We start from the raw sequence: 115343 nt of genomic DNA, 5'->3' as shown, positions 1-115343 counted from the left end.
TTAATTCTCAGTACGGGAGAATTGAAATCTGGCGGTCATCATCGTGAGTCTATACTGGCAGATACCGTAGAAGCGATTATTGGCGCTATTTATGTCGATAGCGGTGATTTGAATTTGCTGCAAACGATTGTGCTAAAATGGTACAGCCCTTATTTAGATCATATTGAGCCAACTGATCAACTCAAAGACCCTAAATCACGCTTACAAGAGTATTTACAAGCACGTAAAAAACCTCTCCCGGTTTACGAGGTTGTAGATATTCAGGGCGATGCACCGAATCAGCATTTCATTGTGGAATGCCGAGTCGATAGCTTACCTGTAATGAAGGGTGAAGGTTCAAGCCGTCGCTTTGCCGAGCAGGCAGTTGCGGCAGATATTTTAAAATTCTTGGAGCAAAAGTCTGAATGACCATCCATTCCGATCACGTAGATGCTGATCACGAGTCGAATAACGACGCCAATGACCTAATTAACCAATTCTTTAGCGGTCAGGGAACTGAAATTCCATCTGATTTCCGCAGTGGTTTTGTTGCGATTGTTGGTCGCCCGAATGTGGGTAAATCGACCCTCATGAACCACTTATTGGGTCAAAAACTATCCATTACTTCACGTAAACCGCAAACCACACGTCACAAAATTGTGGGAATTGATTCACGTGAAAAATCTCAGGCTGTGTTTGTAGACACACCAGGGATGCATAAAAAAGAAGTCCGTGCCATCAACAAAATGATGAACCGTGCTGCATCATCTGCTTTGCGTGATGTGAACTTGGTTTTGTTTGTGGTGGATGCACAAAAATGGACGCAAAATGATGAGTTAGTCCTAGAAAAGCTGAAAAATGCAGAAATGCCAGTGATTCTGGTGATTAACAAACTCGACACTTTTGAGAATAAAAATCAGGCTTTGCCGATTATTCAAGAACGTGCCAAGTTAATGAACTTTGCCGAAATTGTACCTGTATCGGCATTGCGCGGCGCGAACCTAGATCATTTGCGTGACACGATTGAACGCTATTTGCCATTCCAGCCACCGTTGTATTCGCTAGATCAAATCACAGACCGTTCAGAACGTTTCTTAGCATCTGAAATTATCCGTGAAAAGATCATGCGCCAATTGGGCGAAGAACTGCCTTACGATTTAACCGTGCAAATCGAATCATTTAAAACTGAAGATGCGGTTTTAAATGAAAAAACGGGTCGTATGAAAGCACCATGTACCTATATTGATGCCACTATTTTTGTAGATCGCTCTGGTCAAAAAGCCATTGTGATTGGTGAAAAAGGCGCGAAGCTGAAAAAAATTGGTATGGATGCACGGGTCGACATGGAAAAAATGTTCGAGCAAAAAATCATGCTGACGCTTTGGGTGAAAGTCAAAGGTGGTTGGTCTGATGATGAACGTGCATTAAAAAGCTTAGGATATAGCGATATCTAAGTTTGACGAAAAGGGAACTGTGATGATGAAAGTGTTGGCCATTGTGGCATGTATGTTTGTCTTGCAAGGTTGTATTCACAAAGTTGTGACAGTTCCCGTAAAAGTTGCCTACAAAACTACAAAGGGTGTGGTGAAAGGCACTGCTGCTGTAGTTGGTGCTGTCATTCCAGATGGTGATGACGAAGAAAAATCCAAACAAGAATCCTCTAAAGAACAGGATTAATTGACGCTATCATGCGTAATGAAATCTTGCATGGTTATTTAATCCATCATCGAAAATACCGCGAACGTAGCCATATTGTGCACTTGTTTACCCGCGAACATGGGCGGGTTGATGGTATTTTAAGACAAATGCCACCGCCACAATATCAACCGATTCGCATACAAGCTTCGGGAAAATCAGACCTTAAAAATTTCACCAAGCTGGAAATTGTCAATCAACCGGTTTTCTTCTTTGGTGATGCATTTTTTTCAGGCTTTTATTTAAATGAAATCGTGCTGCGCTTATGTTCTGCCGAAGTGGAAATGCCAGAAACTTTTGTGCAATATCACCAGACTTTGGCGCATTTACAACACTTATCTAGTCAGGAAAATCCCAATCTATTCTTAAGACAAATTTTGCGTCAGTTTGAACATACTTTATTGGAAGAATTAGGCTATGGGATTGATTTTTCAGTCGATGCGAACCAAGAGCCGATTCAGCCCAATCTACATTATCATTTTCAACTGAATGATGGTTTTATCCCCACCGCGCAAGTATCACGAGCAAATTTGCTTGGCGCACAGATCCTGAGTATGTGCGACTATGAAAAAGGTAGGGATTTTAACCCAGAGCAGTTACAATTACTGTCTCGGCTGTATCGACAAATGATTAGTTCACTGTTGGGTGATCGACCTTTAAAAAGTCGCCAATTGTGGATTCAGAATTCTCAAACCCAAGCGTAATGTAGGAACCTATTATGGCTTTACTCGGTGTCAATATTGACCATGTGGCAACTTTAAGACAAGCGCGTGGCACGAACTATCCAGACCCTGTGAAGGCCGCATTAGTTTGTGAACAGGCGGGTGCAGAGGGGATTACTTTGCATTTGCGTGAAGACCGTCGTCATATTCAGGATGATGATGTGCGTCGTATGCGTCCGTTGCTAAAAACTCGTATGAATTTGGAAATGGCAGTTACTGAAGAAATGATCGAGTTTGCCAAAGAAATTCGTCCACAGCATGTATGTTTGGTACCTGAGCGCCGTGAAGAAGTAACCACTGAAGGTGGTTTGGATGTAGTAGGCAATTTTGCAGCAGTTAAGGCCGCTACTCAGGAATTAACAGCAATTGGCTGTGATGTGTCACTGTTTATTGATGCAGATCTTGCACAAATTGATGCGGCCGTTGCATGTGGTGCACCGACCATTGAAATTCATACAGGCGCGTATGCCAATGCAGAAAATGAAGCTGCACAGCAAGCCGAATTGACCCGTATTGTTCAGGGCGTAGAATATGCAGCTAGCCGTGGCTTAGTGATTAATGCAGGGCATGGCTTGAACTTGGACAATGTAGGTGCAATTGCCGCTATTCAACACATCCATGAGTTAAATATTGGTCATGCTTTAATTGGTGATGCTGTATTTGTCGGCTTGGAACAGGCTGTTAAACGCATGAAAGCTGCGATTGATGCAGCGCGTTAATCTGCATATTTAAAATTGAAAGATAAAATTTGAAACGTTATGTCCAGCATAAATTATGATGAATTGATGCAGCCTGTGATAGCATTTTTAGGCTGCGAAACACCCAAAGAATGGTTGAACGAAGCATTAAATAATTTAGATATTTTGATGCAAGATCATGCTAACTGTGAGAAAAAAGCAGCAGGCACAGCCATGAATCTGATGTTTCGTTACAGCTTTTTTACCGATTTGCAGGTCAAACTGGCACAGTTGGTACGCGAAGAAATGCTGCATTATGAGCAGGTGCTAGAGTTCATGGCAAAGCGTGGGCAAATGTGGCAGGGTTTAAGTGCAGGGCGTTATGCAGGCGGTTTACGTAAAGAAATCCGTACCTATGAACCTGAAGCACTAATTGATGTTTTGGTGATAGGTGCCTTTGTAGAAGCACGTTCATGCGAGCGGTTTTATGCGCTTGCGCCATTGGTAGATGAAGAATTAGGTAAGTATTACCGTTATTTACTGAAATCAGAATCACGGCATTATGAAGATTATTTGGCACTGGCTTTGGATGTAGCAAAAACAGCAAAACTGAAAAACCCTGAAGAAGATATTCAGGGGCGAATTCAGCATATACGTGAAGTGGAAAAGAATCTTATTTTAAGTCCAGATGATCTGTTCCGTTTTCATAGTGGTGTGCCTGTGCAAGCCGCTTAAAACTTGTAGATGATCTAAGATAGAAAACGGAACTTCGGTTCCGTTTTTTTATCAATCAAGTTATTGCTTAGGTATTTTGATTGTGGATTGTTGCCTAAGTCACTTAGAAATGATCAAGGCTAAGATTAGGAATTACATTAAGCTGAATTGCCCAAAACAGTTACATTCATCTTTTTGAACGATTAAGGCATGAATCGCTGCTTGGTTATTTACAGACCACATCATCCATAAATTTTAGGCAATAAAAAACCCAAGTCGTTATGCTTGGGCTTTTTAGAATTTGGCTCTCCCACCTGGGCTCGAACCAGGGACCTGCGGATTAACAGTCCGTCGCTCTACCGACTGAGCTATGGGAGAATCTGAATGCGATTATAAGCAGATTTAAGCAAGGGTCAAGCATAAATTGTCATGTTTCTTTCATTTTGACTTTATATGCTTTTTATTTGAACAAAAAACAAAATTTTATTAAAAAATCACCCACAAGACTTGCGTTACACAAAATCGGTTGTTAGTCTGAGTGACAGAACAAAGCGTTTAAGTAGCATCTTAAACAGTGTGGATTTAACCCAACTTGCCAGCACTAAAATGGCTAAATCGGAGTAAGCGAATGAATACGCTCAGCATTTCTGACATTTTTTCTCAATTTTCTTATTATCAAGAACATTATCTTTCTATCTTGTCTACGCCTGAACAATACTACACTGCTGTAGAAGGCGCGTTTATTCATGTCTGGCCTTTGGCACCTCAAGATTTGTATTTGGGCGATTTATTGCAGTTGTGGTTTAGTGAAAAATGGCTCATTCAATCGACCTGCCAATTGCTTTCAGACCATCCAGACAACGGCACAAAAAAACCATTGCAGCGTGATCATGATTTGTATTTGTACCAACTGGCGGGCAGCGCGCTTTCGGGGAGTAACCGTTCACGCGTGTGGTCTGTGTCTGAACAAAAACAATTGCGTGTAGAATTAGACTTTGCTTTTCGCTATTTATGTGAATATAAAGGAACATCTCAACCTACAGTGTCTAAATCAGAACTGATTACTGCGTTGAAAAACAGTGTTTAATCTATGATGATTGATCATTGCCAGCCAAATAGATTTGCATTGAATCGAGTTAAATGACTCGCACCAAAATAGTGTTATAAACTGTGATAAAAATTTGCGAACAGCTTGAAAAGGATATTCAGCCGTGTGGATTAAAATATGCATTGCCATGCTCGCATTTGCTGCAAATTCTTTGCTGTGTCGTTTGGCATTGGCTGAACAGCAAATTGACCCTATGAGTTTTAGTTTGCTCAGGGTTGGCAGTGGGGCAGTGTGCTTAGGCATATTCTATGCTGTTTTGCAGGTTCAACAACCAATTCAATTCCAATGGAAATCTGCATTAAGCCTTGCTGTATATCTACTCGGTTTTTCGTTGGCATATTTGCATATAGATGCAGGCATTGGTGCATTGATTCTATTTGGCGCAGTGCAAATCACCATGATCAGTTATGCAATTTTGCATGGTGAGCGCATGACTTTGCCGCGCTGGGTCGGGTTAGGCTGTGCTGTATTGGGGATGGGCTTGTTGCTATTGCCTGAAGCCAGTACGCCAACGTTCAAATATGCATTGATGATGTTACTGGCAGGTATTGCATGGGGTTTTTACAGTATTGCTGCAAAGACGATGCAGCATGCTTTAACCAATACTCTATCTAATTTCATTCTGGCGACACCACTTGTTGCTGTATTTTTTCTTTGGTATTTACCCGAAAGTTTTATCACTTGGCAGGGTGTGGTTTTGGCAGTGTTGTCGGGTGCATTGGCTTCGGCTGGCGCGTATGTGTTGTGGTACAGCATTGTGAAAAAAATTGATCACATTACCGCAAGTACTGTGCAACTTTCTGTACCGTGTTTGGCGATTTTAGGCGGTGTGATTTTTTTAGGTGAACAACTCACCCTGTTGATGGTCGTGGCAACCTTGATTGTGTTGTGTGGTATTTTGATGGTGATTTTAACTAAACCACGTGTATAAAACCGTTTAGATTGCAGCGGGTTTGGTCTTTTATTGAATTTCTTATATCTATCAAGAAATGATTGTGAGGCTTTTTTAAAGCGTTGTTTGTGATCTCTCTCCTCAGAAAGAAGGGGAAATAGTGAGTGAAAAAACGCAATTAAAAACAAAAACCCACGATTCAATCGTGGGTTTTGTTCATCTAAACAGGTTTAGATTATTTTGCAGCTTTTTCAGCTTCGATTGAAGCAATCGCTTCATCTACACCTTCAATTGATTCAGCAGCTTTTTTGATACGTGCAAGCGCATCTACAAGTACTTCGTCTGCAGTTGCATAAGAAATACGCATGAAACCACCTAAACCGAACGCATCACCAGGAACAACGGCAACACCAGTTTCTTCCAATAACCAAGCAGAGAATTCTGTGCAAGATTTTAAGCCTTTCGCACGAATCAATGGTTTGATGTTTGCATACGCATAGAATGCGCCATCTGCAGGTAAGCAAGAAATACCTTTGATGTCATTCAAACCATTTACAACTAAGTCGTGACGGCGTTTGAATGCTTCAACCATTGGCTCAAGTACGTCTTGTGGGCCGTTCAATGCAGCTTCTGCAGCAACTTGCGAAATAGAAGTTGGGTTAGAAGTCGATTGAGATTGAATTTTCTTCATCGCACCAATTAGTTTAGCAGGGCCCGCTGCATAGCCAATACGCCAGCCAGTCATTGCATAAGCTTTAGACACACCGTTTAATACGATTGTGCGGTCATAAAGGTCTGGTGCAACTGTCGCGATGTTATAGAACTCATCATCCCAACGGATTGGTTCGTACATATCGTCAGATGCAATGAATACTTCAGGGTATTTGCGTAGTACAGCAGCCAAAGCTTCTAATTCAGCTTTAGTGTAGATCATACCTGTAGGGTTAGATGGGCTGTTTAACACCACTAAACGTGTTTTGTCAGTGATCGCAGCTTCTAATTGTTCAGGCGTGATTTTGAAACGTTGTTCTTCACCACATTCCACAATAACTGGCACGCCTTCAGCAATAATCACCATATCTGGATAGCTTACCCAGAACGGTGCAGGGATAATCACTTCATCACCCTTGTTTAACAAAGCCAACGCCAAGTTAAAGAATGATTGCTTACCACCACAAGACACCAAAATTTGGTTCGCTTGGTAGTCAAGATTATTGTCACGTTTTAATTTTGCGATAATGGCTTTTTTAAGACCAGGCGTACCGTCAACAGCAGTATATTTTGTAAAACCGTTATTAATTGCTGCAATAGCTGCATCTTTGATGTGTTGTGGTGTATCGAAATCCGGTTCACCTGCACCCAAACCAATAACGTTATGACCCGCAGCTTTAAGTTCAGCGGCTTTATTGGTTACTGCAAGTGTTGGGGACGGTTTGATGGCATTGACACGATCAGAGAGACGTACGTCCACGGCATATTCCTTCTTATAGGGATAAAAAAATAAAAAGCATATTATCTTAGCCTAAATTCGATGTCTGCGTCGTTTAAAATTGCATCAAATTAATAAAAAATCACCAAATTAGACCAATTTCCTATGAAATCGTGATTAAAACTGCTGTGAGGTGGAAGTTTCTCGCATCGGGCGGCAAAAAACTTTAAAATAGTCCAAATTTTATAAGAGTGATGGTCATGAGTAAGCAGCAGCCTACTTCAAAAAAACCATTGGTGAATCTCCCATTCCCAATGCCAAACACAGCGCAGGATAATGATCAGGCGGTACATAATTCGGTGCGTCCTAAACCTGAGCAATATGCGGATAAGACTTGGCCACCGCCACGTGGTACTCGTCGTTCGATGGGTAAGCGCTAAAAAAAATGCCACAATTACGTGGCATTTTTTATTGATGGGGATTTAAAAGTATTGAAATTAACGAACATGCTTACGCGCTTTGTTGGCAGGTTTTGGCGGCGAGATTTCACGTACGCCATGCCATACATCGCTAAAATCTTGCTCGTTGATATTATACAATTCCAATAAAGCCAAAATCGCTGCACCAAATAGCATTGGGCCTTCTGAATTATTTTGGAACTCGAATACCTTACCATTTAAGTTGTGCAAAATATCCTGAATTTCAAAGACCCGATCACGCCCATTGCTGTCAGTTGGGTACATTTGTGTATTCAATATGATTTTAGCCAAGGCTTTTTCATTATCGCTCAATGCCAAGACTTCAATTAATTCATCGGTGGCAGGGGTAAAAATCACAGAATCACGGTAAATGGTGTGTAGTAATTTTTGCGTTAGTTTAGGCAATGCTTTTTCGACAAAAGGACGAAACGACGCAGGAAAAATCACATTATGGGCAATGCCTTTAAACATAGGGGCAATTTCTTCAACCGTATAACCTGCAATACCACAACCAATTGAAGTTAAAAAATACTTCATTTTAGGATGGTTTTTGGCATAGATTTTAAAGTCATCCACATAGTGCTGAATTTGCGATAGTGGCATTTGTTGTAAATGTTCATTCATGGTTGGAATGGCAAAACTTTGTCCTGCCCAACCGCGCCCGACGCCTTCAACGGCACCAAAAAATTCTTTGGCTGTTCGTGCTGCACCACCTGCATGTTGTCCTGCCATGTTACTGCCAAATACGAAAACAGTATCTTCAGGGAGGCTTTTGATAATTGATTCGTCGTGATATTGGTAAGTCATGAATGTGTGCTTTTATGGTTGTCGTCCTGAAATTTCATGTTGCCTTTGAATAGCCAGTGGGTCAAGTCTTAAAGCAGTTTCCCCGTGCTCAATTTAGTCGTAGCACATCTTCGTTCTAACAGCGTCCAATACAGAATTAAAACCGAGCAATGGCTTTGTGGCTACGCAACATCGCCACAACATATTCGGATGTCCTGAGTGTAGGCAAATCTGCTAAAATATTAGGTCGCATCAAACCTGAGAGCTGCATTTGTGAGTGATAAGCAACCTTTCGATTTAGTCACCAACTATCAACCTGCGGGTGACCAACCACAAGCCATTGAAAAATTGGTTCAAGGGATAGAACAGGGCTATCATGATCAGCTATTACTTGGGGTTACAGGCTCAGGTAAGACTTATACCATGGCCAATGTGATTGCCAGAACACAGCGTCCGACCATTGTCATGGCACATAACAAAACGCTGGCAGCGCAGTTGTATGGTGAGTTTAAAGCGTTCTTTCCGAACAACGCAGTCGAATATTTTGTCAGTTATTATGACTATTATCAGCCTGAAGCCTATGTACCATCTTCCGATACTTTTATTGAAAAAGATGCGGCTATTAATGATCATATTGACCAAATGCGACTCTCGGCCACACGTGCTTTGCTAGAGCGTCGTGATGCCATTATTGTCGCATCGGTATCTGCAATTTACGGTTTGGGTGACCCCAATGCTTATATGAGCATGTTGCTGCATGTGGTGCAAGGTGATCGGGTGAATCGTGATGATTTGATCCGTCGTTTGGTGGAAATGCAATATAGCCGTAATGAGCTAGAGTTTTTGCGCGGTACTTACCGTATTCGTGGTGAAATTTTAGATATTTTCCCTGCTGAATCTGATCAGCATGCTATTCGCATAGAATTATTTGATGATGAAGTCGATTCGATTCGTTGGTTTGATCCATTAACAGGCAAATTGGTGCGTAAAGTGCCGCGCGTGACTATTTATCCTAAAAGTCACTATGTTACGCCTAAGGATAATTTGGAACGTGCGATTGGTACCATTAAAGAAGAACTAAAAGAGCGTTTGGTGTTTTTTCGCGAACATGACAAATTGCTAGAAGCGCAGCGCATAGAACAACGTACCCGCTATGATTTAGAAATGATGCAGCAATTGGGCTATACCAACGGCATCGAAAACTATTCACGACATTTGTCTGGACGACCTGCAGGCGAAGCACCGCCCACTTTGTTTGATTATGTACCTGATGATGCCTTGCTGATTATTGATGAATCGCACGTGACCGTTCCGCAAATTGGCGCGATGTATAAAGGTGACCGATCACGTAAAGAAAACTTGGTGAATTATGGTTTCCGTTTACCTAGTGCGTTAGACAACCGTCCAATGAAATTTGAAGAATGGGAGCGCATCGTCCCATCCACAATTTATGTGAGCGCTACACCTGCACAATATGAGTTGGAAAAATCGCAACAAATTGTAGAGCAAGTGGTGCGTCCAACAGGATTGATTGACCCAGAAATTGAAATTCGTCCTGTGTTAACGCAGGTGGATGATGTGCTGTCTGAAATCAATTTGCGTAAAGAATTGAATGAGCGGGTGTTGGTCACCACTTTAACCAAACGCATGGCTGAAGATTTGACCTCGTATTTAAAAGAATACGGCATTCGAGTGGCTTATTTACACTCTGATATTGATACCGTAGAACGCGTCAAAATTATTCACGAATTACGTACAGGCGTGCATGATGTCTTGGTTGGCATTAACCTGTTACGAGAAGGTTTAGACATGCCTGAAGTGTCTTTAGTGGCAATTTTAGATGCCGACAAAGAAGGCTTTTTACGTTCAGAACGTTCGTTGATTCAAACCATTGGACGTGCAGCACGTAACTTGAAAGGTAAAGCAATTTTATATGCAGATCGCATTACCGATTCAATGCAAAAGGCGATAGATGAAACAGAGCGTCGTCGTGCCAAACAAATTGAATTTAATGAATTGCACGGCATTACTCCACGTAGTGCAGTGCGTCAGGTGATTAAAGAAATCGACACAGGTGAAGTGCTGAACGATGAGCAAATTGATGAAAAAATCAATGCACAAAGCCGTGCTTTAAGTGACGATGAACAGCACATTTTGGCTGATCCTAAACTGTATGCCAAACATATTGCCAAACTTGAAAAAGAGATGTTGAAAGCATCTAAAGAACTGCAATTTGAACAAGCGGCTCGTTTACGTGATGAAATTTTGCGTTTAAAAGCGCAAATGTTGCAATCTGGCTAAATTGGGGCGAATTGCACTGTCAGTGTAAGTGCGAGTTTGCATACTAAACTTGCTATGTAAAATTTGAGTTGCAAAAATTACATATCCATACAGTAAATTGAAATGCTTGCGGTTATTTTTGAAGAAGATAAACAAAATTGACTGAACATTAGAGTTTAGAGGTTGGGACAATGGCTAAAAAACTTCCGTTTGCAGGTGCGCGACTTGCCAAAATTGCCCTTGGTGGTGTGGTGCTGATTGGTTTGGGTGCTGCGACTATGGCATATTCCAAAACCAATGAACCGATGAAAACGGTAGAAAAAGTCGAATTAGATAAATATTTAGGCGTTTGGTATGAGGTTGCAAGAAAGCCTTTATATTTCCAAAACAAATGCGGTTCAAATGTAACAGCAGCATATACATTGAATGAAAATGGCAATGTGCAGGTGGATAACCGTTGTATTGCAAAAGATGGCAAACAAATGCGTGCTTTGGGCGAAGCTTTTGTACAAAATGCGCCTTTTAACAGCAAACTCAAAGTTAGCTTTTTACCTGAAGTCATTCGTTGGTTGCCTGTAGGGCGTGGTGATTATTGGGTGTTAAAGCTAGATGATGACTATCAAACTGCCTTGGTGGGTGAACCACGCCGTAAATATTTATGGGTACTTTCACGTACGCCGCATCCTGATCAGGCTGTCGTGACTGAATATCTGAACTATGCCAAATCACTCGGTTATGACTTAAGTGATGTGATTTATACCAGACATACGCAAACTAAAAAGTCAGACTAAGTTGCAGCAGCTCCAGAGCTACTTATAGATATAAGCAGACAAACGTATGCAGACCAATTGACCACGCAAAAGCTGCGTGGTTTTTTATATCCTGTCATTTTAAATTTTGAACATTCGATCAATCTCTAAAACAACGTATATATGAGTATAATGCCGACTGATATAGGGGAGAGTCGGATGTATAAAGGCATTGCACTATCGGTTTTAGCATCGGTCACTTTTGGGGTGCTGTATTTTTATACCCAATTACTCAAACCTTTAGACAGCGAAGAAACTTTTGCGTGGCGTATGTTGGCAACTTTGCCATTCCTAACTTTGTTTATGTGGTGGTCGGGAGATTTAAAACATATTTCCGCGATTTTTCAGCGGCTCAAACAACAACCACAATTCATACTTTGGCTGATTTTTAGTTCTTTTTTATGTACTACGCAATTGTGGTTATTTTTGTGGGGGCCGATTAACGGGCGTGGTTTGCAGGTTTCTTTGGGTTATTTCTTATTGCCTTTGATCATGGTTTTGCTTGGCTGTGTGCTATATAAAGAAAAGTTATCGACTTGGCAGATGGCAGCAGTTGCCTTAGCCGTGCTAGGTGTCAGTCATGAAATCTGGCGCATTGGCACGGTGGCGTGGGAAACCTTATATGTGGCATTTGCCTATCCTTTATATTTCTTTTTACGTCGGGTCTTTCAAACCGATCACTTGGGCGGGTTTTGGTGGGATTTACTGCTAGTTATTCCTGTCGCGGTATATTTAGGCTTTTATTATAGTGACAGTGTAAATGTCATCGCAGCTTTTCCATATTTAATTTGGTCGGTACTTGGATTGGGCTTTTTAAGTGCATTGGGACTTGGCAGTTATATTTTGGCCAGCCGCCATTTGCCTTTTGTGATTTTTGGTTTACTGAGTTATTTAGAACCTGTGCTGTTGGCTTTTGTGTCTATGTTGTTAGGTGAACGAGTTGAAGCAGGGGAATGGCTGACTTATATCCCAATTTGGTTGGCAGTTGCATTATTGGTGGTTGAAGGGTGCTTGCATTTAAGAAAGCAAAAAATGAATCAGCAAGATTTACAGCGGAAAATTCAACAGTCATCTGAATAATAAAAGCCGTCGTTATGGTGAGATATTCAAATTTCCAAGAGGATAATGAGGTTTGGCATCATCCTCCTTTTCGTCTAAAAAATTGAACTTTTGTTGAAAAAACTAAAATCACAAAAATAATTACAACTATTTTATGAATTTATAGTGAATATATAGGAAAATATTCGGGTCAGTACCAGCTTTTGATTCAATCTTGACGACAATTCCATTACAATTATCGGGTTTTGAAATTCATGCCTAGATATACAATTAATTAGAGGACGTATCTGTGAGCAAAGAGACTATCATCGCCCTACACGCAGAGCACCAAGGTCGCTGGAAAAACCGTGAAGAAATCGCGGAACGTATGATTGCTTTACTCGGTCAGTTGTACCGTGAAAAAAATATCATGGTTTCAGTTTTTGGTCGTTCTTTAGTTAACCGTTCTGTGATTCAAATTTTGAAAGCACACCGTCGTACTCGTATGATGGACGTAGAACTTTCAGTTGTTCACACTTTCCCATTGCTTGAAGCTTTGGCTAAAGTAGACAACATCGGTTCAGCAGAAATCGACTTAGGTAAACTTGCTGTTGAATATAAAGAAAAAGGCGGCGATGTAAATGCATTTGTTGCAGACGCTGTGAAATCTTTAGCGGGCAATCCAACAACTGTAGAAAGCAAAGATGTTGTACTTTACGGTTTTGGTCGTATTGGTCGTATCCTTGCGCGTTTAATCATTGGTCAATCTGGTCTTGGCCGTGGCTTAAACCTTAAAGCAATTGTGGTACGTAAATCGTCTGATGGTGATTTAGAAAAACGTGCGTCTTTATTGCGTCGTGACTCTATTCACGGTCCATTTGCAGGCACGATTTCTGTAGATGAAGAAAATGAAGCAATTATCGCAAATGGTAACTTCATTAAAGTGATCTATGCGTCTAACCCATCTGAAGTAGACTATACGGCTTATGGCATCAACAATGCATTGGTGATTGACAACACAGGTAAATGGCGTGATGCAGAAGGTCTTGCACAACACCTTCAATGCCCAGGTGCTGCACGCGTAATTTTAACTGCACCTGGTAAAGGTGACATGAAAAACGTGGTGTACGGTGTTAACCAAGCAGACATTCTTGATGAAGATACCATTATTTCTGCAGCAAGCTGTACAACAAACGCAATTACACCAACTTTAAAAGTGTTGCATGACAAGTACACTGTTGTGAATGGTCACGTTGAAACTGTTCACTCATTCACTAACGACCAAAACTTGATTGATAACTATCACAAGGCTGATCGTCGTGGTCGCGCAGCAACATTGAACATGGTTATTACCGAAACAGGTGCAGCGAAAGCTGTTGCGAAAGCATTGCCTGCATTACAAGGTAAATTAACAGGTAACTCTGTACGTGTTCCAACGCCAAACGTATCACTTGCAATCTTGAACTTAACGCTTGAGAAAGAAGTAGATCGTGAAGAAGTGAATGAATACATTCGTCAAATTTCAATTCACTCTAATCTTCAAGGTCAAATTGGTTATACCAACTCGACTGAAGTGGTTTCAAGTGACTTCATTGGTTCGCGTACTGCAGGTGTATTTGATGCGCAAGCAACCATTACTTCAGGCAACCGTTTAACTGCTTACGTTTGGTATGACAACGAAGTGGGTTATAGCTGCCAAGTATTGCGTATTGCTGAACAAATGGGCGGCGTAAGCTATCCTAAAGTTCCTGCTGAAACAAATGCATAATTTGTAGATACAGAATTTAAAATCAAAAAGAGCTTCAAATGAAGCTCTTTTTTTTGCATTCATTTCATTCTTAAATATAAGGATGAGTGTTGAAATTTCCACCTAATACGCTATCCTAAACTTACCAAAATAAAGTCTATGCTAAAAAGTAAGTAGATTTGATTTTGCTTTCAAGCTTTCAAAGCCTGAACAATAGAAATAACAGAAGGATACCGTTATGCAATATGCAACCAGTCACTTACTCGGGCAAGTCCTTGCTAAAGATTGTCCATCACGGATTCGTTTAGAACATTTAGCCAATAAATGGTCAATGTTGGTGTTGCATTGTTTAAGCGAAGGTTTGCACCGCTTTAGTGAGCTAAGACAGCGCATTGAAGGGGTGAGTGAAAAAATGCTGGCGCAAACCCTGAAAACTCTTGAGCAAGATGGGTTAATTTTACGTACAGTTTACCCAACGGTGCCGCCTAAAGTGGAATATCAACTCACTTTTGAAGGCTCACAAATTGCAGCAAGAGTGAATCAACTGATTGAGTATTTAGAACAGCATTTGCCTGAAACTTCACAGCAATCTTCTCACTAATGGATTACTCATCTTTTAGGGAAGTCGCTGTAGATGTTCCTACTCCAAAGCACATTCTGGATGATTAAATAGTGCGTCGATGTGAAAAATCATAACGATCAATCAGCAAAATCCCGATGGCAAATACCAAAATACTGACAACACAACCCATCCAGCCCCGGTGTTGCCATGCGTAGACCGCCGTCAGTGAACCAAGTGCTGCACCTGAAAAATAAATAGTCATATATACCGCATTAATGCGGGAACGTGCGGTGGCATCAATTCGGTACACCAAGTTTTGATTCAATACGTGAAAAGCAGTTAGACCAAAATAACTCATCAATACGCCAACGGCATAAGCCACAATATTCTGCTGTGCAAAAAAGAGTGGAATGCAAGAAAACAACATCAAGCCAATACATAATATTGCGACAAAATTCACACGACCTTTGCCCACCGTTTTACCCGACCAACTTGATGAGAAAATTCCAATCACACCCAATAAACCAAAAAGCCCAACTTGAAAATCACTAAAATGATAAGGCGGATTGGCTAAAACAAAAGTCATGGAAGTAAAAACCAAGGACAAAATGGCAAAGCCCAAAGCGCCTGCGCAGGCTCTACGAATTAAATGTGGCTGGGTTACAGCCAGCTGAATTAAAGAACGATAAATGCCCGCTACAGTTAAATTTTTATTGGCAGCTGTAGAGGGAAGTTTTGTCCACATTAGGCCTGCAAAAAGTAGGGTGATGATGCCGCTGCTGAAATAGACAGCTTCCCAAGACCAATAGGTTGATACAAATCCTGCAAAAGTGCGCGATAAAATAATCCCCATTACCAAGCCACTCATCAATTTTCCGACAATGGCAGCACTCGATTCAGGTGGACTGATGCTAGATGCAAATGGAATAAGCACTTGTGCAGAAATCGCACCAAAAGTGGCACATACGGTAAAGAAATACAGCATGGCTAAATTGCTGCTAAAAGACAGCAAAATTTGCGAACACGCAGCAAAAACCATCAGACTGACAATCAATTTACGCTTATTTAGCAAGTCACCTAAAGGCACGAGTAACATTAAACCTAGTCCATAGCCTATTTGTGCCAAAACCACAGCAAAGCCTGCCTGACTGGTGCTAATTCCTAAACTTTTTTCAATTGAATAAATTAAAGGCTGATTAAAATATGCCGATCCCGCACACAAGCCACAGGCGGTTGCCATGAGTAAAATAAATTTAGGCGATAAAGCAGGCGTGGTTGTGGTGGCAACAGCATTAGACATGGCGGCAGAAAGCAAACAAGGGTTAAAGCACTATAAGAACTTAGATGGCGAAGGAGAAATAAGAAAAAACGATCATATCATTGCTAAAAGAAATGAGTGTTTTGAACAATCAAGGATAAAAAGCATCTACGCATACGATTGCATAAATATAATTCGAGAAATTCTCTAAAATATGGCAGAATATACGGCTTTTAAAGTTTTTAGAGGATTGGCAAGATGCGCTTTGTTGATGAAGCAGTCATTACCGTAGAGGCTGGCGACGGTGGCAATGGCGTAGCCAGTTTTCGCCGAGAGAAATTTGTACCATTTGGTGGGCCAGATGGCGGTGATGGTGGTCGTGGCGGCAGTATTTTTATTCAAGCCGACGACAACGCAAGCACCCTTGTAGATTATCGTTATACCCGTAAATTTCGCGCTGAACGTGGTAAAAACGGGTCGGGCGCAAACTGTGCAGGTCGTGGCGGTGAATCTGTCGTTTTGACCGTTCCAGTGGGCACAACCATTGTAGATACAGACTCTGGTGATATTATTGCAGATTTAGTCGAAAGCGGTCAGAAAGTATTGGTCGCTCAAGGCGGTGATGGTGGTTTAGGGAATACTCACTTTAAATCATCTACCAACCGAACACCGCGTAAATTCACGCATGGTACCAAAGGTGAATTCCGTGAAATCCGTTTGGAGTTGAAAGTCCTTGCCGATGTAGGCTTGCTAGGCATGCCAAACGCGGGTAAATCGACCTTTATTCGTGCCGTGTCTGCGGCAAAACCAAAAGTTGCTGACTATCCATTTACCACCATGGTGCCAAATTTAGGCGTGGTGGATGCAGATCGTCATCGTTCTTTTGTCATGGCAGATATTCCAGGACTAATTGAAGGTGCAGCAGAAGGCGCAGGTTTGGGGATTCGCTTCCTGAAACACTTGGCGCGTACTCGTATTTTACTGCACATTGTGGATGTTCAACCTATTGATGGTTCTGATCCTGCGTACAATGCCAAAGCAATTCTGCAAGAGTTGGAAAAATTCTCTCCAACTTTGGCAAAGTTACCAATCGTGTTGGTGTTGAATAAACTTGATCAACTTCCTGAAGATTCACGTGAAGAATGGTGTAAACACATTCTTGAAGAATTGCAGTGGGATGGTCCTGTGTTCAAAACTTCAGGCTTAATGTCTGAAGGTACACAGCAAGTGGTGTATTACTTGATGGATCAAATTGAGCAACAACGTGAACGCGAAGTTGAAGATCCTGAGTACGCAGCAGAAATGAAAGCATTCCGTGATCAGCTGGAAGCTGAAACACGTGAACAAACCATTGCCGCGAAAGAAGCGTATCGTGAGATGCGCCGTCAGCAACGTCTTGCAGGTATGCTGGGCGATGATGACGAAGACGATGATGGTGAAGATGGCGAAGTAGAAGTGTACTACGTACGCTAAGCGCTACAAAAAGTGACTGAGGACAAGATGATAGAAGTGGTAGATGGGCAACGTCAGCTCAAGGGTTGTAAACGAATCGTTGTTAAAATCGGATCATCTTTACTCACAGCCAATGGGCAAGGTTTAGATTTGGATGCAATCTCGCATTGGGCGGGACAAATTGCAGATCTACACAATGCTGGACACGAAATTATTTTGGTGTCATCGGGAGCTGTGGCTGAAGGTATGGTGCGAATGAAACTTGAGCATCGACCCACTGATCTACCCAGTCTTCAGGCATGCGCTGCCATTGGTCAAATGGGCTTGATTCAGACTTGGTCAAGTGTGCTGGAAAAACACCAGATTCAAACTGCACAAGTCCTATTAACCCATGATGATTTGGCAGATCGTCGTCGTTATTTAAATTCCTGTGATGCATTGCAAAACCTGATTGAATGGCGCGTGATTCCTGTCATCAATGAAAATGACACAGTCTCTACTGATGAAATTCGCTTTGGTGATAATGACACTTTGGCTGCGATGGTAGCAGGGCAGGTACATGCAGATTTGTTGATTATTTTGACCGATCAACAAGGTATGTTTGACTCCGATCCACGTTCTAATCCAAATGCAAAACTGTTCCATACTGTACGTGCTTTAGATGAAAGTCTGTTTGATATGGCAGGTGGTGGCGGCAAGTTCGGGCGCGGCGGCATGCTGACCAAAGTCCGTGCAGCGCGTTTAGCGGCTAAATCGGGTTGTCCAACTTTAATTGCCAGTGGTGAAAGTGACAATGTGCTTGCGCGTTTAATGGCGGGCGAAATGTTGGGTACACTGTTCATTACTGACAATGACCGTATTGCAGCGCATCAACAGTGGTTGGCGGCACATTTACAAACGGCAGGACGTTTGGTGATTGATGATGGCGCAGTCAAAGCCATTAAAGAAAATCATCGCAGTTTATTGCCTGTGGGTGTAAAAGCGGTAGAAGGGCATTTTGAACGTGGCGATGTGGTGGAGTGTGTAGATACACAAGGTCATCGTGTCGCTGTGGGACGTGTTAATTTTAGTTCACGTTCTGCAGATTTGGTCAAAGGCTTGGCTTCTGACAAAGTGCATCAGGTGTTAGGCGAGGCACGTTCGTTGGAGATGATCCATCGCAATCACATAGCGATTTATTGATGATGCTGTAAGTTATCATTCAATTGAAGTTATTAAAAAACCCGCTTGGAATATCTAAGCGGGTTTTTTATTACTTAAACAACGCATGTCATGCTTCAAGTTTATTTAAACTGAATCGTTCCATTTGCATTGACTGTAATTTTAGATTCACCTGCTGCCATATCTTGATCAGCTACAGCCGTTTCTGCGACAGCAAATTTAGCCATACTCGCGCGCATAACAGGTTGCGGAAAATAAGAATTGGTGTTTAGGTTCAAATTAACCAAGTTATAGCCCGATTTATTCCAAGCCTGACTTAACATTTGCGCACGTTGTTGAAAGTTTTTAGACGCTTCGACCATCAACTCATTTTCAACTTTTTTACGTTGTGCATCAGACACGCTAAAATTAATAGATTGGGTCTGAAAGTTTTGTTGTAGCTCGCTCACCAATTGGCTTGCTGCTTTAAAATCGGTACTTTGTACCCGTACCTCTGCACGACCGCGCCATTCTTTTAACTTACGACTGTCATTGTCGTAAATTGGATAGGTGGTTTGCGAACCTGTTTCAACTTTCACTTGTGGATACTTACGTGCAGTTGCAATGGCTTGGCTCATTAACTGGTTAATTTGTGATGCAAGTTCAGCAGGCTGTTTGTGACTTTTTTCAATATATAACACAGCGTGCATTTGATCATTTGAAACTTCGCGTGTAGCTTCAGCTTGAACATTGATGATATTGTAATTTAAAGATTCATTTTGTTGGGCAAAAGCGGTGCTTGCAGCACCAACAGCCAACAGGGTAGCAGCGAGAGAAAGTAAGCGCATATTCTGACCTTTTGTTCAAATTATCGAGATTTTAAAATGTGTTTTAACTGCTTTAAATTTTAGCTTTGCTTTGTGAGGATTTTTAGTTGAATTTGTGGTGGCTTTGTAAAATATGCGTTAAAAATTGCGGTAAATACTGCTTTATAAAATTCAATAAAAATAATGATCTATACTATTTTGAAAATAAATGCTGCATGACTTGAGAGATTGTGTAAAAAAAAGTATAAAAGGAAGTGGAAAGAGTTAAATTTTCTTTCCTTTGTCACAATGTAAGATGATAATTCAATCGAATCATCTGCAAGATATGTTTTTTCGATGAAATTAGGCAATATTTGGGTTAAACCTGTTTATTTTCTAGAAAAATTAGGTATTATCCCGCTTCCTAGTCTTGAAGAACAAAACTCTATCTCGCTAGATCAAAAAAGCACCGAGTCAAAGGACCGCAAGTCACCAGACTTATTTCTTTCAACCCATATCAGAGATGGTAATTCGATATGAGCGTTACTTCTGTAAACCCTGCCAACCATTCCACAAACGAATACTACTTGACTCGCCAAAGTCAGATGGAATCGAATGTGCGTAGTTATCCTCGTAAATTACCGTTAGCGATAGCGAAAGCACTGGGTTGTTGGGTTACCGATGTTGAAGGTACTGAGTACCTAGATTGTTTGGCTGGGGCAGGAACCTTGGCATTGGGCCATAACCATCCTGCGGTGGTTCAAAGCATCCAAGACACTTTAGCGAGTGGTTTGCCATTACATACCCTAGATTTAACGACACCTTTGAAAGATGCTTTTACTGAAGCGTTACTTTCACACATGCCTGGTGGTCAAGAAGAATACTGCTTGCAGTTCTGTGGTCCTACAGGTGCAGATGGCACAGAAGCGGCAATCAAACTTGCAAAAACCTATACAGGTCGTAGCTCAGTCATCAGCTTCTCAGGTGGCTATCATGGTATGACTCATGGTTCATTGGCGATGACAGGTAACTTGTCTGCAAAAAACGCAGTCAATGGTTTAATGCCTGGTGTTCAATTTATGCCATATCCGCATGAATACCGCTGCCCACTTGGTATTGGCGGTGAAGCGGGTGTAGATGCTTTAACGTATTATTTTGAAAACTTCATTGAAGATGTAGAAAGCGGTGTAACTAAGCCTGCAGCTGTGATTCTTGAAGCAATTCAAGGTGAAGGCGGTGTAGTGACTGCACCAATTAAATGGTTGAAAAAAATCCGCGAAGTGACTGAAAAGCACAACATCGTTTTAATTTTAGACGAAGTTCAAGCGGGCTTTGCACGTTCAGGCAAAATGTTTGCATTTGAACATGCAGGTATTGAGCCAGACGTGATTGTAATGTCTAAAGCTGTTGGTGGTGGTTTGCCATTGGCTGTACTTGCAATTAAACGTAAGTTTGACGCATGGCAGCCTGCAGGTCACACGGGTACTTTCCGTGGTAACCAATTGGCAATGGGTACTGGTCTTGTGGTGCTTAAAACCATTAAAGAACAAAACCTTGCACAAAATGCGCAAGAGCGTGGTGAGTTCTTACAAGCTGAATTGAAAAAATTAGCTGTTGAATTCCCATGTATTGGTAACGTGCGTGGTCGCGGTTTAATGATTGGTATCGAAATTGTAGATGAACGCCAAGAAAAAGACCGTTTAGGTGCTTATCCAGCAGACTCTCAATTGGCTGCTGCTGTTCAAGCTGCATGTTTTGACAACAAATTGTTGCTTGAGAAAGGTGGTCGTGGTGGTACGGTAATCCGTTTACTTTGTCCACTCATCATTACTCAAGAAGAGTGTGTAGAAGTCATCGCTCGCTTCAAGAAAGCAGTTGCTGAAGCGTTAGTCGCAGTTCGAGGCGCATAAGTTTATGGTAGATTTTGCAGAACATCGTAAAGCGTTACTCTGCAATGATGCTCAATCCATTGCTGACTACAGTGCAGCAATGGAACAAGCGACTCAAGCAGTCGCGGCATGGTTGCAAAATGACAAAATGTACACAGGCGGCAGCATTAAAGAATTGCGTGAAGCGATTTCTTTCCAGCCTGCAAAACAAGGTTTGGGTGTACAAAAGTCATTGGAACGCATGGTTGAGCTTTTCTTAAACAAAAGTTTAAAAGTTCATCATCCACATTCTTTGGCACATTTGCATTGTCCAACTATGGTGGCAAGCCAAATTGCAGAAGTTCTCATTAACGCAACCAACCAATCTATGGACTCTTGGGATCAAAGCCCTGCAGGTTCATTGATGGAAGTACAACTAATTGACTGGTTACGTCAAAAAGTTGGCTATGGTGCAGGTCAAGCGGGCGTGTTCACTTCAGGTGGTACGCAGTCTAACTTGATGGGTGTGTTATTGGCGCGTGATGCGTGTATTGCAAAGAACTGGAAAGATGAAAACGGTAATCCGTGGTCTGTTCAGCGCGATGGTATTCCAAGCGATGCAATGCGTAATGTGAAAGTCATTTGTTCTGAAAATGCACACTTCTCTGTGCAAAAGAACATGGCGATGATGGGTATGGGCTTCCAATCGGTTGTTACTGTACCTGTTAATGAAAATGCACAAATGGACGTGGTTGCACTTGAGCAAACCATGGCGCATTTAAAATCTGAAGGTAAGATCGTTGCGTGTGTGGTTGCGACTGCAGGTACAACCGATGCAGGCGCGATTGATCCGCTTAAAAAGATTCGTGACATCACTAATCAATATGGCGCGTGGATGCACATTGACGCAGCTTGGGGTGGTGCATTAATTCTTTCTAACAGTCATCGTGACATGCTTGATGGTATTGAGCTGTCTGATTCTGTGACACTGGATTTCCATAAGCATTACTTCCAAACTATTTCGTGCGGTGCGTTCTTACTGAAAGATGAAGCGAACTATCGTTTCATGCACTATGAAGCAGAATATTTGAACTCTGCTTATGATGAAGAACATGGCGTACCAAACTTGGTGTCTAAGTCATTGCAAACAACGCGTCGTTTTGATGCGTTGAAACTTTGGATGACGATTGAAGCATTAGGTGAAGAGCTTTACGGTTCTATGATTGATCATGGTGTGAAGCTAACCCGTGACGTTGCTGATTATATTAAAGCGACTGCAGGTTTAGAATTGTTGGTTGAACCACAATTTGCTTCAGTGTTGTTCCGTGTTGTGCCTGAAGGTTATCCTGCAGAGTTCTTGGATAGCTTGAACCAAAACGTGGCAGATGAATTATTTGCACGTGGTGAGGCCAATATTGGTGTAACTAAAGTCGGTAATGTTCAATCATTGAAGATGACGACTTTAAGTCCAGTGGCAACACTTGAAAACGTGAAAAACTTGTTAGGCCTAGTATTGGCAGAAGCAGATCGCATTAAAGATGCGATTGTCGCGGGTACTTATACGCCACCAATCGACTAATGCTTTCATTATTCAGATTGTTATGAAATACAACAAAAGAAGTCACTACGGTGGCTTTTTTTGTGTCTGATTAAAAATATTGCAGTGAAGTGTTGTACCGTTCTTGCTTGAATTTTGTGATGGATTGGGTGTTTTGGGCTCAAATAATGCACTGCGGATGTCATAAAAATTACGCAATTGGCGAATAAACCATCAATTTTGGTAGAAAAAACCATAAATAATGATGACATTGGCATGAATTATTACAATTTGAAATTTAAATACTGAAAAAAAATAAGCACTCTAGTGTTTTATTAGTTATTGATTTTAAATCATTTAAAAATTATTTCAGATACGAAAAGCAAATATAACCAAAGCGTAACAAAGCTGTAACATGGTTGTCATATTATAAAACCACAATGCAGTTATCGAAATAAGTACAAAACTTAATAACAAGTGACGTACTCCGAACTTGCATACTATGAGAGAGAACAGAATGCGCTTTACTAACATCGCCATTGCTTTAGCCGTATCTGCAGCAGCTGTAACAACTGCTAACGCAGCTCGTGACACCATCCAAATCGCGGGTTCTTCAACCGTTCTACCATACGCAAGTATTGTAGCAGAAGAATTTGGTAATACTTTCCCACAATTCAAAACTCCAGTTGTTGGTTCAGGCGGTTCTTCAGGTGGTTTGAAGCAGTTCTGTACAGGTGTGGGTGATAACACAATCGACATCGCGAACTCATCTCGTAAAATTAAAGATTCAGAATTAGCTGCTTGTAAAAAAGCAGGCGTAAACCAAGTTTTAGAAATTAAAATTGGTTACGACGGTATCGTATTTGCTTCTAACGCAAACAAAGCGGCTTACAAATTAAAGCCTTACCATGTATATGCAGCAATTGCAGCTCAATTACCATCTAAAGGTAAAATGGTTGCTAACCCATATACACGTTGGAACCAAATTGACAAAACACTTCCAAACGAGCCTATTACACTTGTAATTCCAGCGTCTAACCACGGTACACGTGAAGTGTTCCAAGAGAAAATGGTTGATGCAGGCTGTGAAGCTTATGCTGCAATCAAAGCATTAGACAAAGATGCGCAAAAGAAAGCGTGTACTACTTTCCGTAAGGATGGTCGTGTAATCGAAATCGCGGGTGACTACACAGAAACACTGGCACGTTTGAAAACTTCTCCAAGCGCAGTAGGTGTATTCGGCTTAGGTTTCTATGACCAAAACCGTGACCGTTTACGTGTTGCAACTGTAAACAACGTAGTGCCATCTGAAAACACAATTTTAAATGGTTCTTACCCTGTATCACGTCCATTGTTCTTCTACGTGAAAGGTGAGCACCTTAAATCAATCAAAGGTTTACCGCAATTTACTGAATACTTCTTGAGCAAGAAAGTATCTGGTAAAGGTTCTAAATTAGACAAAGCAGGTTTGATCTCTATGTCTGACAAAGAGCGTGCACAAGTTCTTGCTAACTTCAAAGCTGGTAAAGCGGTTAAGTAATTTGAGTTAAAGCAGCTGATGGCAGGGAACAACCTGCCATCGGCTTTTTGCTAAGAAATGTTTTTTCAAAAACACAAATTGAAAAAACAGTGGAGAATACATGAATCTGCTACTCATAGGTGTGTTATTGGCGATTATCGCCGTAGCCTATCAAATCGGGTTAAGCAAGAGCCGTAACCTAGCAGGTAAGGGAAATAACTCTGCAATGTTACATTCACGCCCAGGATATTATGGCGCGTTGGTAGCATTATGGTGTGGTATTCCTGCTTTTTTAATTTTGATTGTTTGGAACTTGGTTGAACCAAGTATTCTAGAGCAAGTGGTAATTAATAATGTGCCAGCGCACATTGCTGCAAGCCTAGACCCTGCAAGTACAAGTGTTTTGGTTGATCGCGTACAAGCCATTGCATCTGGTTTTGGTGTAAGTGATACACCTGCTGCATACGAAGTTGCAGCGGCAGAGCAATTAGCGAAAATTGAAACCATTGGTTCTTATGCCAAACTTGCGGTGGTGATCTGTGCGGCCTTATTTGGTTTGCTGTGGGCAAAGAAACGTGTTTCACAACAATTCCGCGCACGTAACCAAGTTGAAAAAATCATCAACATTTCTTTGGCATTATGTTCTGGTGTCGCAATTCTGACTACAGTCGGTATTGTGATGTCTATGTTCAGTGAAGCAATGCGATTCTTTAGTTTCGTTAGCCCACTGGATTTCTTCTTTGGTACTGTCTGGAACCCAGGTTTTAGTACATCGGGTAGTGCAGACGGCAGTTATGGTTTATTGCCATTGCTGTGGGGTACCTTAATGGTCAGTGGTATTGCCTTACTTGTTGCAGTACCAATTGGCTTAATGATTGCAATTTATCTAGCAGAATATGCATCTCCTAAATTCCGTGCTTGGGCAAAACCAACCATTGAAGTTTTAGCGGGTATTCCAACGATTGTATACGGTGTATTTGCCATGATGATCATCGGCCCGTTCCTTAAAACTGCGGGTGCAATCATTGGACTAGATATTAATGCCACGAGTGCATTAACCGCTGGTTTAGTGATGGGCATCATGATTATTCCTTTTGTATCTTCATTGTCTGATGACATTATTACGCAAGTGCCGCGTGCGCTGCGTGATGGTTCTTTAGGCTTGGGTGCAACCAAATCTGAAACCATTCGTCGCGTGGTGATGCCAGCTGCATTACCAGGGGTGATTGGTGCATTCTTACTTGCTGCGTCACGTGCAATTGGCGAAACCATGATTGTGGTGTTGGCTGCAGGTAATAGTCCTTTACTACACGCAAACCCATTAGAAGCGGTATCTACGGTTACGATTACGATTGTGAACCAATTAACAGGTGATACAGATTTCGCAAGTCCGCAGGCATTGGTTGCTTTCGCACTTGGTTTGACCCTGTTCGTGATTACCTTAGGTTTGAACATTGTTGCACTATACATCGTGCGTAAATATCGTGAGCAATACGACTAATGAGTACTTCAAATACATCGTCTTTGGATCAGTTAGATCCACAAGCTGCTGCCGAATTACGTGAACAACGTAAAAAAACCATCGCCAGTTCATTGGGTAAGCGTCATCGTAAGGAAAAAACCTTCCGCTTGATGGGTTTCTCGGCAGTTATTGCAGGTTTATTCTTTGTCGTATTGTTATTCGGCAGTATCTTATCTAAAGGTTTGCCTGCGTTCTGGCAAAGCAGCATGAGCCTTCCAATTTACTTCGATCCAGCGATTGTCAATGCAGGTCCAAAACCTAAGGCGATTGCAGGCGAGTCACCAGCACAATACGAAGACCGTATGATTGCGTGGCAAACCGAAATGGGTATGGTCGATTGGGATGCTTTAATCGTGAATGGTATTGTGGCGAAAGACAAAGCGCTTGAAGCTAAGCGTGATGATCTTGGTTACTTATATACCAGTTCTGAAGCATACCGTATTCGTGACATGGTCTTGGCTGATCCTTCTTTAATTGGTCAAACCAAAGAAGTGAAAGTGCTTGCAGATGCCAACGTCGATGTATGGTTAGAAGGCAAGATTGACCGCAGCTTACCAGATGAGCAGCAACAATTAAGCCCTGAAGTACGTCAATTGGCAGATCAGCTCGAATCACAAGGTATTATTGAAAGTACTTTCAATACCAATATTTTTGTTAGCCCAGACTCACGTAGTTCTCCAGCGACTTCTGGTTTGGCAGGTGCATTCATGGGTTCATTATTCATGATGCTGATTGTGATCTTTATTTCGATTCCAATTGGTGTTGCATCGGCAATTTACTTAGAAGAATTTGCGCCAAAAAATGCGATTACTGATATTATTGAAGTGAACATCAATAACTTGGCCGCTGTACCTTCTATTGTATTTGGTTTGTTGGGTGCCGCGATCTTTATTGGTTGGATGCATTTACCATTGTCTGCACCATTGGTCGGTGGTTTGGTACTGAGTTTAATGACTTTACCAACAGTGATTATTACCACGCGTGCATCATTAAAAGCAGTGCCGCCGTCTATTCGTCAAGCTGCTTTAGGTTTGGGTGCTTCTCGTTTACAAACAGTGTTCCACCACGTACTCCCACTTGCATTGCCGGGTATTTTAACGGGTGCAATTATTGGTGTCGCACAAGCTTTAGGTGAAACCGCACCATTGTTATTAATTGGTATGAGTGCTTTCGTTGCCAGTGTACCAGCAACTCCACTTGATCAATCTACTGCGTTACCTGTGCAAATTTTCTTATGGCAGGGTAATGAATTGCGTAACTTCTTCGAGGGACGTACCGCTGCAGCCATTATCGTACTACTTGCGCTAATGATTGGCTTAAACAGCCTTGCAATTTGGTTACGTAAGAAGTTTGAAGTACGCTGGTAATTGAGGGCAGAGAATATGAATGCTGTAGCAAGCACAGAAAAACAGAATTCCTTAGAACAGGATAAGCAAGTGAATCCACAACAAAGCCAATTTACATCTACCGATGTAGAACAGAAGCAATCATCGACTTCGTTTGTTTCACAATTTGATACGCAAACTTCAAGCAAAAAAGAAGCGAAATCATCAAATGTAAAGTTAAGTACCAATGACGTGCATGTGTACTATGGTGAATCTGAAGCGATTAAAGGTATTGATTTAAATATCTATGAAAATGAAGTTATTGCTTTCATTGGTCCATCAGGTTGTGGTAAATCTACGTTCTTGCGTACTTTAAACCGTATGAACGACACGATTGATAGCTGTCGTGTAACGGGTAAAGTAATGTTGGATAACCAAGACATTTATGACCCGAACCTTGACGTGGTGTTATTGCGTGCGCAAGTGGGCATGGTGTTCCAGAAGCCAAACCCATTCCCGAAATCAATTTTTGAAAACGTGGCTTATGGTCCTAAATTGCATGGTTTAGCACGTGATAAGTACGATTTAGAAGAAATTGTAGAAAACAGCTTGCGTAAGGCAGGTTTGTGGGATGAAGTGAAAGATCGTTTGAATCAACCAGGTACAGGTCTTTCTGGTGGTCAGCAACAACGTCTTTGTATCGCGCGTACCATTGCGGTAAGTCCAGAAGTAATTTTGATGGATGAACCATGTTCGGCGCTTGACCCAATCGCAACGGCAAAAGTAGAAGAATTAATTTCTGAACTTTCTACCCAATATACGATTGCGATTGTAACGCACTCAATGCAACAGGCAGCGCGTGTATCTGACCGTACCGCATACTTCCATTTAGGTGATTTGATTGAAGTGAATGCAACTGAAAAAGTATTTACTCAGCCAGACCATCAATTAACAGAAGCATATATTACAGGTCGTTTTGGTTAATCTGCTTAAGTCCTGAAAGCTATTAAAACAGAATCTTAGGATTCTGTTTTTTTGTTATAGTATTGATTGTTTTGTACGCGCAGCGAAAATAAAAAATGCAGTTTCCTTCACAAGAAGAACGACAACAGGCAAAACCAGCACGCCAAGCCACGAAAAAAATAATCGATGCCTTGTTTGGATTTCAACATAGTGCAGAGACGATAGCAGCACTTTTGGTTTTGCTGAGTATTTTATTGGCAACGTTTTTTAACCATGATGGGTGGTTTCCAACTTCTCAAAGCCCCAATATGAGCAATTATCATCGTTGGTTGTATGATCAATTTGTGATAGTTTCAGGTGTGATAGTGCTTGTTGTTTATTTTAGGGTACAGCAGCAAGCAAGTGATCCCCATTTTCGGCAGGCTTGGCGAGACTATATTGATGCCAATGCTAAATTTAAGTTTTATCGCTATGTAAAAGCACAACAAAAAAATAAGTTACCGTTCTTGCACAGTGCAGTAGGTGAATTTCTTTGCGTAATGTGTTTCTGCGTAGGTTTAGTGTGTTTCTATTCAATGCTTACACCTTCAGATCATGAGCGTAGAGGTAGTTTTCTACTGTTTGGTTGGTGGCCGATCAACGCACTTATTATTGGGATTTGCTATCAGGGGCAAATTTGGTTTGCTGTACGTTTAATGGCTGTTCGGCAGATTTCTAAACGATATTTACGATTGATTCAAAAAGAAGCTGCTTTAAGATAGAAAAAGTATTGAAAAAGTCGAAATTGACCTAATGTAGTCCTAATAAACCGAATTAAATTGAGAACTCATTTTTATGTTATTTCATTTACCTAAACTACCTGCCGAAATTCGGATTAGTCATTTGAATGCGCGAATTAATGAACAACGAAAAAAAATTGCGCAAACCACGGCATCTAAACTCGAGCTATTACAACTTTCACAACAAATGGCACGTGAAGCGCGCGCCCGTAAAAAGAACAATCAAAAAATTTATGTGTTGGATTTTAAAGGTGATACTGCTGCGTCTGCTGTAGAGCAATTGCGTGAAGAAATCACCCTAATTTTGGCAACGGCCAAAGCTGGACGTGACCGTGTTGTGGTACGTTTGGAAAGTCCAGGCGGTATGGTGCATGGTTATGGGCTTGCAGCTGCACAATTGGTACGTTTGCGTGATGCAGGTTTCCATCTCACGATTTGCGTCGATAAAGTCGCAGCAAGTGGTGGCTATATGATGGCATGTATTGGTTCAGAAATTGTGTCAGCGCCATTTGCGATTTTGGGTTCTATTGGCGTAGTGGCACAAGTGCCTAACTTTAATCGCTTGCTCAAAGAAAAAAATATAGATTTTGAGATGTACACAGCAGGTCAATACAAACGCACTGTGACCATGTTTGGTGAAAATACCGAAGAAGGCAAGGCTAAGTTTGAAGAAGAATTGCAACAAACTCATGTACTATTTAAACACTTTGTCGAAAAATACCGTCCACAACTGAATGTTGAAAAAGTGGCAACAGGTGAGCATTGGTATGGTCAGGATGCACTGGATTTAAACTTGGTAGATAAGTTACAAACCTCAGATGAATACTTACTAAGTTTGTTGCCACAGCATGATATTTATGTGATTCAAACCCGTAAAAAGCCAACTTTGGGTGAAAAACTGGGTTTGCAAGCTGCACAAATGGCAGACAGTTTGATTCCTGCAGTGATGAATAAACTGGTTGATAGCCTAAGCAAAGCCAACAGCAGTTTGTTGCAAATCCGTGATCCTAAACTGTAATAGTGATGATCTAACTTCTAAAATTTATCTAAAAATTGCGCTCAATTGAGCGCAATTTTTTTATTCACTTTTATTCAAAAATATAGGGTCTTTGATTTAAGCATCTTAATTTTCAATTCAGCTTGATGTTATATCTTTGTGATAAGAACAAAACCACCTTGATAGATTGAATATGCAAACAAATAGTGTGCCCGCGAAGCAATCAACATCTACAGATTTAATGATTCGCTTTTTGCATGTGGTGATGCTGCTAAGTTTTACAGGGGCTTACTTAACAGGTGATGCGGAAGAATGGCATCAGTTACATATGGCTTTTGGCTATACGTTGGGGATTAGTTTAGCTTTACGAATCGTATGGCAGGTGTTGAGTATGTTGAACAGCACACAGCCGACAGGAATTTCTAAACGTTTAGGCATGATTCAACAATTTGTAAAACGCGATTGGAAACAGCCACAGCAGTTTTTTTCATTACCGTTTTTAAAGTCAGGCAGTTCCAGTGCGTTTCAATTCAGTATTTTGTTGATTTGGTTGGCATTGCCTTTAACTGTGTTGGTTGGATTTTTCACCGATTATACCCAAAGTCATACTTTAAAAGAGCTACATGAATTTGCAGCAAATTTATTCTTAGCTGCGGTATTGGTGCATTTAGCGAGCTTAACTTTAAGCAGCGTATTGTTTAAAAAATGGCTTGCCAAAACCATGTTTTGGGGGTCGGGTAAACCTGCAGTATTAACGGTGTTGATCTGGATGATTTCAGTCGCAAGTTTAGCTGGCTTCTGGTGGTGGTATTGGCAATAAATTTGGATTTAGTACGAAAGAGGCATCCTGTTAGGGTTTCTTGATCAAGTAGAAGCATCCCATCAGCATTGCTCCTATCGTTGCTAAAAGCATATCCATGTGTGCATCCCAAATATCACCTTGCTGACCATTATAATTTTCAGCATCTTCTGGCGATAAGCCAAGCGCAATGAGCCATTCCACCCATTCATAAATTAAACTGCTTGCCATGATAAATTGAATGACCAAAAGATATAAAACGATAGGTTTGTTTTTTGGAAACCAGACTTCAAACAAGCGCAATAAAACAGGATAGAGCAAAATACCATAAGCCAAATGCACAAAACGGTCATACATATTGCGTGACCAACCCATGCTCTGATCTAAATTGAAGCCAAAGCTGTGCAAAATCCAATCATTATAGGGCACATAAGAATACAGATAATGTGCTCCGACAATATGAATCAGTAAAAATATTAAATACAGCACAAAGCTAGAAAAACTCAGTCCTACTTTTTTAAACGCAATCAATAAAGCCGCGAGCATAAAAACTGTGCCTGCCTGATGCAGTAGATACGATTCAAATTCCAGTGGTTGAATACTGGCAGCAAGCATGGCGAGTATGACTAAGCCTAAAGCACAGTAATGTTGAATGCGGAATTGATTTTGCATGTGATGTTTAAGTTGGAAGATTTGTTTTATTCTAATAAAAATGCGAAGCCGAAGCTTCGCATTTTTGTATTGTGATGAATGCTTTTACAAATTAGATTTTAGCAATTAAATCTTGAATTTGTTTTGCTTGTTCAGCTGCATTACCTGTGTAAGTTGCAGGCGTCATTGTCGCTAAACGTGCGCGATCTGCTGCAGGAACGCCTTCCAACTCATTACCATTCACGAAATCTAGCATCATGTCACGTGTCATAGCTTGACCACGTGTAAGAGCTTTTAATTTTTCGTATGGTTTTTCGATGTTGTAACGACGCATCACAGTTTGAATTGGCTCAGCCAATACTTCTTGAGCATTGTCTAAATCTTCAAGAATACGTTGTGCGTTCAATTCAAGTTTGCCAATACCTTTAGAGCAAGCTTCAAATGCGATCAAGCTTTGTGCAAAACCAACACCCATATTACGCAATACAGTCGAGTCAGTTAAGTCACGTTGCCAGCGAGAGATTGGTAATTTTTCGCCTAAGTGAGCCAAGACTGCATTGGCGATACCCAAGTTACCTTCAGAGTTTTCAAAGTCAATTGGGTTTACTTTGTGCGGCATGGTTGAAGAACCAACTTCACCTTCTTTCAGTTTTTGCTTGAAGAAACCAAGTGAGATGTAGCCCCAAACGTCACGGTTGAAGTCGATTAGAATGGTGTTGAAACGACGTAGCGCATCAAACAATTCTGCCATATAGTCGTGTGGCTCAATTTGAGTCGTGTATGGGTTAAAGCTTAAACCTAAAGATTCTACAAATGCTTGAGAATGTGCAGGCCAGTTGATTTCTGGGTATGCAGAAAGGTGAGCGTTGTAGTTACCTACTGCACCATTGATTTTGCCCAAAAGCTCAACTTGCTTGAACTGTTTGATTTGACGTGCAAGACGATATGCCACGTTTGCCATTTCTTTACCCAAAGTTGTTGGGCTTGCAGTTTGACCGTGAGTACGTGACAACATTGGTTGATCTGCGTGTTTTTCTGCCAATGCAACAATCGAATCAATGATTTGCTGCATCGCTGCAACCAATACTTCACGACCATTTTTAAGCATTAAAGCATGTGACAAGTTGTTGATGTCTTCTGAAGTACAAGCAAAGTGAATGAACTCACCTGCATTTTTTAACTCATCAATGTTGGCAATTTTTTCTTTTAAGAAATATTCAACTGCTTTTACGTCATGGTTGGTGGTGCGTTCAATTTCTTTAATGCGGTTAGCATCATCTTCAGAGAAATCTGCAACAATTGCATCTAATGCAGCATTGGTTGCAGCACTGAAAGCTGGCACTTCGGTAATTTCAGGACGATTGGCAAGCGCTTGTAACCAACGCACTTCAACAGTCACACGAGCATGGATTAAACCAAACTCAGAGAGGAAAGGGCGGAGTGCATCACATTTGCTTGCATAGCGCCCGTCTAATGGAGAAAGTGCGGTTAAAGCGTTCATATCGATTCCTTAAACTTTGGAATTAAACCTAAAACAAAAGCGTGTTCAGCATGGTTTAAACCACCTGATACTGTAAACGCGCCAGATCTTGAATATCACGTAATAATTTACGTTTGCTAAATACCATGCCCCATGAACTGCCACCAAGTTGACGCCAAAGGTGTGCCATTTGTAAGCCTGTAAAAAGCGAAGCTCGAATTCGGTTGGTATGTGCAGAATCCTTAAATGCTTCTGCATTGCCACGTACCATAATGCGCGGGTTAATTTGTCCCGCAGTATCGACATAAGTTTGGGCTAAATTGGCAATAATACTGGGATGCAAATAGTTATGATCAAAAAATGAAAGTTGTTTTAAGATTTTTTGCTGCGATTGTTCAATAATTTCGACGTATTTAGGATTGCTATACACTTTCTTTTCTAATTGTAAGAGTGCCATCGCATACGACATGGGTAGTTTGGTATTGGATAATTTAGGTAAACGCGATTTAGGGGCAGTATTAAAAGGTTGGTTGATGCTGCTTTCTAGTGTTTTTAAACCTAAAGATATATCGGCCAAATGATTAAAAAAATCTAAAGTTTGCGAACTGTGGTTGCTACTTGGACGGATATTTAAACTGGCTTTAATCAATTGCTCAAAATAAAAGTTACCGCTTTCACCAATACTTTGTCGACCTGTGAGTGCAGTCATGTGCGTGAGCTGGGTGGCTTGAAACACACCCGCTAACGCCAAGGCACGATTTTGGCGAACATTCAGAGTTGGTGACTGTTGAAACGGTAACTCTGTCATCCGAAACAATCCTTAAATAAAATCGGGTTTAGGTGCATTGGTATGGTGAATCACACCACCACCTAAACACACTTCGCCTGAATAGAATACGACACTTTGACCAGGAGTGACTGCACGTTGTGGCTCATCAAATTCCACACGTACACCGCCAGGCATGCTGTCATCATTGAAAATTACACAGTCCTGATCATCTTGGCGATAGCGAGTGCGACAAGTACAACGGAAGCCTGACGCTGGAATTTCTTGTTCACCTGCCACCCAATCAATTGCTTCGCTCCATAAAATAGTGCTTTGCATGAGTGGATGTTCATGACCTTGACCAATCACTAAACGATTGTTTTCAATATCTTTATGCAGGACAAACCATGCACCTTCAGCAACACCTTTTAAGCCGCCAATACCAATCCCGCCACGCTGACCGAGCGTATAGTACATTAAGCCGTGATGTTCACCAACCTCTTTGCCATCGTCTAAAACAATTTTTCCAGCTTGAGCAGGCAAATATTGTTTTAAGAAATCATTAAAGCGACGTTCACCAATAAAGCAAATCCCTGTCGAGTCTTTTTTCTTGGCAGTGACTAAATCTAGTTCTTCGGCAATTTTTCGGACTTGCGGCTTTTCAATTTCGCCCACAGGGAACAAGGTTTTATTGATTTCACGACCATGCACTGCATGTAAGAAATAGGTTTGATCTTTATTTTTATCTAAACCACGTAACAGTGGAGCGTATGCTTCACCTTTGGAGTTGTACTGCGTTCCACCACGACGAGCGTAGTGACCTGTGGCGATAAAATCTGCACCTAAATTCATGGCGTGATCTAAAAAGGCACGGAACTTAATTTCTTTATTGCATAAAATATCTGGGTTTGGCGTGCGTCCTGCGGCATATTCGGCAAGAAAATGCTCAAAAACCCGATCCCAATATTCCATCGCAAAGTTGGCTGTATGCAACTTAATGCCTAGCTTGTCGCACACCGCTTGCGCATCGGCAAGATCTTCCATCGCGGTGCAATATTCAGTGCCGTCATCTTCTTCCCAGTTTTTCATGAAAAGCCCTTCAACTTGATAACCTTGTTGAAGTAGAAGTGCAGCAGAAACAGATGAATCTACACCACCTGACATACCGACGATGACACGTTGTTGCATAGGATTAGGCATCCAAACTAGAAATAAGGGGAGAATTTTGGTGCTCGTAAATGAGCGATAAAGGATAAGATTGACCACTGAGCGCATCTTGAACCGCTTTCAGTACCAACGGACTTCGGGCACGTGCCGATTCAGCCAGTTCATCTGCAGACATCCACACAGTACCGATAATATCGGAATCGAGCTGGGCTTGCGCATCATGTTGCAGCGATTCGGCTAGAAAGCAGAAGCGATAATAGGTGCGGTCAGGAAACATAGGCGGAGTATAGCTATAAATACCGAGTAAGGCATTAATTTTCACCCGATGCCCAGTTTCTTCCATGGTTTCACGTATTGCTGCTTCAATTAAGCTTTCGCCAGCTTCAACATGCCCTGCAGGCTGATTAAACACGCTATGCGTCACACCTTCTGTATGTTCTTCAACAAACAGGAATTTTCCGTTTTTTTCGATAACGGTGGCGACAGTAACGTGAGCAGTCCAAGCGGTCATTGAAAAGCACCATGGGGTAAAACGCATATTCTACAAAATTTAGGGGGATGTGGCTATGTTGAAAGGGGATTTCTTTAAGATGTTATCGCACCTGCATGCTCGGAGATAAATCAACAAAAATATAATCAACGTTTCGCCAAGAATAGCTTGAACGTTATAGATTTACTCTGATTTTCTACAGTCATTTTCAATCAATGTCTCACCATAAGTGCTATTTAGTTGTTGTTGCCAATGTTTAATATAGGTATTAATCCAGAGGTAGCTTTCATGTTTTTCAATTTGCGTTGGTAAATATGGCTTATATTTCTGCAGAAAAATCCCCATCCAGCAGATTTGATTGATTTGGGCAATATTTAGATCAGCATCAAAATGATAAGCATTGCCAATAGTTTGCTCATAGCCTCGTATTACAGCAACTTTTTCAAGTGTTGAAAGTAGTAATTGCTGCGTTAAGGGAGAGGGTTCGGATGTGGAGGCGATTTGGTACACTTTGGCATCAGATAACAATGTACCCACTATTCCACGATTAGCATTTTTCAGTGCTTCACTATTTTTGTCTGTTTGAGAGGCGAGTGAGCAGCTAGTTAAAAATAAGCAACATAATATACTAAGGGGTATTATGAATTTTTTTGTATAGAACATTGTCTGGATCACCTAAATATATACCTTGAGATTTTAATATTTGAATCATGTGTGGATTAAAATCCTGTTTAAAAACATCAATAAACATATTTCTATTAATTGTGATCGGCCCTCTGTTATTTTGGATTAAAAACATATCTCTAGTTGCATCAATCACATTAATTTTATCAATCTGATTTTGCAGGTTTTTAGCTTTCATTAAAGCTGACTGCAATTGATCGTGGGTTTTTAAATGAGGAATATCTTTTACTTCATCAATGGTAAAAGTCATAAGAAAACGTGCCTTAAATACAGCCTTTTGAAATTCAGCTACAATTTTAGGAGCCTCTCGCATCACATTTTTCATTAGATACTTGTGAAACTTTATATACATTTGAGTGTGAAATGCTGGATCCGATAAATATCCTTCGGGAAAATTATTGGTATCCCATTCCATTCCAAATCTGATAGCTGTGAGTAATTCTATTTTATTTGTGATGCTCGACCATTGATCTAAATTCATCATAAAGTTGTAAGGTCGAGTAACGTAATAATTGCGTACTTTAATAATGTTATTACATAATGGTTCTGAAAACTCACAGACGTTCTTTTCTTCTGGAAATGCTACCCAAGCATTAGATTTTCCAGAAATGGTACGACTATAAGCGGATGCTAACTTCGTGGTTTCCATATCATCATACCCATTCATTCATTGGTTGTGAAAAGTCAAAAATATGTAGACTGACCTGTTCGGATTTAATTCCTGTACGCAGAGTTTCAGTAAAACCATCATGATCAGTAAAGCCGCTATACTCTTGTCCATCATTTGTTGTTAATAGATAGAAGCATCCACTTATGGGTAGGTTGAATTTTTTATTGATAAGCTGGAACTGTAGTCCATGTTCTTCTAGGCGAATGCGGTTTCCTAGGAAACTTTGAGTAAGTGAGTATTGCTTGTTTTTTTGTTGCTGAGAGAAAGAAACAGTTTTTGGATGCGTTCCAACGACATGAGCTTGTTTGGGTATTAAAGTTGCTCCACAGGTAAAGTGATCCCCTACATAAGCTACTGCTTTACCATCAAGAATGACGTGATCCTGACTTTTGATTAGAGTTGACCACATTTTACATTTTGGACAGCTAAAGCCATCACCAGCTCTTAAGAAGGCAATCCCCATTTGGGTGATGCTATACTGCGTTGCAATAACTATTCCACCGTGTGAAGTCGTGGAGCCTTGAATGCCAAAAGGACGAGTCATAATTTAAATTCTTATTGGTATTGTGGTCTGGTGAATAAAAATATACTTACTAAAAAATAGATTGAAAATATGAGAGATAAATTTGTAGTGTTTTAAAAAAACTTGTTCATATTTTTCTATTTATAAGTATGTCTTTTATTAAAATTAATATAATACTGATTATTATACTTTTAAGTGTATCAGAAGCATGATGAATTTGGAATCATCATGCTTAAAATTGACTTCTGGGTATCCCATGTAAATTAAGGCATTTTATTGATAATTCCCCGCCACTTTTACATAGTGTCGTGCAGAATAAGGTAAAAACTCTTTTTCCTTGTCGGTTAAAGGACGAACTTTTTGCACAGGGCTACCCACGTACAAATAACCACTTTCCAAACGCTTACGCGGAGGTACTAAAGACCCTGCGCCAATCATCACATCATCTTCAATAATGACATCATCCAAAACAATTGTGTTGATGCCCAATAACACCCGATTGCCAATGGTGCAGCCGTGTAAGGTCACACCATGTCCAACTGTGACATCTTCGCCAATAATCAGCGGTGAACCTTCAGGTTTGTCGGCTTTTTTATGGCTAACATGCAGCATGGCATGATCTTGCACATTGGAATTTTGACCAATCCGAATATGGTTAACATCACCACGAATCACGGCAAATGGCCAAACCGATACATTTGCGGCCAAATGCACATCACCAATCACCACCGACAATTCATCTACATAACAGCTTGCGTCAATTTTTGGGGTTTGCTCTAAATAAGCACGCACATTTTTTTTCATGATGGACAAATCTTTAGCTTATAAATTTAGGATTGAGGACAGTATAAAATAAAAAAGCACACATGCGGGCATGTGTGCTTTGCGCTTTAGTCTAAGCTTATGAATCTTAGAATAAGTTGCTAAAGAATTGTTTGATATGGTCTAGCATACGTGCAAAGAAACCCGCTTCTTCCACTTCCTGCAACGCCACCAATGGTTTTTCAGCAATCACTTTACCATCTAAGGTTGCGACATATTTACCAATCACTTGACCTTTTTTCAAAGGAGCAGTCAATTTAGGTTGAACCACCAATTGAGTTTTAATTTGGTTGGCTTTGCCTTTTGGCATGGTCACGTTAAAGTTTTCTGGCAAACCAATTTGTGCTTCTTTGCTTTTACCGTACCATACTTTTGCTTTAGCTAAGACTTGGTTGGCAGGCTGTACACGTACAGTTTCGTAGTTTGCATAACCCCAAGCTAACAATTCACGAGTTTGAGTTGCACGAGCTTGCATGGTTGGCGCACCAAAAATCACCGAAATTAAACGCATTGGGCCACGTTTAGATGAAGTGGTTAAGCAGTAACCCGCTTCGTTGGTATGACCTGTTTTTAAACCATCCACGCTTGGGTCGGTATATAACAGGGCATTACGGTTGCCTTGTTTAATTCCATTAAAAGAAAACTCTTTTTCAGAATAAATTGGGTAGTATTTTGAGCTGTCATGGATGATGTGCTGCGCTAAAGTCGCCATATCTTTTGCGGTAGAAAAGTGACCTTCAGCAGGCATACCCGTAGAGTTCATAAACTGGGTATTGCTCATGCCAATACGTTTGGCTTCTTCATTCATCATGTGAACGAATGTGCCTTCATTACCTGCAATGTGCTCTGCCATGGCTTTAGATGCATCGTTGCCCGATTGCACGATAATTCCGCGTAGCATTTCAAGTACGGTTGCTGTGCCATTTAAAGGAACATACATACATGATTCTGTGCTGCTGCCACGACACCATGCAGACTCATTCATGCGGACTTGTTCATCTTCCGTGAGTTCGCCTTTTAATAACTTTTGTTCAATGATGAAACTAGTCATCATTTTGGTCATTGAGGCAGGGGCGAGTTTTTCGTTTTCATTTTTTGAAGCTAAAATTTGTCCCGTCTCATAATCCATCAAAACGTATGATTTGTTATTGAGTTCTGGTGGTGTAGCTAAGACAGTTGCTGCATAAGAAAAGCTTGGTAATAGTAATAATGCAGCAAGGGCGCTTTTTGGGGTCATTCTAAGAGGTTCCAATACTTGAGGTATGCACAAAAGAGCTAGCATTTTAGGGCAAAGCTCAGCCGACTTCTATGGGAGAAATCGGCTTATTGATAAAAGTATTGTAACCAAATTGTATTATCTGCTATATGCTGTCAATTCTTGGCAAATTGCTTGGTTTTTGGCTGTTCCAGCAGCTTTGGCATCGGCACGGGCTTCTTTTAAAATTGGCTGGAAGCTTTTTTGTTTGCTGAGTTTACTTAAGGCAGTAACAGCGTCTTTTTCTTTAGGCATATATTCTTGGGCAAGTTTTGTATAACCCTGATGAAATTGATCTTGTTCTTTGACTAGTGAAGGGCAAACTTCAGATAACACATAAATAGCGGCTAATTCTTGCTGAGTCACTTGTTGTAATGGCGTCACTTCAATATTTTCTTCTTGCGCAATTGCGGCTTGACTTAAACCCAAACTGAGCGCAACTGCGCCAAAAAAATGAACTGCACGTGAATTTTTTAAGCCAGAAAATTGCATATCAAGTACCTTAAATATTGTTTGAACTGAATCTACCGATTCATTTAAGTGCTTATAAGATGAATCATTTATTTGCGAATTGAAAGAGTGAAAATGTATTAAAGCTGTGTGATCTGAGCGCAAATCATGTATAAAAAGTGAAGATTAAAGTCTGAAATTTGAAAATCAGTGGCTTGATATAAAGCGTAAAATAATAGTGGAAAAATACCAGATATAAAAACTAAGCATAAAATTTAAGGCAAACTTTGAAAGTTTGCCTTAAAGGGTGAGTATGCAAAATTATTTACAGGCTCAAAATAGTATTTAAATCATGTGATTTAAAGTGCTAATTCTAAAGCTTCCTGACACACTACTTTTTGCTCTTCTTTGGCTGTATCTTTTGCTGCTTCACGCGCTTCAGCTAAAACGGATTGATATTCTGCGTCGGCTTGTAGTTTGGCAAGCGTCATGTTCGATTCTGAATAATCTTGTAGATAAGTTTGAATCAGTGCTTGAATATTGGCATCTAATTTTGCATTTTTTCCAATCAGTGCAGGGCACATTTCAGTCATGACTTGTGCCGCTGCAACATCTTCTTTCACAATCGTATTGGCTTCTGCTGCAGTCAAATCTTCTGCAATTACAGACTGCGTTAATACAGCAGCAAAACCTAGACCCAATAAACGACGAAATGACAAAGCTAAAATCATGAGAATCACATATATTTTTGGATGGATGTTAAGCGCTAAATATATATAATCTTTTGTATATTTCAATGAAATGTGCTGATCAGTCATTTTGTTGTCGTGTGCTTATTAAATGTGCTTAGGCATGAATCAGGCACAAACAAGTTTAAGATTGAACCGACGTTGCTATATTTTAGTATATAACCTTTATATTTGTTTTATCTGAGATTTTTCTGTGAATATTTTGATAGCCAATGATGATGGCGTGTTTGCACCTGGTATCCAAGCTTTGGCGAAAGCCTTAAAACCTTTGGGTCGCGTGGTGATTGTTGCACCCGAAAGTGAACGCAGTGGTTTTTCGAGTGCGCTGACTTTAGACCGACCATTACGTCCTGTGCAAATTGCTGAAGATGTCTGGGCAGTGAATGGTACACCTGCAGACTGTGTCTATTTGTCGATGAATGGATTGTTCGATTTCGAATTTGATTTGGTGGTCAGCGGCATTAACAGCGGTGCAAATCTAGGGGATGATGTACTGTACTCAGGCACAGTCGGTGCGGCATTTGAAGGACGTTTGATGAAACAGCCTGCGATTGCGGTATCACTTGCAGGGCATAATGTACGTGCTTATCAGCATCCGCAAGATTATATGCAGGCAGCGCAGTGGGTACATGACTTTATTGCTCAAGGTTTACCAAGTTTACCTGCACGACATATTTTTAATGTGAATATTCCAGATGTGCCAGTGTTGCAGGGCACAAAAATTACCTATCAAGGACAGCGTACCCAATCTAAGCCAATTACTAGTCAGGTCGATCCACGAGGGCGTCAAGTGTATTGGATTGGTTTATCGGGCGAGGCAGTGGCTGCACCGAAAAAAGGCTTAACAGAAATTGAGTCCGATTTTTTTGCGGTAGCGAATGGCTATGTCAGCGTGACGCCAATTCAGATGGACGCCACTAATTATGACGTTTTGCAATCATTGCACAGTCAATTTCCCCCAATTGGCTAACTAATGTTATAACTTTGTGAAAAAGTAGCTTGTAAGCCTCATTTCAAGGACTTTTTTGCTACTCTAAGCGCAATAGAAAGTATTTAGAATTTGTAGAGAGGAAAGAATGCCCGTGGTGTTTCAATATCGTTTATTTAGCACACCAACAGCATTGTTGAAAACCTTAGTGTTATCCAGTGCTATTGTTGCTACCGTTGTGTTGAGTGGTTGTGCCTCTAAACCTCAAGTGAATAATTCTGCACGTTATGCAACAGCGCCGAATTTTTATACTGTACGTTCAGGTGATACTTTAAGTGGTATCGCTGCACGTTATGGTTTGAGCTATCTCAGCATTGCAGAAATGAATGATATTGCACCGCCGTATCGTATTTATGTCGGGCAGTCGATTCGTTTGAAAGCGGGCAATGCACCACGTACAACAAGCACTCGCCCTGTAACGCAGGCTGCACCAATTCAACGTCAAACAGTCACTTTACCAACGACACCTGCACCGGTAACATCGACTACAACCACGACCACTAGCTCAACAACACCAAGTACACCGGTGCGTAGCAGCACATTGCGCTGGGTGAAACCATCTCAAGGTGCTGTGATTGCACAGTTTAATTTGGCAAGTAATATCAAAGGAATTCGTTACGGTGGCAATGTAGGTGACCCAATTTATGCCGCAGCAGATGGGCAGGTGGTTTATGCTGCAGATGGCTTAAAAGAATATGGAAACTTGATTTTAATCAAGCACATTGATGGTTATATCACCGCCTATGCACATAACAGTAAGATGAATGTGAGCAGTGGTCAAAACGTAACAGCGGGTCAAAAAATTGCAGAAATGGGCTCTTCGGGTGCTACACGTATCATGTTGGAGTTTCAGGTACGCCTAGATGGTAAGCCAATCAATCCGACTAATGTTTTACCAATAAATTAAATTTTGCAAATACAAAACATAAATTTCACCGTATAATACAATAGGTTGCTTTTATCGAAAGATAAGAGCACCTGTATAATTTCAGAGGGAATTTATGTTAGATCAACTTCGAGCAATGGGTGTATTTGCTTGTGTTGTTGAAAAAAGCTCGTTTAGCGGTGCAGCACGTGATTTAGGGATCACCACCAGCGCTGTCAGTCAGCAAATCCGTTCATTAGAACAAGATATGGAAGTCACGCTTCTGCATCGTTCTACTAGAAAACTGAGTTTGACTGAAGCAGGACAAGCTTTTTTCCACAGTTGTCAAGAAATGCTCGCCGCTGCTGAGCGTGGTAAAATACGCATTAATGAGTTAAGAGATGATTTGGTCGGTGATTTAAGAATTGCCACCACTCCAGAATTAGCCACGAACCATGTGATTCCCGCACTTTCTCATTGGCTGTCTGCCCATCGTTGCTTGTCTGTACATCTAGAAACCGACAATCAATACATTGACCTGATTGATGGTCGTATTGATATTGCGCTGCGTATGAGTCCAAAAATTGAAGATCAAAACCAGCATGTGATTCCTATTGCACATATTGACCAAGTTTTAGTTGCATCACCTAGTTATTTAAATCAAACTGCACCCATTTCACGTCCTGAAGATTTAAAACATCATGAGTTAATTCCATTGACCATTATGAAAAATTTTCAGCAACTCAATTTTAAGCATATCAGCACTGCAGAAAGTGTGGATGTAGAGTTGGGCTCGCGTCTATCGACCAATAATGTGTTGGTGTCTAAATCTTTGTGTATGCAAGGGCATGGGCTTGCGCGAATTTTGCATTTGGATATTCAAAAAGATTTGCTTAATGGCAGTTTGGTTGAAATTTTGCCTGAGTGGAAATTACCCGCATTTACCTTGTATGCAATCATTTCCAAACATGAGCAACAACCGATGAAAGTACATCGTTGTTTGGAAGCCTTAAAACAATATTTTTCTCAATTGCCGGGTGGGCGAGTGTTTCAAGAAGCATCTTAATTGAATGTTGATAATATACTGATCGACCATTTAGTTAGCAAAAAGCCGCAGTTCAAACTGCGGCTTTTTGTTAGGGATTTATTTAAGCCAAGAATTTTTTAATCATTGCTACAAGGCGTTCAATCAATTGATCTGCCTGGGCTTGAGTAATATTTAATGTTGGCAATAAACGCACCACAGAACCTGCAGTTACGTTAATAATCATTTTGTATTCATCGCGGGCAATATCGACCAACTCTGCACATGGTTTTGGTAATTCAATACCAATCATCAAGCCAAAACCACGCACGCTTACATTTTGGTCTGCGAGTTGTTGACGCAATTGTTCCACAATGTAGCCACCCATTTTTGCTGCATTTTCTACCAAGTTTTCTTTCTGGATGGTGTCAATAACAGTGTAAACCACGCGTGAACCTAACGCAGTACCACTGTAGGTTGAGCCATGATTACCAGCAGTAAGAACGCCCACACCACGACCTTGAGTCATGACTGCACCAATTGGGAAGCCATTGCCCAAACCTTTCGCTGTAGTCAATACATCAGGCACAATATTGGTGTGCTGATAAGCAAAGAATTTACCTGTACGACCATTTCCTGTTTGTACTTCATCCAGCATCATCAGCCAGTTGTGTTGACTACAAATACGGCGGATGTCTTCTAGGTAGCTAAAGCCTTGTGGTGCAGTATTCACACCGCCTTCACCCTGAATCGGCTCGACTAAAATAGCCACAATATCAGGATGCTGAATCGCAGCTTCTTCAATGGCTTCGACATCACCAAAAGGCACACGAATAAAGCCTTCAACCAAAGGTGCAAAACCTTCCTGAACTTTTTTATTGCCAGTTGCAGACAGGGTAGCCAAAGTACGACCGTGGAAAGAGTGATCTGCAACAATAATTTTAGGATTGGCTACGCCTTGCATATGACCGAATTTACGTGCAATTTTAATTGCACCTTCGTTAGACTCTGCGCCACTGTTTGAAAAAAACACTTCTTCCATGCCAGCAACTTGCGCCAATTTTTGTGCAGCAGCAGTCTGCCACGGCACTTCAAACAAGTTACTGGTGTGAATTAAGGTAGCCGCCTGATCTGCAATGGCTTCGGTAATTGCAGGGTGTGCGTGACCTAAACCACATACGGCAATGCCTGTAAGTGCATCTAAATATTCTGTGCCATCTTCAGTATAAAGATAAGAACCTCGACCGCGGACAAAGCTGATCGGCTGACGGCCAAATACAGGCATCAAATGTGATGGTTGATCAGTTTGCACAGGAGCAAGGGTAATGTTATTCATGACTAACTCTTATCTGTTAGGTTGGAGGGAAAAACTTATATAAGCAAAATCTACTGCAGATGAAAAGCCTAATTGTAAATAAAATTGGATTTATTGCTTTAGACGTACTGTTTTGCTCGGTTTTGGGTATAATGCCACACAGATGAGTTGAGGATTTACCAATGACTGAACAAGTACGCGATACCGAAGCGTTAATTCGTGAACAAATTGCTAAACATGCTGTTCTTCTTTACATGAAAGGCACACCACAATTTCCACAATGCGGTTTTTCTGCGCGCGCAGTAGAAGCACTCAGTCAAATTGGTCGTCCTTTTGCTTATGTGAATATTTTAGAAAATCAGGATATTCGTACCACTTTGCCAAAAATTGCGAACTGGCCAACTTTCCCACAATTGTGGATTAACGGTGAGTTGATTGGTGGTAGCGATATTATGTTGGATATGTTCCAGAAAGGTGAGTTAAAGCCTTTAGTTGAGCAATACAGCCCAGCACCTGTAGCTTAAAGTATTGGACTTGGGTCACACTAGACCAAAGTCATCCATACAAAAAAGTTGATATAAAAAAAGCGCCTTGGCGCTTTTTTTATATCTGGAATTCACTTGAATAGCTGATTTGAATCACTGCACTTAGTTTACCGTAGTACTTTCAGTTGCAAGTTCAGCAGTTTCAGCCGACTCAGCAGTGACTTCATCAGAAGTTGCCGCATCAGATGGTTCAGCCGATTTCTGTTTTTTCTTGGCTTTTTGCGCTTTGTCCTTTTTCTCTGGGTCTTTTTTGTCCTTTTCTTTCTTGGACTTTTTCTTTTTCTTTGGCTCTTCTTCAATTTCAGCACCATCTTCAATGGCTTGCCAATACTCAAGTTGTTCCATCACTGCAGCGTAAATTGAACCTTTACTGTAACGTCCTTTTTTAGTGAGTTTACCCACAGGACGCGCCATTAAAATTTCTAAGGCTTGGTCAATGGTATCAATGGCGTGAATGTGGAACTGACCTTGTTCTACCGCTTCAATCACATCTTTACGCAACATAAGGTGCTGCATATTTTGACGTGGAATAATCACGCCTTGCTTGCCAGTTAAACCTTGCAGTTTGCAGGCATCAAAGAAACCTTCAATTTTTGCATTCACGCCACCAATTGGCTGTACTTGACCAAGTTGGTTCATGGAGCCTGTAATGGCCCAAGATTGGTCAATAGGTAGTTGGCTGATTGCAGAAATCAAAGCAGAAAGCTCTGCCACTGTTGCACTGTCACCATCAACCTGACCATAACTTTGCTCAAAGGCAAGGGCAGCAGAAAAATGTAAAATTTGCTCACGGCCAAAATGTGCTTTGAGGAAACTGGCCATCAACAACACGCCTTTGGCATGTAAAGAACCGCCAAGTTCAACACTGCGTTCAATATCTAAAATATCGCCGCCGCCTTGATAGACTGAGGCGGTTAAGCGCGAAGGTAAGCCAAACTCGACATCGGCATAGTGAATGACCGACAGGGCATTAATTTGCCCCAAACGATGTCCGCGAGTTTCTATTAACTGCGTACCGCGTGATAAATCTTGCCAGTACAGTTCTCTTAAATAGCCTAAGCGATATTTGCGATGATCCAGTGCGGTATTGATATGCTGTTCGGAAACCGTTTTATCGCCCGCCTGTGCCGCATGGTGATGCGATTCACGAATTAAATCCCCCAAGGTGAGGGCATGTAAGGAGAGTGAGCTTTGATCTTCAGCTTGACGGCTTGAGTCAGTAAGTAAAGCTGCCAAAGCAGAACGGTCAAATGGTAATAATTTGTCAGATTGCACATAGTCGGCAATCAGCTGCATATATGCCTGCTCGTTTTCGTCATTACGTTGTAATGTATCGGTAAAGTCGGCACGGATTTTAAACACGCTGCCAAGTTCGGGTTCTAGCTCTAAAATTTCATAATAAATTTCAGGCTCTGCCAGTAAAATCACTTTAATATTTAGTGGAATGGCTTGTGGTTCAATTGAAATGCTGCCTGTTAAAGTTAGCATGTGTTCCAAAGATGAAAGTTTCAATTGCCCCGATTTTAAAGCGCGTTTCAGTCCTTGCCATGCATAAGGCTGTTCCAGTAACTGCTCTGCTTCGAGCATCAAAAAGCCGCCATTGGCTTTATGTAAGCTACCTGCACGAATTAAGGTGAAGTCAGTGGTAATGGTGCCGTTTTGCGTGAGTTGTTCTACATGCCCCAATAAATTGTAATGGGTTGGAAAATCTTCAAAAATAACAGGTACACCGCTGTTGGGTTTGTGCGTCACAATAATATTGGCTTGGTAGCGCGCAGGAATACGGCTAAAGGTGCCAGGACGGAAATCATCTTCTTCCTGTTCTAAAACAAACTCGACATTATTAATAATATCTTCGGCATAGTATTGTAAATATTCAGTCAAACCTTCGACACTAGGATATTTATTTTGAATAATATCAATGCGTGGCATTACCACTTGTTTGGCAATATCACGGTTCAGGTCTTGTACTTTGTCACGTGCGTCATCTTCTAAATCGCCTAAATGCAAACCCAAACGCTCCAGTTTTTTATTCATATAACGAATATTGGACGCAATTTCTGCACGGGTTTTGCTGTCCAAGGCGTTAATATCTTCCTTAGACATTTCCTGCATTTTGTCATTTTTCAGATGCACGGGTACAAAGCAATGTTCATCTTCCTGCGCAATCAGTTTTAAATCGAGTTCTTCACCTTCACTGGTCAGCTCAATTAAGGCTTGTTGCTGTTCATCACCCGCTTGCTGACGAATCATTTCAATGCGGTTGTGATAGGTTTCTGCGGTAAAGCGACGTTCGAGTTGCTTTAAAATAGTTTGCCAAGTTTGATGTAACAAACTTTGAAATTTAGGCGCTTGACCTGCAGGCAGTTGCAAGGCAATCGGTTGGCGCGGGTGTTTGAAATTATTGACATAAACCCAGTCATTCGGTGTGGGCATGCTCTTGGCATGTTGCTGCAGCAAACGCTTGACCATGGTACGTTTGCCCAATCCCGCCGTACCCACTGCAAAAATATTGTAGCCAGAATATGGCAGGGAAATACCTGCTTCCACCGAAGCGCGTGCCCGATCTTGTCCTAAAAAATTATTCAGCGGTTTAATGCGTCGGGTCGAAGCGGGAATGTTATCGTAATTTGGAATATGGGTTAGTTGTGTTGCTTTGAGTCGTGTATTTTCTAAAGTCGTTTGTATTTCGCTTTGTTCAAAGGCAGAGCTGAGAAGCGGTTGTTGTTCATCTTGCGCTGCTGTTGTTGTGTTGGTTGTCATTGATGGGGTGATTTGATCAAGTCTTTGGGTCACTGTAGAAATCCAAAACGAAATATTGCAGTTAGAAGTTTAAAGGTATACAGGTTTAAGCGGAAAATTCAAGCTAAGCCGTAATTTTTACTACAAAATGACAAGGCTGTTGTGGATAATTTCATAAATACTGTTGAAACAGAAGCTATTCCGCGATTGAATAACAACAATTTGACTTGATAGAAAATAATAATCGAATGACCACACAACAGACTGGGCAAACTTCAGCACAAAATACAGGGTGGAAAGCAGCATTTACGGCATTTTTAGACCGTCGTGCGCTGATCATGCTGTTTTTGGGCTTCTCTGCAGGTATTCCAATTTTACTGATTTTTTCCAGTCTATCTTTGTGGTTGGGCGAAGCAGGCATTGATAAAAGTGCGGTCACTTTTTTTAGTTGGGCTGCTCTAGGTTATTCCTTTAAATTTGTTTGGGCACCATTGATTGATGAATTACCCGTACCCTATTTAACCAAAAAACTAGGGCGACGTCGGGCATGGCTGCTCATTGCTCAATGTTTAATAGTCTGTGCAATTGCAGTCATGGCATTTTCTGACCCAGCTTTGGGGCAGGCACATTTATATCAAATGGCATTGGGTGCAGTATTACTAGGCTTTTCTGCAGCCACGCAAGACATTGTGATTGATGCTTACCGTATCGAATTGGCTGAAACTCAAATGCAAACCGTGTTGGCATCGACTTATAACGCGGGCTATCGCATTGGGATGATTGTTGCAGGGGCAGGTGCTTTATTTTTGGCTGCATCTTTAGGTACTGCTAAAGGCAACTATATTTATAGTGCATGGAAAATTACTTATTTGGCGATGGCTGCGGTGATGCTGATTGGCATTATCACGACTTTGGTGATTCGTGAACCGCAAGTGAATCGGGTCAGCAAACATTATCAACGACGCGACTATTTTCGTCTGGTTACGGTGTTTTTTGTTGCGGTATTCAGTTTTGTATTGTGCTACGTCTTTTCGGGTAATTTTACCGAAGCCTTAAAACAACAATTCCAACTCAAAGATGCATTTTTATTATTTTCTATAGAAGCTTTACGTTTTATTGCATCGGGTGCGGCTGCTGTAGGCATGGGCACAATTTTGGTCAAATTGGGCGCAGTCAATAAACAGATGGCATTTGAAACATGGGTGCATCCTGTTGCAGATTTCTTTAAACGCTACGGCATGAAACTGGCACTGGTGTTATTACTCTTGATTGGTTTTTATCGAGTTTCAGACATTATTGCAGGTGTAATTTCCAATGTGTTCTATCAGGATTTGAACTTTAGCAAAGAACAAATTGCCGAAGCGGTTAAGGTTTATGGGGTCATTTTCAGTTTAGTGGGTGGCTTCTTGGGCGGTTTACTGGCACAGCGTATGAACATTATGAAATTAATGTTTGTTGGCGCGGTGTTGGCATCATCCACCAATCTTATTTTTATTGGTCTGGTGAAGTCAGGACAGCAACTGAGCGATGTGCAAGTTTCTGTGGGGCAGCAACAATATCAAACCCAGGCCGATGAAGTTGGATATTGGAAAGTGGCTGTGCCTAGTCAGGTTTTAGCAACACAGGATGAAATTCAGGTACGTGCGCAATACCAAACGGGCGATACGCCGTCACGTTTAGTGTCGATGCCGTATTTGCACCAAACTGAGATTGAAACTGCACAACTCCAGTTTTTACCACTGACTTCGGATAATCGTATTAGCGAAAATGAAGCCAGCAACAGTATTGTCGTACGTGGGCAATATGCAGGGCCTGCCTTAACCGAACAGCAAAAAATTGTACTGCAGCTAGATGGTCAAAATTTTGATGCAAAACTAGATGCACAAGGAATTTTTACGGCAGCGATTGCAGGGCAGCTTTTGGCAGACTCACCAAGTAAACAACTGCAAGCCGTATTATTGAATAGACAGCAAACAGTACAACAACACAGCCAAACCTATCAGGTCGATTTAAACACACATGAAGGCAATGCTTTGGATGTAGATATACAACCTTTGCCGATCGTTCAATCATCTTCAAACAATATGGTTGAAATTCAGGGCAAGGTGATTAAGCCATATAGCACAGCATGGTTATATTTTGCGATTATTGTCGATAACTTGGCTTCAGGTTTAGCGGGCGCGGCTTTTATCGCATTTTTATCCAGTTTAACCAGTGTGTCATTTACTGCTGTGCAATATGCAATTTTTAGCTCACTCATGACCTTGACTCCTAAGATTTTAGGTGGTTATTCAGGTACTATAGTGACCAATATTGGTTATCCAAACTTTTTCCTCATGACCACATTAATTGGAATCCCTATTTTAATTTTAGTGGTGTGGGTGGCGAAATTGTTACGTGACCATCAACACATACAAGCAAAACCGATTGAACAAAAGGATGAATGACATGCGCATGCTGCATACCATGTTACGTGTAGGTAATTTAGAGCAATCATTAAAATTTTATACAGAAGTTTTAGGCATGACTTTGCTGCGTAAGCGTGATTATGAAGAAGGTCGTTTTACCCTTGCTTTTGTAGGCTATGGCGATGAAGAAAATCACACCGTTTTGGAGTTGACGCATAACTGGGATACAGACAGCTATGATTTGGGCAATGGTTATGGTCATATTGCAATTGCGGTAGACGATGCCTACAAAGCATGTGAAGAAATTAAAGCGCGCGGCGGCAATGTGGTACGTGAAGCAGGGCCAATGAAAGGTGGTGTAACTGTCATTGCTTTTGTTGAAGACCCAGATGGTTATAAAGTTGAATTGATTCAGCAAGATCAGAACGCACGTAATAACTAAGTCTTCATCAGTGAAGCAGTAAAAACCAAACCTTTATGGCGCAATAAACTGAATGTTGTTCAGTATTCATTTTGAAAATATTGAACATCGCCTGAAAATGCTCGCTTTTTGAATATTGCTCAGTAATATACCTTTATCGAAAGGTAAAAATTGCTGGGCTTTTTTGCAACAGTAAAAGAATATACAGGATGTGTTTATGTTGAAGTTATTGGCATTGGATCGCTTTACCATTCTTTTGTTTGTGATGGTCATCCTCGCCAGTGTCGTGCCTGTGTCAGGGCAAGCAGCCGAAGTTTTTAGTGTGATTACGACAGTTGCCATTGCAATCTTATTCTTTTTGCATGGGGCGAAATTATCACGTGAAGCTGTCATTCAGGGCATGATGCATTGGAAATTGCATGCGTTGGTATTTACTTTTACCTTTGCGTTATTCCCAATTTTAGGTTTGCTGGCAAAGCCAATTCTAGTGCCAATGCTCGGGCAGGAGCTGTATTGGGGCTTTTTGTTCATGTGCTTTTTGCCTTCAACCGTGCAATCTTCAATTGCCTTTACGTCAGTGGCAAAAGGCAATGTTGCCAGCGCAGTCTGCAGTGCGTCATTCTCTAATTTAATTGGGATGTTTATTACCCCAGTTTTAGTAGGCATCTTTATTTTAGGGCAGTCTGAACACGGTTTTGACCCGACAAATTCGATTATTCAAATTACTTTATTGTTATTGGTGCCATTTATTTTGGGGCAGTTATTACGTCCTTATGTTTTTCCTCAGATGTTGAAATTACCAAAGCTGGTCAAGGTATTTGATCAGGGTTCGATTTTGATGGTGGTTTATGGTGCATTTAGTGGGGCAGTGGTAGCAGGATTGTGGCATCAAGTTAGTGGTATGACTTTATTGCTGTTGATTATTGCTTGTTCCGTGTTATTGACCCTTGTGATGTGGTTGGCGTGGGTTGTGCCGCAATGGTTGGGTTTTGCACGTGAAGACCAAATTGCCGCATTTTTTTGTAGCTCCAAAAAAACCTTAGCCAGTGGTGTACCGATGGCGCAAATTTTATTTATTGGGCAGCCGTTGGGGATGATTGTTTTACCGATCATGATTTTCCATCAAATTCAGTTGATGGTGTGCGGTGTGATAGCCAATTATCTCGAAAAGCAGCCCGATTCGACCGAACCGCAAGAATTAAATTCCTAAGAATAATTAGCTTTAAAATATTTTATTCCGTATAATATTGCCCAACTTGTTGTGCTTAGCTCTGACGGTATCCGTCTCGGTGGGCCAAAAGAATGGTCTGTTGTGGTGTTGGTCTGCTTTTAAAGCATGTCCTCATTTTTTTAATGAGAGTGACCAATTGCGATGACAGCTTAAGCCTTCTTAAATCTTAGGAGTAATCGACGATGCGCGCCGATATTCACCCAAAATATGAAAAATTAGTTGCAACTTGTTCTTGCGGTAACGTAATCGAAACTCGTTCAGCAGTTGGTAAAGAAACTCTTTATCTTGACGTATGTTCTGCATGCCACCCGTTCTACACTGGTAAGCAAAAGAACGTTGACACTGGCGGTCGTATCGACAAGTTCAAACAACGTTTTGCTGGTATGTCACGTTCTATCAAACGTTAATATCCAGTACGAAAAAAACGGGCAATTGCCCGTTTTTTTGTGCCTTAAATTTTAGGGTCTACAAATAGACCCTAATGCACAAGACCTTATTGGTCTTGCACATCAATTAAATGATCGAGTTTTTTCTGGAAATAATCACCCTGAATAAAGCGCGCATCGACATTCCACGCATTCGCAAACAGGTTCATATCATTTAAGTCACGCAATAACACTTCTACAGGTTTAATTTCACTATAAATGCTCAATTGTTCCTGTAATTCTTGCGTCGAGTCATCAGCAGCCAGTTTTTCAGTCAGTGCACTGTGCAAGGTCAAGTAGTGAATATCGACTTGTTTCAAGATAGATTCACTATAAATCGAATGACCAAAATCACGCAGAGAAATTTCAGCGCCGTGCTGACGTAATAAACTGATTTGTTTCTGCGCATCACCTAAGTTTTGGCTGATGTCTTCTTCAGAGAATTGCAAAATTAATGGATGGCTGAGGCGGCTACCAATAATCGTTATCAGTTTAGACACAAACTCAGGGAAGCTGCGGTCTTGTAATAAAACAAATTTGTTTAAATTGATAATCAGCTTCGCTTCAGGATATTGGGTGATGAAGTTGTGCAATTGTTTACAAGCTTCGACCAAAATCCAACGATCCAGTTTAATGGATAATTCTGGGTCTTCAGCCAAATCTATTAAGCCTGTCAGTGATTTCCATTCACTATTGAAAATAAAGCCACTAGTTACTTCATAGGTATATAAATTGGTGTCTTGCTTATCATAAAGTTGTTGATACTTCAGATGAATTTCACCACGATCAAGACTTTGACGTATCGCTGCAATAATCGCAGATTCACTATACGATTGTGGTACAGCTGCAGCAGATTCAATTACATTTAAGTTAGATTCACCAAATGACAAGTCTAAGGTTAAACCTGAGTTATGTTGTTCTTGCTGTTGTGGTAATGCGTTGGCAAAACCTTGGCTAATCAGTTGCTCAAAACTGCTTTCATTTTGAATGTCTGGAGTGAATGGCACATAACCAATACGCAAATTAAGTGGGTAAGTATGTTGATCTACCGTAAGTAATTGCGGTTTCGTGAGTGAATTTAAGCCAATCAGTTTCGATTCTAAAATTGCAGGCGATTCTGCTTGGAACAAACCAACCACTAAACCATTACTCACATTAAATAATGGTACATTGGTCTGTTCTTTTAAAAAATTTTGAATGTTGGTAAAGTAATTTTTTGTGGTTTGCCAGTCGGCTTGGAAAATTGATTCAGGACAGTTCGCCAAAGAAAACACCACCAAAGCATTGGCACTAGAAGGCTGTTTGGCTAAAGTGCGATTTACCAATTGGTATGTGCTTGGTTTTGCCGCTGCTTTGTCTGCTGTCGTTTGAGCAGGGACAGTATTTTGCGCCGTATTTTCAATATCTATGGTGATTTGTATGGCGTCGTCAGCTGCTCCAACAAATTCAATTTTGAGCGGGTTTTGTTTTGCCAGAAGCGGGTTTTGGCTATGAATATCAAAACGGCCGTGTTCAAATTGTCCTTGACTGACTTTCTTAAAGCGGAATTTAAAATCTGTAATATCTTGCGGTTGCAATAAATCCAATAATGGCAAGCCAATAAGGTCATCTTCACTTTTTAAACCAAATAGCTGTAAATATTCAGCATTGGCTTGTGCATGAATTCCTTCCTGAATAATGGCTACTGCTTTGCTACTGTCTTCGACCAACGCCTGAGCTTGTGATTGTGCATTTTCCAGTTCAGTCATAAGTTGTTCTTGTGACTGCTGTAAGCGACTAAAAGACAGTGCGCGAATTAAGCCAAAATAGAAGCGTTCGGGGTAATCTAAATTGATAATGTCATAGATGCCTTTGCGCACATAACTGGTGTATTGCGTGGCATCGTAATCGTCTGGTTTGAGCAAAAGTAGCGGTAAATTTGGTTGCTGTGATGCACGAATTAAAGTGAGTGCCTGATCGACTTTTAGGTCATAAGCACGACCAAAGATCACCAAATCCCAAGTTAAATGTAATTGTTTTTCAAAGTTTTTAATGTCATCTAATAGATAAGCCTGAACACGGTGCTCATTTGCAGTGAGTTGTTCACAAATTTGATTAAAACGTATTTGGTTGTCATCGATTATGAGTAAACGTGTTTCGGTACGTTTGAGCTTTTTAGACAATAATGGATTTCTCACTTTAATGCTTCCCATAAATCGTGATTTTTAACTTCATTCACTTGTTTCTGAATAAAACCATCAAGTAAAGGCTGTTGTTGGTCATTCAACAACTCAAAATCAAAGCGCATAAAGCTTTGGGTAATCAATAACGGCTTAATTAAGAACACTTTTAGTTCTTCTTCACCTAAACGTAGCTGTACGGTTTGTTTGTCACGTAATAATTGCAGACTTGGCAAAATCAATGAGGTATTGACTTCATTGACCTGCGTACTTTGTACCAATAATGCTGGATGATAATGTCCTGTATGCCGATCTGTTTTAACAAAAACAGCACAAGGGTAAATATCTTGGGTTAAAATTTCCAAGCCAAGTTCTAAGCTTTTTTCAGCAGATTGTTTAATCCAGCGAATGACACCACCACGCCACGGACTTTGGCTATTTTCCTGAACCAGAATAAATTCACCTGTTTTAAGGTTTTTCGGTGTTTCACCCGTCCATTTAATACGATAGCCGTTGACACTAATATCTAAAACATCGGCATTGTAAATTTGTTTGGCTTCACGGTCTAAGGTTTTAACAGCGCTAATATCTACCGTAGAGTTGGTATGCATGGCATTGATAAACTGGCTTTCATTCTGGAATTGGTAGTTATCGCCCAAAGCCAGCGTTTCATTGAAGTTTTTACCATTAGACAGATAAAAATGTGCCACAGTCAAACCAAAGCAAATTTTAATCCGTGCCGAATATTCATAACGCTCATGCACACGTTCTGCTGTATTGGTCAAAATATTGTGCAAATGGAAATGCAAAGCAGGGGTTAAGAATAGCTTTTCATTGCGTGATAAATGTTCACCTTTACGACCTTGAACTTCATTTAAATGATCGAGTAGGGGTTGAGTTGCAATAAAAATATTGGCATGAAAACCTTGGCTTTGGTGCGTATTGTAAATAGGTGGATGATCTTTGCTTGCATCGACCACATAACGTGAAAGCGTCGTTTCTTTGGGTAAAACTTGAATCAGTTTTGCCCAATCAAAGCTACAGAGATATAAGCCTTGAATTTCTGCAGGTCGAATTTGATGGGTATTGAAAATTTCCAATAAAATCAGCTGTGCATAGGCTTGAGCAATATTAATCAGTTGATGTTGTGTGCCTTGTAACTGATTAATATTATTTAAATAATAATGTTGTTGAATGGCTGTATCTAAAAGTTGGTGTGCAATTAACCACTGATTTGGCAAGGCGTGGCTATAAAGCATGTGTTGTTGATAGCGCAGTAGAGCTAATTGTTGTAAAGCATAATAGCTAGATAGAACTCGTGCAGTTTGTAAGTTCTTTTTTAAATTAAAGGCAAATAAAGAAAATTTTTGTTGGGTGAGTTGTTGGTGGCTACGTCGGGAAATATTAATATAGACTTTGGCGAAATGACTGCGTAATAACAGCGCGAGTTCAATAATATGATCGTTGCGGTCATTACTAATCAAAGCCTGGTTGAAAAAATGCTTTTCCAGACTGGTAAGCACATTTTCAAGTGTCGGATGAATAGCTTGAATTAAGTCAAAACGTAATGTTTCCTGACATTTCAGTTCTGAAATTTCTAAAAGTGCATTAAATAGAGCTTGGGAAGAATCACCCAATTGTAAAATGGATAAATCCGCTGCCCATGCCTGAATGCTTTTAACCGTATTTTGACAAAAACTCAATTGCTCCAGCTTTAGTTCGCTGGGAACTAGAAAAAGATCTGAAGTATTCATATTCATGATTGTTATTTAACTCAATAAGTTGAAACCCCAAAAAGCGGTGTCTTGTTTTTTTCGCCCGCAATTTCCCTAACGAGTTTAGGAACTAAATAGCCGGGTAAGTTCGCTAAAAGCTCTTTATAGATGTGATCAATGTCTTGCGGCATTAAATCAAAATGATGCGCTCCTTTTACTTTATCTAACACGTGTAAATAGTAAGGCATCACCCCTGCATCAAAAAGACGATAGCTTAAATCGACCAAGACCTGAGCAGAATTATTGACCCCATTTAATAAGACTGCTTGATTCAGAACGGTGATGTTTTGTTCGACTAACTTGGCAAGTTGCGAACAGGTAAAGTCATCTAATTCTGATGCGTGGTTCGAGTGTACCACTAGAATAATACGCAGCCTACTATTTTTTAGTAAGGAAATCAGCGATTCATCGACACGGTTGGGAATAACAATCGGAACTCGTGAATGAATTCTCAAAAATTTTATTTGCGGAATAGACGCCAATCGCTCAATCCAGATATTTAATTTACGATTTGACAAAGTGAGCGGGTCGCCACCACTTAAAATCACTTCATTAATATCGGGCTGATTTTCAATGTAATTACGGATATTGTCCCAGTCTTCAGTTTTTGGCAGATTTTCCTGATAAGGAAAGTGCCTGCGGAAACAATAACGACAATGTACTGCGCAAGCACCAGTCAAGGTCAGCAAAAAGCGTGATTTATATTTGTGTAGGACTCCAGGTTGTTGATTGGCTTGTTCCTCACCCAAAGGGTCGGTCACAAATCCAGGATGATCTTCCAGTTCTAAATGATGTGGCAGAACCTGTAACAGTAAAGGATCGAGTGGATTGCCTTTTTGCATTTTGGCCACAAATGCACGCGGGATACGCAATTTAAACTGATTGGATGCCAGTAAAGCACCTGACAGCAACTGCTGTTCAGACAGCTCTAAAATATTTAACAATTCGCGTGGGTCGGTGATCAAGTCACTGAGTTGAGATTGCCAGTTTTGTTCTTGGTACAGGTAGTTGATCATGCCAGAAAAGATTTAAATATGAGGTGAAAGGAACCAAGTACACATCTATTTAGCGTAGATGAATTCTTTGTTCATTGAGCGTGAATGCCGCGAATGATTAATCGCTTTGAATCAGAATCATTACAAAACAGCTGATTTTACCGATATCTTGAGGTGATCGGTAGTGGATTTTCATTGCTTCGTTATGGCTTGCTCATTTACAATACGTCCGATGAAAAAAGATGTTGCAAGATGGCGAGCATCGCAAAGCTGCGTTGGTCATTTGCTTTGTAACATAAATAGTTAAGTTAGTCAGTTTGGAGTGTGCCAGTCATGGCCTATTATTCTACGAATGATTTCAAGTCAGGCCTTAAGGTTATGCTTGATGGTAACCCATGTTCAATCATGGAAAATGAATATGTAAAGCCAGGTAAAGGTCAAGCGTTTAACCGCGTAAAACTTCGTAACCTTCGTTCTGGTAAAGTTTTAGAAAAAACATTTAAGTCTGGTGATTCACTAGAAGCAGCTGACATTGTAGAAGTAGAAATGGAATACCTCTACAACGATGGCGAAATGTGGAACTTCATGGATCCTGTATCTTTTGAGCAAATTGCTGCTGACAAAACCGCAATGGGCGATGCTGCAAAATGGTTAAAAGATGATTCAAACGAAAAATGTACCATTATGTTGTTTAACGGTGTGCCTTTAACTGTAAACGCACCAAACTTCGTGGTATTAAAAATTGTCGAAACTGATCCGGGTGTACGTGGCGATACTTCTGGTGGTGGCGGTAAACCAGCGAAATTAGAAACAGGTGCAGTGGTACGTGTTCCTTTATTCGTACAGCAAGAAGAAAGCGTTCGTGTAGATACACGTACAGGTGAATACCTAGAACGCGCATAATGATTTATTGATAAATCATAAGTAAAAGAGGGGGATGATTCGCGTCATCCCCCTTTTTTGTTGATTTGATTATGTGGTAAAAGAATAGGTGAAAAGTATAGGAAACTGTTGGTGCTCCATTTAAGTGTACGGTAGCGCACACTATGGATGTAAGGGTAGCAGACATCAAAATAAAAGGAGCAGGATCAACCAAGGATTTAGGAATTAAAGCTACATCTCGACAATAAAAGTAACGCTTAAAAAATGTAACAAGAAGAGAGATTGACATGGAAACAGTTCAACCGAAGTCAGGTCTGACTTCAAAAATTATATGGCTTTTGGTCGCTATATTGGGTGCAGTATCTTTTGGGATATTGGCAGTCAGTAGAGGCGAACACGTCAATGCAGTCTGGTTAGTTTTAGCTGCGGTCTGTGTCTATAGCATTGCATACCGCTTCTACAGTTTATTTATTGCCACCAAAGTATTTGAGTTAAATGAGCGACGCTTAACGCCCGCACATCGTTTGGCTGACGGTTTAGATTATGTGCCCACCAATAAAAGTGTGTTATTTGGTCACCACTTTGCCGCGATTGCAGGTGCAGGCCCTTTAGTTGGGCCTATTCTTGCAGCACAAATGGGTTATTTACCCGGCACGATCTGGCTTTTAGTCGGGGTGGTGTTGGCAGGTGCAGTCCAAGACTTTTTGGTTTTGTTTATTTCTACACGTCGTGATGGGCGTTCTTTGGGAGAAATGGCAAAACAAGAGTTGGGTTCATTTGCTGGTGTGATTGTCATGCTGGGTGCGCTGGGCGTGATGGTGATTATTCTTGCCGTACTCGCTTTGGTTGTCGTGAAAGCTTTAACCAATAGTCCGTGGGGCGTATTTAGTATTGCAGCCACCATCCCAATTGCGATTTTCATGGGCATTTATATGCGTTTTATTCGCCCGGGGAAAATTGCTGAGGTTTCCATTATTGGTTTTGTCCTGATGATGATGGGTATTATTTATGGTGAAAATGTTGCACAGCATCCATTCTGGGGGCCTTTATTTACTTTAAGTGGCACAGAATTAACGTGGTGTTTAATTGCCTACGGTTTTATTGCTTCAGTTTTGCCAGTGTGGTTGTTATTGGCGCCACGTGATTATTTATCGACGTTCTTAAAAATTGGTGTTATTGCGGGTTTGGCTGTCGGGATTGTGTTTGCAATGCCTGAAATGAAGATGCCTGCGGTGACCCATTTTATTGATGGTACAGGGCCAGTATTTGCGGGTTCATTGTTCCCATTCTTATTTATTACCATTGCCTGCGGTGCGATTTCAGGTTTCCACGCCTTAGTGTCTTCAGGTACGACGCCAAAACTAGTCAATAACGAAAAAGACATTCGGATGATTGGTTATGGCGGCATGTTGATGGAGTCTTTCGTGGCAATCATGGCAATGATTTGTGCCACGGTGCTAGACCCAGGCGTGTACTTTGCCATTAATGCACCCACTGCAGTTTTAGGTACAACGGTGGAAAGTGCAGCAGAAGCGGTACGAAATTTAGGCTTTGTAGTGACTCCTGAGGCTTTAACCATTTTGGCAAAAGAAGTCGGTGAAAGCTCGATTCTGTCACGTACGGGTGGTGCGCCAACGTTTGCAATTGGTATGGCACATATCATCACCGAGATTTTTAATAACCGCTCAATGATGGCATTCTGGTATCACTTTGCCATTTTATTTGAAGCCTTATTTATTTTAACTGCAGTAGATGCAGGCACACGTGCTTGCCGTTTTATGGTGCAAGATACTGTAGGTATTGTTATTCCTGCAGTGAAAAATTCACATAACTTCTTTGGTAACTTGCTTGGCACAGCAGTTGCGGTGGCTGGTTGGGGCTTCTTCGTCTATCAAGGCGTGGTCGATCCTTTAGGCGGTATTAATAGCTTATGGCCTCTATTTGGTATTGGTAACCAAATTTTGGCAGCGATGGCGCTCATTTTAGGTACAGTGATTCTGTTTAAAATGAAAAAAGAAAAATATGTTTGGGTGACGATTATCCCTACAGTTTTCTTGTTCATTACTTCAATGACTGCAGGTTGGCAAAAGATTTTCCACGACAATCCCAAAATTGGTTTCTTGGCGCAAGCAGATCGTTTCAATGCTGCAATTCAACGCAATGAAATTTTAGCACCTGCAAAAACAGTGACTGAAATGCAAACCATTGTCATGTCCAATCAAATTAATGCCGTGTTATGTGGTTTCTTTATGATTGTGGCATTTGTGATGTTGTTCGCTGCCATTGGGGTGATTCGTCGTGCCTTGGCAAGTCCAACACCAACTGTACATGAAGCTGAAGCGATTTATCGTGATCCTGAAACGATTCAGCCGAATAGTGGTCATTAGGAGTGAGCACATGATTAAGCTTAAATTTGCCCAACAGAGTAAAACGGTGATTTACAACATCATTAAAATGACCATCATGTCGCAAAAGGATTTGATTCTGAATCCGAAAAACTGGTCGCGTATCGCTACTTTATGGCAGCGTTTGCAACAAAGTTTTCGTTTAATGGTCGGTGTACCCGATTATCAGAATTATTTGGAACACATGCGTAAGCATCATCCAGATTTAGAAGCCATGGATCCGAAGACTTTTTATCGCTACTGTGTCGATGCGCGTTATCCATCGGCAAAAGGTGGTTTGAAAAAGTGTCCGTGTTAATCCCGTATCACGATGGAAACGTATAGAGATACGAGCTGTTTAAAACTTACTTTTTTAGGCAGTTTAGAATATCTCGAGGATTTCTTTGGAAATTTAGCAAAACGGTGTATGTTTAAACATGCGCCGTTTTTTATTGGGGATAAGGGGATTTACTGTGATTTGGGGTACAGAAAAAGTTCAAAAACAACAACTGACGCAAGCGCAGCAACAGCTCAATGCACAGATTGAATCTTATGCGGGTAAAATTCAGGCTTTTTTGACTGAAATTAACACCATTATTTTAGATAAAGAACAGCAGACCAAATTGGCGTTAAGTTGTTTGTTGGCGGGCGGGCATGTGCTTTTTGAAGATTTACCCGGATTAGGCAAAACCACCTTATCGAGTGCTTTATCGCACTTGGCGGGTCTGCAATTTCAGCGCATTCAGTTTACCAATGACATGCTGGCCAGTGATGTGATTGGCGTGAATATGTTTAATCAAAAAGAACATCAATTTGAATTTAAGCAAGGCCCTATTTTTACCCAAATTTTATTGGCAGATGAAATTAACCGTTGTTCACCTAAAACCCAAAGTGCCTTGTTGGAAGCGATGGAGGAAGGTGCTGTTACGGTGGATGGTGTGCGTTATAGCTTGCCGCAACCTTTTTGGGTGATTGCCACACAAAATCCACTGTTTCAAAGTGGTACTTATGCGCTGCCAGAATCACAGCTTGATCGTTTTTTAATGCGTCTGTCTTTGGGTTATCCATCGCGTTTTGCTGAAAAAATGTTGCTGCAACAAAACTCCAGACATGCGCTGATTGCCAGTTTGGCCCATATTTTTACTGAAACAGAAATTTTAAATTTACAGCAATTGGTCACGGAAATTTATGTGTCAGATACCGCGCTAGATTACTTACTCGACTTAGCCACAGAAACCCGTAAAGCGCGTCACGGATTATCTACCCGTGGTGTTTTGGCATTGAAAAAAGCAGCACAAGCACATGCTCTAATTGAGCAACGTAGTTTTGTCACTGCCGATGATATTCAAGCGGTATTTGTGGCAGTTGCTGCACATCGTATTGGATTGAGTGAGGCAGAAACTTTGTATGTGATGCAACAGGTTAAAGTGAGTTAGTACACGCATGTTTAAGCAGGCATGGCAAAACTGGATCAAGACACGTTTTAAATTTGATCGACACAAGGCCTTAAAACAAAAAGATATTTTGGTTTTTATTTACCAACAGGGCTATCTGTATTTAGTGCTGATTTTGATCACGTTTATTGCAGGCGTGAATTATGGCAATAACCTGATTTTAGGCTTTTGCTTTTTGATCAGTGCCATTTTATGTATCAGTTTTTATTTGACCTTTAAGCAGCTGCATGAATTAGAGATTGAAATTGTGACCACCGAAGTTGGGCAAGTAGGTGAAGTATTGCAATTACAATTGCATTTCAAACAAGAGGTCGCGCAGGCACGCTATTTATGGATTAAAGCCGATCATCAATTAGAAAAGGTTCTTATTCAAGACACTCAGCAGCAGTATGTGTTGACATTTTTTGCAGCGCAACGTGGGCAGTTTCATTATCCTTATTTACACATTTATTCGGTTTATCCTTTTGGCTTGGTACGTGCGTGGACTTATTTGAATTTGTCACGTACCGCGTGGGTGGCACCCAAAGCCGCCATGTATAGCGCAGAGAATAAACAGCATCAACACAGCTTTCAACCCGATTTAGACGAGTTTCGTGAGCTGCGTGATTTTCAATTGGGCGATTCTTTGCAAGCTGTGTCGTGGAAGCAAGCGGCACGAGGGCAAGGCTTATATGTCAAAGTTTTTGAACAATATCAGGATCAACAGAGTATCGACATTCACTATGAACACATGCCTGCACCGACCCACGAAGAAAAATTAAGTTTGATGATGGGTTTGGCCGAGCAATGTGAACAACAACAGTTGAATTATGCGATGTTTTTGCCACATGCGACCCTTGAAAAAGGCGTAGGTGAGCGGCAGTTGAAACAGGCAAAAATTCTTTTGGCACAGGCTTGATGATCATGCACAATTCGATTCAGCAATCTATTCTGCTTAGCCTGATCTTAATTTTGGCTGCTCACATGCTGTTTAGCCCTGTGGCATTGAGTGTCATTTTCGGACTCATGTTGTTGCTGTTGTATCTTCACTATAAAAACAAGACAGCGCGTATTTCTAAAGTTTGGACTTATGGATTGACCTGCTGTGCCTTAGCCAGCATTTATCTGAGTTATAAAAGCCTGATTGGCGTAGAGGCTGGTGTTGCCTTATTAAGCACCTTTTTGTTTGCCAAAGCTTTAGAAAGTCATACCCAGCGCGACCTGATTATTTTATTTAATTTTGCGCTCTTTGTGAGTGCCAGTTCATTTTTATACAGCCAAAGCATGTGGATGACCGTGTTGGTCATTCTATGTTTAATCAGTTGTTTAATTGGGTTATATCGGATTCAAAAAAGTGCATTTTCAGATTATGCGTCGCGTCATTCGAGCAGCCAAGATGCAAAGCATGACCTTAAAAATGTCGCCAAGTTTATCGCATACGCTTTGCCATTCTTTTTATTATTGTTTTTATTCTTTCCACGTTTACCGCCATTGTGGCATGTACCTATTCCTGATGCCAAAGGCGTGACAGGTATTAGTGACACGATGTCACCAGGCGATATTGCCGAATTATCACAATCTTCTGCTTTGGCATTTCGTATTGTGGGGAATATGCAGCAACTGCCGCCACGTTCAAAACTATATTGGCGGGCGATGGTACTGGATCAATATGATGGTCGCACATGGACAAGCAATTTTAGCAATCAACAACCCGTTCAGGCAGCACAATTACAGCCAGAGCAAGTCGATTTTCAGTATCAATATATTGCAGCAGACCCACGTGCACAGTGGATTATGGCGCTGGAAAAATCTGTACCGAATCAACACGGTTATGTATTACGCCGTGATTGGAGTATGGTGCCACAGCGTCAAAATGGTCGGATTCAACCGATTGCTTTGCAGTGGGTTGGGGAATCCGCACGTATTCAAGGGGATGATGCACAGAACGAGCGTTATCGACGCTTTAGCCAGCGTTTAAATGTTCAGGTACAGACGCAATCTGACCCAAAAGCTCAGCAATTTGCCCTGCAGATGTTTGCTCAAAGTCAGCAACAACCTGAACGCTACGTGCAGAATGTATTGCAGTGGTATCGCAATAATGGCTTTAGTTATACCTTAAAACCTGGAATGCTCGGACAAAACCGAGTCGATGAATTCTTGTTTCAGAGTAAGCAAGGTTTTTGTGAACATTATGCCTCAAGTTTTGCCTTATTGATGCGTTATGTCGGGATTCCAGCGCGTGTAGTCGTGGGCTATCAGGGTGGGGAACTTGCACCCGATGGACAAAGCTGGGAAGTACGACAGCAAGATGCACATGCTTGGACAGAAGTGTTGCTCAATCAACAATGGGTACGCATAGACCCGACAGCCATCATTGCACCTCAACGTATAGATGATGGTATGCAAAACCTAATGGCAGATGATCGGGCCGTTTTGGGTGCTGACACACAAATGTGGCAATACCAACATTCTAATTTTATTCGTTCTTTACGGGTGTGGAGTGATTATGCAAGTTATCAATGGCAAAGCAAGGTCGTGGGTTATGATGCCGAGTCACAGCGTCACTGGTTTGGACGCTTAGGGCTGCACTCAAACTATGCTTTGGCAGCGGTGTTGGTTTCAAGTATTCTCATGATCTTAGCAGGGTATTTTGGCTGGATTTTTTGGAAAAAACGTCAGCAAGGTTCTCGCATAAATCGTGCCTTAGACAAATTTTCTAAAAGATTGCCCGCTCAGTTGCAAAAACAGGATGCAGAAACAGTGAGTGTGTGGATGCAGCGTTTAGCAGCGCAGGTAGATGCAAATGAACAAGAGGCATTTAAGCGTTTAGGCGTGTGCTATCAACAATATTCTTATGCGCCTGAACATGACCGTGTTTCAGAGCAGGTGTTTTTTGATTTGCTTAAAACTTGCTCGGATGTGTTGAAAAAACACAGAAAGGACTTGTCTTAAAAATCAAAACTGAATATGATGCGAAGCACTTTAGGCGTATAGCTCAGTTGGTTAGAGCGCTACGTTGACATCGTAGAGGTCTCCAGTTCGAGTCTGGATATGCCTACCAATACATTAAAATTATATGTTGTTACATAACTTCATATAAGTAATAAAGCTCTGAATTATAACGATTTAGGGCTTTTTTATTGCTTTTCTTAAAGATACATAAATTCGCTTATAGTTTAAAAATATGTACACAGTGGTGTACACATGTAAGTTTTCGGCTTATTTTGCACTAATTGGTTTTTATTTTGCACTAGAGCTTTGAAGCCTCTTTCCACATTTCATTTGTGCACTGATTCGTGAGCGAGAACATGGCACCATTAAGCATTTAACGGTTATGCTAGTCACGGTTTTTGAAATTATGCTGGCAAAGGTTTTATCGATGAGCCTTGTGGTGCTTTTAGCAGCTTTTTTAGGCTTAAAAGTAGTGGTGCAGGGGGCATTACAGGTACCCATAGAAGGAAGTTTGCTGTTATTTTTCTTTGGAGCCTTGCTGACCTTATTTGCAACAACCTCAATGGGTATATATATGGCAACCGTGTCTAAATCGATGCCGCAATTCGGTTTGCTGATGATGCTTATTCTGATTCCCTTGCAAATGTTGTCTGGGGCAAGTACACCACGAGAAAGCATGCCAGAAATTATTCAAAATATCATGTTGATTGCAACGACAATGCATTTTGTAACATTGGCGCAAGCAATTTTATACCGAAATGCAGGATTGGATGTGGTCTGGCCTTCCTTTCTATGGTTAATCGCAATTGCAACAACATTTTTCTATGTATCTTGGAAACGTTTTAAAAATACCATTCATACAATGGCTTAATGTAATAGATTGAGTTTGATCGCTGAAGCACAAATTTTGACTGGGGCGTATTAAGAGTTACACTGCGCATAATTTTTGCTAATATGTATGAAAATTGTTCAATAAAAGTAAATGACATGAAACACATTCTTGTGCCAGTTTTGGTGGTGTTGGTCGTTTTATTAGGTTATCTCGTTTACTTGGAAGAGGAAACGCGAAAGCAGGCAGAACTGAACCGAGTTTTGACTGAATCTGCAAATTTATCGCTAGAAAAAACAGAAGCGGCTACACCACAGATTTTGCAAGTCACAGAATAAGCGTAGAAATTTCTAACATAATGTGTGGTAATTGCTTTATTCATCACACTTTTGTGTGCTTCACTTTATCGTAAAATTTTATCTTTAATTCAAAAAACTAGAATTTTTAAAAAATCCCTATGGTATAATTTGCCAATTGAAACTGCTTCATCACAACTCAAAGGCATTACTTTTGAGAGTGACTGAAGTAAAAAAAAGATGAACAAAGCTGCATAAAATTTATGCGGCTTTTTTATTTAGCATTCCGAATTTTTGATTTTGATAAAATCAAATGCTTGATTGTGAATTAAGTTTATCTTTTTCATGTAATTTTACATGCTCATTGGGCAAATCTATTGTTGCAACTAACACAGGCTTTTAAGTGTTGACTTAAAATTCAGTCATACTGCAAATTCAGTTTATTTACAGGGGCTAGGTCATGACGACTCCTAATCCATCCTCAGCGGGAATGCTTGAGCGCTTATTCAAATTAAGCGAAAACAAGACCACATTCCGTACCGAGATTTTGGCGGGTGTAACCACCTTCTTAACCATGTGTTACATCATTATTGTCAATCCAATGATTTTATCTGAAACAGGAATGGATCATGGAGCTGTCTTTGTCGCCACCTGCTTAGCCGCAGCAATTGGCTGCCTAGTGATGGGGATTGTTGCTAACTACCCAATCGCACTGGCACCGGGCATGGGGCTAAATGCTTATTTCACTTACTCGGTGTGTTTAGGCATGGGAGTGTCTTGGCAAACGGCTTTGGCTGCAGTTTTTGTATCAGGGATTATTTTTATTGCCATTAGCATGTTTAAAATCCGTGAAGCAATTGTCAATGCCATTCCCATGTCATTAAAATTAGCCATAGGCGGTGGTATTGGTTTATTCCTTGCTTTAATCGCGCTTAAAAATGCTGGTGTTATTGTCGATAATCCTGCGACTTTGGTGGGCTTAGGTGACTTAAAACAACCCACTGTACTTTTAGCGCTATTGGGGTTTTTAATGGTGGTGGTGATGCATCACTTTAAAGTGCGTGGTGCAATTATCATCAGTATTTTGGTGCTAACTGCGATTTCAACAGCTTTAGGTTTAAGTGAATTTAAAGGAGTGGTTGGTGAAATTCCATCTCTTGCCCCTACTTTCATGCAAATGGACTTTGAAGGTCTATTTACAGCAAGTTTAATTGGTGTAATTTTCGTATTTTTCTTGGTCGATTTATTTGACTCCACAGGCACTTTAGTGGGTGTTTCACACCGCGCAGGCTTATTACAAGATGGCAAATTACCTCGTTTGAAAAAAGCGCTTTTTGCCGACTCTTCTGCCATTGTAGCAGGTGCGGCATTGGGTACATCTTCAACAACGCCGTATATTGAATCATCTGCAGGCGTTGCAGCGGGTGGTCGTACTGGTTTAACCGCAGTGATTGTTGGCTTGTTGTTTATTGCCTGTTTATTCCTGGCGCCGCTCGCGCAATCGGTACCTGGTTTTGCAACAGCACCTGCCTTGTTATTTGTGGGTGTATTGATGATTCAGGGCATTGTGCATATTGATTGGGATGACATTACCGAAGCAGTACCTGCCTTCTTAACCCTCGTGTTCATGCCATTTACTTATTCCATTGCCGATGGTATTGCCATGGGCTTTATTAGCTATGCGCTGATTAAACTACTCACAGGCAAAGCCAAGTCTGTACCTTATATGGTTTGGATTATTGCTGCACTTTGGGCATTAAAATTTGCCATGTTTGGCGGTTAATATTTTAAACGGAAAAGGGGTGTAAACTCAGTTTGCACCCTTTTTTATTTTGATCAATTTTTGAAACTCTCCCATTCAATAGCAAAAAGGACAGAACATGAATCAACTTGAGCTAATCCGAGCATTACCTAAAGCAGAACTGCATGTGCATATTGAAGGTACTTTTGAACCAGAATTGATGTTTGCTATTGCGCAGCGCAACCAAATTGACATCCCTTATCAGTCCGTAGAAGAAGTCAAACAAGCCTATAACTTTCATAACTTGCAGTCTTTTTTAGATATTTATTATGCAGGCGCACAAGTGTTGGTGCATGAGCAAGATTTTTACGATTTGGCTTGGGCATATTTTGAAAAATGTGTTGAAGACCGTGTGGTACATACCGAAATGTTTTTTGATCCGCAAACCCATACCGAGCGTGGTGTGGCATTTGCAACCGTGATTAATGGCTTACAACGTGCTTGTGATGATGCGCAAACAAAATTAGGCATCAGTTCAAATTTAATTATGTGTTTCTTGCGTCATTTAAGCGAAGATGCAGCATTTGCCACACTTGAACAGGCTTTGCCTTATAAAGATCAAATTATCGCAGTGGGTTTGGACTCAAGCGAAGTTGGACATCCACCTTCAAAGTTTGAACGTGTCTTTGCCAAAGCACGTGAAGCAGGCTTTTTAGTCGTGGCACATGCAGGCGAAGAAGGGCCAGCCGAATATGTTTGGGAAGCATTAGATTTACTGAAAGTAAACCGTATTGATCATGGTGTGCGTTCTGAAGAAGATCCTGTATTAATGCAACGTCTAATTGCAGAGAAAATTCCGCTCACGGTCTGTCCATTGAGTAATTTAAAGCTATGCGTAGTGGATGATATGGCACAGCACAACATCCGCCGTTTATTGCAGCAGGGTGTTAAAGTGACAGTTAATTCAGATGATCCATCTTATTTTGGTGGCTATATGAATGATAACTTTGTTGCTATTAGCCAAGCTTTAGATTTAAGCAATGCTGAATTAAAACAATTGGCGGTTAATTCTTTTGAAGCTTCATTTATTTCGGCTGAAGAAAAGCAAAAATGGATTGAGCAAATTCAAGCATTGGGATGAGTTAAACTGAATTTAGATTAGCTTAGACTACAAAAAAGCAGCTTAATTTAAGCTGCTTTTTTGTGGGAGAACGATTTGAATCGCTTTAAACTCAAGCTTTAAAAATTATTTACCTTGTTGCGTCATACTACGCAATACATCGTCTTTATCTATAAAGTGATGTTTAAGTGCTGCAAGCATATGCCCAACCACCATTGCCCCTGCAAACCATGACAAATAAGTATGCACAGGTTTAACAATTGCTAATAGTTCGGGGTTCTTATCCACCAAGGCTGGAATTTCAAATAAATACAACACAGGCACAGGTTTACCCACGCTCCAGCTAAACAAACAGCCCGTGATTGGAATCGCAATCAGCATAAAATACAGACCTAGATGTCCTAAATGCGCTAGTGTTTTCATCAACGGTGACATGCTGTCAGGCAGTTGTGGCGCAGGGTGGGTGTAACGCCAAAATAAGCGAATCACCAATAAAAATAATCGCCATGAGCCAATGTAAAACTTGTGCGGTACGGGTGTAATATGAATGAGAACTGTTCATGTTGTGTTTCAGGCGAATAGTGTGCTTGCATGCTAAACAACAGCATGTAGCGAAAAAAGTATCCACCTGCAACGGAGTGTTGAAAATCTGCAACGCTGCAAAAAAATAGCGTTCTTGAGGGGGCTGTTGATATTTCATAAATAGTTTGCGCTGTAGGCTAAAACTGAGCAGATCAGGCATGAAACGCAGGGAATAGCGAGACTATTGCCAAGTTTCATAACGCAATCTGAGAAAGTTTTAGCCACAGCCTTTCAGGACAAGCATATTTTTTGCTGCTATTGCGTTATGAGTCAGTCATTTAGAATGACTAAATTTCCTACCTCATGCCTTATATCAGCTAAAAAACGTTGCGAGATATATCTCTCATGTCGCAAACATAGAAAAATTGTCAACAGCCCCTAGCCTTAAGCCTAAGCACATGAATGTAGAAATTGCAAAAAGCTATTCCTTCGTCAAACAAGTTTAGGCACAATAGCGGCATTGTTTCACTCAAATGACTTGAATATTAAATACAGGAAATATCCATGAAAAAACTACTCGCTGTATTGGCACCTATCGCTTTGGTTTTATCTGCATGTACCACCACTACAGGTACTACTACAGGAACGACAACTGCACCGACAGCAACTCAACAATTGGGTATGGCGGCGATTAAAATTGCAATTAATGCCAAGTGTGTGACTGAATTAAACAACATTCCTGCATGGCACACTGCGACACGTGTTATGACACCAACGCAAAAGCAAAATGTTCAAGCGGAAATTTGTGGTTGTGTTAGTGAAAAAGCACCACAAAATGTGACTGCAGTAGATTTAGCCACTGCAGCAATTGACCCTGCTGCACGTGCAACCATTGTGAGCAATGCAGTATCTCGAACCATTAATGCATGTGTGGCAGAAGCAGTAAGATAAGTTTTACCGATTCTGTAAAATTAAAAATGGTGCGTTGTGACTCGCATCGTAAGATAGGCTGAAGATTTCAGCCTATTTTTTCTGGAAAAAGATGATGAAAATTGCAGGTGTAGATGAAGCAGGGCGTGGGCCTTTAGTGGGTTCTGTTGTCGCTGCGGCAGTTATTTTAGATCCGAATAACCCGATTGAAGGTTTAAATGATTCTAAAAAACTGACAGAAAAAAAGCGTGAAAAGTTATTTGTTGAAATTCAGGAAAAGGCTTTGGCTTGGGCAATTGCAGAAGCATCTGCAGCCGAAATTGATGAACTGAATATTTTGCAAGCGTCGTTATTGGCGATGCGTCGTGCGGTGGAAGCCTTATCTATTCAACCTGAGCATGTCTTGGTCGATGGCAATAAAATTCCGCAGGGTTTAGCGATGTCTTGTGATGCCGTTGTTGGGGGTGATGCATTGCATGCAGAAATTTCAGCAGCTAGTATTTTAGCTAAAGTGGCGCGTGACCGTGAAATGGTATTGCTTGATCAAGCATTTCCACAATTTGGTTTTGCTAAACACAAAGGTTATCCAACCAAAGCACATTTTGAAGCCATTGCACAGCATGGTGTAATTGCGGCACATCGACGTAGTTTTGCACCTGTGCGTAAGGCTTTAGAGTTAATGGAAAACTCACAGTAATTTTCATGCAAAACTTGTGCTGAGTTGCCTGTAAAATAGCTTTTACATGATTTGAATCAGGGCAAGTTTTTAAAAAGCATTCAGCAGAAAAATTTAAAGCGGCAAATGAGCCGCTTTATATTCAATTACCTTAATCGTTTAACGATTAAAGTCATTTTGCGAGTAGTTATCTTCTTCAAATGAAGGTTGATAATCTTGATCTAAGTGTTGCAAATGCTCGTGCATGGCACGTTCGTGTTGAATACGTTGATAGATTTCTTCACGATGAACCGATACTTCTTTCGGGGCATTTACACCAATACGAACTTGGTTACCTTTGACACCAAGCACAGTCACGCTGACTTGGTCCCCAATCATTAATGTTTCTCCGACACGTCGGGTCAGAATCAGCATGTTTATCTCCTTGCAAAATGCTAAACCTGCATTGATTTTTAAAGCAATTTAAAAGTCACAACCAAATAAAAACCAGTAAATTTTAACGGAACGTATCATTATTTATTTTATAAGATACAGCGCTGCCAAAATTTATGAAAGCATGTTGCTCAATATAACAGAGCCACTATAAAAAAAACTATAGTGGCTCTATTTTTTTGTACTTTTTCGCAAAATTTGTCAGACAATTACATTTTCTGACAGGGGCGTATTAAGCGCGTGCGCTAGACTCACCGCTTTCACGATCTAGACCAAATACAGTGTGTAAAGTACGTACTGCAAGCTCTAAATAGTTTTCTTCAATAATGACTGAAATTTTAATTTCAGAAGTAGAAATCATTAGAATGTTGATGCCTTCATCTGCAAGTGCAGTAAACATTTTGCTTGCAACACCTGCGTGTGAACGCATACCTACACCTACGATAGATACTTTCACGATGTCACCACGTGTAGCGACTTCACGTGCACCAATTTCTTTGGCAGTTGCTTCAAGAATTGATTTTGCTTTGGCAAGTTCGCCACGGTTTACAGTAAAAGTAAAGTCGGTAGTACCATCTTCTTCTACGTTTTGGATGATCATGTCAACTTCAACATTGGCAGCGCCAATAGGTGACAAGATTTTAGATGCAATACCTGGCTCATCAGGCACACCTAAAATAGTTAATTTTGCTTCGTCACGGTTAAACGCGATACCTGAGATGATAGGTTGTTCCATGTTGTCTTCCAATTCAGTAGTAATGAGTGTGCCGACATTTTGTTTAAAATCTTCGTCGAATGCGCCATCATTGTCATTATCAAAACTTGATAATACACGTAAAGGTACTTGGTATTTACCTGCAAATTCAACCGCACGAATTTGCAATACTTTAGAACCTAAAGAAGCCATTTCTAGCATTTCTTCAAAAGAAATACGATCTACTTTTTTGGCTTTTGGTGCAACGCGTGGGTCTGTGGTGTAAACGCCATCTACGTCAGTGTAAATTTGACATTCATCGGCTTTCAATGCAGCAGCAAGTGCAACGCCAGAAGTATCAGAACCGCCACGACCTAAAGTCGTGGTGTTACCTTCAGCATCAAACCCTTGGAAACCAGCAACCACAATCACACGGCCTGCGTCTAGGTTTTCAGTTAACACGTCAGTATTAATCGCTTCAATACGTGCTTTGGTAAATGCGCTGTCAGTTTGAATACCAACTTGGCGACCAGTTAGTGATTTTGCTGCAACGCCAATAGAATTCAGCGCCATCGCTAACATCGAAATCGTCACCTGTTCGCCTGTAGACACCATTTGGTCTAATTCACGCGGATCAGGGGTTTCGGTAATGGCTTTCGCGAGAGCGAGTAGGCGATTGGTTTCGCCACTCATGGCAGAAACGACAACCACTACTTTGTGGCCATGATCATGCCAGCGCTTCACACGACGAGCAACATTTAAAATGCGCTCGGGAGTACCCATTGAGGTACCGCCATATTTTTGAACGATTAGTGCCATAGTTGTTCCATATAAGCCATGACCCCGAATTTACCTGCTCAGGGTCAGTTACACAAAAAGTGAGATTATTTTGCCGCAAGCCAAGCAGTTAAACCTGCCATCACCGTTGCAAAGTTCTCGTTAAGTGGCGCGCCACCTTGTGCCAAATCAGGTTTACCACCACCTTTACCACCTAGTTCTGTAGCCAAGTGTTTGATGATGTCTCCTGCTTTAATCGTAGCAGTAAAGTCTGGTGCAACAGAAGCGATTAAGCTGACTTTATCGCCTTCTACACCTGCAAGTACAATCACTGCTTGGTCGAGTTTGGATTTTACACCGTCGTGCAAATTACGCAGTGATTTTGCATCCATATTTTGTACAGTGGTAATGAGCGTGGTACGTCCAGCAAGTTCTTGTACTTGACTTAAAAGTTCAGCTGCTTGGAAGTGCGCTAATTTTTGATTGAGCTGTTCAATCTGCTTTTGAAGGCTAGATGCTGTATCGACCAATGTATTCACTTTTTCTAAAGTTTGGTCTTTTTGTGCTTTCAACAAAGCATTGATGCTGTTGATATCGCGTTCAGTTTTTTGAACGGCTTCAACGGCTTTGCTGCCTGTAATTGCTTCAATACGACGTACACCAGCTGCAACACCACCTTCAGAGATGATTTTGAACAGACCAATATCACCTGTACGTTTCACGTGAATACCGCCACAAAGTTCAATGGAGAAGTTTTTATCTTCAATGATTGAACCCATAGAAAGTACGCGAACTTCATCGCCATACTTTTCACCAAATAGCATCATTGCGCCTTTGGCTTTGGCTGCTTCAATATCCAGTAATTCAGTAGAAACTGCGGTATTGGCAATGACTTCTGCATTTACCAAACGCTCAATTTCTTGCAATTGTTCAAATGACACAGGTTGGTCATTGGCAAAGTCAAAACGTAAAATATCAGAAGCAACCAACGAACCTTTTTGCTGTACGTGTGCACCTAAAACTTGACGTAGGGCAGCGTGCAATAAGTGTGTTGCAGAGTGGTTGCGTGCAGTAGCTTCGCGGATGTCTGCTTTTACAATCGCTTCCACCGCTTGCGCAGCTTTTAAACTGCCCATGGTAACAATACCTTGATGAACAAAAGCACCGCCAGATTTTTTGGTGTCTTGAACTTCAAAAATACCTGTTTCGTTTTTGAATAGACCTGTATCACCAATCTGACCACCGCTTTCTGCATAGAACGGGGTTTGATTGAGTACGATTAAAGCTTCATCGCCTTCAACTACTTCATCGACTTGTTCGCCATCTTTATAAATAGCCACAATTTGACCCTGACCAGTCGTTGCGTCATAGCCATCAAATTGAGTTTCACCTTCAACTTTTACAATTGAGTTGTAGTCAACTGCAAATTTACCTGCATCGCGTGCACGTTGACGTTGCGCTGCCATTTCAACTTCAAAGCCTGCTTCGTCAATGGTCAAGTCGCGTTCACGTGCAATATCTGCCGTTAAATCTGTTGGGAAGCCGTAAGTGTCATATAGTTTAAATACCACTTCACCAGGAATGACCGAGCCTTTAAGCTGTGCCAATTCACCCTCAAGCAATTTCAAACCTTGCTCAAGCGTTTTGGCAAATTGTTCTTCTTCTTTTAGAAGTTGCGCTTCAATACGCGCTTGATTTGCTGCAAGTTCAGGATAAGCTTGACCCATTACTTCAATTAAAGGCTGAAGCATTTTGTGGAAGAATGAACCTGTTGCGCCAAGCTTGTTGCCGTGACGTACTGCACGACGAATAATACGACGCAATACATAACCACGACCTTCATTCGATGGATTCACGCCATCGGCAATTAGGAAGCAGCAAGAACGAGCGTGGTCAGCAACTACTTTGAGTGAAGCAGGGTAGTCTACAGGCTTGCCAGTTTGCTGTGCAGTTACTTCAAGAGCAGTCGTGTCTAAACCAATAATCTGTGCTGCATTTTTGAGTAAGTGCTGGAACAGATCAATTTCGTAGTTAGAGTTGACGTGTTGCAATACTGCAGAAATACGCTCCAAGCCCATGCCTGTATCTACAGACGGTGCTGGAAGTGGGTGCAATACGCCATCTGCAGTACGGTTAAACTGCATGAATACGTTGTTCCAGATTTCAATGAAACGGTCGCCATCTTCTTCTAGTGTGCCTGGTAAACCGCCCCAAATATGATCGCCATGATCATAGAAAATTTCAGAACACGGACCGCAAGGACCTGTATCACCCATTGCCCAGAAGTTGTCTGAAGCATATTGGCCGCCTTTGTTATCGCCAATACGGATAATACGAGAAGCATCTAAACCAATTTCTTTGTTCCAGATGTCAAATGCTTCATCATCGGTGTGGTAAACCGTGGCATATAAACGGTCTTTTGGTAGCGCTAACCATTGTTCACTGGTTAAAAATTCCCAAGCAAATTTAATTGCATCACGTTTGAAATAATCACCAAACGAGAAGTTACCTAACATTTCAAAGAAAGTATGGTGACGTGCGGTATAACCCACATTGTCTAAATCGTTATGTTTACCGCCTGCACGCACACATTTTTGTGACGATACAGCACGTACATAATCACGTTTTTCTAACCCAAGGAAACAGTCTTTAAACTGGTTCATACCTGCATTGGTAAATAACAGGGTTGGGTCATTGGCGGGTACTAGAGAACTCGATGCGACACGTGTATGCCCTTGCGATTCAAAGTAACGCAAAAATGCTTCACGAATTTCAGCTGATGTCATAAAACGAGTACTCACAACCAAGTCACTCCATAATTTCCGATTGGGCTAAACGCAAGACAGTCTGACAAAAATAATTCTTTTGCTGTCATGCAGGCTTAAAATTTTAAAAACGCCAAATTATAACGGAAAAAGCCATTATCACCAATCATTTTAGTGTGAATAGATGACAATTCTGACGCAAACTTGGTTGCGATTACGCAGAATAAATCTTTGCAATAGAAGATGATGAACATTTACATTCAAAATAAGCGTTTACTGTAGGTCACGGAGTATGCCGAACTGCCATAAAGTAGAATACAAAATTTAAGAAAACGTAAATGTAAGCTAGAAAGTCAAAGCTGATATTTTTGATTTGCCGAATTAAACAACAAATTGCGTGAAAATTCGCAGAATTGATCTGATTTTTTTCAGTAAGGCCTCAAAATCTATTAACATAGTCTGTGCTTAAATTTTGATTTCATTATGAAAGGATCGGTCATGCAACGAGTGGCAATCAATGGCTTTGGTAGAATCGGGCGCAATGTGCTGCGGGCTTGGTTTGAAAATCCCAAAGACTTTCATTTTGAAATCGTCGCCATAAATGACATTGCCGATGTAGAAACCTTGGTTCATTTATTTAAATACGACAGTACCCATGGTCGTTTTAAAGGGCAGGTGGAAATTAGCCTTGAAAATGAACAGATTTTTTTGAATATTTCTGCAGGTTTGGCGCAATTAAAAGTTCAGGTGTTGAATCAGGCTCAACCTGCACAGTTGCCGTGGCAAGCTTTAAATGTAGATGTGGTATTGGAATGCACAGGGTTGTTTCGTTCCCGCGAGGCGGCAACGCAGCATATTACTGCGGGCGCCAAACGTGTGATTATTGGCGCTGCACCATTCGATACTGTAGATGCTGCGATTGTTTATGGTGTGAATCATCACGAAGTCAAAAATACTGACCAAATTATTTCCAGTGTGTCTTGCACCACGCAGGCTTTAGTACCACTGGTTAAAATTATTGATGACGCTTTTGGAATTGATACCGCATTAATGACTGAAATTCATGCAGTCACAGCCGATCAAACTGTATTGGATCAGGCGCATCGCGATTTACGTCGTGCGCGTGCATCAGGACAAAATATTATTCCTACAACTTCTTCTGCCCTAGGTGCTTTAAAACAAGTCATGCCAAAAATGGCAGATCGGATAGATGGTTATTCGATTCGTGTGCCGACCATCAATGTTGCAGCCATTGATTTAACTTTTATTTCTCAGTCGCCAATTACGGTGCATAAATTGAATCAGGTGTTGTGTGCTTCGGCAGCGCATGATTATGCCGAAATTATGCAAGTGACCGATGAGCCTTTGGTATCGAGCGACTTTAACCATTCACCTTATTCTTTAATTGTCGATTTAAGTCAAACCATGGTCGTGGGTCATCAAGCCAAAGTTTTTGCGTGGTATGACAACGAGTGGGGTTATGCCAACCGTTTACTAGATTTGTGTGAATCTTTTAGTCAACGGGCGGTGTAAGCGGCTACTTTTTAAGACATATACAAAGTGTAAAAAGCATGTAATAGTGATGAAAGATTTTATAATTCGTATTCACAGTTAATTCACTGATTGATATAACAAAGTTTGCATAGAAAATTTGAATAGAGTAGTGGCATGATGATTATTTTATTGTGGGGATTTATTTTTTTGCTGGCACTTGCCGTCATTTTTCTGATTTGGTTGCAGTTTAAAAATCAGGCAGACAGCAGCAGTGATGTGCAGCATCAACAGCAAGTCGAGCAAAAAGTATTACATTTAGAAGAGCATCTAAAAAAGACGTTGGAGATTATGCAAGATTTGGCCAAAAAGATGCAGGTTCAGCAAGATGCGCTCGATAAAACTGTGCAAAAAACTGCACAGCTTGAAATGCAAAATGCTGAGTTGGTTAGTTTATTGGCAAAGGCGGTCAAATCAAATCAGGACTTTTAAATGACGGCTTTGAAAGATGTGGTGTATTCATATTTTTTACCGCATATTTCAGAAAAAGTCGGGTGCATGAGCAAAAGTATCATGCTAAACTAGGAGAAATCGGGTGTGCTCCCGATTTTTTTATGCGGATTCGTTCCGCGCAAACAAGAATTTAGGTTTACAACATGCCCATTTCAGAGACATGGTTATTACCTGATGGTGTAGCTGATGTATTACCAGAACAAGCGCAAGTGATTGAAAGCTTGCGTCGTAAGTCACTGGATTTCCTCGCATCTCGAGGTTATCAGTTGGTGTACACGCCATTCATAGAATACATTGAATCTCTATCTTCTCTTTCAGAATCGAATCAAGATTTAGACCTTGCCACATTTAAAGTGATCGACCAACTTTCAGGTCGTTTGCTGGGTGTGCGTGCCGATATGACACCACAAGTGGCACGTATTGATGCGCATGTACATCCTGTAGATGGTATTGCACGTTACTGCTATGCAGGTACGGTTTTACATACCAAACCACAAGGTTTTAATACCACACGTGCACCATTGCAATTGGGTGCAGAGTTATTTGGTTCAGACAGCATTGATGCCGATGTAGAAATGGTTGATCTGATGCTTAGCTTGCTAAAAGAAGCAGGTCTGGCAGAAGGTGTGCATTTAGACTTGGGTCATGTCGGTTTGTTCCGTAGCTTGGTTAAACAAGCAGAATTAAGCAAAGCCACTGAACGTCAATTGTCAGATCTATATCAGCGTAAAGCATTACCAGAACTGGCAGAATTTACCCAAGATTTAAACTTCGGTTCAGATTTTTATGCTTTAGGTCGCTATGCCAGTGATTTAACTGCTTTGCAGGCTCATTTAAGTGCTGAAGTATTGGCAAATGCCGAATTTAAGCAAGCGTTTGAAGCTGTTAAAGCAACACAAGCTGAAATTCAGGCGCGTTGGCCAAATCTGCATATTGGTATTGATGTGGTTGAGCTGCGTTCTTATCACTATCACACTGGTTTAATGTACGCGGTATATGCACCAAATCGTGCTGCACCATTGGCACAAGGTGGTCGTTATGATGGCATTGGTCAGCATTTCGGACGTGCGCGCCCTGCAACAGGTTTCTCTTGTGACTTGTTTGTATTAAGTGCAGGCCGTTTTGAATCATCGTCTGTTGTTGTTGCACCTAAAGGCTCACAACCTGATTTAATTGCTGCTATTCAAAACACACGTGCGCAAGGCTTTAGTGTAATTCAATTGTTGGGTAATGATGATTTAAACTCGGTTCCATACGCAACGCACCAATTGGTTCTTGCAAATGGTGAGTGGACAGTCGAAAAAATTTAATCGCCAAGGCATGTTTCATGTTACAGGTCTTGGTTTTCAATTTTAACAGCATGATGTAATGAGGCTATTATGGGCAAGAATGTTGTGGTACTTGGTACCCAATGGGGCGACGAAGGTAAAGGTAAGATCGTCGACCTGCTCACAGATCAGGCGGCGGCAGTCGTTCGTTATCAAGGCGGACACAACGCAGGCCATACTCTCGTGGTTGGTGGTAAGAAAACTGTATTACACCTCATTCCATCAGGTATTTTACGTGAAAACGTACTGTGCTTAATTGGTAATGGTGTAGTACTTTCTCCTGAAGCACTCATTAAAGAAATGGGTATTTTGGAACAAGAAGGCGTGCCAGTGAAAGAGCGTTTACGTATTTCACCAAACTGTCCGCTTATTTTGCCGAACCACATTGCACTTGACCAAGCACGTGAGAAAAAACGTGGTAATGCCAAAATTGGTACAACAGGTCGTGGTATTGGCCCAGCTTATGAAGACAAGGTTGCACGTCGTGCGATTCGTGTTGCTGACTTGGTTCGTGGCGGTGAAGCACTACGCGCTCAATTGACTGAATTATTGGACTATCACAACTTCCAATTGACACAATACTACGGTGTTGAAGCAGTTCAGTTAGATGAAGTTTTAGCGCTATGTGACCAATGGCGTGAAGTGATTGCACCATTAGTGGTTGATGTAACGACTGAAATTCATAATTACCGTAAAAACGGTGACAACATTATGTTTGAAGGTGCGCAAGGTTCATTACTTGATGTTGACCACGGTACTTATCCGTATGTGACTTCATCGAATACAACTGCGGGCGGTGTAAGCTCTGGTTCAGGCTTAGGTCCATTACATTTAGACTACGTTTTAGGGATTACCAAAGCTTATACCACACGTGTAGGTGCAGGCCCATTCCCAACTGAGTTGGTGTATGACGCAGCAAATGACGTAGGTGATGCGATTGGTAAACACTTAGGTACTGTGGGTCACGAGTTCGGTGCTTCTACAGGTCGTCAACGTCGTTGTGGTTGGTTTGATGCCGAAATTTTACGTCGTTCAGTCGATGTAAACTCACTGTCTGGTATCTGCTTGACCAAGTTAGACGTATTGGACGGTTTAGAAGAAATCAAAATCTGCGTAGGTTATGAAAATACCGATTCAGGTTGTGTAGGTTCTTCTGATGCGCTTGCATACGAAAACTTAAAGCCAATTTATGAAACAATGCCAGGTTGGTCTGAATCAACTGTGGGCGCGACCAGTGTAGAACAATTGCCTGAAAATGCAGTGAACTACATCAAACGTCTTGAGCAGTTAATTGAATGTCCAATCGACATTATTTCTACAGGTCCAGACCGCGCAGAAACTATCGTATTACGTCATCCATTTGATGCTTAAGTCGTTGTGCTTTAGCATAGCATTTAAGCTCTGATGATGTATTCAGCCCTGTCTAAATGATGGGGCTTTTTATTGCTGTTGTTTCAGTTTCAATAGCGACTCATTTTTGGAAACATTATAGATGATGCTGAGTGAGTTGTTTTTTCAAGACTAAAGTTGCAGATGACTGGCGCTGTGCAGAGCAGGGTGGCTTGTTACAATGGCTTTAGAAAATTAAATTTAATTAAGGTTATGCAGGATGCATAAAAATATTACCAGTACGATTTTTTATTCTTTATTGTTTGCGATGGGCGGCGCACCGACCATTGCCATGATGCTGATTTTATCGCAAAAGCATGATCCGAATATTATGTATCAGGCATTTATTGGTTTAAGCGTTATTTTTGCCTGTATTTTGGTGCCACTGATTCTGATTCAAAATGCTTACCTACTCTACAAACGCAAAAATCCAGAAATGGAAGAAAAAGTAGAAGTAGTGTCTAAAATTTACTTGGGTTTAAATGTTTTCTGTTTAGTATTTTGGTTGTGTTATCAATTTCTTTACTAGGGTAGTGATTGATCGCTCAGACATACAATCTGTACACAGCTTAGGCGTTGTTTACATAAATGATATGTTTATGAAGTGATTATAGATTTAAAGCCTTGAATTGATTTCATATAATTGATTGGTATGAAGATAGCTCGCAAGGCGGAGATTATTATAATGAACAAAAAACTGATGTTAAGTTTATGTGCCGCAGGCGCAATCACAGTTTCAGGGTGTACGACTGTTGCAGACATGGCGGGTGCAGATACTGCGACCTTAAATGCAACTGCTACCAAAAGCTATAATGAAATGGTGCAAGACGCACGCAATAAAAATCAGTTAGACACAAGCTCCACCACGTATAAACGTATCAATACTGTGTTTCAGCGTTTGATTCCACATGCCAATCAAATGAACCAAACAGGTCAGCCTTTCCAGTGGCAATTGGCGGTACTTAAGTCTGATCAAGTCAATGCTTTTGTCGCACCTGGTGGTAAAGTGGTGTTCTACACTGGTATTGTGAATAAACTGAATTTAACTGATGCTGAAATTGCCGCAATTATGGGGCATGAAATGGTGCATGCTTTAGAAGAACACGCGAAAAGTAAAATTGGTGCACAGGCTTTAACCAATATTGCCTTGAACGTAGGTTTAAGTGCGGCAGGCAATAACGTTGGTCAATTGGGTGCAGCAGCAGCGCAATTGGGTACCCAAATTGGGATTGGCTTGCCATATTCACGTAATTTGGAAAGTCGTGCCGATCAGGGTGGTTTAATGCTGATGGCGCGTGCAGGTTATAACCCACAAGCTGCAATTACCCTTTGGGAAAAAATGAACAAGCTTGAAGGTGGCGGCGGTGCGTCCTTCTTATCGACTCACCCATCGAACAGTCAGCGTATTGAAGCAATGCGTAAAAACTTGCCAGCAGCACAAGCGCTATATAACCAAAGTCGTCGTTAAGATGACCTCAGCCAGTTCAACTGGTTAAGATAAAACACAAAAAAGATGCGCATGGTTTTATGCGCATCTTTTTTTATGAAGACTTTTTGACTTTAAACAGCATAAAAATGATGAGTTATTGCTGAGTTCATATTTTTAATTTCATTTTAAAGCAGTGCTTAAAATAAAATTAGGGCGCTGGATTGGGTTGTTGACGATGAATGGCTTCAATGCCTTGTAAAATTTCATCTGATAAGGTGATGTCAAAGGCATCAATATTTTCTTTGAGTTGCGCCATATTCGTCGCGCCAATAATGGTACTTGTCACAAAAAATTGCTGCTTGATAAATGCCAGCGCCAGTTGCGTCAAACTCAAGCCGTGTTGTTCTGCAAGTTGGGCGTATTGCTCGGTTGCCCATTCGCTTTGTGGATTACTGTAACGGCTAAAACGTGAATATAGCGTGACACGTGCATTGGCAGGGCGTGCGCCATGACGGAATTTACCAGTTAAATAACCAAAAGCCAAAGGTGAGTAGGCGAGTAGTCCAACACCTTCATAATGGGCAATTTCAGACATACCAATTTCATAAGTACGATTCAGCAGGTTATACGGATTTTGTACGCTAACAAATTTGCTTAATCCTAACTGTTCTGCCAAGTGTAAAAACTTCATGGTGCCCCACGGGGTTTCATTCGACAGCCCAATATAGCGAATCCGTCCTTTTTGAATTTCTTGTTGCAATGCGGTTAAGGTTTCAGCAAGGTCGGTTACTTCTTGCGTATTTTGTGCTTCTTGGTTGCCATAACCAAGTTTGCCAAAAAAGTTGGTTGGGCGTTGTGGCCAGTGCAGTTGGTATAAGTCGATATAGTCGGTTTGCAGGCGTTTTAAATTGCCATCCAGTGCAGAATGAATATCCTCTGCGTTAAAGCGGGTTTTGCCGTCTCGAATATGACTGCCGCCTTGCGAAGGGCCTGCAATTTTAGAGGCTAAAAATAATTTGTCACGTCCGCCACGTTGCTGTAACCAATTGCCAATCATGGTTTCGGTTGCACCTTGAGTTTCTACTTTTGGTGGTACGGGATACATTTCTGCGGTATCCCAAAAATATAAGCCTCGTTCTAGCGCATAATCGAGTTGTTGAAAGGCTTCTTGCTGGGTATTTTGTTCACCAAATGTCATGGTGCCTAAACAGATTTCTGGAACTAGAATGCCTGTTTTTGCCAATGGTTTAAATTGCATATTGTCTCTCGCTCAAGATTATATGTATATATTGATGTTACAAGAGCTGAAACCATTTTGCGCCACTTGTGGCTGCGAAAATTGCTACTTCATTGTAGTGACAGCAATAATGGTATTTTGATAATTGAAAATGGTAAAAAGTTAACAGCTGGTAATAAAAAAGCAAATCCGAAGATTTGCTTTTTTAATGAGCATATAGATGGTTTACTCGTCATCAAAGTTGCCATCAGTGGATTCATTTTGCTCCAAAGAAGCATCAAAAATCAGAATGGCTTTACCATCAGTTTCAATCATGCCTTGTTCTTCAAGTGTTTTTAGAACACGCCCGACCATTTCACGTGAACAGCCGACAATACGACCAATTTCTTGGCGTGTAATACGAATTTGACGACCGTTTGGCAAAATCATGGCTTCTGGTTGCGCAGAAAGATCAATCAAGCAACGTGCAATACGACCAGACACATCTATAAAGGCAAGGTCAGTTACCTTACGTGTAGTATTTTTTAAACGACGTACCAGCTGTGCAAAAACGGCATAGCTTAAGTCAGGATATTGTTTGCTGAGTTCGTGGAAGTTTTCATAAGTAATTTCTGCAATTTCACAGACATCACGAGTACGAACTTCTGCAGTACGTTGTGGATTCGATTCAAACAGACCCATTTCCCCAAAAAAGTCGCCTGGATTCAAATATGCCACAACAATTTCGCGATCATCATCTTCGCGAAGAATAATTGATACTGAACCTTTTAAAATCAAATATAACGATTTAGATTCAGTCCCTGCATCAACAATAGTTGTCCGTTTTGGATAACGGTTGATGTATGCACGTTTTAATAATGCTTTGACTGAGTCAGGCAGTTGTCCAGGGGACAATGCATCAGTGCTCAGCTGTGAAAAGTTTGAAGTCATGCTAACGGTTCCGAAAATGGATAAATAATAGATCGCACAAGACCTAGTCTGAACTTGTCACACAGTAGAGATGAAATTCCTTATCAACTCAAGTTATGTTAGTGTACAAATACCCGTGTCAATTTATAGTTTTTTTTAGGTAGTTGCAATGCAAACAAGTGTTCAGTGGTTAGAGAACGTTGCTTTTGAAGCCAAATCAGAAAGTGGTCATTCTGTAGTGATGGATGGATCCGCAGAATATGGTGGTGAAAACCGTGGTCCACGTCCTATGGAGTTAATCTTAATGGGACTTGGTGGTTGTGCTTCATTCGATATTGTGACTATTTTAAAGAAATCACGCCAAGAAGTGACGCATGTTGAATGTCAGTTAAAAGCAGAACGTGCCGATAGCATCCCTGCCGTGTTCACCAAAATTCATTTGCATTTTGTGGTCAAAGGCAAGGCTGTCAAGGAAAAGCAGGTTGCGAAGGCGGTTGAACTTTCAGCAGAAAAGTACTGTTCTGCCAGTAAAATGCTATCTGATGGTGGCGTCGAAATTAGCCATGATTTTGAAATTATTGAACAAGATTAAGCTTTGACTGATAGGTCATACAATGGTTGGTATATTTTGCCAATCATTGTAACTAAATATTTCAAATGGCATAAATAACAATCAAAAGCCTTTAATTGATTGATATGCAAGTGTATGTCAATGACTCAACTAAAATAAAAAATTACCAGACTAAACTTGAAATTTACTTTAATCAGTCCAATATTATTACTGAAATCTATCTGTTAATTTTAATTAAGATTTTGAAAAATATATAAAAAATTTAATTGAAATTTACGCCTGCGTTCCCATATATCCATCAAGTACACAATTTGTTGTGAGGAATAACAAGAATGCGTTTTGAAAAGTTTACCAACCGACTACAGCAAGCTTTATCCGATGCCCAATCTCTTGCGATAGGGAAAGATCATACTGCCATTGAAGGCATTCACTTATTGGCGACTTTGCTCGAAGAAGCTTCCAATGTCAGTTTATTACAACAAGCAGGCGCAAACCTACGTGATTTGCAAAGCAAATTACAGCAAGCGATTGCTGATGCACCGACTTTGGCCAATCCAACAGGCGATATCAACTTAAGTCCAGATGCGGTTAAAGCCTTGAATTTGGCTGACAGTTTTGCCCAAAAAGCAGGTGATGAGTTTTTATCGACCGATTGGTTGATGCTGGGTTTGACCGAAGTGGGCGCGACCAAAACACTACTGAACAGTGTAGGCGTGACCTCAGATAGTTTGCGTAGCGTGATTGACAAAATTAGAGGGGATGAAAAAGTCATGAGCAATAATCACGAAGATCAACGTGACTCACTCAATAAATATACCATCGACTTAACTGAACGTGCGTTGGCGGGCAAGCTAGACCCTGTAATTGGTCGTGATGATGAAATCCGCCGTACCGTTCAGGTGTTGTCACGCCGTACCAAAAACAACCCAGTACTCATTGGTGAACCTGGTGTGGGTAAAACTGCGATTGTTGAAGGTTTGGCGCAGCGTATTGTGAATGGTGAAGTGCCTGAAAGTTTAAAAGGTAAACGTGTTTTATCTTTAGATTTGGGCTCATTGTTGGCAGGTGCGAAATATCGCGGTGAGTTTGAAGAACGCCTAAAAGCGGTCTTAAAAGACTTGGCGAAACAAGAAGGGGAAGTCATCTTATTTATTGATGAATTACACACACTTGTGGGTGCAGGTAAAGGCGATGGTGCCATGGATGCAGGCAATATGTTGAAACCTGCATTGGCGCGTGGCGAATTGCGCTGTGTGGGTGCAACCACTTTAGATGAGTATCGTCAATATATTGAAAAAGATGCAGCTTTAGAGCGTCGTTTCCAAAAAGTATTGGTTGATGAGCCAAGTGTAGAAGACACCATTGCAATTTTACGAGGTCTGAAAGAACGCTACGAAGTGCACCACGGGGTTAAAATTTTAGATTCGGCGATTATTGCCGCCGCTAAAATGTCGCACCGTTATATCACTGACCGTCAACTTCCCGACAAGGCAATTGATTTGGTGGATGAGGCAGCGTCACGGATTAAAATGGAGCTAGATTCTAAGCCTGAAGCCTTAGATAAATTAGAGCGCCGTTTAATTCAATTAAAACTGCAACTTGAAGCCGTGAAGAAAGATGAAGATGCAGGCAGCCGTGCTGAAGTTGCACATCTGGAAAAACAAATTATTGAAGTTCAAAATGAATACAATGATTTGGAAGAAGTTTGGAAAGCGGAAAAAACCTTGGTTGAAGGCACTAAGCAAATTCAGACTCAGCTTGATCAGGCACGTATGGCATTGCAAAAAGCGCAGCGTGAAAATGACTTGGCGGAAATGTCACGTTTACAATACGGTGTGATTCCTGAGTTGGAAAAACAACTGGCACAAGATGAGTTGGTTGAAGAGAAAGAAGAACCAAAATTATTGCGTAACAAAGTTACGGACAATGAAATTGCTGAAGTCGTGAGTGCTGCAACGGGCATTCCTGTATCGAAAATGCTGCAGGGTGAACGTGAAAAATTGCTACACATGGAAGATTTCTTGCATAACCGTGTGGTGGGGCAAGATGAAGCTGTGGTGGCGGTGTCGAATGCGGTACGTCGTTCACGCGCAGGTTTGTCTGATCCTAACCGTCCAAGTGGTTCGTTCCTGTTCCTTGGCCCAACAGGGGTAGGTAAAACAGAATTGACCAAAGCGTTAGCGAACTTCTTGTTTGACAGCGATGACGCCATGATTCGGATTGATATGTCTGAATTTATGGAAAAACACTCGGTCAGCCGTTTGGTCGGTGCGCCTCCAGGCTATGTCGGTTATGAAGAAGGTGGTGTATTAACCGAAGCAGTACGTCGTAAACCGTACAGTGTGGTGCTGTTTGATGAGGTGGAAAAAGCCCATCCAGACGTATTTAACATCTTGTTGCAGGTGTTGGATGATGGACGCCTAACCGACTCGCAAGGTCGCGTGGTGGACTTTAAGAACACTGTAATTGTGATGACTTCTAACTTGGGTTCACACGAAGTACGTGAATTGGGTGACAATCCAACACGTGAAGAAGTGCGTACCGTGGTCATGGCCGCAGTTTCACAACATTTCCGCCCTGAGTTTATTAACCGTATTGATGAGTTGGTGGTGTTCCATTCACTGGAAAAAGCACAAATTCGTGGCATTGCCGATATTCAATTGGATCGTTTACGTGCGCGTTTAAGCGAACGCGACTTGAGCTTGTCGATAGACGATACTGCATTTGATCAATTGATTGAAGCAGGTTTTGACCCAGTCTACGGTGCGCGTCCATTGAAACGTGCAATTCAGCAACAAGTGGAAAACACATTGGCGCAAAAAATCCTCGCAGGTGACTTTGTTGCAGGTGATACGATTTTAATTAAAGCTGAAAATGGTCATTTGCTGTTTGAAAAAATGAAACTCAGCTAATTGGCTATGTGTAAGCAACTTTTAAGAAACCCAGCTTCGGCTGGGTTTTTTATGACTGACAATTTAGGTCACATAAGTAAAATTTTTGGTAAAAAATGACAGCTATTTTTAATATTTTGTGATGAATATTGTATTTAAGTGATTTATTTGCAAAACAATTATCTTTTTTAAAGAAGATTAATTATAATTTATTGTTCAATAAGAATAGATAAATTCTGAGCAGAATCTATGTCAAAAATAGTATGGGGTGGAATGGGGGTTGCAGTGTTGGCAGGAGCTGTCACTGCAGGAAATTTATATGCAGATAAGAGCCTGCGTGAGCATTATCAACAAAATTTAAATCCTGTACCCAATGTGAGCGTCCAATATACGGACTACGACATGGGGACTTTAACAGGTACTGCCAAATGGAAAATGACCATTATTGCAGACCCATGTAATGCTAAAGAAAAACTGGTGTTTCACGGACAAGATCAAATTCAGCGGACATGGAAAGGTTACCAAATTGATTCTAAAATGAATCTGGAACAAGGGCAGGGACAATTTTCCGAGTTCTTTCAGCAGCCTCTAAATGTGACAACGCAAGTGAATTGGTTGGGTGTATCGACCACGAAATTGAGCATACCTGCTATAGAGAAAAAAGAAGCAGGACTTGAAGCTAAATTTTCTCCTATGCAGATTGAGTTTCAGGCGAAACAAAGTCAGGGGCAGCAGAAAATTGTAAATATGAGTTTTGATGTGCCTCAATTGACGGTGCTGGATCAATTTGGACATCTTCAAGTAAAAGGCATGCAGTTTAAAACCAATCAGGCTTTGAATGTGCAGTCTTTAGAGCCGGGCTATTTCCAATTCAGTATTGCAGAAATGCAGCGTCAAGACCCAAAAGCAGTGGGTTCAGGCAAAATGAAAGACTTCAGTTGGCGTATGGATACTCAACTGCATGAGCGCACGGTAGATATTCAATCGAAATTTAAAATTGCCGAGTTAGGTTTAAATAATGTGCCTGCCATGCAAGACCTGCAAGTGAATTGGGATGTTAAAAACTTGCAGCGCAGTAAAATGCAGACGTTTCTTGATATTGTGCAAAAACAAAACAACTCATGCCTAGAAGCGGAAAACTTTGAGAAAGATGTACAACAAGCCTTGTTGGCTGTGATTAATGAGGGCTTTCAGTTCGAATCCAAGAAGAATCAGTTGAAATTAGGCACAGGCAGTATTCGGGCAGATTTGGTTGGTAAAGTGATGCCAGGGCATCAAACCACTGTAGAAGGCTTAGCGAAAATGTTCCCAAGTTTGCTAGAAGTGCAAACCGATGTGAGTTTTAACAAACAAGTAGTCAAAACTATTATGAATAATTATATGAATGCTGCGGGTAAAAGCATGTCTGATCAAGAATTAGAACAGATGCTCAGTGCGATGCAAAGCAATCAGCAAATTCAACGTGATGGTGATGAATTTAAACTGTCGATGCATTATCAATATGGTGAAAAGAAGTTTTTAACTGGTCAATAATCTAGATACTGATCTACGATACAACAAAGCCTGTTCAAATGAACAGGCTTTGTTGTATTGCCATATCGTTTATTTAAACAGGCGGGTGCTGAATTTTCCAAGCACGGTGGATTTTGGTGTTGCGTTTGAAATCTTGCCCAATAGTTTCATGGCTAATTTCCTGCACATCAAACATGGCTTCAATTTCTTCATCCATTTCAAAACCACGGTAGTTGTTGGAGAAGTACAGCGTTCCGCCTGTGGTTAAGCGGTTCATGGCACGCTTAATTAAAGAAACGTGGTCGCGTTGTACGTCAAATGTTCCGTAGAACTTTTTAGAGTTTGAGAAAGTTGGTGGGTCAATAAAGATCAGATCATATTGTTCATGACCTTCTTTGAGCCATTCAAAACAATCACTGGCAAAGAATTGATGTTGTTCATCGGCATGGTCTACCGTTAAACCATTCAATACAAAGTTTTCTTTAGACCAATTCAAATAAGTATTGGATAAATCGACGCTGGTGGTACTTGCTGCACCGCCAAGCGCGGCATGTAAACTTGCAGTTGAGGTATAACTGTATAAATTCAGGAAGTGCTTGCCACGTGCTTCTTTGGCAATACGTAAACGCATTTGACGATGGTCAAGGAACAAGCCTGTATCTAGGTAGTCGGTGAGGTTAACCAAAATTTTAGCCTGACCTTCTTGCACAATAAAACGCTTCGAGGCGGTACTTTGTTTGGTGTACTGGTTTTTACCTTCCTGACGGGCACGGGTTTTAATAAATACCGCATCACGCCCTAAACCTGTCACGGCACGAATGGCTTGTAAGGCAAGGTTAAAACGCTTTTTGGCTTTTTCAGGATCAATTTTTTTCGGCGGCGCATATTCCTGCACGTGCAAACGGTCGCCGTATAAATCGACTGCGACATTAAAGTCAGGTAAGTCCGCATCGTATAAACGCAGGCAATGCACATTTTCTTTCACCGCCCATTTTTTCAGGCTTTGCATGTTTTTTTGCAAACGGTTGGTGAAATCTTCTGCGCCTTCAATGGGTTCAAACTGTTGCGGTTGCCAATCTGCTAGGAATGGGCGTGCGAATGTTGCAGGTTTGATCGTACCAAAACGGACATAAATTGGCAGTTTACCGTTCATCAAACGTAAAATTTGCGGGTCATTGAAAGCCAACACATCGGCTTGTTCAACTTGGGCTGCAATGACGGCTGCTTTTTGATTTGGGAAATGCTTTTGCAAGAGGGCAGACAGACCCAAATATAAGGCACGGTTCGAGGCTTTATCGCCCAAACGCTCACCATAAGGTGGGTTGGTTACAATAAAGGCCTTTTTACCTTCGGCTTGAAAGTCGGGCCAGTCAGCCAAAGTACGTTCTTCAATTTGAATCTGATCGAGCAGACTTTCAAAACCTGCTGCAATAATATTTTGCTTGGTGGCTTTGACTGCTTCCCAGTCGGCATCGAAAGCATAAAATTTTGGCAATGGTTGTTGTAATGCAGTTTGATGGCGTTCTGCCGCTTCTGCTTTAATGCTCATCCACAATTCATGGTCGTGACCTTGCCAACCGTTAAAACCAAAACGACGTACCAAACCCGGTGCACGGTCAGTCAGCATCATCAATGCTTCAATAATAAACGTGCCCGAACCACACATTGGGTCTAAAATAATGTCGGGTTGAATTTGTTGTAATTGACCTTTTTGCAGAATCGCTGCGGCAAGGTTTTCTTTAATTGGGGCATCGGTCATAAAACGACGATAGCCGCGTTTATGCAAGGAATCGCCAGATAAATCGAGGCAGTATGTATGTTCTTTTTTGCCTGCTAACACGTATAAGGTAATTTCAGGCTGTTTGATGTCAATGCTTGGACGTTTGCCCACTGCATCCATAAATGAATCGACCACACCATCTTTAACGCGCAAGGTCGCAAATTGGCTGTTCACTTTAATGTCACGCTCTATATGCAAACGCACTGCAAAAGTACTTTGTGGCGCAAAAATCAGTGACCAGTCAAAGCTCAGCGCACCTTCATAAAGCTCTTCGGCTACATCGCGCGCGTCGTGACTAAATTCAATTTCGTGTGTGTGAATTGGTGTAAGGACACGTGAGGCTAAACGTGACCACATACAGACACGGTAGGCATTTTCGAGTGTGCCTTTGAAAATTAAACGACCCGGTAAACGTTCGATATTTTGAATACCTAAACCTTGCATTTCTTCTTGCAATAAGGTTTCAAGTCCATCTGCACAGGTGACCCAATATGTAGAAAGACGGGGTTTCGAATTCATGAAAATTTCCAAAAGCAATTCAGCAATCGGCTATTTTAACGTATTTTGTGTTGGAAAACTTAGTGATTTAGCGTGAATCGCGCAGAATTTTAAAGGTTTGGGTTTTAGAGGCTTTAGCGCGATTTTTTAATGTTTTCGTTTTTCTGAAAATGACGTGAGGATGTTGAGGCAACCCAATAAATTTTTTGAGTGATTGTTTTGCGCCAGAATTAAAACCTGAATATTCACATGATTGGTATGTATTTTGCTAATGCTTTGTTGTGATGATGAACATACCGCAGATGGGCATCGAATACTGCAAAACAACAATGAAGCCATGAGGGGAATATTTGAATGACAACAGCTACTTTAACCACGGCACATGATTTAACAGCGAATAACGAGGTTTTTTCAGTCGCGACTTTAATTTATACACGATTAAGACGTGTCAGTGGACGTGTGATTGATGTGATGTATCTGGTGGAAAATCCAAACTATGCACGTGATGTGTTGCAATTGGCACTTGCCACACAAGATGACGAATTGCGTCGTTATGTCGTGCGCTTAAATAGTATGTTGGGTGTGTTAATGGATGCTGATGCAGAAATAACGCCGCCGCAGACCGCAGCGCAGCAATTGGTTGCAGTAGAAAATATGGAAAATATAGATGATTTGACTGAACCGACAGCCGAAGAAATTTATCAGGCGCAGGTGTCACATCATTATATTGGTGCATTGCGTTGAGTGGGGAATGGCACGGACTTTGCCTACACAGCCTTAATGTTGTGTAGGTTGTTGTATGTGAAGATTGATCAACCAGATATTTATCAACCTCATATCAAGATGATTGGCTAGCAGAGCAGTTAAATATAAATGCCATCCTTTCACATCGCTTTGTAGAGTATTAAGCATGAAAGAAAGTGTAGATGAGTCTGCATGACTTAATTTTTAAAATCATAAGTTTCTTTTGACTAAATCATGCCAAGTTACACTGCTTTGCCAAATCAATTTCTGTATAATGCGTTAACTTAACGTATAAGGAATCTCTCATGCATTTGGCGGCATTGCATACTCCGAGCCAGATTCAATTGAATAAAGATGGGCATTTAAAACACTTTTTAACCATCGAAGGTCTTTCCAAAGAAACCCTCACCCAAATTCTGGACACAGCACAGTCCTTTTTCAATGAACAAAACCAACTGATCACCAATAATTTGCTCGAAGGGCGCACGGTGATGAATTTGTTCTTCGAAAACTCTACTCGTACCCGCACCACATTTGAAGCCGCAGCCAAGCGTCTTTCTGCCAATGTACTCAATATTGATATTGCCCGTTCAAGTACCTCTAAAGGTGAAACTTTGCGTGACACTTTGTGGAACTTAGAGGCGATGGCTGCTGACATTTTTGTGGTGCGTCATTCATCTTCAGGTGCAGCACATTTTATTGCTAAAACGGTTTGCCCAAAGGTTGCCATTATTAATGCGGGTGATGGCCGTCATGCACATCCAACGCAAGCGATGTTGGATATGCTGACCATTCGCCGTGAAACCCAACGACCTTATGAAGAATTAAGTGTTGCGATTATTGGTGATATCAAACATTCACGCGTGGCGCGTTCCGATGTGGCTGCCTTGCAAACACTGGGCTGTAAAGACATTCGCGTGATTGCACCGAACACCTTGTTGCCCTACGGTTTTGATGAATATGGCGCAGGCGTGCGTTTATTTAACAAAATGGAAGAAGGCATTAAAGATTGCGACGTGATTATCACCCTGCGTATTCAAAATGAACGTATTGATTCGCCAGCACTTGCCTCACAAGCCGAATTCTACAAAATGTACGGTTTAAACAAAGAGCGTTTGGCGCTTGCAAAACCAAACTGTATTGTGATGCATCCTGGTCCAATGAACCGTGGTGTCGAAATTGATTCAAGCATTGCCGATGGGCCTCAATCGGTGATTTTAAATCAAGTAACCAACGGTATTGCGGTACGTATGGCGGTATTGGCCTTGGCGATGCAAGGTCAATTGCAAGAACAAGGTTTGATTGACGCGATTGCGGTATAAGGAAAAAGTCATGGCGATTGTAAAAATTGAAAATGTACGTGTGCTTGACCCAATCCAGCAAATTGACCGCGTACAAACGGTATATCTTGAAAATGGCAAGTTGGTTGCAGAAAGTGCAGATATTAGCGAAAGCATAGATGCCCAAGGTCAATGGCTCATGCCAACTATGGTCGATTTATGCGCACGTTTACGTGAACCTGGTCAGCAACAACATGGCACGCTCAAATCTGAAGGCAAGGCCGCACGTGAAAACGGAATTCTGCACTTATTTACGCCACCCGATTCTAAACCAATCGTGCAAGACAACGGTGCACTCATTCATGGTTTGGTCGAAAAAGCCATGTTGGATGGTGGCATTTATTTAGAAGTGATTGGTGCACAAACTCAAGGTTTAAACGGCAAGCAGCCTGCCAATATGGCGGGACTGAAAAAAGGCGGCTGTAGTGCAGTGTCCAATGCCAATGCACCTTTTGAAGATGATGATGTCGTGATTCGCACACTGGAATATGCTGCAGGTTTGGACATGACCGTGGTGTTCTATGCCGAAGAACCGCAAATTGCTAAAGATGGCTGTGTGCATGAAGGTTTTATTGCATCGCGTCAGGGCTTGCCTATGATTCCAACTTTGGCAGAAACCGTAGCGATTGCCAAATATTTGCTGATGATTGAAGCCACAGGTGTACGTGCGCATTTTGGCTTATTGTCTTGTGGTGCATCAGTTGAATTGATTCAACAAGCTAAAGCCAAAGGTTTACCTGTCACTTGCGATGTGGCGATGCATCAACTGCATTTAACCGATCAAATTATTGATGGTTTTAACTCGTTAGCGCATGTACGTCCGCCACTGCGCTCAGAGCAAGACAAAGCATTACTGCGTCAAGGTGTAAAAGATGGTGTGATTGATGCGATTTGTACTCATCATGAGCCGTTAAATAGCTCTGCAAAAATGGCACCATTTGCAGATACTTTGTCAGGTTTTACTGCATTTGATACTTATATTCCATTTGGGATTCAACTGATTCAGGAAGGTCTGTTCAGTCCATTGGAATGGGTAGAAAAAGTGACACTTGCACCTGCGCGTGTGGCAAAAATGCAAAGTCGTTGGGAACAGGAAGCGGGTTGGGTCTTGGTTGATCCAGAAGTGGAATGGACACTGAACAAAGAAACGATTGTGTCACAAGGCAAAAATACGCCTTTGATTAATCAAGTTGTAAAAGGCAAAGCAGTACGCGTCTTTACTGCTTAATATGCTCTGATTGATATTTTATTTTCAAGTTTAAATAAGAGTCAGCTTCGGCTGGCTTTTTTATTGAATTTTAACAATCCCCAAATAGAAAATCGAAGAAGAGACTCTACATTCCGTTGACTCAAATTTCACAACAAAATCAAAACACCACAATTTATTACATTTGTTTAAATTTTAAGCATATACACTAAAAAACAACTTGAAAACAAAGACAAAAAAGAGGGCATATATATGCAAACAGATTTTATAGACTTGCTCAAACAAAGTGTGTCATCCATTGTATTGGAAGGGGAAACCCAGCATTTGCTTGAAAAAAATCAGGCATTAAATAGTTTTTATCCCATTTTATTGTCTATTTTAAATTCACGACCTCAACTGATTGACAATCTGCTGCGACAACTGAATCCACGTGTGGGCGATGTATTTGGTTCAAATCTATCTTTAAAACAGCAGTTTTTAGATTTGGTCAGCGGCACAGCACCGCAAACCGAAATTGAAAACACCCTGAATCGTTCAATTGCACCAAGTTTAAACTTTTTGGAAAATCAGGCAGGTTCATCTGACCCAGTTGCCATTCAGCATTTACTGCAAAACAATTTAGATTCAATTCAGGCGGCTTTACCGCAGTGGGCAACAGCATTATTGGCTGCTTTGGGGGTAAATAATGCTGCGGGCCAAACCGTACATCAAGCACCTGAAGTCATTGTGACTGAGCCCGTAGAAGAACGCCGTTCGTGGTTATTGCCAATTTTAGCTTTAATTATTTTAATTGGTTTATTGGCATTTTTATTCCGTGCATGTAGTGACCGCAACCAAGCGCCTGCAACCACACAGACCCAAGTGGCAGCCATTCAGGCTGCAATGTTGCAAGTCAGTACAGGCAGTGATGGTAATTTGGTGACCTGTCAAATTTTGCTGAATAATCCAAGCTATATGGAAATTCTGCAGAATGAAGTGAAGCAAATTTTCAATCATCCAACAGGTTGTGGTGCAGAAAATTTTGCCAACTATCATTCGGAATTTATTGATCAGGACGTGATTCCAAGCGTTTTAAAAATGCTGAAAGGTGTACCGAATGTCAATTTAAACTGGGTGGGTAATCAACTGTCTATTCAAGCCGCGAACCCTGCCGATGCAGAGCGTTTAGCCAGTCAAATTCGTCCATTGGCTAAAAACATGACTGTAGTGACTCAGCAACCTGCAGAAACTACAGTAACCGATGTTAATCAGGCTGTAACCAGCAGTATTAGCAATGCCGAGCAGGCTTTGGCTGCAATTAATCCTGACAATATTCAAGCTTTGGATATTGCGACGGCACTCAATATGCAAATCATTAATTTTGATTCTGCATCGACTGAAATTCCAGCAGCCAATAAGTCTATTTTAGATCAGGCTGCGGTATTGATGCAGCGCGCGCCACAAGTGCAATTAACCGTGAAAGGGCATACCGATGCCGTAGGTGATGCCAATGCCAACAAAACTTTGTCACAACAACGTGCGCAAGCAGTGGTCGATTATTTAGTATCACGTGGTGTAAATCCGGGTCAATTGCAAGCCATTGGTTTTGGTTCAGAGCAGCCGATTGCGGCAAATGCAACGCCAGAAGGTCAATTTAAAAACCGCCGTATTGAGTTTGAAGTCTTGAATGTAGATACAGGCACGGTGCGTAGTGTGGAAGATGCTGGCGTGGTAGAGCAAAAGGCGCCTCAATCTTAAAATAGGTCTATTTTCTTGTAAGCCTTCACTTTGCAAAGTGAAGGCTTTTTTATTGTGGATCAATCCCGAAGTATTGTGCAAATATCGAAATTGAAAGTAATTTTTGGATGCTCTTTGGTTTGAGGAATAGTTTTATAAATCAGTGATTTATTGGTTTTGTTGAGTGGAAAAGTATAGGAGTCAAAATAAACTCTCTCCCTTGTATTAAGTTTTAAAGCAGTGCATCAAAACTTGCAAAGGAGAGGGTTATTCACTCGAGATAAATTCATCAAGCTGCGACTTTTTGTAAGGCAACACCTGTGACTTTTTGAATTTCATCAAAACTGACATCGGGTGCAAGTTCAATCAACTTTACGCCTTGTGGAGTAATATCAAGCACGCCTAAGTCGGTAATGATACGATGCACCACCGCTTTACCTGTGAGTGGCAAACTGCACTGCGATACAATTTTAGGCGTACCATCTTTGGCACAATGTTCCATCAGCACTACAACTTTTTGTACGCCTGCAACCAAATCCATTGCACCGCCCATACCTTTAACTTTCTTGCCTGGAATCATCCAGTTGGCAAGATCGCCTTGTTCAGAAACTTCCATTGCCCCTAAAATAGCGATATTGACATGCCCGCCACGAATCATGGCAAAGGAATCTGCGCTAGAGAAAAAAGCCGCACCTTTACGCGCTGTCACAGTTTGTTTACCTGCATTGATCAGGTCGGCATCTACAGTTTCGGCAGTTGGGAACTCACCAATGCCAAGCAAGCCATTTTCGGACTGTAACCAGACATTGATATGTTCAGGAATATAATTGGCGACCAGTGTGGGTAAGCCAATGCCTAAATTGACATAAAAACCATCTTCTAATTCTTGTGCAGCGCGCTGCGCCATTTGATTACGCGTCCAAGCCATGTCTTAAGCCTCCGCCTTTAAAGTCATTTGTTCAATCCGTTTTTCTGGGCTTGCATTGAGGACAATGCGGTTCACATAAATACCAGCTAAGTGGATTTCGTCGGGGTCTAAATCGCCAATTTCAACGATTTGTTCAACTTCGGCAATGGTGATTTTGCCTGCCATAGCACAAACAGGATTAAAGTTTTGTGCTGTTTTACGGAAAATAAGATTACCCGCTTTATCTGCTTTGTAGGCTTTGACCAAAGCGACATCTGCAGTCAAAGATTCTTCTAAAATATAATCTTTGCCGTTAAATTCACGGACTTCTTTGCCTTCTGCAATGACAGTGCCTACACCTGTTGGGGTGAAAAATGCAGGAATACCTGCACCGCCTGCGCGTAGTTTTTCTGCCAGTGTGCCTTGCGGGGTGAGTTCAACTTCCAATTCACCGCTTAAAAACTGGCGTTCAAATTCTTTATTTTCGCCGACATAAGATGAAATCATTTTTTTGATTTGTTTGGTTTCAAGCAATAAGCCTAAACCAAAACCATCGACGCCAGCGTTATTAGAAATACAAGTCAGTTGTTTGACGCCTGTATCTTTTAACGCAGCAATCAAGGCTTCAGGAATACCGCATAGACCAAAACCGCCCACCGCCAAGGTATGCCCATCTTGAACCACGCCATTTAATGCAGCTTGTGCGCTGTCATATACTTTATTGGACATTTGTCACCTCTATTTATTCTCTGCACGGCATTCACTTGCCATGTTGTGTTGTTGTCATCCTTGTCGCTTATGTTCCAAAGTTATTGAGGATGAAATGGGTTTTAAGCACAAACCTTTTGCCAGTAGGCATTGGCATAGTGAGATGGATTATCACGCTGTAAGATATTGCTGATGTTGCGACTGGCTTGCATCAGCGGCTCTAACCGCACACCTGTTTCAAAACCCATCTTGGACAGTAAATAGTACAAGTCTTCGGTAGACACATTGCCCGATGCACCTTTGGCATACGGACAGCCACCCAAACCAGCAATGGATGAATCAAATACACGAATGCCTTGTAAGAGCGATTGATAAATATTGGCAATCGCCATGCCGTAAGTATTGTGAAAATGACCTGCTAAAACTTTGGCATCGACCTGTGCCAAACATGCATCCCAGACTTTTTGCACACGGTCAGGGGTTGCTGTACCAATGGTTTCACCCAAAGACACTTCATAGCAGCCCATGTCCAATAATTGCTGTGTGACTTTTGCGACTTGTTTCGGGTCAATTGCGCCTTCATAAGGACAGTCCACCATACAAGATACATAACCACGCACGCGAATGTTGTGCGCTTTGGCTTGACGCATGACATCGCTAAATTTTTCCAAACTTTCTTCAATTGAGCAGTTGATATTTTTTCGGGTAAAGCTTTCAGAAGCGGCGGTAAACACGGCAACTTCTTTGCAACCCACCGCCAAAGCCGACTCAAAACCTTTTGAGTTTGGGGTCAGTAAACTGAATTGAATGTTTGGGTTTTGTGGCAGGCTGGCAAACAGCACATCGCTGTCTGCCATTTGCGGTACCCATTTGGCCGATACGCAAGAACCGACTTCAATGCTGCTTAAACCTGTTTGCATTAAATCCAAAATCAGGTTTTTACGATCTGCCAAAGTGAGTGGTGTTTTCTCATTTTGCAGACCATCTCGTGGGCCAACCTCTACAATTTTGACAAATTCAGTCATGCAACTTCCTCCGTCAAGGCTTCAAATTCAACCAGTTCATCGCCTGCTTTGACCTGATCGCCCGCTTGGAAGTACGAACTTGCCACAATGCCATCGAAAGGCGCACGAATTGAATATTCAATTTTCATGGCTTCCAGTGTCATCAGTACATCATCTTTTTTCACACGGGCATTGGCTGCCACCAAAACTTGGGTGATTACACCCGGCATTGGTGCAGTCAGATTGTTGGCATTGTCTTGTTGATCATCGCTGTTAAAGTTTGCTTGTACATAGCTAAACACATGACGCTGACCGTTTTGGAACAGGGTGATGCCTTGCGCATGTTGGTTAAATGCTATTTTTTGTTGCTGACCATTGATACAAACCTGTAGACGATGTGCATCCAAAAGCTCGCCTTGAACGCTCAGCGTTTGCCCATTGTAGTGAGCCTCAAAACCAGAAGTGCATGGTTTTAACTGGATTTTGAGTGTTTGGTCATTGCACTGTAATTGCACTGTGTGGGCGCTTTGCTGATTTAAGCGCCAGAAGTGGTCTTTTTGCCAAACCGCGTTGTTTGCCGCTTTGTTGTTTTGAATACGAGAAAGTACATCAATTAACGCAGCTGCAACGACAGTTTCTGTAGCGACTTCAGGTTTTGCGTTAAGTAAAAATGCTTCCTCACGTTGAATAAGCCCTGTATCCAAATTGGCATGTTTAAAGGAATCACACAGCACCAAACGATCCAAGAATGCAATGTTGTTGCCTAAACCATCGACGTGGAACTGACCTAAAGCATGGTGCATTTGCGTTAATGCTGCTTCACGGTTTTTACCCCAAACAATCAGTTTGGCAATCATTGGGTCGTAGTAGGTGCTGATTTCATCACCTTCGACAATCCCGCTATCGACACGTACGGCATCATTTTGCTCTGGATAATGCAGATAGCTGATTTGACCAATGGCAGGAATAAAGCCTTTTTCTGGTTCTTCGGCATACACACGCGCTTCAAGGGCATGACCATGAATTTGCAATTCATGTTGCTGTTTTGGCAATGGCTCACCAAAAGCAACTCGCAATTGCCACTCAACCAAGTCTTGCCCTGTAATCATTTCTGTGACGGGGTGTTCGACCTGCAAGCGGGTATTCATTTCCATGAAATAAGCAGTACCGTCTTGCTCGACAATAAACTCTACCGTACCTGCGCCCACGTAATTTACAGCACGTGCGGCATCAATTGCGGCTTGGCGCATAGTTTCGAGTTTATCTTCTGGCATTTTTGGTGCAGGTGCTTCTTCAAGCACTTTTTGGTGGCGACGTTGTACCGAGCAATCACGTTCAAACAAATGCACGTAGTTGCCGTGAGTATCGCCAAAAACCTGTACTTCAATATGACGTGGTTGAATCACATAGCGTTCAATCAGCACGTCTTCGTTGCCAAAGCTAGAACGTGCTTCACTTTTACATGAAGCGAGTGAGCTGAGAAAGTCTTCACTGCGTTCTACTAAACGCATGCCTTTACCGCCACCGCCTGCACTGGCTTTAATGAGCATAGGATAACCAATGCTGTCGGCTTGTTGCTTTAAAAATGCCGCATCTTGATTGCTGCCGTGGTAGCCCGGAGTTAGTGGCACACCTGCTTTTTCCATCAAGGCTTTAGAGGTTGCTTTTAGACCCATCGCCAAAATGGCTTCAACTGGCGGGCCAATAAAAACAATATTGTTGTCTTTACAGGCAAGTGCGAATTGGTCATTTTCAGATAAGAAACCATAACCCGGGTGAATCGCTTGTGCACCTGTGCTTTTGGCTGTCTGAATAATACGTTCAACTTGCAAATAACTTTGTGCCGCAGGCGATTCACCAATATAAATGGCTTCGTCTGCCAGTTTAACGTGTTGTGATTGCGCATCGGCATCTGAATACACCGCGACAGTCGCAATCCCAAGTTTTTTTGCGGTACGAATTACACGGCAGGCAATTTCACCACGGTTGGCAATTAAAATCTTTTCAAACATCGTGCGATCCTTCTTTTATTCTGCCGTGGTCTTGATCCAAGCCGGGCTTTGTTTATTTAAAAAAGCATTTAAGCCATTTTTCGCCTCAGTTCCTTGGCGAACATGTGCAATATGCTGTGCAGTTTGTTGGAGTAAATCTTCGGTCAAAACTTGATGATTAACCATCTGAATCAGTTGTTTAGAAGCATGTTGCGCTTCTGGGCCACCAAGCAATAAGGCTTGCACAATTTCATCAATTTTGCTGTCTAAGTCTTCGGCTGAAGTGACTTCATGCGCTAAACCAATTTGCTGTGCCTGTTCTGCAGAAATACGCTCTGCCGTTAAAAAGTAACGTGATGCCTGACGTGCGCCAATCGCACGAATGACGTAAGGGCTAATGGTAGATGGTGCTAAACCTAAACGTACTTCAGAGGTCGCAAACTTGGCATCGGTGCTGGCAACGCAAATATCACAGGCAGCTGCCAAACCCATACCACCACCAAAGGCAATACCATGCACACGGGCAATAGTCGGTTGTTTTAACGTCGCTAAACTTTGCAGCATTTTTGCCAGTTTTAGGGCATCGGCTTGATTTTCTGCTGTAGAAGCTTGACCTGCCTGTTTCATCCAGTTCAAATCTGCACCTGCAGAAAAGCTTTTGCCGCGTCCTGCCAAAATCACCACTCGAATATCATCACGGCTATTCAGTGCCTGAAAGCAGGCGTGTAATTCTTCAATCACCTCTGTATTGAAAGCGTTATGCAATTCCGCACGATTAATCCAAACCGTAGCCACTTGGTTGTTCTGTTCGAGCTGTAAAAACTGATAATCCATTTTGTCACCTCTTACATGCGGAACACGCCAAATTTGGTCGGTTGGATGGGTGCATTGAGGGCAGCGGCTAAACTTAATGCCAAAACTTCACGCGACTGTGCTGGATCAATCACACCATCATCCCATAAGCGTGCAGACGCATAATATGGATGACCCTGACGCTCGTATTGATCACGAATTGGCTGTTTAAATTGGTCTTCTTCTTCTGCAGACCAACTACCGCCTTTGGCTTCAATCTGGTCGCGTTTTAAGGTAGACAGTACGCTTGATGCCTGTTCGCCACCCATTACCGAAATACGAGAATTTGGCCATGTCCACATAAAGCGTGGCGAGTAGGCACGACCACACATGCCATAGTTACCTGCACCAAAAGAACCGCCAATCACTAAAGTCAGTTTAGGTACATTGGCTGTCGCAACGGCCATGACCAGTTTGGCACCATTTTTAGCGATACCTTCATTTTCGTATTGGCGACCAACCATAAAGCCTGTGATATTTTGAATAAATAGCAGGGGAATGTTGCGTTGGGTACACAGTTCAATAAAGTGTGCGCCTTTTTGTGCTGACTCAGAAAATAAAATGCCATTGTTGGCGATAATTCCGACAGGCATACCATAGAGTTTGGCAAAACCAGTAATCAGCGTAGTACCAAAGCGTGCTTTGAATTCATCAAAACGTGAACCATCAACTATGCGGGCAATCACTTCACGTACATCAAATGGTTTACGTGCATCAGTCGGTACAATGCCATACAGTTCAGAGGCATCAAATAACGGTGCTTCTACATGCTCTGGTTGTGGGTTTGGCTTTTTGTTTAAGTTCGCCACAATGTTACGGGCAATCGCCAAGGCATGTTCATCATTTTCTGCTAAATGGTCTGCCACACCTGAAAGGCGAGTGTGCACATCACCACCACCCAAGTCTTCACTTGAAACGACTTCGCCAGTTGCAGCTTTTACCAGCGGTGGGCCACCTAAGAAAATTGTCCCCTGATTACGCACAATAATGGTTTCATCTGACATTGCAGGTACATAAGCGCCACCTGCAGTACAGCTTCCCATCACTACTGCAATTTGGGCAATACCCATGCTCGACATGCGGGCCTGATTATAGAAAATACGTCCGAAATGATCACGGTCTGGAAAGACTTCATCTTGTAGCGGTAAATAGGCACCGCCTGAATCGACCAAATAAATACAGGTCAGGTGATTCTGTTCTGCAATTTCCTGTGCTCGCAAATGCTTTTTCACGGTCAGCGGATAATAAGTTCCACCTTTTACGGTGGCATCGTTGGCAATGATCATGCAGGTCACGCCATTGACTTGCCCCACGCCAGCAACCACACCCGCAGCAGGTACATCATCCTGATAGACCTGATACGCAGCCAATTGACCAATTTCAATAAATGCAGTGCCAGGATCAATTAAGTGGTCAATTCGTTCACGGGGTAGCAATTTGCCACGGTCTAAATGTTTTTGGCGTGCCGTTTCACCACCACCCAAAGCAATTTTTTGGACTTTTTCTCTCAGGTCATCGACCAATGCTTGCATAGCAGCCTGATTGTTTTTGAACTCGTCGCTGCGAATATTAATTTTGCTCTGTAATTGATTCATGCCAACATCCTTGTCTATTTTTGTGATTTATTCTTTAGGCAGTTTCGTTAAACAGTTCACGGCCAATCAGCATGCGGCGAATTTCTGAAGTACCTGCGCCAATTTCATAGAGTTTGGCATCACGCCATAAACGTCCTGCAGAGAATTCGTTGATATAGCCATTGCCACCCAAAGTTTGAATGGTTTCGCCTGCCATCCAAGTGGCTTTTTCTGCTGCATATAAAATCGCACTGGCTGCATCTTTACGTAAACTGCGGCTGTGTTCAGCTTTGTCACATTCTGCGCCAACGGCATAGACCAGTGCTTTACATGCCAACCAAGTCGAATACATATCGGCAATTTTGCCTTGCATAAGCTGGAATTCACCCAATGCCTGACCAAACTGTTTACGCTCATGAATATAAGGAATCACGGTATCCATGCAGGCATCCATAATGCCTAGCGGCCCTGCACTTAAAACTGCACGTTCATAGTCCAGTCCACTCATTAGTACTTTTGTACCATTGCCCACACCGCCCAAGACGTTTTCTTTTGGTACTTCAACATTGTCAAAGAACAATGGATAGGTATTTGAGCCGCGCATCCCGAGTTTGTCTAAATGGCTGCCGTGGCTAAAACCTGACATGGTTTTTTCAATTAAGAAAGCAGTCATACCTTTGGCGCCTGCCTGTAAGTCAGTTTTGGCATACACCACCAAAACATCGGCATCACCGCCATTGGTAATCCACATTTTTGAGCCGTTGAGCAAGTAATGATCGCCTTTATCTTCAGCTTTCAGTTTCATGCTAACCACGTCTGAGCCTGCATTTGGTTCAGACATTGCCAAAGCGCCGACGTAATCGCCTGAAATCAGTTTTGGTAAATAGCGTTGCTTCTGTTCTTCTGTCCCATTTCGCTTAATTTGGTTCACACATAGGTTAGAATGAGCACCGTAAGACAAACCAATGGATGCTGATGCACGAGAAATTTCTTGCATGGCAATGATGTGAGCTAAATAGCCTAAGTTAGTGCCGCCGTATTCTTCACTCACGGTTAAGCCAAGTAAGCCCATATCGCCAAATTTTTTCCAAAGCTGGGCAGGGAATTCGTTATCACGATCAACCTGTTGAGCAATGGGTGCAATTTCCTTTGCACAAAAAGCAGCGATTGAATCGCGCAGGGCGATTAAGGTTTCATCTAAGCCGAAGTCTAAGCTTTGTAAAATCATGTGTTCATCCATCCTGTGGTTATATTTGTTGTTCCTAAAACAAGCATTGTTGTTGTGCTTAGGTTCTAACATACATCGAAAATTTAAAAAAGTGAACTAAAATTCACAAAATGATTTACAATTCATTTTATCTGGTTGAGAATAAGATATGAGTTATAAAAGATCATCATTGATGCAGGAACGTATGGAACAAAATCGCATGGCGATTTTAGATTCTGCTCGTGAACTTATTGCTCATGGGGGCTTTAAAGAAGCGTCTATCCAAGCCATTGCAGAACGCGCAGGCGTATCTACAGGTTTGGTGTATCGCTACTTTGAAAATAAAAGTCAGATTTTGATTGAAGTTTTATCGGATGCGATTCGTCGTGAGGTCGAAATTTTGGACCACATTGCGAAGTCAGATTTAAGTGCAAAACAAAAATTGCAAAAATCTGTCACCACTTTTGTGAAGCGTGCGATGAACAGCCCTCAATTGGCGTATTCGTTAATGTTCGAGCCTGTAGACCCAGAAATGGAACATGAGCGTTTTCGCAGTAAACAACTGATCAAACAGAGCATCAAGGAAATTTTGGCTGAAGGAAAAGTCAATGGTGAGTTTGATTTTGAAGATTTGAACACTGCTGCTTTAGGTGTGGTTGGCTCCATGACCTTTGTAGTGATTGAACCTTTAAACCCGTCTCGCAATGTGATGTTTGATCAAAATTATAAAGATTACTTTGTCAAACAAATTGCCGACTTTTGTGTAAATGCAGTGCGAAAACAGCAGGGAGGGTAGTAAAAACAACGCACAAAACAGGCAAAAAGTAATCGTCGTCATAATGGAAAACAGAATTACAAAGAATCAAGGAGATCGATTCAATGACACAAGTACGGTTAAGTTATGCCTATGGCACCAGTAATCAGCCTTTGTTAGGCATGACCATTGGTGAAAAGTTTGATCAGGCTTGCCAGCAATATGCAGATCAGGATGCTTTGGTAAGCGTGCATCAAAATGTGCGTCTGACCTATAAGCAACTACAGCAACAGGTCAATGCCTTTGCCTGTAGTTTGTTAAAACTCGGTTTTAAAAAAGGTGACCGCCTTGCCATTTGGTCTCCGAATTGTGTGGAATGGACGATCACTCAATTCGCAGCCTTTAAGGCAGGGGTGATTTTGGTGAATTTAAACCCAGCCTATAAAAGCAATGAACTGGAATTTGTGCTCAACAAAGTTTCCTGTAAAGGTTTGGTAATTGCATCGCAGTTTAAAAGTACCAACTATCAGGACATCTTAACGAAAATTGCCCCAGAGCTGTGTCAGGCAGACAATAAAGTCCTCAACGCCAAGCGTTTACCGCATTTAAAGCATGTGATTAAAATTGATGATCAAGCACATACAGGAATGCATCGTTTTCAGGATTTATTGACAGCTCCAACCACACACATGCTGAAAAAACTGCAACACATTGCCAGTGAGTTGCAGTTCGATGAAACCATTAACATTCAATTTACCTCAGGCACGACGGGCAATCCGAAAGGCACTATGCTGACCCACAACAACATTTTAAATAATGGTTACTTTGTAGGAGAAGCAATTCATTTAAGTCCACAAGACCGTGTTTGTATTTCCGTACCGCTGTTTCACTGCTTTGGTATGGTGATGGGCAATTTAGCGTGTATCACACATGGTTCAACCATGGTCTATCCATCGGCAGTGTTTAACCCGCTCGATACCTTAAAAGCCATTCAGCAAGAAAAATGTACAGCTGCTTACGGCGTACCGACCATGTTTATTGCCATTTTAGAGCATGAACAGTTTGATGAATTTAATTTATCTAGCTTGCGCACAGGCATTATGGCAGGCAGTCCGTGTCCGCAGGAAATTATGCAACGCGTCATCGACCGTATGCACATGGCGCAAATCACCATTTGTTATGGCATGACCGAAACAGCACCTGTGAGCGCACAAAGTTCGACTGAAGATTCTGTGGAGCGTCGTGTCAGTACGGTGGGGCGTGTACATCCACATCTGGAAGTAAAAATTGTCGATGAAGAAGGCAAAGTCGTGCCGCGCGGACAGTTAGGAGAATTGTGTGTGCGTGGTTATTCAGTCATGCTGGGTTACTGGGATGAACATGACAAAACCCAAGAAGTCATTGATGTTGCACATTGGATGCACACAGGCGACATTGCAGAAATGGATGATGAAGGCTTTGTAAAAATCAAAGGTCGCATTAAAGATGTGGTGATTCGTGGCGGTGAAAACCTGTTCCCGAAAGAAATTGAAGATTTCTTATATACTCACGATGCGGTCTGCGATGTGCAAGTAATTGGCGTGCCAGATCATCGTTATGGTGAAGAACTATGTGCCTGTATTATTTTGCATGAACACCATGAATGTACCGAAGAGGCAATTCGCCAATACTGTGCAGAACACATTTCACACAATAAAGTCCCACGTTATGTGCGCTTCTTTAGTGAATTTCCAATGACCGCTTCAGGCAAGGCACAGAAATTTAAATTACGTGAATTTATGCGTGAAGAATTAAATTTAAAGGAAATTGCTTAAGGCATTATTTCAGCTATTTACTGCTGCAAGATCGACCTTTTAATTTTGTCAGCACACACCCTTTATTTCTCACGCAGAGATAAAGGGATACTCTATACAGGAATAATCACACTAAAAATATATCGCATGCTCGGCTTAATAAAAGATGGCACAAGTTTAAGCATGATGCGTGATAATCAAGGATGAAAATAATGACCGTACGCAATGATTGGACTCGAGAAGAAATTCAGCAGTTATATGAACAACCTTTTCTGGATTTAGTCTTTGAAGCACAGCGTGTGCATCGCCAACATTTTGCTGCCAATACCGTACAAGTCAGTACCTTATTGTCTATTAAAACAGGCAAATGCCCTGAGGACTGCAAATATTGCTCGCAATCTGCGCATTATGATTCACAGCTTGAAGCTGAAAAACGTATTGCAGTTGATAAAGTCATTCAGGAAGCCAAAGAAGCTTTAGCATCAGGTTCTTCACGTTTTTGTATGGGCGCTGCTTGGCGTAATCCGCATGAACGCGATATGCCCTATGTTCTGGAAATGGTGCGTGAAGTCAAAGCTCTGGGCTTAGAAACTTGCATGACTTTAGGGATGTTAAACCAATCGCAGGCAGAACGCTTAAAAGATGCAGGCTTAGATTATTACAACCACAACCTAGACACCTCGCGTGAGTATTATCCTAATGTGATTAGTACCCGCTGTTTTGATGATCGCTTAAACACTTTGGATATTGTGCGTCAAACAGGTATGAAAGTATGTAGTGGCGGTATTGTCGGTTTAGGTGAAGATACCCAAGACCGTATTGGTTTATTACATGAATTAGCGACTTTACCGTTACATCCTGAATCTGTGCCGATCAATATGTTAGTTCCGATTGAAGGTACACCATTGGCTGAAGTAGAAAAACTGGATGTGATTGAGTGGATTCGTACCATTGCAGTTGCACGTATTATCATGCCAAACAGCTATATTCGTTTATCTGCAGGGCGTGAATCATTATCTGATTCAGATCAGGCGTTGGCATTTATGGCAGGTGCGAACTCGTTATTCTCAGGTGAAAAGCTTTTGACCACACCAAACGCAGGCGAAGGCAAAGACAAACAATTGTTCCAAAAATTAGGCTTAGTGCCTGAACGTGCCAAGCCAACCGTTTCGGAATTGTCGGTAGATGCAATGGCTGTGGCTTAAGCAGATCTTGAAAAAGACTCAGATATTTAATGTCAGTAAATTAAAGAAGAATCATGTGATATGGCAAAAGATTTTCACAGTGCAACTGTGGTTGCAGGCTATGACAGTCATATTCGGAAACTCATTCCCGGATATGAATTGGTACATCAACACATCAATGCAATTTTAAGTAGTCATTTGCCCGAAACAGCACAAGTTTTAGTGGTGGGGTGTGGCACAGGCTATGAGTTGCAGTATTTACTGCAGCAACATCCACAGTGGCAATTTACGGCCATCGACCCATCTTTAAGCATGTTACAGCAGGCAGAAAAAAACATTCAGTCTGTGGCAGGGCATGAGCGAGTACGTTTTATACAGGCAGATACCCACCAATTTGCCCAACAAGCGCAGGTTGAAAATTTGCAGTTTGATGCGGCATTGGCGATTTTGGTGGCGCATTTTGTGCCAGTCGCAGAAAAAACATTATTTTTTCAAGATATTTACCAAACATTAAAACCTACAGCGATTTTATTAAGCTATGATCTGATGCAGCAGACTGAAAATATAGAACTGCGCTGGATGCAGAATTTGGCTTTGGATTGTGGTTTAACTACGACTCAAGCGGAAAAAATGCTTGCACGACTGGCCGATGATTTTCATTTAATTATGGCAGATGCGCAGGCAGCATTGCTTACTCAAGTGGGTTTTCGTCAGTGTAAAACATATTGTCAACTTATGAATTATTATGGTTTTTTTGCAGAGAAATAGTTGATAAATAACATTATTTAGTCAGTAATCTTTGTAGTAAAAGTATCCGCACAAGAAAAGTTAGATCAGGGAAAGAGAAAAAATGTCAGCATATTACACTTTACTCAAACGTGAACAACATGCCGATGGTGGCTGTACTGCGCACTATCGTTGCAACATTCATGCACAAGGCGCGTGGAATCCGCATGAACAACACATGGCACCTGCAACGGGTATTTTGTGTGCAGAACTTGAGCAATTTATGCCGCGTGATGATATGCGAATTGGTCGGGTCGGTTTAGATATTTTTGGCTTAATTGCCTTTGGTGAATTTAGTATCACCACCCGTATGATTCGACCGGGTAAAACCATTGAGCTGATTGAAGCGGAAATGTGTGCTGAAGGAAAAACCTGTATTGTGGCGCGTGCATGGAAAATGAAAACCTCAGATACACGCGCAATTGCAGGATTGGAAGATTTACCGATAGAAAACCCTGAATATTTGCCCGATTGGGATGGCATGCGTTGTTGGCCGGGCGGCTATATTCAAAGCATTGAAACCCGTGCGCATTTAGATCGTCGTGCAGGTAAGGGCATCGTTTGGTTAAGAAACCAATTGGATATGGTTGAAAATCAAAACACATCTAGTTTTGTGCGTTTATTGGGGATGGTGGATACCGCCAATGGCGTAGTGCCACGTTTAGACCCGAATGCGGGTTGGGGTTTTCCAAATTTAGATTTGCAAATGCATTTACACCGTTTACCGCAAGGCGAATGGCTAGGCTTGGAAGTAACACAACAATATGGTGAAGATGGTATTGGCTTAACGAGTGCAGTTTTGCATGATACTCAAGGGCCATTTGGACGTAGTGAGCAGATTTTAACTTTGCGTCAATTCTAAATCTATTCGATATCAAACAAAAAACATCAGGACGAATTGCTTCGTCCTTTTTTTATTGGCATGCTGTGTGCAGATTATTTCATCTTATTTTATCTGAAAATATTATGCGAATTAGTTTGATTGGTGCAGGGCGCGTTGCACATCATTTGGCTCATGTTTTAAACGCACAGCATCAAATTGTGCAAATTTATAGCCGTAGTCTGGACAAGGCGCAGCATTTGGCTGCGCAGGTTGGCGCAGAAGCGATTGCTGAAGTAGAAAAACTTCATTCAGATCTAGATTTAGTGATTATTGCAGTGAGTGATCAGGGCATTGCACAGGTGATTCAGGAAGTTCATCGTGATTTAAATCATGTGTTGATTGTGCATACCTCAGGCAGTACTAAATTAGATGTATTGCAACAGCATCATGTACGTTCAGGGGTATTTTATCCCTTGCAAACCTTTAGTTTAGAGCGTGAAATTGATTGGTCAGAAACGCCTTTATTTATAGAAGCTGCATTTGCTGAAGATCAGCAGCTTTTAATGACTTTGGCAAATAGCCTAAGCAAAAGGGTTTATGCCTATACTTCAGCACAGCGTTTGAGTTTGCATTTGGCTGCGGTATTTGCCTGTAATTTTAGTAATTATTGTTATGACATGGCCAAGCAAGTGGTCGATGCTCAGAAAGTAGATTTCAGTCTGCTGTATCCTCTTATTTTGGAAACTGCGCATAAAGCGACCCAGAATGATCCGCGTCAAATGCAAACAGGGCCTGCTATGCGGGGTGATCACAATATTTTAAAAATGCATCAGAACTTATTGGTAGCAGGGCAGCAACATGCACTTGCCGAAGTTTATGCGCTAATGAGCCAACAGATTTTAACGCGGCATCAATCTTAGTCATTTGATACGATAACACGAGTTCAAATAAAAAATGCTTCCTTGTGGAAGCATTTTTTCTAGCAGAAATTAGTTAATTTTCTTGAAGATAAAATCATTAATCTTATGACCTGCTTCAATTCCGCGGCGTTCAAACTTGGTTTGTGGACGCCATTCAGGGCGAGGGTAGCTATTGCCTTTACCCGCCAAGTTTTCTAAACGTGGACGGTTGTCCAATACATCCAGCATCCATTCTGCATACGGTTCCCAGTCGGTTGCTGCATGGAACGTACCACCTAACACTAATTTTTGCTCTACCAATTCCATGCGTTCATGAGCAACAAAACGGCGTTTGAAGTGACGTTTTTTCTGCCATGGGTCTGGGAAATATAACTGCACCGTATCAATGCTATTGTCTGGCATTTCACGCAGTACTTGAATTGCATCGGCATCTAAGACACGTAAGTTGCTTAAACCTGCTGTACCTGCTTCATAAACGCACTGTGCAATCCCTGGAATATGGACTTCAATCCCGACAAAGTTACGTTCAGGATTGGCCTGCGCCATAAGTACCAAAGAACGCCCCATCCCAAAACCAATTTCTACTGTAAGCGGGCGTTCAGGGTGTTCAAAATGTTGACGTAAATCGCCAACAGGATATTCCAAAATTAAGTCGCCGTATTGTTCCAAGGCGCTACGTTGTGACGTATTCAATGGTGAAGAACGGCGCATGAACGTTACAATTTCACGATGCTCGTTGAGGTTGTCCAGCTCGACAACGTGCTGGTCTAATTGATCGTTCGACATAATTTTGGCAAATCTAATAAATTCGAATGCGGTATTTTAAGTCCTGAGCCATTGAAGTCAAATTTTTTCGCTGTTTTTCGCAGCGCCGTGCAAGATTGCGATACATCTGCATCTTTTGAGCATAAAAAATGCCGAATCATTAAGATTCAGCATTTAACATCATCAACGGTATTTTAATACAATAATTACGAATGGGTACTGTATTGATCAATTAAGGTATGACTGGCCTCATTCAATCCAATAATATGCACTTTAATTTGTTGGGCTTTAAATTTGTTCACCACGCTATTCAGCATATTTACAGAGGTAATATCCCAAATATGTGCATGCGTTAAGTCGATGGTGACATTGCTAATATCTTCTGAAAAATCAAAAAACTGATAAAACTTTTCTGAACTGCTAAAGAAAATTTGCCCTGAAATCACATATTGGCGGGTATGTTCGCCTAATAAAAATGAGCTGACTTTAACTTCACTTTCCAGTTTATTCACCAAAAATAAAGCAGAAAGCAGTACGCCAACAAAAACACCCAAAGCAAGGTTATGGGTAGCTAACACCACAATGACCACGGTTAACATGACAATATTGCTTTGTTTCGGATGCTTTTTAAAATTACGGATGGAATCCCAGTTAAAAGTCGTGAATGACACCATAATCATAATCGCAACCAAGGCTGCTATAGGAATATATGCCAACCAATCTTTGAGAAAAACCACCAAGCACAGCAAAAATACGCCTGCTGTAAGTGTAGATAGCCGTGTACGCGCCCCAGAACTGACGTTGATAATAGATTGCCCAATCATGGCACAGCCTGCCATACCGCCCATAAAGCCACTCACAATATTGGCATAACCCTGACCACGACATTCCTGATGCCGATCTGCTTCTGTGCCTGTGGCTTCATTGACAATCGTAGTGGTCATCATGGTTTCGAGCAAACCGACTGTGGCTAAGGTCATGGCATAAGGAAAAATAATAAATAAAGTTTCAAAATTCAGTGGAATGTCAGGCACTAGAAAAATAGGCAGCGTGTCGGGAAATTGTCCCAAATCGCTTACGGTACGCATATCTGCACCAAGTAATAAAGCAACCACACTCAGCACAATAATGCAGACCAAAGGCGAGGGAATGCTTTTACCAATTTTAGGAATGTATGGAAACAGATAGACTACCGCTAAACCTAATCCTACAAATAAATAGCCTAAGCCATCCATTTTCGATAATTCAGGCAGTTGCGCCACAAAAATTAAAATCGCCAAGGCATTTACAAAGCCATAAACTACCGATTGCGAAACAAAACGCATCAGTTTGGCAACTTTAAAATAGCCTGCTATAACCTGAATCAGCCCTGTGAGTACTGTTGCAGCCAATAAATATTGCAAACCATGTTCTTTGACGAGGGTAATCATCAGTAATGCCATAGCGCCTGTCGCGGCAGAAATCATGGCAGTACGCCCACCAAAAAAAGCAATCGTGACCGCAATACAGAACGATGCATATAAGCCGACTTGCGGATCGACGCCTGCTATAGCCGAAAAGGCAATTGATTCAGGAATTAATGCCAAACCTACCACTAAACCTGCCAAAACATCGGTGCGGATATTGGAAAACCATTCTTCTTTTTTCAGGCTAATCACAATCTCAATTTCATGAAACTTTAAAGGGCTGTATGTTAAAACATCTAGAGATAAAAAAGCAGGCAAAACAGACTTGAAAAAGCCTGTCTTTTGCAGGATAGTCAAAGCGTAAGGGCTTTTTAAGACATTTTCGCTTTTTTGCAATTTATAGGTTCAATCACTTGCAAGTTTGTGACAAGCGATTTACAACAGAGATAGTTATATAACAAGGATCAAATATGAAGCTTTATTATTCACCTGGCGCATGCTCTTTGGCAGCACATATTATTTTAAATGAAGTGAATGTCGATTTTGATATTGAGCGTGTAGATTTAAAAACCCATAAAACAGAAAAGGGTGCCGATTATTATGAAATTAACCCTAAAGGTTATGTACCTGCTTTAGAAATTAACCCAGGTTTAATTTTGACGGAAAACGTAGCGCTATTGCCATTTTTAGCGCAGCAAGACCCTAAACAGGATTTAATTCCGCCATCTGGTTTAGGTCGTGCTAAAGTTTTGGAATGGTTGGGTTATTTAAACTCTGAATTACATGACGCTTACGCAGTATTTTTTGGCGCGCCTTTAGATGCAGAAGCCAAAGAAAAAGTCTATGCAGAAATTGATCGCTTGTTGACTTATATTGATCAAGCGATTGCATCATCAGACCATGAATATTTGGTGGATGATAACTTTGGTCCAGCCGATGCGTATTTGTTTGTTATCACTAATTGGTCAAACTATATTGAGCATGATTTAACTCCGTATAGCCATGTGGTTGAAATCCGTAATAAAGTTGCTGCGCGTCAGTCGGTACAAATTGCTATGCGTGATGAAGGCTTGATTCCTTAATCGGCTTTTACTTGCCAGAATCAGATAATAAAAAAGACGTTGAGTTAACACTTAACGTCTTTTTATTTGAGTTGTCGGACTTGGAAAAGACCCTAATGATTATTTAAAGAAATAACCCGTTTCAGGTGAGCTGGCATTCGCCATACGCTTACGTGGCATACGTCCTGCCAAATAAGCTTCACGTCCTGCTTCTACTGCTTTACGCATCGCAGATGCCATTAGCACTGGGTTTTGTGCTGCTGCAATTGCAGTATTCATCAGCACACCATCGCAACCTAATTCCATTGCAATCGCAGCATCACTGGCAGTACCCACACCTGCATCTACCAATACAGGTACTTTGGCATTTTCTTTAATAATCGAAATGGTATGCGGGTTAAGAATACCTAAGCCTGAACCAATTAAACTACCTAATGGCATAATTGCCACGCAGCCCATACTTTCCAATTCTTGCGCCACAATCGGGTCATCGGAAGTGTAGACCATGATCTCAAAACCATCGTCAATTAGCGTGCGTGCAGCTTTTAAAGTTTCGGTGATATTTGGGTAAAGGGTTTTTTCATCGCCCAAAACTTCCAGTTTGACAAGGTTGTGACCATCTAGCAATTCACGCGCCAGCATGCAGGTGCGCACGGCACTGTTGGCATCAAAACAGCCTGCGGTATTTGGCAAAATGGTGTATTTTTCTGGTGGAATTACGGAAAGTAAGTTTGGCTGATCTGGATGTTGCCCAATGTTTACACGACGAATGGCAACCGTGACAATTTCTGCGCCACTGGCTTGAATCGCCAAATCTGTTTCGGTTAAATCTTTATATTTGCCCGTACCCACCAATAAACGTGAATTAAAGGTACGTGAACCGATTTTAAAGGTATCTTGCATGGGTGCTCCGAGTTTAGCCGCCACCAACGGCATGAATAATTTCAATGCGGTCTTGATCGCAAATAGGGGTTTCGGCAAGTTTGCTTTTGGCAATAATTTTTTCGTTTTGCTCCACAGCAAAACGTTTGCCTTCTAAATCTAATGCCTGAATCAGTTGTAACAGGGTCGTGTGAGTGGTCTGTTGTGCTTCGCCATTCAGATAAATTTGCATGACCGAGAATCCATCTTCAAAATT

Annotated in this window: 104 protein-coding genes, 2 tRNA genes and 1 pseudogene (1 of these 107 cut by a window edge); 67 read left to right on the top strand and 40 right to left on the bottom strand. The window is 41.4% G+C overall.

What is annotated here, in order from left to right:
* The 6 genes in view from rnc to miaE are tightly spaced (at most 39 nt apart) and all read left to right on the top strand, a layout consistent with a single transcriptional unit that may run on beyond the window.
* Positions 1-408 carry the 3' portion of a ribonuclease III gene (gene rnc, locus F947_RS02380; RefSeq protein ID WP_004971722.1) on the top strand. It extends 294 nt beyond the left edge of the window, so the window shows 408 of its 702 coding nt (coding positions 295-702); the start codon falls outside the window, past its left edge; its stop codon occupies positions 406-408.
* Positions 405-1433 carry a GTPase Era gene (gene era, locus F947_RS02375; RefSeq protein WP_004971721.1) on the top strand — a complete coding sequence of 343 codons (1029 nt, stop codon included), beginning with the start codon at positions 405-407 and terminating at the stop codon, positions 1431-1433. The genes rnc and era overlap by 4 nt, the downstream gene beginning before the upstream one ends.
* Before the next feature lie 22 nt (positions 1434-1455).
* The gene (locus tag F947_RS02370; RefSeq protein ID WP_019837686.1) at positions 1456-1656 is read left to right on the top strand and encodes an NF038104 family lipoprotein; all 201 of its coding nucleotides are present in this window, start codon (positions 1456-1458) and stop codon (positions 1654-1656) included.
* An 8-nt stretch (positions 1657-1664) separates the two neighbouring features.
* Entirely contained in the window at positions 1665-2378 is a 714-nt protein-coding gene (gene recO / locus F947_RS02365) for a DNA repair protein RecO (protein WP_026438306.1), read from the top strand.
* 11 nt (positions 2379-2389) lie between these two features.
* Positions 2390-3115 carry a pyridoxine 5'-phosphate synthase gene (gene pdxJ, locus F947_RS02360; protein ID WP_026438307.1) on the top strand — a complete coding sequence of 242 codons (726 nt, stop codon included), beginning with the start codon at positions 2390-2392 and terminating at the stop codon, positions 3113-3115.
* Between the two features lie 39 nt (positions 3116-3154).
* The gene (gene miaE / locus F947_RS02355) at positions 3155-3808 is read left to right on the top strand and encodes a MiaE family protein (RefSeq protein WP_004971715.1); all 654 of its coding nucleotides are present in this window, start codon (positions 3155-3157) and stop codon (positions 3806-3808) included.
* Between the two features lie 281 nt (positions 3809-4089).
* Here miaE and F947_RS02350 read toward each other — a convergent pair.
* Positions 4090-4165, bottom strand: a tRNA-Asn gene (locus F947_RS02350).
* Positions 4166-4415: 250 nt separating this feature from the next.
* On the opposite strand from F947_RS02350, the gene F947_RS02345 reads away from it, so the two are divergent.
* Positions 4416-4874, top strand: coding sequence for a hypothetical protein (locus tag F947_RS02345; protein WP_004971712.1), 459 nt, complete (start codon positions 4416-4418; stop codon positions 4872-4874).
* A 124-nt stretch (positions 4875-4998) separates the two neighbouring features.
* On the top strand, positions 4999-5826 hold the full coding sequence (locus tag F947_RS02340) for a DMT family transporter (RefSeq protein WP_004971710.1): 828 nt from the start codon (positions 4999-5001) through the stop codon (positions 5824-5826).
* 196 nt (positions 5827-6022) lie between these two features.
* On the opposite strand, the gene F947_RS02335 is transcribed toward F947_RS02340, so the two are convergent.
* Positions 6023-7258 carry a pyridoxal phosphate-dependent aminotransferase gene (locus F947_RS02335; RefSeq protein WP_004971708.1) on the bottom strand — a complete coding sequence of 412 codons (1236 nt, stop codon included), beginning with the start codon at positions 7256-7258 and terminating at the stop codon, positions 6023-6025.
* A gap of 218 nt (positions 7259-7476) precedes the next feature.
* Between F947_RS02335 and F947_RS02330 the strand changes: the two genes are divergently transcribed.
* On the top strand, positions 7477-7656 hold the full coding sequence (locus F947_RS02330; RefSeq protein ID WP_004971707.1) for a hypothetical protein: 180 nt from the start codon (positions 7477-7479) through the stop codon (positions 7654-7656).
* A gap of 57 nt (positions 7657-7713) precedes the next feature.
* Here the strand turns inward: F947_RS02330 and F947_RS02325 are convergent, their stop codons facing one another.
* Complete coding sequence (locus F947_RS02325) at positions 7714-8502, bottom strand: A1S_2505 family phage non-structural protein (RefSeq protein ID WP_004971705.1); 789 nt, start codon at positions 8500-8502, stop codon at positions 7714-7716.
* A 252-nt stretch (positions 8503-8754) separates the two neighbouring features.
* Between F947_RS02325 and uvrB the strand changes: the two genes are divergently transcribed.
* The 5 genes from uvrB to F947_RS02300 all read left to right on the top strand — a co-directional run bounded on the left by uvrB (position 8755) and on the right by F947_RS02300 (position 14956).
* Positions 8755-10782 (top strand): excinuclease ABC subunit UvrB, encoded by a 2028-nt coding sequence (gene uvrB / locus F947_RS02320; RefSeq protein WP_004971703.1) that lies wholly within the window; start codon positions 8755-8757, stop codon positions 10780-10782.
* A 170-nt stretch (positions 10783-10952) separates the two neighbouring features.
* Positions 10953-11552, top strand: coding sequence for a lipocalin family protein (locus F947_RS02315; protein ID WP_004971700.1), 600 nt, complete (start codon positions 10953-10955; stop codon positions 11550-11552).
* A gap of 177 nt (positions 11553-11729) precedes the next feature.
* The gene (rarD, locus tag F947_RS02310) at positions 11730-12650 is read left to right on the top strand and encodes an EamA family transporter RarD (protein WP_004971698.1); all 921 of its coding nucleotides are present in this window, start codon (positions 11730-11732) and stop codon (positions 12648-12650) included.
* Between the two features lie 268 nt (positions 12651-12918).
* The gene (locus F947_RS02305; RefSeq protein WP_004971695.1) at positions 12919-14376 is read left to right on the top strand and encodes a glyceraldehyde-3-phosphate dehydrogenase; all 1458 of its coding nucleotides are present in this window, start codon (positions 12919-12921) and stop codon (positions 14374-14376) included.
* A gap of 217 nt (positions 14377-14593) precedes the next feature.
* Complete coding sequence (locus F947_RS02300) at positions 14594-14956, top strand: winged helix-turn-helix transcriptional regulator (RefSeq protein ID WP_004971692.1); 363 nt, start codon at positions 14594-14596, stop codon at positions 14954-14956.
* 64 nt (positions 14957-15020) lie between these two features.
* Here the strand turns inward: F947_RS02300 and F947_RS02295 are convergent, their stop codons facing one another.
* Positions 15021-16217, bottom strand: a complete 1197-nt coding sequence (locus tag F947_RS02295; RefSeq protein ID WP_004971691.1) for an MFS transporter — start codon at positions 16215-16217, stop codon at positions 15021-15023.
* Between F947_RS02295 and F947_RS14570 the strand changes: the two genes are divergently transcribed.
* From F947_RS14570 to proB, 3 genes are read left to right on the top strand one after another with little or no spacing between them, the layout of a single operon-like run.
* On the top strand, positions 16198-16386 hold the full coding sequence (locus F947_RS14570; protein ID WP_131261149.1) for a hypothetical protein: 189 nt from the start codon (positions 16198-16200) through the stop codon (positions 16384-16386). The genes F947_RS02295 and F947_RS14570 overlap by 20 nt on opposite strands.
* A gap of 47 nt (positions 16387-16433) precedes the next feature.
* Positions 16434-17648, top strand: a complete 1215-nt coding sequence (gene cgtA, locus F947_RS02290; protein ID WP_004971687.1) for an Obg family GTPase CgtA — start codon at positions 16434-16436, stop codon at positions 17646-17648.
* A gap of 27 nt (positions 17649-17675) precedes the next feature.
* Positions 17676-18809, top strand: coding sequence for a glutamate 5-kinase (gene proB, locus F947_RS02285; RefSeq protein WP_004971685.1), 1134 nt, complete (start codon positions 17676-17678; stop codon positions 18807-18809).
* Positions 18810-18910: 101 nt separating this feature from the next.
* On the opposite strand, the gene F947_RS02280 is transcribed toward proB, so the two are convergent.
* A complete protein-coding gene (locus tag F947_RS02280; protein ID WP_004971683.1) occupies positions 18911-19615 on the bottom strand; it encodes an SIMPL domain-containing protein in 705 nt (234 codons plus the stop codon).
* A gap of 494 nt (positions 19616-20109) precedes the next feature.
* On the opposite strand from F947_RS02280, the gene F947_RS02270 reads away from it, so the two are divergent.
* The 9 genes from F947_RS02270 (at position 20110) to F947_RS02230 (ending at position 30903) form a co-directional block, all read left to right on the top strand.
* On the top strand, positions 20110-21483 hold the full coding sequence (locus F947_RS02270) for a diaminobutyrate--2-oxoglutarate transaminase (protein ID WP_004971681.1): 1374 nt from the start codon (positions 20110-20112) through the stop codon (positions 21481-21483).
* 4 nt (positions 21484-21487) lie between these two features.
* Positions 21488-23020, top strand: a complete 1533-nt coding sequence (locus F947_RS02265) for a pyridoxal phosphate-dependent decarboxylase family protein (RefSeq protein ID WP_004971679.1) — start codon at positions 21488-21490, stop codon at positions 23018-23020.
* 475 nt (positions 23021-23495) lie between these two features.
* Complete coding sequence (locus F947_RS02260; protein ID WP_004971676.1) at positions 23496-24518, top strand: substrate-binding domain-containing protein; 1023 nt, start codon at positions 23496-23498, stop codon at positions 24516-24518.
* Positions 24519-24618: 100 nt separating this feature from the next.
* Positions 24619-25998: a phosphate ABC transporter permease subunit PstC gene (gene pstC, locus F947_RS02255; RefSeq protein WP_004971674.1), complete on the top strand. Its 1380-nt coding sequence runs from the start codon at positions 24619-24621 to the stop codon at positions 25996-25998.
* The gene (pstA, locus tag F947_RS02250; RefSeq protein ID WP_004971672.1) at positions 25998-27386 is read left to right on the top strand and encodes a phosphate ABC transporter permease PstA; all 1389 of its coding nucleotides are present in this window, start codon (positions 25998-26000) and stop codon (positions 27384-27386) included. Before pstC ends, pstA begins: the two co-directional genes overlap by 1 nt.
* Positions 27387-27401: 15 nt before the next feature.
* Positions 27402-28328 carry a phosphate ABC transporter ATP-binding protein PstB gene (gene pstB / locus F947_RS02245; protein ID WP_004971671.1) on the top strand — a complete coding sequence of 309 codons (927 nt, stop codon included), beginning with the start codon at positions 27402-27404 and terminating at the stop codon, positions 28326-28328.
* Between the two features lie 95 nt (positions 28329-28423).
* Positions 28424-29068, top strand: coding sequence for a hypothetical protein (locus tag F947_RS02240; protein ID WP_004971669.1), 645 nt, complete (start codon positions 28424-28426; stop codon positions 29066-29068).
* A gap of 73 nt (positions 29069-29141) precedes the next feature.
* The gene (sohB, locus tag F947_RS02235; protein WP_004971667.1) at positions 29142-30104 is read left to right on the top strand and encodes a protease SohB; all 963 of its coding nucleotides are present in this window, start codon (positions 29142-29144) and stop codon (positions 30102-30104) included.
* Between the two features lie 172 nt (positions 30105-30276).
* Positions 30277-30903, top strand: a complete 627-nt coding sequence (locus tag F947_RS02230; protein WP_004971665.1) for a cytochrome b/b6 domain-containing protein — start codon at positions 30277-30279, stop codon at positions 30901-30903.
* Positions 30904-30933: 30 nt separating this feature from the next.
* Here F947_RS02230 and F947_RS02225 read toward each other — a convergent pair whose 3' ends face one another.
* From F947_RS02225 to F947_RS02170, 12 genes are all read right to left on the bottom strand, one after another.
* Positions 30934-31554, bottom strand: a complete 621-nt coding sequence (locus F947_RS02225; RefSeq protein WP_004971662.1) for a DUF2238 domain-containing protein — start codon at positions 31552-31554, stop codon at positions 30934-30936.
* 91 nt (positions 31555-31645) lie between these two features.
* Positions 31646-33034 carry an adenylosuccinate lyase gene (gene purB, locus F947_RS02220; RefSeq protein ID WP_004971661.1) on the bottom strand — a complete coding sequence of 463 codons (1389 nt, stop codon included), beginning with the start codon at positions 33032-33034 and terminating at the stop codon, positions 31646-31648.
* Between the two features lie 55 nt (positions 33035-33089).
* Positions 33090-33821 carry a high frequency lysogenization protein HflD gene (gene hflD, locus F947_RS02215; protein ID WP_004971659.1) on the bottom strand — a complete coding sequence of 244 codons (732 nt, stop codon included), beginning with the start codon at positions 33819-33821 and terminating at the stop codon, positions 33090-33092.
* 12 nt (positions 33822-33833) lie between these two features.
* Positions 33834-34967: a tRNA 2-thiouridine(34) synthase MnmA gene (mnmA, locus tag F947_RS02210; protein ID WP_004971657.1), complete on the bottom strand. Its 1134-nt coding sequence runs from the start codon at positions 34965-34967 to the stop codon at positions 33834-33836.
* A gap of 4 nt (positions 34968-34971) precedes the next feature.
* Positions 34972-35457 carry an NUDIX hydrolase gene (locus F947_RS02205; protein ID WP_004971655.1) on the bottom strand — a complete coding sequence of 162 codons (486 nt, stop codon included), beginning with the start codon at positions 35455-35457 and terminating at the stop codon, positions 34972-34974.
* A gap of 162 nt (positions 35458-35619) precedes the next feature.
* The gene (locus F947_RS02200) at positions 35620-36099 is read right to left on the bottom strand and encodes a hypothetical protein (RefSeq protein ID WP_004971654.1); all 480 of its coding nucleotides are present in this window, start codon (positions 36097-36099) and stop codon (positions 35620-35622) included.
* Entirely contained in the window at positions 36065-36769 is a 705-nt protein-coding gene (locus F947_RS02195; RefSeq protein WP_026438309.1) for a hypothetical protein, read from the bottom strand. The genes F947_RS02200 and F947_RS02195 overlap by 35 nt, the downstream gene beginning before the upstream one ends.
* 4 nt (positions 36770-36773) lie before the next feature.
* Positions 36774-37334 carry a PAAR domain-containing protein gene (locus F947_RS02190; RefSeq protein ID WP_004971651.1) on the bottom strand — a complete coding sequence of 187 codons (561 nt, stop codon included), beginning with the start codon at positions 37332-37334 and terminating at the stop codon, positions 36774-36776.
* Between the two features lie 252 nt (positions 37335-37586).
* Positions 37587-38117 (bottom strand): gamma carbonic anhydrase family protein, encoded by a 531-nt coding sequence (locus tag F947_RS02185; RefSeq protein ID WP_004971648.1) that lies wholly within the window; start codon positions 38115-38117, stop codon positions 37587-37589.
* A gap of 106 nt (positions 38118-38223) precedes the next feature.
* Positions 38224-39372: a D-alanyl-D-alanine carboxypeptidase PBP5/6 gene (gene dacC, locus F947_RS02180; RefSeq protein WP_004971646.1), complete on the bottom strand. Its 1149-nt coding sequence runs from the start codon at positions 39370-39372 to the stop codon at positions 38224-38226.
* A gap of 117 nt (positions 39373-39489) precedes the next feature.
* Complete coding sequence (locus F947_RS02175; RefSeq protein ID WP_004971644.1) at positions 39490-39882, bottom strand: MCR_0457 family protein; 393 nt, start codon at positions 39880-39882, stop codon at positions 39490-39492.
* Positions 39883-40199: 317 nt separating this feature from the next.
* Positions 40200-40571, bottom strand: a complete 372-nt coding sequence (locus F947_RS02170) for an MCR_0457 family protein (RefSeq protein WP_026438310.1) — start codon at positions 40569-40571, stop codon at positions 40200-40202.
* 211 nt (positions 40572-40782) lie between these two features.
* Here F947_RS02170 and surE point away from each other — a divergent pair, with 211 nt between their 5' ends.
* The 3 genes from surE to F947_RS02155 all read left to right on the top strand — a co-directional run bounded on the left by surE (position 40783) and on the right by F947_RS02155 (position 43508).
* A complete protein-coding gene (gene surE, locus F947_RS02165) occupies positions 40783-41559 on the top strand; it encodes a 5'/3'-nucleotidase SurE (RefSeq protein ID WP_004971640.1) in 777 nt (258 codons plus the stop codon).
* Between the two features lie 106 nt (positions 41560-41665).
* A complete protein-coding gene (locus tag F947_RS02160) occupies positions 41666-42484 on the top strand; it encodes a peptidoglycan DD-metalloendopeptidase family protein (protein ID WP_004971638.1) in 819 nt (272 codons plus the stop codon).
* Positions 42485-42578: 94 nt separating this feature from the next.
* Positions 42579-43508 (top strand): LysR family transcriptional regulator, encoded by a 930-nt coding sequence (locus tag F947_RS02155; protein ID WP_004971637.1) that lies wholly within the window; start codon positions 42579-42581, stop codon positions 43506-43508.
* Between the two features lie 82 nt (positions 43509-43590).
* On the opposite strand, the gene F947_RS02150 is transcribed toward F947_RS02155, so the two are convergent.
* Positions 43591-44802 carry an aspartate aminotransferase family protein gene (locus tag F947_RS02150; protein ID WP_004971636.1) on the bottom strand — a complete coding sequence of 404 codons (1212 nt, stop codon included), beginning with the start codon at positions 44800-44802 and terminating at the stop codon, positions 43591-43593.
* 161 nt (positions 44803-44963) lie between these two features.
* Between F947_RS02150 and grxD the strand changes: the two genes are divergently transcribed.
* A complete protein-coding gene (gene grxD / locus F947_RS02145; protein ID WP_004971633.1) occupies positions 44964-45305 on the top strand; it encodes a Grx4 family monothiol glutaredoxin in 342 nt (113 codons plus the stop codon).
* 123 nt (positions 45306-45428) lie between these two features.
* Here the strand turns inward: grxD and F947_RS02140 are convergent, their stop codons facing one another.
* Positions 45429-48122 (bottom strand): Lon protease family protein, encoded by a 2694-nt coding sequence (locus F947_RS02140; protein WP_004971630.1) that lies wholly within the window; start codon positions 48120-48122, stop codon positions 45429-45431.
* A gap of 194 nt (positions 48123-48316) precedes the next feature.
* Between F947_RS02140 and F947_RS02135 the strand changes: the two genes are divergently transcribed.
* From F947_RS02135 to rpmE, 4 genes are all read left to right on the top strand, one after another.
* Positions 48317-50515, top strand: coding sequence for an AmpG family muropeptide MFS transporter (locus F947_RS02135; RefSeq protein WP_004971628.1), 2199 nt, complete (start codon positions 48317-48319; stop codon positions 50513-50515).
* 1 nt (position 50516) lies between these two features.
* Positions 50517-50918, top strand: a complete 402-nt coding sequence (gloA, locus tag F947_RS02130; protein WP_004971627.1) for a lactoylglutathione lyase — start codon at positions 50517-50519, stop codon at positions 50916-50918.
* 190 nt (positions 50919-51108) lie between these two features.
* A complete protein-coding gene (locus F947_RS02125) occupies positions 51109-52107 on the top strand; it encodes a bile acid:sodium symporter family protein (RefSeq protein ID WP_171062555.1) in 999 nt (332 codons plus the stop codon).
* A 203-nt stretch (positions 52108-52310) separates the two neighbouring features.
* Positions 52311-52535 carry a 50S ribosomal protein L31 gene (gene rpmE, locus F947_RS02120; protein ID WP_004971624.1) on the top strand — a complete coding sequence of 75 codons (225 nt, stop codon included), beginning with the start codon at positions 52311-52313 and terminating at the stop codon, positions 52533-52535.
* An 86-nt stretch (positions 52536-52621) separates the two neighbouring features.
* Here the strand turns inward: rpmE and F947_RS02115 are convergent, their stop codons facing one another.
* Genes F947_RS02115 through epmB form a run of 3 tightly spaced genes read right to left on the bottom strand, consistent with a single transcriptional unit; the run spans position 52622 to position 57503 of the window.
* Positions 52622-54745, bottom strand: coding sequence for an EAL domain-containing protein (locus tag F947_RS02115; protein ID WP_004971622.1), 2124 nt, complete (start codon positions 54743-54745; stop codon positions 52622-52624).
* A complete protein-coding gene (locus tag F947_RS02110) occupies positions 54727-56472 on the bottom strand; it encodes a hypothetical protein (protein WP_004971620.1) in 1746 nt (581 codons plus the stop codon). The genes F947_RS02115 and F947_RS02110 overlap by 19 nt, the downstream gene beginning before the upstream one ends.
* A gap of 14 nt (positions 56473-56486) precedes the next feature.
* Positions 56487-57503 carry an EF-P beta-lysylation protein EpmB gene (epmB, locus tag F947_RS02105; RefSeq protein ID WP_004971618.1) on the bottom strand — a complete coding sequence of 339 codons (1017 nt, stop codon included), beginning with the start codon at positions 57501-57503 and terminating at the stop codon, positions 56487-56489.
* Between the two features lie 312 nt (positions 57504-57815).
* Between epmB and efp the strand changes: the two genes are divergently transcribed.
* The 11 genes from efp (at position 57816) to F947_RS02050 (ending at position 69140) form a co-directional block, all read left to right on the top strand.
* Positions 57816-58385, top strand: a complete 570-nt coding sequence (efp, locus tag F947_RS02100; RefSeq protein ID WP_004971615.1) for an elongation factor P — start codon at positions 57816-57818, stop codon at positions 58383-58385.
* A gap of 266 nt (positions 58386-58651) precedes the next feature.
* Complete coding sequence (locus F947_RS02095; protein ID WP_004971612.1) at positions 58652-60751, top strand: carbon starvation CstA family protein; 2100 nt, start codon at positions 58652-58654, stop codon at positions 60749-60751.
* Between the two features lie 10 nt (positions 60752-60761).
* The gene (locus F947_RS02090) at positions 60762-61067 is read left to right on the top strand and encodes a YbdD/YjiX family protein (protein WP_004971610.1); all 306 of its coding nucleotides are present in this window, start codon (positions 60762-60764) and stop codon (positions 61065-61067) included.
* Between the two features lie 157 nt (positions 61068-61224).
* Positions 61225-62184: an AAA family ATPase gene (locus F947_RS02085; protein ID WP_096901148.1), complete on the top strand. Its 960-nt coding sequence runs from the start codon at positions 61225-61227 to the stop codon at positions 62182-62184.
* 7 nt (positions 62185-62191) lie between these two features.
* The gene (locus tag F947_RS02080) at positions 62192-63100 is read left to right on the top strand and encodes a DUF58 domain-containing protein (protein WP_004971606.1); all 909 of its coding nucleotides are present in this window, start codon (positions 62192-62194) and stop codon (positions 63098-63100) included.
* A gap of 5 nt (positions 63101-63105) precedes the next feature.
* Positions 63106-65133, top strand: coding sequence for a transglutaminase TgpA family protein (locus tag F947_RS02075; RefSeq protein WP_004971604.1), 2028 nt, complete (start codon positions 63106-63108; stop codon positions 65131-65133).
* 32 nt (positions 65134-65165) lie between these two features.
* Positions 65166-65242, top strand: a tRNA-Val gene (locus F947_RS02070).
* Positions 65243-65461: 219 nt separating this feature from the next.
* Positions 65462-66004, top strand: coding sequence for an ABC transporter permease (locus F947_RS02065; RefSeq protein WP_429761830.1), 543 nt, complete (start codon positions 65462-65464; stop codon positions 66002-66004).
* A gap of 116 nt (positions 66005-66120) precedes the next feature.
* A complete protein-coding gene (locus F947_RS02060; protein ID WP_004971601.1) occupies positions 66121-66300 on the top strand; it encodes a hypothetical protein in 180 nt (59 codons plus the stop codon).
* 418 nt (positions 66301-66718) lie between these two features.
* The gene (locus F947_RS02055) at positions 66719-68041 is read left to right on the top strand and encodes an NCS2 family permease (RefSeq protein ID WP_004971599.1); all 1323 of its coding nucleotides are present in this window, start codon (positions 66719-66721) and stop codon (positions 68039-68041) included.
* A gap of 97 nt (positions 68042-68138) precedes the next feature.
* Positions 68139-69140, top strand: a complete 1002-nt coding sequence (locus tag F947_RS02050; RefSeq protein ID WP_004971597.1) for an adenosine deaminase — start codon at positions 68139-68141, stop codon at positions 69138-69140.
* Positions 69141-69245: 105 nt separating this feature from the next.
* Here F947_RS02050 and F947_RS02045 read toward each other — a convergent pair.
* A pseudogene (locus F947_RS02045) lies at positions 69246-69681 on the bottom strand (cytochrome b).
* A 524-nt stretch (positions 69682-70205) separates the two neighbouring features.
* Between F947_RS02045 and F947_RS02040 the strand changes: the two are divergent.
* Both F947_RS02040 and rnhB read left to right on the top strand, forming a co-directional pair.
* Positions 70206-70592 (top strand): hypothetical protein, encoded by a 387-nt coding sequence (locus F947_RS02040; protein WP_004971594.1) that lies wholly within the window; start codon positions 70206-70208, stop codon positions 70590-70592.
* A 94-nt stretch (positions 70593-70686) separates the two neighbouring features.
* Positions 70687-71268 carry a ribonuclease HII gene (rnhB, locus tag F947_RS02035; protein WP_004971591.1) on the top strand — a complete coding sequence of 194 codons (582 nt, stop codon included), beginning with the start codon at positions 70687-70689 and terminating at the stop codon, positions 71266-71268.
* Positions 71269-71406: 138 nt separating this feature from the next.
* Here rnhB and csrA read toward each other — a convergent pair whose 3' ends face one another.
* From csrA to alaS, 3 genes are all read right to left on the bottom strand, one after another.
* Entirely contained in the window at positions 71407-71661 is a 255-nt protein-coding gene (gene csrA, locus F947_RS02030) for a carbon storage regulator CsrA (RefSeq protein ID WP_004971589.1), read from the bottom strand.
* Between the two features lie 250 nt (positions 71662-71911).
* Positions 71912-73192, bottom strand: coding sequence for an aspartate kinase (locus F947_RS02025; protein WP_004971586.1), 1281 nt, complete (start codon positions 73190-73192; stop codon positions 71912-71914).
* Between the two features lie 65 nt (positions 73193-73257).
* Positions 73258-75951 carry an alanine--tRNA ligase gene (gene alaS, locus F947_RS02020; protein WP_171062554.1) on the bottom strand — a complete coding sequence of 898 codons (2694 nt, stop codon included), beginning with the start codon at positions 75949-75951 and terminating at the stop codon, positions 73258-73260.
* A 462-nt stretch (positions 75952-76413) separates the two neighbouring features.
* Here alaS and F947_RS02015 point away from each other — a divergent pair, with 462 nt between their 5' ends.
* The 6 genes from F947_RS02015 (at position 76414) to F947_RS01990 (ending at position 82104) form a co-directional block, all read left to right on the top strand.
* Positions 76414-77448, top strand: coding sequence for a type I glyceraldehyde-3-phosphate dehydrogenase (locus tag F947_RS02015; RefSeq protein ID WP_004971581.1), 1035 nt, complete (start codon positions 76414-76416; stop codon positions 77446-77448).
* 135 nt (positions 77449-77583) lie between these two features.
* A complete protein-coding gene (locus F947_RS02010) occupies positions 77584-77898 on the top strand; it encodes a hypothetical protein (RefSeq protein WP_004971580.1) in 315 nt (104 codons plus the stop codon).
* Between the two features lie 164 nt (positions 77899-78062).
* Complete coding sequence (locus tag F947_RS02005; protein ID WP_004971576.1) at positions 78063-79229, top strand: ATP phosphoribosyltransferase regulatory subunit; 1167 nt, start codon at positions 78063-78065, stop codon at positions 79227-79229.
* Between the two features lie 69 nt (positions 79230-79298).
* Complete coding sequence (locus F947_RS02000; protein ID WP_004971574.1) at positions 79299-80618, top strand: adenylosuccinate synthase; 1320 nt, start codon at positions 79299-79301, stop codon at positions 80616-80618.
* A gap of 238 nt (positions 80619-80856) precedes the next feature.
* Positions 80857-81165, top strand: coding sequence for a hypothetical protein (locus F947_RS01995; RefSeq protein WP_004971573.1), 309 nt, complete (start codon positions 80857-80859; stop codon positions 81163-81165).
* Between the two features lie 156 nt (positions 81166-81321).
* On the top strand, positions 81322-82104 hold the full coding sequence (locus tag F947_RS01990; protein ID WP_004971571.1) for a M48 family metallopeptidase: 783 nt from the start codon (positions 81322-81324) through the stop codon (positions 82102-82104).
* Between the two features lie 169 nt (positions 82105-82273).
* Here the strand turns inward: F947_RS01990 and F947_RS01985 are convergent, their stop codons facing one another.
* Complete coding sequence (locus F947_RS01985; protein WP_004971568.1) at positions 82274-83323, bottom strand: NADP(H)-dependent aldo-keto reductase; 1050 nt, start codon at positions 83321-83323, stop codon at positions 82274-82276.
* Positions 83324-83527: 204 nt separating this feature from the next.
* The gene (crp, locus tag F947_RS01980) at positions 83528-84232 is read right to left on the bottom strand and encodes a cAMP-activated global transcriptional regulator CRP (protein WP_004971566.1); all 705 of its coding nucleotides are present in this window, start codon (positions 84230-84232) and stop codon (positions 83528-83530) included.
* A 148-nt stretch (positions 84233-84380) separates the two neighbouring features.
* Here crp and F947_RS01975 point away from each other — a divergent pair, with 148 nt between their 5' ends.
* From F947_RS01975 to F947_RS01965, 3 genes are all read left to right on the top strand, one after another.
* Entirely contained in the window at positions 84381-84803 is a 423-nt protein-coding gene (locus F947_RS01975) for an OsmC family protein (RefSeq protein ID WP_004971563.1), read from the top strand.
* 311 nt (positions 84804-85114) lie between these two features.
* Entirely contained in the window at positions 85115-87694 is a 2580-nt protein-coding gene (gene clpB, locus F947_RS01970) for an ATP-dependent chaperone ClpB (protein WP_004971561.1), read from the top strand.
* 228 nt (positions 87695-87922) lie between these two features.
* Positions 87923-89206: a DUF945 family protein gene (locus F947_RS01965; protein WP_004971558.1), complete on the top strand. Its 1284-nt coding sequence runs from the start codon at positions 87923-87925 to the stop codon at positions 89204-89206.
* Between the two features lie 73 nt (positions 89207-89279).
* On the opposite strand, the gene rlmKL is transcribed toward F947_RS01965, so the two are convergent.
* A complete protein-coding gene (rlmKL, locus tag F947_RS01960; protein WP_004971555.1) occupies positions 89280-91484 on the bottom strand; it encodes a bifunctional 23S rRNA (guanine(2069)-N(7))-methyltransferase RlmK/23S rRNA (guanine(2445)-N(2))-methyltransferase RlmL in 2205 nt (734 codons plus the stop codon).
* Positions 91485-91817: 333 nt separating this feature from the next.
* Between rlmKL and F947_RS01955 the strand changes: the two genes are divergently transcribed.
* From F947_RS01955 to F947_RS01940, 4 genes are all read left to right on the top strand, one after another.
* Positions 91818-92207, top strand: coding sequence for a hypothetical protein (locus F947_RS01955; RefSeq protein WP_004971553.1), 390 nt, complete (start codon positions 91818-91820; stop codon positions 92205-92207).
* Positions 92208-92512: 305 nt separating this feature from the next.
* Positions 92513-93529 carry an aspartate carbamoyltransferase catalytic subunit gene (locus F947_RS01950; protein WP_004971550.1) on the top strand — a complete coding sequence of 339 codons (1017 nt, stop codon included), beginning with the start codon at positions 92513-92515 and terminating at the stop codon, positions 93527-93529.
* A gap of 10 nt (positions 93530-93539) precedes the next feature.
* Complete coding sequence (locus F947_RS01945; RefSeq protein ID WP_004971548.1) at positions 93540-94775, top strand: dihydroorotase; 1236 nt, start codon at positions 93540-93542, stop codon at positions 94773-94775.
* A 231-nt stretch (positions 94776-95006) separates the two neighbouring features.
* A complete protein-coding gene (locus tag F947_RS01940; protein WP_004971546.1) occupies positions 95007-96491 on the top strand; it encodes an OmpA family protein in 1485 nt (494 codons plus the stop codon).
* A gap of 268 nt (positions 96492-96759) precedes the next feature.
* On the opposite strand, the gene F947_RS01935 is transcribed toward F947_RS01940, so the two are convergent.
* From F947_RS01935 to F947_RS01905, 7 genes are all read right to left on the bottom strand, one after another.
* Positions 96760-97398, bottom strand: coding sequence for a CoA transferase subunit B (locus F947_RS01935; RefSeq protein ID WP_004971544.1), 639 nt, complete (start codon positions 97396-97398; stop codon positions 96760-96762).
* A gap of 3 nt (positions 97399-97401) precedes the next feature.
* Positions 97402-98106 (bottom strand): CoA transferase subunit A, encoded by a 705-nt coding sequence (locus tag F947_RS01930; protein WP_004971542.1) that lies wholly within the window; start codon positions 98104-98106, stop codon positions 97402-97404.
* A 101-nt stretch (positions 98107-98207) separates the two neighbouring features.
* Entirely contained in the window at positions 98208-99110 is a 903-nt protein-coding gene (locus F947_RS01925) for a hydroxymethylglutaryl-CoA lyase (RefSeq protein WP_004971540.1), read from the bottom strand.
* Complete coding sequence (locus tag F947_RS01920) at positions 99107-101101, bottom strand: acetyl/propionyl/methylcrotonyl-CoA carboxylase subunit alpha (RefSeq protein WP_004971536.1); 1995 nt, start codon at positions 101099-101101, stop codon at positions 99107-99109. Before F947_RS01920 ends, F947_RS01925 begins: the two co-directional genes overlap by 4 nt.
* 15 nt (positions 101102-101116) lie before the next feature.
* On the bottom strand, positions 101117-101914 hold the full coding sequence (locus F947_RS01915; RefSeq protein ID WP_004971533.1) for an enoyl-CoA hydratase/isomerase family protein: 798 nt from the start codon (positions 101912-101914) through the stop codon (positions 101117-101119).
* Between the two features lie 11 nt (positions 101915-101925).
* Positions 101926-103527 carry a carboxyl transferase domain-containing protein gene (locus F947_RS01910; RefSeq protein ID WP_004971531.1) on the bottom strand — a complete coding sequence of 534 codons (1602 nt, stop codon included), beginning with the start codon at positions 103525-103527 and terminating at the stop codon, positions 101926-101928.
* Between the two features lie 34 nt (positions 103528-103561).
* Positions 103562-104734 (bottom strand): isovaleryl-CoA dehydrogenase, encoded by a 1173-nt coding sequence (locus F947_RS01905; protein WP_004971528.1) that lies wholly within the window; start codon positions 104732-104734, stop codon positions 103562-103564.
* Between the two features lie 148 nt (positions 104735-104882).
* Between F947_RS01905 and F947_RS01900 the strand changes: the two genes are divergently transcribed.
* The 6 genes from F947_RS01900 to F947_RS01875 all read left to right on the top strand — a co-directional run bounded on the left by F947_RS01900 (position 104883) and on the right by F947_RS01875 (position 110973).
* Complete coding sequence (locus tag F947_RS01900) at positions 104883-105509, top strand: TetR/AcrR family transcriptional regulator (protein ID WP_004971526.1); 627 nt, start codon at positions 104883-104885, stop codon at positions 105507-105509.
* 83 nt (positions 105510-105592) lie between these two features.
* Positions 105593-107281, top strand: a complete 1689-nt coding sequence (locus F947_RS01895) for an AMP-binding protein (RefSeq protein ID WP_004971523.1) — start codon at positions 105593-105595, stop codon at positions 107279-107281.
* A 191-nt stretch (positions 107282-107472) separates the two neighbouring features.
* A complete protein-coding gene (gene bioB, locus F947_RS01890) occupies positions 107473-108465 on the top strand; it encodes a biotin synthase BioB (RefSeq protein WP_004971522.1) in 993 nt (330 codons plus the stop codon).
* Between the two features lie 60 nt (positions 108466-108525).
* Complete coding sequence (locus tag F947_RS01885; RefSeq protein WP_004971520.1) at positions 108526-109212, top strand: class I SAM-dependent methyltransferase; 687 nt, start codon at positions 108526-108528, stop codon at positions 109210-109212.
* 82 nt (positions 109213-109294) lie between these two features.
* Entirely contained in the window at positions 109295-110092 is a 798-nt protein-coding gene (locus F947_RS01880; protein ID WP_004971519.1) for a thioesterase family protein, read from the top strand.
* 104 nt (positions 110093-110196) lie between these two features.
* Positions 110197-110973 (top strand): Rossmann-like and DUF2520 domain-containing protein, encoded by a 777-nt coding sequence (locus tag F947_RS01875; RefSeq protein WP_004971516.1) that lies wholly within the window; start codon positions 110197-110199, stop codon positions 110971-110973.
* 69 nt (positions 110974-111042) lie between these two features.
* Here the strand turns inward: F947_RS01875 and trmB are convergent, their stop codons facing one another.
* Together trmB and F947_RS01865 are read right to left on the bottom strand one after the other, a co-directional pair.
* A complete protein-coding gene (gene trmB, locus F947_RS01870) occupies positions 111043-111759 on the bottom strand; it encodes a tRNA (guanosine(46)-N7)-methyltransferase TrmB (RefSeq protein ID WP_004971514.1) in 717 nt (238 codons plus the stop codon).
* A gap of 185 nt (positions 111760-111944) precedes the next feature.
* Positions 111945-113396, bottom strand: a complete 1452-nt coding sequence (locus F947_RS01865; protein WP_026438317.1) for a SulP family inorganic anion transporter — start codon at positions 113394-113396, stop codon at positions 111945-111947.
* A 218-nt stretch (positions 113397-113614) separates the two neighbouring features.
* Between F947_RS01865 and F947_RS01860 the strand changes: the two genes are divergently transcribed.
* Positions 113615-114226, top strand: coding sequence for a glutathione binding-like protein (locus F947_RS01860; RefSeq protein ID WP_004971506.1), 612 nt, complete (start codon positions 113615-113617; stop codon positions 114224-114226).
* A 99-nt stretch (positions 114227-114325) separates the two neighbouring features.
* On the opposite strand, the gene F947_RS01855 is transcribed toward F947_RS01860, so the two are convergent.
* Both F947_RS01855 and thiS read right to left on the bottom strand, forming a co-directional pair.
* Entirely contained in the window at positions 114326-115108 is a 783-nt protein-coding gene (locus F947_RS01855) for a thiazole synthase (protein ID WP_004971502.1), read from the bottom strand.
* A gap of 13 nt (positions 115109-115121) precedes the next feature.
* Positions 115122-115319, bottom strand: coding sequence for a sulfur carrier protein ThiS (gene thiS, locus F947_RS01850; protein ID WP_004971499.1), 198 nt, complete (start codon positions 115317-115319; stop codon positions 115122-115124).
* Between the last annotated feature and the right edge of the window lie 24 nt (positions 115320-115343).

This window comes from Acinetobacter towneri DSM 14962 = CIP 107472 (assembly GCF_000368785.1).
GTDB lineage: Bacteria > Pseudomonadota > Gammaproteobacteria > Pseudomonadales > Moraxellaceae > Acinetobacter > Acinetobacter towneri.
This window is presented reverse-complemented; position numbering and strand designations above follow the sequence as displayed.

Excerpts from the sequence above, each read along its gene's own strand:
- era (WP_004971721.1), top strand. The coding sequence starts at position 405 with ATGACCATCCATTCCGATCACGTAGATGCTGATCACGAGTCGAATAAC.
- F947_RS02370 (WP_019837686.1), top strand. The coding sequence starts at position 1,456 with ATGATGAAAGTGTTGGCCATTGTGGCATGTATGTTTGTCTTGCAAGGT.
- miaE (WP_004971715.1), top strand. The coding sequence starts at position 3,155 with ATGTCCAGCATAAATTATGATGAATTGATGCAGCCTGTGATAGCATTT.
- F947_RS02345 (WP_004971712.1), top strand. The coding sequence starts at position 4,416 with ATGAATACGCTCAGCATTTCTGACATTTTTTCTCAATTTTCTTATTAT.
- F947_RS02330 (WP_004971707.1), top strand. The coding sequence starts at position 7,477 with ATGAGTAAGCAGCAGCCTACTTCAAAAAAACCATTGGTGAATCTCCCA.
- F947_RS02325 (WP_004971705.1), bottom strand. The coding sequence starts at position 8,502 with ATGACTTACCAATATCACGACGAATCAATTATCAAAAGCCTCCCTGAA.
- F947_RS02315 (WP_004971700.1), top strand. The coding sequence starts at position 10,953 with ATGGCTAAAAAACTTCCGTTTGCAGGTGCGCGACTTGCCAAAATTGCC.
- rarD (WP_004971698.1), top strand. The coding sequence starts at position 11,730 with ATGTATAAAGGCATTGCACTATCGGTTTTAGCATCGGTCACTTTTGGG.
- F947_RS02300 (WP_004971692.1), top strand. The coding sequence starts at position 14,594 with ATGCAATATGCAACCAGTCACTTACTCGGGCAAGTCCTTGCTAAAGAT.
- F947_RS02295 (WP_004971691.1), bottom strand. The coding sequence starts at position 16,217 with ATGTCTAATGCTGTTGCCACCACAACCACGCCTGCTTTATCGCCTAAA.
- cgtA (WP_004971687.1), top strand. The coding sequence starts at position 16,434 with ATGCGCTTTGTTGATGAAGCAGTCATTACCGTAGAGGCTGGCGACGGT.
- proB (WP_004971685.1), top strand. The coding sequence starts at position 17,676 with ATGATAGAAGTGGTAGATGGGCAACGTCAGCTCAAGGGTTGTAAACGA.
- F947_RS02280 (WP_004971683.1), bottom strand. The coding sequence starts at position 19,615 with ATGCGCTTACTTTCTCTCGCTGCTACCCTGTTGGCTGTTGGTGCTGCA.
- F947_RS02270 (WP_004971681.1), top strand. The coding sequence starts at position 20,110 with ATGAGCGTTACTTCTGTAAACCCTGCCAACCATTCCACAAACGAATAC.
- F947_RS02265 (WP_004971679.1), top strand. The coding sequence starts at position 21,488 with ATGGTAGATTTTGCAGAACATCGTAAAGCGTTACTCTGCAATGATGCT.
- F947_RS02260 (WP_004971676.1), top strand. The coding sequence starts at position 23,496 with ATGCGCTTTACTAACATCGCCATTGCTTTAGCCGTATCTGCAGCAGCT.
- pstC (WP_004971674.1), top strand. The coding sequence starts at position 24,619 with ATGAATCTGCTACTCATAGGTGTGTTATTGGCGATTATCGCCGTAGCC.
- pstA (WP_004971672.1), top strand. The coding sequence starts at position 25,998 with ATGAGTACTTCAAATACATCGTCTTTGGATCAGTTAGATCCACAAGCT.
- pstB (WP_004971671.1), top strand. The coding sequence starts at position 27,402 with ATGAATGCTGTAGCAAGCACAGAAAAACAGAATTCCTTAGAACAGGAT.
- F947_RS02240 (WP_004971669.1), top strand. The coding sequence starts at position 28,424 with ATGCAGTTTCCTTCACAAGAAGAACGACAACAGGCAAAACCAGCACGC.
- sohB (WP_004971667.1), top strand. The coding sequence starts at position 29,142 with ATGTTATTTCATTTACCTAAACTACCTGCCGAAATTCGGATTAGTCAT.
- F947_RS02230 (WP_004971665.1), top strand. The coding sequence starts at position 30,277 with ATGCAAACAAATAGTGTGCCCGCGAAGCAATCAACATCTACAGATTTA.
- F947_RS02225 (WP_004971662.1), bottom strand. The coding sequence starts at position 31,554 with ATGCAAAATCAATTCCGCATTCAACATTACTGTGCTTTAGGCTTAGTC.
- purB (WP_004971661.1), bottom strand. The coding sequence starts at position 33,034 with ATGAACGCTTTAACCGCACTTTCTCCATTAGACGGGCGCTATGCAAGC.
- hflD (WP_004971659.1), bottom strand. The coding sequence starts at position 33,821 with ATGACAGAGTTACCGTTTCAACAGTCACCAACTCTGAATGTTCGCCAA.
- mnmA (WP_004971657.1), bottom strand. The coding sequence starts at position 34,967 with ATGCAACAACGTGTCATCGTCGGTATGTCAGGTGGTGTAGATTCATCT.
- F947_RS02205 (WP_004971655.1), bottom strand. The coding sequence starts at position 35,457 with ATGACCGCTTGGACTGCTCACGTTACTGTCGCCACCGTTATCGAAAAA.
- F947_RS02200 (WP_004971654.1), bottom strand. The coding sequence starts at position 36,099 with ATGTTCTATACAAAAAAATTCATAATACCCCTTAGTATATTATGTTGC.
- F947_RS02195 (WP_026438309.1), bottom strand. The coding sequence starts at position 36,769 with ATGGAAACCACGAAGTTAGCATCCGCTTATAGTCGTACCATTTCTGGA.
- F947_RS02190 (WP_004971651.1), bottom strand. The coding sequence starts at position 37,334 with ATGACTCGTCCTTTTGGCATTCAAGGCTCCACGACTTCACACGGTGGA.
- F947_RS02185 (WP_004971648.1), bottom strand. The coding sequence starts at position 38,117 with ATGAAAAAAAATGTGCGTGCTTATTTAGAGCAAACCCCAAAAATTGAC.
- dacC (WP_004971646.1), bottom strand. The coding sequence starts at position 39,372 with ATGACCCCAAAAAGCGCCCTTGCTGCATTATTACTATTACCAAGCTTT.
- F947_RS02175 (WP_004971644.1), bottom strand. The coding sequence starts at position 39,882 with ATGCAATTTTCTGGCTTAAAAAATTCACGTGCAGTTCATTTTTTTGGC.
- F947_RS02170 (WP_026438310.1), bottom strand. The coding sequence starts at position 40,571 with ATGATTTTAGCTTTGTCATTTCGTCGTTTATTGGGTCTAGGTTTTGCT.
- F947_RS02160 (WP_004971638.1), top strand. The coding sequence starts at position 41,666 with ATGCCCGTGGTGTTTCAATATCGTTTATTTAGCACACCAACAGCATTG.
- F947_RS02155 (WP_004971637.1), top strand. The coding sequence starts at position 42,579 with ATGTTAGATCAACTTCGAGCAATGGGTGTATTTGCTTGTGTTGTTGAA.
- F947_RS02150 (WP_004971636.1), bottom strand. The coding sequence starts at position 44,802 with ATGAATAACATTACCCTTGCTCCTGTGCAAACTGATCAACCATCACAT.
- grxD (WP_004971633.1), top strand. The coding sequence starts at position 44,964 with ATGACTGAACAAGTACGCGATACCGAAGCGTTAATTCGTGAACAAATT.
- F947_RS02135 (WP_004971628.1), top strand. The coding sequence starts at position 48,317 with ATGACCACACAACAGACTGGGCAAACTTCAGCACAAAATACAGGGTGG.
- gloA (WP_004971627.1), top strand. The coding sequence starts at position 50,517 with ATGCGCATGCTGCATACCATGTTACGTGTAGGTAATTTAGAGCAATCA.
- rpmE (WP_004971624.1), top strand. The coding sequence starts at position 52,311 with ATGCGCGCCGATATTCACCCAAAATATGAAAAATTAGTTGCAACTTGT.
- F947_RS02115 (WP_004971622.1), bottom strand. The coding sequence starts at position 54,745 with ATGGGAAGCATTAAAGTGAGAAATCCATTATTGTCTAAAAAGCTCAAA.
- F947_RS02110 (WP_004971620.1), bottom strand. The coding sequence starts at position 56,472 with ATGAATATGAATACTTCAGATCTTTTTCTAGTTCCCAGCGAACTAAAG.
- epmB (WP_004971618.1), bottom strand. The coding sequence starts at position 57,503 with ATGATCAACTACCTGTACCAAGAACAAAACTGGCAATCTCAACTCAGT.
- efp (WP_004971615.1), top strand. The coding sequence starts at position 57,816 with ATGGCCTATTATTCTACGAATGATTTCAAGTCAGGCCTTAAGGTTATG.
- F947_RS02095 (WP_004971612.1), top strand. The coding sequence starts at position 58,652 with ATGGAAACAGTTCAACCGAAGTCAGGTCTGACTTCAAAAATTATATGG.
- F947_RS02090 (WP_004971610.1), top strand. The coding sequence starts at position 60,762 with ATGATTAAGCTTAAATTTGCCCAACAGAGTAAAACGGTGATTTACAAC.
- F947_RS02080 (WP_004971606.1), top strand. The coding sequence starts at position 62,192 with ATGTTTAAGCAGGCATGGCAAAACTGGATCAAGACACGTTTTAAATTT.
- F947_RS02075 (WP_004971604.1), top strand. The coding sequence starts at position 63,106 with ATGCACAATTCGATTCAGCAATCTATTCTGCTTAGCCTGATCTTAATT.
- F947_RS02060 (WP_004971601.1), top strand. The coding sequence starts at position 66,121 with ATGAAACACATTCTTGTGCCAGTTTTGGTGGTGTTGGTCGTTTTATTA.
- F947_RS02055 (WP_004971599.1), top strand. The coding sequence starts at position 66,719 with ATGACGACTCCTAATCCATCCTCAGCGGGAATGCTTGAGCGCTTATTC.
- F947_RS02050 (WP_004971597.1), top strand. The coding sequence starts at position 68,139 with ATGAATCAACTTGAGCTAATCCGAGCATTACCTAAAGCAGAACTGCAT.
- F947_RS02040 (WP_004971594.1), top strand. The coding sequence starts at position 70,206 with ATGAAAAAACTACTCGCTGTATTGGCACCTATCGCTTTGGTTTTATCT.
- rnhB (WP_004971591.1), top strand. The coding sequence starts at position 70,687 with ATGAAAATTGCAGGTGTAGATGAAGCAGGGCGTGGGCCTTTAGTGGGT.
- csrA (WP_004971589.1), bottom strand. The coding sequence starts at position 71,661 with ATGCTGATTCTGACCCGACGTGTCGGAGAAACATTAATGATTGGGGAC.
- F947_RS02025 (WP_004971586.1), bottom strand. The coding sequence starts at position 73,192 with ATGGCACTAATCGTTCAAAAATATGGCGGTACCTCAATGGGTACTCCC.
- F947_RS02015 (WP_004971581.1), top strand. The coding sequence starts at position 76,414 with ATGCAACGAGTGGCAATCAATGGCTTTGGTAGAATCGGGCGCAATGTG.
- F947_RS02010 (WP_004971580.1), top strand. The coding sequence starts at position 77,584 with ATGATGATTATTTTATTGTGGGGATTTATTTTTTTGCTGGCACTTGCC.
- F947_RS02005 (WP_004971576.1), top strand. The coding sequence starts at position 78,063 with ATGCCCATTTCAGAGACATGGTTATTACCTGATGGTGTAGCTGATGTA.
- F947_RS02000 (WP_004971574.1), top strand. The coding sequence starts at position 79,299 with ATGGGCAAGAATGTTGTGGTACTTGGTACCCAATGGGGCGACGAAGGT.
- F947_RS01995 (WP_004971573.1), top strand. The coding sequence starts at position 80,857 with ATGCATAAAAATATTACCAGTACGATTTTTTATTCTTTATTGTTTGCG.
- F947_RS01990 (WP_004971571.1), top strand. The coding sequence starts at position 81,322 with ATGAACAAAAAACTGATGTTAAGTTTATGTGCCGCAGGCGCAATCACA.
- F947_RS01985 (WP_004971568.1), bottom strand. The coding sequence starts at position 83,323 with ATGCAATTTAAACCATTGGCAAAAACAGGCATTCTAGTTCCAGAAATC.
- crp (WP_004971566.1), bottom strand. The coding sequence starts at position 84,232 with ATGACTTCAAACTTTTCACAGCTGAGCACTGATGCATTGTCCCCTGGA.
- F947_RS01975 (WP_004971563.1), top strand. The coding sequence starts at position 84,381 with ATGCAAACAAGTGTTCAGTGGTTAGAGAACGTTGCTTTTGAAGCCAAA.
- clpB (WP_004971561.1), top strand. The coding sequence starts at position 85,115 with ATGCGTTTTGAAAAGTTTACCAACCGACTACAGCAAGCTTTATCCGAT.
- F947_RS01965 (WP_004971558.1), top strand. The coding sequence starts at position 87,923 with ATGTCAAAAATAGTATGGGGTGGAATGGGGGTTGCAGTGTTGGCAGGA.
- rlmKL (WP_004971555.1), bottom strand. The coding sequence starts at position 91,484 with ATGAATTCGAAACCCCGTCTTTCTACATATTGGGTCACCTGTGCAGAT.
- F947_RS01955 (WP_004971553.1), top strand. The coding sequence starts at position 91,818 with ATGACAACAGCTACTTTAACCACGGCACATGATTTAACAGCGAATAAC.
- F947_RS01950 (WP_004971550.1), top strand. The coding sequence starts at position 92,513 with ATGCATTTGGCGGCATTGCATACTCCGAGCCAGATTCAATTGAATAAA.
- F947_RS01945 (WP_004971548.1), top strand. The coding sequence starts at position 93,540 with ATGGCGATTGTAAAAATTGAAAATGTACGTGTGCTTGACCCAATCCAG.
- F947_RS01940 (WP_004971546.1), top strand. The coding sequence starts at position 95,007 with ATGCAAACAGATTTTATAGACTTGCTCAAACAAAGTGTGTCATCCATT.
- F947_RS01935 (WP_004971544.1), bottom strand. The coding sequence starts at position 97,398 with ATGGCTTGGACGCGTAATCAAATGGCGCAGCGCGCTGCACAAGAATTA.
- F947_RS01930 (WP_004971542.1), bottom strand. The coding sequence starts at position 98,106 with ATGTCCAATAAAGTATATGACAGCGCACAAGCTGCATTAAATGGCGTG.
- F947_RS01925 (WP_004971540.1), bottom strand. The coding sequence starts at position 99,110 with ATGACTGAATTTGTCAAAATTGTAGAGGTTGGCCCACGAGATGGTCTG.
- F947_RS01920 (WP_004971536.1), bottom strand. The coding sequence starts at position 101,101 with ATGTTTGAAAAGATTTTAATTGCCAACCGTGGTGAAATTGCCTGCCGT.
- F947_RS01915 (WP_004971533.1), bottom strand. The coding sequence starts at position 101,914 with ATGGATTATCAGTTTTTACAGCTCGAACAGAACAACCAAGTGGCTACG.
- F947_RS01910 (WP_004971531.1), bottom strand. The coding sequence starts at position 103,527 with ATGAATCAATTACAGAGCAAAATTAATATTCGCAGCGACGAGTTCAAA.
- F947_RS01905 (WP_004971528.1), bottom strand. The coding sequence starts at position 104,734 with ATGATTTTACAAAGCTTAGACTTCGGCTTAGATGAAACCTTAATCGCC.
- F947_RS01900 (WP_004971526.1), top strand. The coding sequence starts at position 104,883 with ATGAGTTATAAAAGATCATCATTGATGCAGGAACGTATGGAACAAAAT.
- F947_RS01895 (WP_004971523.1), top strand. The coding sequence starts at position 105,593 with ATGACACAAGTACGGTTAAGTTATGCCTATGGCACCAGTAATCAGCCT.
- bioB (WP_004971522.1), top strand. The coding sequence starts at position 107,473 with ATGACCGTACGCAATGATTGGACTCGAGAAGAAATTCAGCAGTTATAT.
- F947_RS01885 (WP_004971520.1), top strand. The coding sequence starts at position 108,526 with ATGGCAAAAGATTTTCACAGTGCAACTGTGGTTGCAGGCTATGACAGT.
- F947_RS01880 (WP_004971519.1), top strand. The coding sequence starts at position 109,295 with ATGTCAGCATATTACACTTTACTCAAACGTGAACAACATGCCGATGGT.
- F947_RS01875 (WP_004971516.1), top strand. The coding sequence starts at position 110,197 with ATGCGAATTAGTTTGATTGGTGCAGGGCGCGTTGCACATCATTTGGCT.
- trmB (WP_004971514.1), bottom strand. The coding sequence starts at position 111,759 with ATGTCGAACGATCAATTAGACCAGCACGTTGTCGAGCTGGACAACCTC.
- F947_RS01860 (WP_004971506.1), top strand. The coding sequence starts at position 113,615 with ATGAAGCTTTATTATTCACCTGGCGCATGCTCTTTGGCAGCACATATT.
- F947_RS01855 (WP_004971502.1), bottom strand. The coding sequence starts at position 115,108 with ATGCAAGATACCTTTAAAATCGGTTCACGTACCTTTAATTCACGTTTA.
- thiS (WP_004971499.1), bottom strand. The coding sequence starts at position 115,319 with ATGCAAATTTATCTGAATGGCGAAGCACAACAGACCACTCACACGACC.